Consider the following 115,343-nt stretch of genomic DNA (forward strand, 5'->3'; position numbering starts at 1 on the left):
TCCGAACGGTTCTCCGGTCCGCCCGATGAGTTCGTCGGAATTGTTGTCCGCGGCAGCGCTCATGGCACGATCCGATACGTCAGGACGGCGCTGGCGACCGGCCGCCCGCTCTCGCTGACGGCATCCACCGTTGCGAAATTCAGTTCCTTGGCCCGGCGCACACACCTGCCGGTTGCCACCACGGCCTCGTCGCGCGGGCTGCCTAGATAGTTCACGGTAAGAGAGACAGTCGAGCCACGCGTCCCTCGGCTGTAGTCGTGCCCGTTCCAAACGGCCGCGGCCCCGGTGGTGTCGAGCAACGTCGCAATGGCACCCCCGTGCGGGGTACCACCGCCATTGTCGACCAACTCGGTGTAGGGCATTCGCACGACCACGCGCCCCTCCTCCGTTTCCCAGTCCACAAGTTCGAGTCCAAGCGCACTGACGAACGGGACCTTGCCGAACATGTAGCGCAGCGATTTCCCATGCCGGGTTCTCAAGTCGGTATCTGTCATGGCATCATGGTAGCAATTTTGAATTCAATTTGGCGATAGGGCGGGCGTGAACACCTACCACTATGTATCGGCATTGAAGGCATTCGCCGACATCGACCCCGACCGCGTGCTCGTTGCCACGCCGGAGGGCACGATCTCAGCTGGCCAACTCTATGCGCGGGCGGCGGGCCTGGCCGGGTACCTGCACCGTCATGGTGTGGGCTCTGGCCGGCCGATTGGCACAATGCTGTGGAACCGGCCGGCGATCCTCGAAAGCTTCTATGCTGCACTGCTTCTCGGCTCACCGCCGGCCAATGTCAACCCCCGCTATACGGCGGAAGAAATTGCCGAAGTGCTGCGGGACTGTGACGCCGCTGCCCTGGTGTATGAACCGGCCAAGGCGGCCGATGCCGCCCGGGCGGCCCAACTGTTGGACCGGCCCCTGCTACTCCTCGAAGCCCCTTCGGCGGACTACGACGCGGCCACCGATTCGCCACCCCCTCCCCCACGGGAACTCTCCCCGCAGGATCGAATCCTCTGGTACACCGGCGGCACGACCGGCCGGCCCCGCGGTGTCATCTGGGAGGTCGACACGCACTACCGGATGCTGTGGGAGGTCATCAAGCCGGACGCGGATCCACCCGATCCTGCCGAACTGGCCACTCGAACATCGAGTCCCGCGCCGACCACGTTGCCGGCATCTCCATTGGCCCACGGCACGGCGATGGGGCTGGCGCTCAACACGCTGAATGGCGGGGGCGTCGTCGTCCTGCACGAGCAACCGTCCTTCGACGCCGCCGCGACCCTTGACCTCATAGCGCGATATGGCGTCGAGGTGCTGGGCATTGTCGGCGATGCCTTCGCGAGACCACTTCTCGCAGAACTCGACAGCGGCCGCTGGCGTGATCGTCTTAATAGTCTGCGGGTGCTTTCGTCGTCAGGAGCGGTGTGGAGCCCGGCGGTCCGCGAAAAGCTGGCCAACCACCTGCCGGGCATTCTGCTGATCGACAACTTTGGCTCGACCGAGGCGCTGGTCAGCCGTGACGTCGACGGCAAGGGCTTCCAGCCCCGCCCTGGGTTGGCAGTGCTCGGCTCCGACGGCCAACCTGTCACGGCGGGATCGGGAGACATCGGCATTGTGGCCACCGCCGGCCGGCTACCACTGGGCTACCTGAATGATCCGGTCAAGACGGCGCAAACGTTTCGCGAAGTCGACGGTGTCCGCTACCTGTTGATCGGAGACGAGGCAATGGTCAACGCGGACGGCACGATTCGTGTACTGGGTCGGGGCAATGCGTGCATCAATACCGGCGGTGAGAAGGTCTGGCCAGAGGAAGTGGAAATCGTTGTGCGCGATCATCCTGCCGTCGCCGACGCCGCGATCATCGGACTGCCGGACGAACAATGGGGACAGCGCGTCACCGGGGTGATTGCCACTCGGCATGACGTCGCTGACGACGAACTCAGCGCGCACTGCCGTGCCCGGCTCACGCCCTACAAGTGCCCGAAGCAGTGGATTCGCCTTGACCGTGTGCCCCGAACCTACGTCGGCAAGCCGGATTACGGGGCGATCCGCGCCGCTGTCGAGATCCACACCAACCCCTAGGAGGCCGCACGTGCGCATTGACATATTCACCGAAGAGCAAGAGGACTTCCGCCAAGTCATCCGCGGCTTCCTGGCCAAGGAGGTCGAACCGCACTTCGCCGGTTGGGAGCAGGACGGGTTCGTGCCGCGGGATCTATACCGACGCCTGGGCGAGCTCGGCATCATCGGGCTCTCAGTCCCGGAAGAGTTCGGCGGCGGCGGTGAAACGGACTACCGATTCAATGTCGTGCTTCAGGAAGAGATCAACCGGGCGACGTTCACGCTTGGGACGCTTCGTACGCACATGGATGTGGTCCTGCCGTACTTTCTGCACCTGGCCAACGAAGAGCAGCGCGCACGTTGGTTCCCGGGGCTCGCGAGTGGAGACCTGTTCAGCGCCATCGCAATGACCGAGCCGGGAACGGGATCTGATCTCGCGGGCGTGGCCACCACCGCCCGCCGCGACGGTGATGAGTATGTCCTGAACGGTGGTAAAACCTTCATCAGCGGCGGTCTGCACGCCGACTTGGTTATCGTTCTAGCGCGCACCTCGACCGATCCGGACAATCGCCGTGCGGGTCTGTCTCTCCTGGTGGTCGAGCGTGGCATGGCCGGCTTCGAAGTCGGCAAGATGCTGCCCAAGATCGGGATCAAAGTACAAGACACCGTCGAGCTGTCGTTCGCCGATGTCCCTGTGCCGGCCGCAAACCTCCTCGGCGAGGAAGGGGCCGCCTTCGGATACTTGGGGCACAACCTCGCCCAAGAGCGGCTGGCGATCGCCGTCGGTGCCCTCGCGGCGGCACGCGCGGCGTTCGACCATACGGTGTCTTATGTCAGCGAACGAACCGTGTTCGGCAAACCGGTCAGCCACTTTCAGAACACCAAGTTCGAGCTGGCCGCGGTGGAGACAGAGCTGACCGCTGGCCAAGCGCTGCTCGACACCGCCGTGTTGCGGCATATCGAAAGCAAGCTCACCCCCGTCGACGCGGCCAAGGTGAAACTGTTCTGCACCGAGCTGCAGGGCCGAGTGGTCGATCGCTGCCTCCAGCTATTTGGCGGCTACGGCTACGTCACGGAGTACCCGATCGCGCGGCTGTACGCCGACGCGCGGGTCACTCGGATCTACGGTGGCACAAGCGAGGTGATGAAGTCGATTATCAGCAAGTCGCTGGGCCTGTGACCCGCCCGCGAGGTCAGCCCTTTGCCACGACAAATTCAGAACTCCATGGCGCAACGACACCCTCGGCGCTCAGCCCTTCGGGAAGCTCATCGGTGTAACACCATGACGCGACCATCCGGCCGAACCCAACCATCGTTGCGCAGTGCAACCCTAGCTCCACCAATTCGTCATCGGAGAAGTGGCGCCGCAGGTCGTCGTAAACCGTGTCGTCGATCGCAAGGTGATTGGTAGCGAACAGATCGGCGAAATGCAGTGCACTGCGCTCGGCCGCCGACAGGTCCGGAGCCTCAGCCGGGCGCTCCAACGAACAGACCAGCTCTTCGGTGACGCCGTCGTCGATTCCACTCTGATAGCGCAGTGACATGCAGCTGCGGCACTGATTGTGAAAAGCGATGCGCAGGCGAAGCAGCTCTACCAGCCGAGGCGGTAACGTGCCGTCGGTATGGAGCGCCGCCTGCAGCGCGCCGAATTGCTTTGCTATCTGCGGCCTTCGGGCGAGGATCGCGCCGATTCCGCGGTTGATGCGATCTGCCGGGCTCAGATCCGCCGCGGGATCACCGACCTGGGGTGCCGGAGCGATACGTGCCATTGCCAATCCCTTCCTCCTAGCCCACTAGGCGCCGCCGCTATGTCGCGACGTGCGTAAATTGAGTAGCGACTTCGTCGGCGACCCAGCGCAGATGGTCGATATACTCGCCGACCCCATCCACCCGCGGCGGTGGCACCCAGGTGTCGGTCACTCCGAGCTCGGCGAGCCGCTCGCAACTGTCGACTACCCGCTGCGCGTCGGTGGCGGCGTCGAAGCCGTTTATGGCGCGGTTCTCATGTCCGGATTCACCCAGCCCGATCAGCAGCGACATCAACGAGTAGAACACCGAAAACGGCCTGTCGTTGAACTCTGGGCTCGACCGTATGCGGTCGATCTTTTCCGGTATCTGGTCAGGCGGCGTCAGCCATGGTGCCCAGCCGTCACCGAAACGGGCAGCTCGCCGCAACGCGGGAGTTGCATCACCGCCAATCCAAATGGTGGGATGCGGTTTCGACACCGGCTTGGGTTCAAAAACGATGTCGCTGAAAGAGGTGTACTTGCCGTCGAATTGCGGGAAATCACTGTGCCACAGTTCGAACATCGCGGCCAGGTAGTCATCGGTGCGGGCACCACGCTCCTCCCAGGGCACGCCGAGGGCGTCGTACTCGTCGCGTTGCCATCCCAATCCGACAGTCATCGCCGCCCGCCCACCGGTCAACCAGTCGAGTGTGCACAGAGATTTCGCGAGAATGATGGGGTTTCTCAACGGAACCAGCGTCACCATCGAACCGACTTTGATGCGCTTCGTGGCACCCGCTATCACAGCTTGGGCAGTCGTCGAATCCAGGAAGTGGCGGCCGGTGGTTTCCGTGTGAGCGGTGTTTACGACGAAATGCTCTGGGATAAAGACACTTTCGAATCCACATTCATCGGCCGCTTGGGCGATTCGGAGCACGTCAGCTCCGGTCAGTTGCGATTCCCACGGCTGCGTGACGGCGGGGGTGTCGACACAACCGGGCAGCATCACGTGGAACTTCATCGTCTCTCCCGATCAGGGGTCGTCGCCGAGCCACCCGATGGTGCGCGAACGACGTCCAAGTAGATAAATGTTTGTATGTAATGACAATAGGCGCCCGTCCTTACGGTGTAAAGGATCTGGCGCATACCGCCCCGTCGAGGACTTTTCGCTGTAAAATCACCCGATATCGCTAACCGATTAGGGCGGAGTTTTGCGTGCCGGTTCATGATTCAGCCAAGCTGACCACCGCCACCAGTAGACGGGACCGGCCGGCCACGTTGACCGAAGACCAGATCGTGGACGCGGCGCTGAGCGTCATTCGCGAAGAAGGGCTGGACGCTCTGTCTATGCGGCGGTTGTCCCGCGAGCTGGGGCGGTCCGCAATGGCGGTGTACTGGTACGTCGACGACAAAAAACAATTGCTCGATCTGGTTGCCAGGAAAATGCTGGCCGAAGTCGCACTGCCAGACCCAATCGTCGGCTCGTGGGAAGAACGACTGCACCTGATTGTCGACGAGATCGACGCCAAGTTGCGCGAGCACCCTGGCATGGCGGAAATCCTGTTGGAGCGGATGCTGTCGACCGACCGGCGGTTGATGAACGGGATCATGGACATCCTGCTCTCGGCCGGCTTCGAAGGCGCCGAGATCTTTTTGACCTACGCGATGATCCATACATACCTGTTCGGCAGATACCAGGTGGTGTTGCATGCCGAGGAGATCTACTCCATGCAGCCGGAAGACAATGCCGACACGGTCGCCCGAATGTTGCCCCACCTGAACGACGTTCGCGGCCGCGATTTCTTCGCGTTCGGTGTCAGGACCATCATCGCCGGCCTTCGCAACCATCTCGAGGCGAAACTTCAAACCTGACGTGGTATCTGGTCCGCAGCGCCGAGTCCGGCAACCTGGCTGGCGGGTGCTGCAGTGCTTGGCAACATAGCTGCGCACTATCGCCCCAGCGTATATAGTTATATCTTCAGCTTATTATAAGCGCGCGCGAGGAGTCCGGATGGCGAAGGTTTACACGAGTTGCCGGATCTGCGGACAGCGTTGCGGACTCACTGTGACGGTCGAGGAAAATCGCGTCGCCCACATTGGCCCGGACAAGCAGAACCCATTGTCCTGGAAGGACTTCTGCGTCAAGGGAAGAACCGCCGGTGAGCTCGTCCAACATCCCAGGCGGGTCGTTACGCCGATGCGTAGGGTCGGTGATCGCTATGTCGCAGCGACCTACGAGGACGCCTTCGACGAGATCGCCGACGCGCTTCGGGGTGTCATCGAGCGCGGCGGCCCAGACGCCCTCGGTTGTTATTTCGGTAATCCAATGGGCTACGACCCCGCAGCGATGACAGCCTTGAGGCGATTCATGGCCTCGGCCGGCAGCCACAGCATCTTCAACTGGGGATCCGTGGATACCAACGCGAAGGCCGTGGTCAATGGCGAAATGTTCGGTGTCACGATGCTGCCGTTGATACCGGACGTCGACGCCTGCGATTGCTTCTTGTTTGTCGGCACGAATCCCGCCGATAGCAAGCTGTTGTGGATCACCTCGGTTCCGAATGGCTGGAACAGGGTGCTCGATCGCGTGAAGCACGGCGCCGATCTAATCGTGCTGGATCCCTACCGGACCGCAACGGCATCAGCGGCGACCGCCCACTGGGCCACGGTTCCGGGCGAAGACTGGGCATTTTTGCTGGGGATGCTCAAGATCATCTTCGACAGGGGCCTCGAAGACAGGTCGGCTTGCGCAGCCGAAAGCGGGGTCGACGACTTGCGGCGACTCCTTGTCGGTATCGATGTCGAGGCACTCGCCCAACGGGCGGGTGTGCCGCCAAACGCGATTGAAAAGACCGCGGTTCGATTTGGCAGCGCCCGAAGCGCGATCGCCTTGGCGCGAACAGGAGTCTCACAGACCCGCCGTGGAACGCTCGCCCTGTGGCTCACCGAGGTGCTCAACGTCGTCACTGGAAACTGGGACCGCCCTGGTGGACGATACTTTCAGCCAGGATTCACGCCGCCCAGATTGCCGGCCTACGAGCCAGCTCCGCACGTCTCGAGGATCGCCCGCCGGCCGGCCATCGAAGGATGCCATTCTGTCGCCGAGCTCCCCGGGGAAATCCTTACCCCCGGCCACGGCCGGATCCGCGCTTTGGTGATGGCGTACGGCAACCCGGTGATCACTGGGCCGGAAGGGAATGCTCTCGACGAAGCGCTCGCAGACCTGGAACTCTTCATCGCAATTGATATGGTGCAGCGCGAGAGCCATCGGCACGCTCACTGGCTGATCCCGGGTACACATTGGCTTGAACGCGACGAGTTCGCGCCCTTCGCATCGATCACCCAAGAGGTGCCGTTCGCACAGTTCACTCCAAAAGCAGTGGATCCACCGCTGACCGTTCGACCCGAGTCGGCGTTCTTCGACGGCCTCGGGCGGGCGATGGGTCTGCCGGGATTCGGAGCGGATGACCCACCCTATTCGCTCCAGACAGCGTGCCGACGCGCTCTGGAACGCGGTGGGCAAATCACGTGGGAAGAAGTCATCACCCATCCGCACGGTGTCGTGCTCGGGGGTAAGACGTTCGGCCATGCTCGCAATATGCTGCGCACGCCGGATGGACGTATCCAGTTGGCGCCCAAGCCGTTTGTGGCGGAATTGGAGCGTCAGCTGAGGTCCCCAAGGCCCGCTCCACCGCCAGACCTGCCGCTTCAAGTTGGCAACCGCCGACGCCGAAGTTCGATGAACTCTTTCCTCAACGACCTGCCGGGGGCACGCCGGCTACTCGACCACAATCGAGTCGAGCTGAACGAACACGACGCGGCGCACGCCGGAATCAGGTCAGGCGACCTCGTGCGCGTCAGGTCCGCTACCGGGTCTATCGATTTGATAGCCGACGTGACCGATGCACCACGTCGCGGAGTCGTCGTCATCGAACACGGCTGGGGGTCGCGGGTATTCGACCCAACGGGTTCGGAACCGCCCGACGTCCTAGGGGCGAACCGGAACCTCCTCACTGCACGGACGGAGGAAGATCCCTTGTCACAGATGTCGGCCTTCAATGAAACGTGGGTGGCCGTTGAACCCGCCCCTAAGGTCAACACCGCGAATTCATGAGGCAGGATCCGTATCGGCGCGGGATTCCAGACCGCTGTAGGCTTGGTCGCAGCCAGTCGTGCGAGCCGACGACGGCGTGCAGCGCCGACAATCTCCAAGCTGAGCATCGGCTCCACCGGGCCGCTCCCCAGCGCGTCGCGTCGTGCGGATGACATCACGTCGAAACGCACCGATAGGAATCAACCCCGCCGAGCGGGCCCAAAATCGCGATGACGCCAGTTCGGCGTCAGAGCTGGAATTAATCAACCTTACAGTGTAATGTCGATATCTACGGATCCGATTACCGAGGAGATTGGCATATGACGCTGGCAGACCAGGCCGTCGCCGTTGAAGCTACGGACTCAGGACCGGAGAAGATCTGGGCCCACTCGGGTGACTCGCATGTCATGGAACCCGATGATCTATGGACGTCGCGGCTTCCCAAGCGGCTGGCAGACCGGGCCCCCAGGACCGAACGCGGCGAAAAATACGAGATCGCGTACGTCGACGGACAACAGATCAGCCGCCAGCTCAACGACTTCATGGATGCCATGCGGCCGCCCGGCTTCAAGGACCTGACGATTCGGTTGCAGGACCTCGACCAGGAGGGCGTCTGGTGCCAGCTCGCGTTCCCGTCGGCGGGTTTCTGGACCGTGAACATCAACGACCCAGAACTCGCGCGGGCCGTCGCACGTGCGTGGAACGAATGGGCACACGACGATTTCATGGCCGAGCAGAACCGCATCCTCACGCCGGCGATCCTGCCCCTCACCGACGCCGGCGATGCGGTCACGGAACTCGAATGGGCCGCCGAGCAGGGCTTTCAATCCGTGTTCCTGCCGTGCTCCATGCCCGACGACAAGGCTTGGGGCCTGGACTTGTGGGAGCCACTGTGGGATGCGGCCGACGCCGCCAACATGGTGCTCGCGTATCACATCGGCACCGGTCGCGAGAACGTCGTCTACCGCGGACCGGGCGGTGCCATCGTCAACTACATGGAAACCACTTATCCGGGTATGCGTGTGGTGTCTCACCTCGTGGCGTGCGGGGCGCTGGACCGCCGTCCCAACCTGAAGCTACTGATCGCCGAGGGCGGCGCTGGATGGGTGCCCGCGCTCGGTGACCGCCTGGACGAGGCATACCGCCAACATGGGATGTTTGTGCGCCCGCGGTTGAGCCGACTGCCCAGCGAGATCATGCGTCAGCAGGTTTATGCGTCGTTCCAGCACGACGTCAGCGCGGTGCAGATCATTGAGGAGACCCAGTACTTCAACGTGATGTGGGGCGACGATTACCCGCACCTGGAGGGAACATACGGGCACACTCAGGAGACCCTGCATCAGCTGTTCGACGATGTCGACCCCCGCATCGCTCAGCGTGTGCTGAGGGGCACCTTTGAGGAGCTGTTCACCGTCCCGCCGATGAGTGATGACAAGCGAGACAGCATCCGGCAGCAATAGCTCGGTGCTGCAGGTTGCCGACAACAATCGCGTCCGCACCCTTGCCCTCGACCGTCCTGAAGTCCTCAACGCTTTCAACGAGGCTCTTTATGACTCGATGTCCGAGGCACTGCTAGCGGCCGCCGCCGACCCAGCAGTCGCCGTGGTTTTGGTCACCGGTAACGGACGCGCGTTTAGTGCCGGCCAAGACCTCATGGAAATGCATGCGCGCATTACGGATCCGGGCTTCACCGTCGGTCAGCACAGCTTCGCCGGACTGATCGACACGCTGCACTCGTTCCCGAAGCCGCTACTCTGCGCGGTAAACGGAATGGGGATCGGATTCGGCGCGACCCTTCTTGGCTACGCGGATCTGGTGTTCATGTCGTCGACCGCCCGGCTGAAGTACCCTTTCACCAGTCTGGGCGTCGCACCGGAGGCCGCGTCGTCCTACCTGTTGCCACGATTGGTCGGGCGCCAGAATGCAGCTTGGCTGCTGATGTCGTCAGAATGGATCGACGCCCAGGAGGCGCTCCGGATGGGGTTGGTGTGGAAGGTCTGCAGGCCGTCGGAATTGCTTGCGGAGACACAACGGTACGCCGAAGTATTGGCTTCCCAACCGATCTCGAGCTTGATAGCAGTCAAGCGCACAATGAACGCATTCAACGCGTCTAGCGTCAATGGCGCCTTGGCATGCGAGATTGAACAATTCAAGCAGCTGATGGGCGGCCCAGCCAACACGACAGCACTTCACTCATTCTTCGCTGGGCGTTCCTAGCCCTGCAGTAATCAGGTGAAGGCGACGGCGTAGGGAGTCTTCGTCACCGGAGACCTCAGCAGGCCGCCATCGCGCACCTAATCAGCCGCCTAAGCTCCGCCGATTCAATATGTTTCGATCCAGCGAGGATATCGCCACCCAGACCCGTTGCTGAGGTGGGTGCGGGCCCAGGCGTCAAATACCCTTCAATGATTGGCCGCAGATGCTGTTGCTCGTCATGGTGAGCATAAGTGTCGAGCCATATTACGCATCGCCGCACCAGATCGGCCCGTAGCGGGATGTTGTTGGCAGCAGCAAGTTTGAGCAGAAGCCGAATCGCTGCGAATGTATCGCCGGCACCGATTGTGATGAAGACGCGGTAGCGTTCGGGCTCGCTCAGGTGCGGCTTGACCGCTTCAATGAAGGTCCATGCCAGGTTCGTTTCTACTGCGTTGCGCATTGCGTTCACCACCGCATCCCGAACTCACCGTCGCGCAAGCGGTGGCCGCGCCGTGCATGTCCGTCGGTTATCTTGACGAGTTCCCACGGGCAGACGACTCGGGAGGCGCCTTCGACCGTCCGCAGTTGAATCAGCACAGTGCCAACATCGGTGACGGTACCGATGCGCATACCCTCGCGAACCTCGTCGCCTATCTCAAATCGCACTTTCCCACACCCCTACGCGTTGCGCCGATGGGCAGCGCTGGACAAGGGCCCGTCGCAGGCAGCGAGAGAGCGCCGATCGAACCCCGCAGTCATCTCTGCCGTCTCCCGCTGCGACGCCTGATCTCTGCGACAAACAGACGTCCCTGGTCGTCGACAACATCCCAGGAAAAGGGACCGCGCCATTGCGGCGTACCCAGTGTGTGGACGGTCCGGCGCGCTTCTTGCTCGGAGCCAATATTTGCGAGCCGGCGGCCGTCGCTAGTGATCAGAGTCCACATGACTATCGCCGAATATCGTCCGCCATGGGGCGGCGGGGCGGGATGAGCGACGCCAGCGACGGCTGGCGTTTTGACGACCGCGAGAGTTGCGTCGCGGCCCGGTCGGTTTCTGCATGCACCGATGGTACAGCCATCAGGTATAATTATCTATACCATTTTTTGATGGTCCTCGCCTAGTGCTCCACGCGGAAGGCTTAGCGTGACGGTACCTGTGCCTGTTGCGTGACCGCGGACGCCAGGGCGTTCTTTGCCCGCCCGATCTCACTGCGCGCGATAGTGCGCATGTGCACTTCGTCGGGGCCGTCGAACACCCGCATGGCCCGATGCCAGCTATACAAGCGTGCCAACGGGAAATCGTCGGAGACGCCGGCTGCTCCGTGCACCCGGATGGCGCGATCGATGACATCGCAAGCCACCCGCGGCGCTATCGCTTTGATCTGGCTCACCAGCAAGTGCGCCGCCTTATTGCCATGCTGGTCGATGGTCCATGCGGCCTTTTCACACAACAGCCTTGCTTGGTCAATTTCGTTGCGAGAACGCGCGATCTGCTCGCGCACCACACCTTGCTCGGCCAGCGGCCTCCCGAAAGCAGCTCGCTTTTGCGCGCGGTCCACCATCAATGCCAGCGCCCGCTCAGCCGCGCCCAATGCCCGCATGCAATGGTGGATGCGGCCTGGGCCCAGCCTGGCCTGGGCGATCGCGAATCCCGCTCCCTCCTCACCAAGCAAGTTGGTCGCCGGCACACGCGCGTTGTCGAAGACGATCTCGCAGTGCCCGTGCTGGTCCTGCCAGCCGAACACCGGGGTGGAACGCAGAATGGTCACGCCCGGGGTGCAGACCGGCACCAGCACCATCGACTGCTGACGGTGGGTCGCGGCATCGGGATCGGTACGGCCCATGACGATCAGGACCTTGCAGCGAGGGTCGGACGCGCCCGTCGTCCACCACTTGCGGCCATTGATGAGGTAGTCCGCGCCGTCGCGAACTATTGAAGTTTCGATATTCCGTGCGTCGCTGGACGCTACCGCAGGCTCGGTCATCGAAAAGCCGCTGCGGATCTCACCCGCGAGCAGCGGGTCCAACCACTGCCTCCGCTGCTCCTCCGTGGCGAATAGGTGCAGCGTCTCCATGTTTCCGGTATCTGGAGCCGCGCAGTTCGTCGCTTCCGGAGCAATGTCCAGACTCCACCCGGTCAGCTCGGCCAGCGGCGCATATTCCAGGTTGGACAGACCCGACACGGCAGGCAAAAACAGGTTCCACAATCCGCGCTCCTTGGCCAGGGCCTTGAGCTTTTCGACGATCGGCGGGACCGTGTGATCATCTTGGCCCGCCTTTTGCCGGTACTGGAGGTAGCTTTCCTCGGCAGGGAAGACGAACTCCGTCATGAAAGCGGTAAGCCGCTGGTGATAATCCCGCGCCTTAGGCGACATCGTGAAATCCACTGTGAACTCCCTACGTTGGGCGATAGGCGGTTAACCGCGCCGTGACCGCAACCTTGCCGTTTTGACCTATCGCCTCGGCATCGGCTACAGAAACGGATGATCCGACGTGTACGGCGGTGCCGCTGTAGCACGAGTCACCCCCGGCGACAAACGGGCGCAAAAAGTTGACTTGAAGCGATCCGGATCGGAAGTCGTCATAGCCGGTGGCCTCCGAGATCGCCGCGGCAGCAGCTAATTCCAGACCTGCCGCCGCGATACCGCCGTGCACATTCGCGACGGCATTGAACACCATGGGATCGGGTAACTGTCTGAGGACGGTAGGTGCGGACTCATTGCGAGTGGGCCTCACCGACATCAGGTCAGCCAACGACGTCTGCGGGGTCTTCACCAACACTTCCGTCGGCCGGTGTGTCGCGGTTACCTCGCCCGATATGAACACCGATCGCACCGTGGCGACACCGATTGCGACAGTTCCGGAAGTCAATGTGCAGGTGGCCAATGCGTTGGTCTCGGTTGCATAGAGCACGCGGGCATCGGCGACAACGTGACGGCCGGGATCGGTCTCAAGGGTTGGCTGTGCATCGGCATAGAACTGGATATTGAGGTCCGACGTGACCGGCCAGCGCTGGCCTCGACACGCATAGGTGGCCTTACTGCCGGCATCGTCGACGAGCACAGCGATCGGCGCGAGGCTCGAGACGTTGGTCACGGGATTGCGCATCCCGGCCAGCGCAAGGCGCGTGACCGCCCTAGCGTCATCCTCGCAGTAGTCCAGCGTCTCGAGGCCAAACCGCCGCTGCACGGCGCTCTCAGTCCGGATATCGAACCCGCCCGTTGTGTCAGCTGCGGTCACGTGCTCAATGCTCCCGCCAATTTCATCTTAACTATTTAACCATATATGCGGGAGGCGAAGCCGACGCCGGGCCGCTAGTCGCGGCGCCGCTTGCGCGGAAGGACAGCAAGCCCTCCAGGTTTGGGCGCACGGCTCTTCGCCAGATCGCGGATCTCGCTACGTCGCGCCCAGCAAAGAGAGGGACCTCAGATCTTGCTATCGTCAGGTCGGGCGCCCCGCCCACCGAGCCACCTGGATGACAATGACTTCACTGCGTGAACGCAATCGCTCCCGCGCGAAACGAGATATCGGGGCCGCAGCGCTGACCTTGTTCGAGGAACAGGGCTACGCAGCCACCACCGTGGAACAGATAGCGCGCCGCGCCGGCCTGTCCCCAGCCACGTTCTTTCGCTACTTCGGATCCAAGGAAGAGGTGCTGTTCGTCAACGAGCAGGACGCGGTCGACGGCCTGGTCGCGGCCGTCGCCGCTCGGAGGGACCAGGCGCAGACACTCCAGGCCCTGTCCGCTCCGGTCGTGGCGTTCGCCCATGACTACCTGAACGATGCCGAGGCCGAAACTCAACGCGTAACCCGCCTGGTGATGACCACCCGCGAGCTCGAGGCGCGCAGCATGCACATGCGACTGCGCTGGGAGCATGCACTGGCCAAACAACTAGCGTCCGAGCAGGGCAAAGAGGTCGAGGCCGCCGACGTGTTGCTGGCCAATCTGGCCATCTCCTGCCTGGCCGCGGCGCTTTGGCAGTGGCAGTCGGCGACCGATGCGGTTGACGTCGCAGACGCGACCCGGCGCATGTTCCAATTAGCCGCCACCGTCTAGGTTTGCGAGATTCTCTTAATTTGATAGATTCTCTCACAGAGATCGTGAGAGGACCGACCAATGGCGTTGATTGAGAATTCCGTAGGCACGCTGCCCTACCGGATGACGGACTTCGACCAGCACTCATACGAAGCCGAGGACGCATTCACCAGGTTCATGCCGAAGGACAAACTCCATACGGCGGTGCGAACCATCAAGGCTGCGGGATACGACCGAAAGGTGCTGCTGGCCAACGACAGGATTGTGACCGCCCTGGAAAACGACCTCGACGAGGCGTATGTGCCTGGTTCCCTCGTCGAGATGCTGAAGCAACGCGCCTCCGGCGAATCCAGCGATAGCGAGCGGTTCTACGAGCCCATCCAGGACGAGTACCGCGACCGCGATAAGCGACTGATCCAGCTGTCCGAGCAGCAGATCGAAAAGTCCATCATGTATCCCGGCGGTTGGGGCCTGCTGGCCGAGGCATACCTCGACGACACCGAGGTGCTCTACGACAATCTGCGCGCGTTCAACAGATGGATCGATGAGGACTGGGGTTTCGAGTACAAAAACACCATCTACGCTCCAGCGATGTTGTCGATGCGTGATCTCGAGCGCTCATGTGCCGAATTGGACCGAGTTCTCGATGCGGGCGCACGGTTCATCCTGCTACCCGCGGGCCCCGCTTACGGCCGCTCCCCCGGCGACCCGTACTTCGATCCATTCTGGGCACGCATCAACGAAGCAAAAGTTGTTGTCTCCTACCATATTTCGGAGTTCTACTATCAAGCGAACGTCGCCGCCGACTGGGGCTGGAAGCTCGGGCCGCCTTTCCAGTTCTCGGCATGGCAGTGGCAGAATTCCTATGGCGAGCGACCGATCACCGACACTTTGTCGGCGCTGATTTTTGACAACCTGTTCGGTCGCTATCCCAATATCAAGGTGCTGGTGAGCGAGTTCGGCGCCGAGTGGGCTCCGCACTTCGTCCGGCACATGGACAAGAGCCGTGGCATGGCACGCGGCGGAGTGTGGCTAGGAGGCCAGCTGACGGAACGGCCAAGTACGATTTTCAAAAACCATGTGCGAGTGGTTCCTTACCCCGAGGACGACACACCATCACTCGCGGAACGGCTCGGTACCGTCGACTGTCTGGTGATGGGCTCCGACTGGCCGCATGCCGAAGGGCTGCGCGAGCCGGCCGATATGTTCACCCGCGTCGAAGGGCTCGGAGACCAGCAACGCAAGGCTTTCTTGCGTGACAACGGCATCGCGCTGATCAACGGGTCCTGATTGGTGCGTGGTGTCGAATCGGTTCGTCTTGGGTGTCAGGAAAGAACTTCGACCAATGTCGAGTCTGACTCCCCGACCATGTAGCTCTCCACGGCCTCCAGATGACGGCGCCAATGTTTCTGGGCGGTTTCGATTTCGCCATCATTCAGAAGCTTGACCAAACGCACGTATGCCCGATGCGCCTGTTTGTTACCGGCACTGGCAAAACCGCGCGGGTGCGTGGCGATGAAAACCGCGTTGTGCGCCTCGATGATCTGGAACAACATCTTGCTCAGCGCCGCGAGTGTGGTGCTTCCGGCCGCCTCGACAATCGCCAGATGAAAGTGCACGTCCTGTTCGGCAAACGCCTCTTCGTCCTCGATGATCCGCTCAGCATCCTGGGCCAAGCCATCCAACAGGCGTACCGCGGCCTTGCGACGACCGCTGCCGAGCATTCCGACCGCCGAAACCTCGATCTCGGTGCGCGCACGATAGACGTCGCTGAGCGGAGTGCCTTGGTACTGCAGCAAAATACCCATATAGCGTGCGGCGACGGCCCCGTCCGGCTCCAGCACTCTGCCGCCGCCGCGTGCACCGCGCAGTACGGTGATGATGGCCTCCGACTCGAGGATCCGGAAGGCCTCGCGCAACGTCGGGCGGGAAACACCGAACTCCTGCATCAACACGGCTTCGTTTGGCAGCAATTCGCCCGGCTGCAGCGCGCCGGTGACGATTCGGCGGCGCAAGTTAGCGGCAACGAGTTCGCTAGCTTTGGGAACCTTGACGACTGAGGATTTTCGCATCGGTGGTACACCGCTCCTCTCAGTTCCCCGGTCTTCAACAGCTAGTAAGCATGCATATAATTGTGATGATTCAACTTATATTAGCGAGTGCGCACTCACCTCGCGGGGTCTGTCGTCAGATCACCGCCTCGGCGCGCCATTGCTCGATCTGCTCGATGCTAAAGCCCAGGTCGGTCAGGATCGTATCGGTATGGGCGCCGAGCGTGGGCGCCGGCCCACGGATTCGACCCGGGGTGTGGGAGAGAGTAACAGGGAAATCAGCGATGGGGGCCGGGGCCGGCATGCCCGGGTACGGTACCTCGACGAGGTGCCCGGTAAATCGCACTTGCGGATCTTCGAGCACCTCCTCAGGCCGCAGAACCGGGCCAGCTGCGATGCCGGCACGGGCGAGCTCGGCCATGACTTTCTCTGTCGTTTGGTCCGAGCACCAGGCGGCGAAGAGGAGCGAAAGCTCTTCGCCGTTTCTTCCTCGCTCGGTATCGCTGGCATATCGGTGGTTGCCTAGCAGATCATCGCGGCCGATCAGCGCGCACCACCGTTCGAACTGGCGATCGCCGACGACCGATGCCATGACGAATCCATCCTTGGTGGCAAAGACGTCGAACGGCCCCGACGTCTGGCCGCGGTTTCCTGTCGGCTGTCGCCGAACCCCCAGCACCTGCGCCTCGACGGTTTCCCGATTGCCCATCAGCAGACCGGTATTGAGCAGCGACCCATCGACGTGCTGGCCAAGTCCCGTACGCTCCCGCGCCAGCAATGCGGCGAGCGTGCCGGTCGCCAAGAGGCTACCCGTCGCAAAGTCGATATAGGGCACCCAACAGCGGGTCGGCATTCCAGGCTCGCCGGACAAAGCGATCGCTCCACTCATCGCCTGGATGGTTCCGTCGAATCCGATTCGATCCGCGTAGGGCCCGTCGTCTCCAAACGCCGTGGCAGTCACCAGCACCGCGCCGGGGTGCCGGGCATGCAAGCTCTCCCAGTCGATCCCCATCCGCCGCCTGGTTTCAACGGGCAAGTTGGCAACCACGACGTCGGCGGTGCCGAGCAAGGCTTCTACGATTGGTGCTGCCTCTGCCCGGTGAGACGCCAACGTGATGGCGCGCTTACCCCGGTTGCAGACCAGATACATCGCGCCCGACCCGTCGTCTGCCACCGGAGCGATGTAGCGGTCATCGCCACCACCGGGCCGCTCGATACGGATGACGTCCGCTCCGAGATCCGCCAAAAGCGCGGCACACCAAGGGCCGGCGACATGCTTGCCGAAATCGAGCACTCGGATCCCGGACAGTACGTCGGTACCTGAGGCGTGCCCGTTCCCAGACTCAGTCGTCACGACGCGGCACCTAGCTCATGCCGATGAGCTCGGCAATGCGTTCCCGGTGCGCGGCGGGAGACCCGAACAGCACCTCGGAGCTCTTGGCCCGCTTGAAATAGAGATGCGCTGGGTGCTCCCAAGTGAATCCGATGCCGCCGTGCAGTTGGATGCTCTCTGCGGCGATGTGGTAAAACGCTTGAGAGCAATACACTTTGGCGATCGATGCCGCTGCGGACGCATCTTCTGCACCGGCGGCGATCGCCGCGCTGGCATAAGCGGCCGCAGACCGTGCCGATTCCAATTCGACGAGCATATCGGCGCAGCGGTGCTTGACTGCCTGGAACGACCCGATGGCACGCCCAAACTGCTGACGCACCTTGAGGTAGTCGACGGTGGATTCGAGCACGGCCGCGGCGGCGCCCACTTGCTCGCACGCCAACGCGACGATCGCCCTGTCGAATACTTGTGTCAGCGTCGCCCACCCGGCTCCGACATGACCGACGAGTACCGCTGGGCAGTTGTCGAAGGTCAGCGACGCCATGGGTCGAGTCAAATCCATCACCGGCAGCGATTGCACGGTTAGTCCTTGAGCCGGAGTCTCGACCGTGAACAGCGACACGCCGCGATCGGTGCGGGCAGCAACTACGACCAGTCCGGCTTGAGCCCCGCTGAGCACAAACCGTTTCACGCCGGTCAGCACCCAGTCCTGCCCTGCGCGCGCGGCCGACACCGAGATGTCCGATTCCGTCCATGCGGCGGAGTCTTCGCTGACCGCAAGGGTGGCCACCGTGGAACCTTCGGCGATGAGGGGCAAGTAGTGCTCGCAGGCCCGATCATCGCCGGACAGCAGCAAGGCCGACGAGGCCAGCACTACGGTAGGCAATACCGGCCCGGTGAACAGCACACGACCAGTCTCTTCGAGCACCACCGCAAGTTCGTCAAAGCCGTACCCCGCACCGCCGAACCGTTCGGGAATGGGCAGCGCCTGCATGCCGATCTGTTCGGCCGCGGTCGCCCACGCCTGTTGGTCATAGCCGAGCTCGGTGTCCACCTGGCTACGCACGTCGGCTTCCGTCGAGTACTTCCCCAGAAACGCACGCATGACGTCGCGCAGCGCCTCCTGCTCTGCGGTCGTGATCAACGCCATTAGCCGCCCTGCCGTTTGTTGTCCGTCGTGTTCAACGCACGGGCGAAAGCAGCACCGCCCCGCCCGGAGAAGCTAAATAGTAACATAGTTTAACTGATTAGTCAGATACGGGGCATCCCGAGAACGCGCTCGGCGATGATGTTGCGTTGGATCTCAGAAGTACCGCCGTAGATCGTTTCCGCGCGGGACAGCAAGAACAGCTTGCGCGCCTCCCCGGCAGCCCCAGCCGACCCGTTGTACACGGCGTCTTCACCGTAAATGTCCATAGCCAACTCCCCCATTCGCTGATGATGCAGAGAGGCGAACAGCTTTCCGCCGGTCGCGACGGCCGCGGTGGCCCGGCCGGGCGCGGCGGCAGCATCATCCAACAGATCGCTGACGACGCGCAGGTTAGACGACCGCATGACACTGACACCGATGTAGGCATCGACGAGCCGCTGCCGAATCCAGGGATCATCGATCGCACCCGAACGCTTCGCGGTTTCGATCAAATCGCTGACTTCGCGCTGCATCGCCAGCTGCATCGGCATCAGGGCGCTCCCGCGTTCCATCCCCAACGTGGTCATGACAACGCGCCAGCCATTGCCGACACCCCCGACAACCATGTCGGCCCCTGTCCGGGCATCACTGAAAAAGCACTCGCTGAATTCGGTTGAGCGTGCCAGGTTTTCGATCGGCCGCACCTCGACACCGGGCTGATCCACGTCGACCAGGAGCAGGCTCAACCCTTTGTGTCTCAGCGTGGGGTCGGGATCGGTGCGGCACAGCACATACAACCAATCCGCGTGGTGACCGAACGTGGTCCACACCTTCTGACCGTCGATGCGCCAGGTGTCATCGTGCCGCGATGCCTTGGTGCGCACCGCCGCCAGGTCAGAGCCGGCTCCCGGCTCGCTGAAGCCCTGACCCCACATCTCCTCGACCGCCAGGATCTTCGGCAAAAAACGTTGCTTTTGCTCCTCGGTGCCGAACGCGAGCAGCGTAGGTCCGAGAAGTTCGAGCGCCTGGGTATTCACGCGCGCTGGAGCTGCGGCGCGGGCGTATTCGTACTCGAAGATGATCTCCTCGGCTAGGCCGGCGCCGCGACCGCCGTACTCACGCGGCCAGCGCAGACCGAGCCAATTTCCCGCCGACAACTCGCGTTCCCACGCTACCCGCACATCCCAAGCGGTGTCATCGGTGGGACTACCGATTCCGCGGTGCTCGGCGAACTCACCGATCAGATGCTCCGCCAGCCAGGTGCGAACCTCGTCGCGGAAGTCACTGTGAGCTGGTGCGATATCGATGTCCATGGCGGCCTTAGTAGTTCAGCGGCGAGTATGGGAGAAACGTCGGCGGTCGCTTCTCAGTCAGACTGGCAACTCCCTCGGCGAAGTCGGGCTGAGCCTTGGCCAAGCCGAGTAGATACTGGGCGCGTACCCGGGCGGACTCCATCGTTGATTCGCAGTCTCGCCAAATCTGCGACTTGATCATCGCCATGGCGACCGGCGACACGGTCGACGCCAGCTGGTGGCCGAACGCGACAGCGTCGGCGAGGACTTCGCCCGGCTGCGAGAGGCGTTGCACCACACCGAGTTCTGCGGCCTCTTCAGCCAGAAAGACACGCCCGGAGGCCAGTAGGTCGAACGCGTGGGCGGGCCCGGCGAGCCGAACCAGCATCCAGGCGCTGGCGTCTTCGGCGGGCAGCCCGCGTTTGGCGAAGGCGGTGCTGAATTTCGCGCCGGCGACGGCGAAACGGTAATCGAAATTCAAGGCCTGGACCAGACCGATGCCGGCACACGCGCCGTTGATCGCGCCGATGATCGGCTTGGGAATAGTTGTGGCGTATGTCTGCGGCCGGCGGTTGACCGCGTAGCGCTTGCCACTCGAAACGTCGGCCAGGACAGCGGGATCCAGCCCGGGCACGAACGAGTCGCCGTCGCCGGTGACCACAATGACCCGCACCGCATCATCGGCCGCGGCGCGATCCAACGCGTCATAGAATTCGGACTCCATCTGGGCAGTCCACATGTTGCGTCGCTCCGGACGGCTTAGCGTGATGACGACGGCTCCGGCGTCGTCAACGGCGTAACGAACGGTGTCAGCCATCGCCACTCCCCCAGGATCCACAAACGTCGGGCATGGTCGCGTTTTTCGAGGAGGTGAACTGCGGCGCGCGCTTCGCGAGGAACGACTGCGCTCCTTCGGAGCAGTCAGCTTCGCGGCCCATCCACCGGAACACTTCCCACTCGCGGTAGAACGCCGCCTCGCGGTCCGTTTCGCCGAGCATTTCGTACAGCAGCTGCTTGGTCACCCCGACCGAAGCAGGCGAGGTGTTCTCCGCGATGTCCCGCGCGATTTCGGTGGCGCGCGCCAACACTCGGTCACCCGGGACCGCCTCGGTGGCGATGCCAAGCGCATGCGCTTCCGTCCCGCTGAACAGCCGGCCGGTCAATAGCAGCTCGAGCGCGCAGGTCGCTCCCACCAAGCGGGGCAGCAGCCACAGTGAGTTCTGCTCGGGGGTCAAACCCCGGCGGGTGAACACGAAGCCGTACTTCGCGTCGGCGTTGACAATGCGGATGTCCCACTGCAACGGAAAGGTCAAACCGATACCGACCGCCGACCCGTTGAGTGCACCGATGATGGGTGTGCGCATGCGCCATGGGCGCGGGCGACCGGCCATCGTCGCCCGCGCACGTCTGTGTTGGGCATCGTCAAAGGCGAAAGTGGCGCCACCGGGCTCCAGGTCGGCGCCAGCGGAGAACAACCGACCCGCGCCGGTAACCACGATGGCGCGGATGTCGTCGTCACCGTCCAAGGCATCGAGCTGGCGATGCAGCTCGTCCTGCATGGCCGCGGTGAATGCGTTTCCCCGCTCCGGGCGGTCCAGCCAGACTGTGCCGACCCGGTCGGCGCGCTCGACGCGAATTCCGTCGATCGTTTCAGGCACGCGGTTTGCCCGAACCATCGGAATTGGGCCTGGCCTCGACCAGCAGGCTCGGAATCACCTCGCCCAGTTCGGCGGGATCCCACCGTGCGTCGCGAGTGATCCCTGGTCCGGCCACCCACCCTTCAGCGACGGAGATGGACCCGCCTTTCACATTGAATACCCGCCCGGTGACGCCGGCCGCCTGGGCCGAAGCAAGCCAAACCACCAGGGGGGCAATGTTGGCCGGGGAACCCGCGTCGAAGCCGGTCCTCTCCTTGATGTCAGCCATCGCCGCGACGTAGGCGTCCAGGCCCTGGGTCATCTGTGTCAAAGCACTTGGGGCAATGGCGTTTACGGTGATGCCAAGTCGGGCCAGCTCGTCGGACAAGATGACGGTGAACGCGGCGATCGCCGCCTTGGCCGCTCCGTAGTTGGATTGGCCGACGTTTCCGTAGAGACCAGACGGCGACGAGGTGTTGATTAGGCGCGGATTGTCGACCGGAGTGCCGGCTTTGTGCTGCTCGCGCCAGTACGCCACGGCATGCTTGGTCGGGGCGAATGTTCCTCGCAGGTGTACCTTCATCACCGCGTCCCACATGTCGATGTCCATGTTGACGAACATCTTGTCGCGCAGGATGCCGGCGTTATTGACCAGGACATGAAGGTCGCCGAATGTCTCGAGGGCCGTCTGGATCAGCCGGCCTGCACCGTCCCACTCGGAAATATCGTCGTTGTTGGCGACCGCTTCGCCGCCGGCCGCCTTGATCTCGTCAACGACGTCGCCCGCGGGACCAAGATCGTTGACGACGACTTTGGCCCCCTGGCGGGCGAATTCGAGCGCGTGCTCGCGTCCGATCCCACCGGCGGCGCCGGTGATGATAACGACCCTTCCGTCGTGTAATCCCATTGAGAGTCCTTTCTTGAGTTCAGCGCGGTGGACCAAACACCGCCCGTGCGTTGGCACCTAGATAGCCGACTTGCGAATCACCTGACAGCGGTAGGCCCCTACCCTCGGTCACCGTGCGGTCGAAGGGCAGGATCGGGTAGTCGGAGGCCCACATCAGTTTCCGCGGATTACGTCGCTCCGCAAACCGAATAACCTCCTCGGGGACGTATTTTGGTGCCCACCCCGCCGTCATCGCGTACACGTTGGGGTGCTTGAGCAGCATTGCGATCGTTTCCGATATCCACGGGTCGCCCAGGTGGCTCATCACGATCTTCAGGTTCGGAAAGGCCAGCGCGACTTCGTCGACCAGGATGGTGCGCTGCAGCTTGGCCGGCTTCATCGGGCCGGGAACGCCGACGTTGATGGAGACGACCACGTCCTCGTCGCACGCAGCGGTGTAGAGCGGGTAGGCCAGCTTGTCGTCGATCGCGATGCCGGTGAACATCGGAATGATGCGCACGCACTTGATCCCATACTCGTGCACGGCGATTCGCACATGACGGGCGGCCTCGTACCCAAGCCTGGGATCTATCCCGACGCTCGTCACGAACCTGCCGGGATGGTCGGCCTGTATCCCGGCGAGACGCTCGCAAGTCTCGCGCAGCACCGTCTCTCCCGTTTTCGTACCGTGCACGAACGGCGGAGTGATGTCGCGCGGCGCCTTGGACAACACACCGCCGCCGATGCCGAGCCGATCCATTTCGGCGATCACGTCGGTCATCGTCTCGCCGCCCTCGTAGGCACTGTTGCCTCGTTTGAACCGCGCCACCACCGAAGGGTCGGGCGTGACTTCGCCGGGCAAGTACGGCAAGTTGATCCAGGCGTCGAAAACGTCGGCGGAATCGATGCTGTCGTTACTCATCTATCTCTTTCTCAACGACCCACGTAGTGGGGCTGACGCTTCTCCTTCATGGCCGCCAGCGCTTCCGCCGCATCCTCGGTAGCGGCCACGACAGCGAAGTGCGACGAAATCATGTCCAGCGCGGTGCGCAGGTCGACCTCGGCAGACTGATAGGTGGCGCGTTTGATCATTCGCACCGTGACCGGCGGCTGGTCGGCGATGGCACGCGCGAACCGTTGGGTCTCCTCGGCGAGTTCCTCCGGCGCCGCCAATCGGTTGACCAGACCTATTCGGAGAGCCTCTTCGGCGTCGACGAAGTCGCCGGTGAGCAGAAGCTCCAACGCCTTGGAAGTTCCGACAATCCGCGGCAGGTAATAGGCACCCCCGTCGCCCGGAGTCAGACCCACTCGGACGTAGCCCTCACTCACCCGTGCCGTAGTGGACATGATCCGCAAATCGCACATCAGCGCCATGTCCAGCCCAGCACCGACGGCGACTCCATTGATCGAGGCGATCACCGGTTTGTCCAGGTCGGCCATGGCCAGCGCAACCTGATGAATCTCGTCGTGCAGCTGGCTCTTGCGTTGAAGCGGGGTCAGGTCGGGGTTGGCATGGGAGATCGATGACAGGTCGACCCCGGAGCAGAACGCTTTGTCGCCGGCGCCCGTCAACACGACTACCCGCACGGTGTCGTCGTCTTTCGCGGCACGCAGCAGTCGCACCCACTCGCGGATCATCGGGAAGGTGAACGCATTGCGCGCGGCGGGACGATTGAGCCGGATGATGCCCACCCCGTCTGTCACTGACCACTGCAGGTCGTCCAAGCGACCCCTCCTTCGAAGACGCAGATGAAACCGACATGTCATCCGGAATCAGTTAGTTAATTTATATTATAACGAGGCCATGATGCGCTGCGAAGAGCCCACGATTTGGCAACTACGGCGCTAAGCACCGACTCGGTGCCAGCTCACGTGCCTGCGCTGCCGCCACGGCGAGACCTCCGCGTCGCCACGCACATGGACGGCGAGACGCCATCTCAAGACGTAGACGATGACGCGCGGCATGTAGTTTTGCGGCCGCGCAGACTCCTCGTTGGTTACGCGAGAGCCGAGTAGTGCCGCCATCCGCCTATCCTTCGATCAAATCACCAGCATCGTCAGCGCCGCCTTCGCGAATGGCCTCAGCCGAACATCTTCGGCACCGACACTGCGCATGCTGGGTGGTATTCCTATAATCAGCTAACTCATTATACTATACGCCCATGGCCTCGTTCTCAGACGGCTTCGCGTCGTTGCCGCTATCGGACGCCGATCGTCACTTCCGCGATGAAGTGAGGACCTGGCTCGACGAGCATCTCGTCGGAGACTTCGTCGGAGCTGCCGACCGTGGTGGCCCTGACGACGATGACAACTGGGAGCTGCGGCGTGCCTGGGAACGCGAGCTCGGCGCGGGTAACTGGCTCGGGTTGTCCTGGCCTGTCAAGTACGGCGGTCGTGCCGCGCCGATGACCCAGGAAATCATCTTTGCGATGGAGTGTGCGCGGGCTCAGGCACCACCGCGGGCGGCGTTCCACGGAGAGACACTGATGGCCCCGACGGCATTGGCTCATGGCACCGAGGAGCAAAAGCAACGGCTCCTGCCGCCGATGGCCCGGTCAGAAATCGTCTGGTGCCAAGGGTATTCCGAACCGGGGGCCGGATCGGACCTAGCTGGAATCGCTACCCGCGCCCAGCGAGATGGTGACGATTGGGTGGTCAGCGGACAGAAGATCTGGACTACATTCGCCCAACACGCCGACTGGATCTTCGCCATTGTCCGCACCGAGCCCGGATCGACCCGCCACGCGGGGCTTTCGTACATGCTCATCCCACTCGACCAACCCGGTGTTCGGATCGTCCCGATCCGCACGATGCTGGGAGACAGCGGCTTCAACGAGGTGTTCTTCGATGGTGCCCGCACATCGGTACACAACGTGCTCGGCGACGAGGGCAGCGGTTGGACTGCGGCGATGACGACACTGGGGCACGAACGCGCGACGTCGGTGCTCAACTACCAGTTTTCCTTCGTCCGCGAGATGGCAGAGCTTCGCAAACTGGCGCGTCGGCGGGGCGCCGTCGACGACCCGATCGTGCGCCACCGGCTGGTCGATTCCTACATCGGGCTGCAGATCATGGCCTACAACAACCTGCGTTCGTTGTCGGCGGCGCTGCGCGACGGCAAGTTCGGCCCGGAAGCGTCAATCGGGAAGTACTACTGGTCGAAGTGGCATCAACAATTCACCGAAGTGGCCATGGACGTCCTCGGACCCGATGCTCTTCTGAGCACGCAGTGGTGCTCGGGCCCAGACCCCACATCGGAGAGCGTGCGGCGGGCATTCATCCGCGCGCGGGCCGAGACTATCTATGCCGGCACAAGCGAAATCCAGAAGAACATCATCAGCGAGCGTGTTCTGGGATTGCCACGCGAGCCAAAGGTGACGTCGTGACCGGACCGTTAGCTGGTATACGGGTTCTCGACCTGAGCCGGATCCTTGCTGCTCCCTTGACCTCCCAGCTCCTCGGCGACATGGGCGCCGAGGTCATCAAGGTGGAGCGACCGGGGACCGGCGACGATGCCCGACAGTACGGGCCGCCGTTCTTCGGTGACCCGGATGACCTGCAGTCCGGCTTTTACCTCAGCGCCAACCGCAACAAGCGCTCGATCACGATCGATCATTCTCGACCCGAGGGTGCCACACTGATCGCCGAACTGGCTGACAAGTCCGACGTGCTCATCGAGAACTTCCGCAGTGGTGTACTCGCGAAGTATGGGCTCGATCACCGGAGCCTACGCGTCCGCAATCCACGCCTCGTCTATTGCTCGGTCACCGGCTTCGGCCAGGACGGGCCGTACGCGCAACGTGCTGGCTATGACGGAGTTTTCCAGGCGATGAGCGGCATGATGAGCGTCTCCGGGATACCGGATGGTGAGCCGGGCGCCGGGCCGATGAAGGTCGGGGTGTCGATGGTCGACGTGTTGACCGGTTTGTATGCCGCGTCTGCCATCCTCGCCGCGTTGTATCACCGCGACAATGTCAGCAGCACAGGACAAGTCATTGACTTGGCGTTGTTGGACTGTGGGGTCGCGTCCCTCTCGCACTATGTGCAGAACTATCTGGTATCGGGTGTCGCGGCACCGCGCCGAGGAAACGGCGGATTTGGCGGCATCCCGTCACAGGCGTTCATGTGCGCCGACGCCGAAATCTTCGTCGTCGCTTCCACGCCTCGGCAGTGGGCCGGCCTGACCAAGGCGCTCGGACGGCCAGAGCTGGCGACTAACCCGCGGTTCGCCACGGTGTCGTCCCGAATCGCCAATCGTGATCTCGTGCTTGCCATGCTCAACGACATCTTCGTCCAGCGCGACGCCGCACACTGGATCAGCAGACTCGAGGACGAGGATGTTCCGGTGAGCCCGGTCAACACCATGGACGGTGTGTTCGCCAACCCGCAAGTGCAACACCGGAACTTGCGCCGCACGGTGTCGACCGGCGAGAAGGGTGTCGCCGATCTGCTGGCCAATCCGATCCGGTTCTCCGACACGCCTTTGGATTCCTATGCTGCGCCGCCGCGGCTGGGTGAACACACCAACGAGGTGTTGGCGTCGGTGCTGGGAAAATCCGATGCCGACGTCGAGAAATTACGTGCATGCCAAGCGATTTAGAGATTATGTCCATCACCTTCAGGAAGGTCACCATATGAACACCTCCACCCTGGCCACGTCGGGCCGGTCGGGCACCTTCAATCAGCGCGCGTTGGCTTCCGGCCGCGATTTCGACCCGCGCGACTTCGTCACCCAAGATTCGATCCTCGGGCTACAGCGAGAAGCGGGGTATGTGTGGGGGACCCTGCGCGACGAGGACGGCACGCTCTACAGCGTCATGCGTCGTGTCGCGCAGGCGACCCCGGGCGCCCTCGACGATGGCCGAAGTTCTCTGAGTGGCAAGCTGATTGTGCTCGCCACGGGTACCGGGCGCGAAGGGATGCAACTGCGCAAAGAGCCGCGCTTCGCGGTGGACAGTGCCGCGACCAAAATGGAATTGACCGACTCTGACACCGCCACGCTGGCATCGGTGCCCGACGCCGAGGGGCAGCCGATGCGGCTGGTGCTGAATAAAGAAAACTTCAGCTACCGCGAGGAGGGTGTCATCGATGTGGAGGGGACCATGGCGGTTCCCCCGCTGCAGTGGTATTTGCCGGGCCGCGACGCGTCGCTGTTGTACCTGACCCAGACGTGGTTGGTTGACGGGCTGATCTTCGGGAAGCCGGCTCGGGGATTCCTCTTCTGGGAGGAAGCGTGGATGTATCCCGGCGGCCAGCTTTACCGAACCAAGGACCCCCTGCACGACGCCGAGTACCTCACTTGGTACTCGTGGGCAAACCACTGGGACGACGGAACCTGTGAAGTGGGCCATTTCCTGTTCGGACAGCGCGATTTTCACGTGGGCGTCACCGCGCACAGCGACGGCACCGTCACGTCGGCCACCTCGATGGACATCGAGATCACCCGCGCCGCCGACGGTTACTGGCACGACGAAATCGCCTACACGATCGATGGTGTCGACTGGGTCTGCGAACCTGATCCCGAGGGGCACATGCGCGGTTTGGGTCAGATGCCCAACCCGCAACAAGAAGGACGTATCCACCGTGTCGATGACTCTCGGCGGCCGGACGTCTGGATGGCATGGGGCGAAACGGTGCCGGCGGCGGGCAATTCGCGTCGCAGGTGATGCGGCCCGATGACCGGCCACCCCGTCGACGGCTATGCCGGATACCTGTCGCACGCGGCCGCCCGGTGGCCGGCCCGTATCGCGCTGCGGTTTGAGGGCCGCGCCTGGACGTACGCGGAGTTGGAGTCCGCGACCGAGCGGGCGGCCAGCAATCTGCTGGCCGCCGGCATCGGCCGTGGCACCACAGTCGCGTTACTGATGGAGAATTGCCCCGAATACCTCATTGCACAGTTTGCGCTCGCGCGGCTGGGGGCCGTATTCGCCACGCCCAATCCCTATTGGACCCCCACCGAGATCGCGCAAGCGCTCGACGTGGCGGCGGCGACGGCTGCGGTGTATGCCGATCGATTCACCCACGAGGCCGCCCATCTGCAGATCGGGGTGCCGGCACAAATTTTGACGGCCGGAGGCGCAGCACGTCGCGCAGCGGGACACCTCACATCGCGCGATCCCCTTTATGTTCCGTTCTCATCGGGAACAACGGGGACGCCCAAGGGCGTGCTCCACACCACCGCAAGTCTTTGCGGCGGTGTCGAACAACTGCGGCACCATCTCGGGCTCTCGGGCGATGACCGGGTCGCGATCGCGCTGCCGCTGTGCCACATTTTCGGGGCCACGATGAGCGCGTCGGCGTTCAGCGTCGGCGCAGAGGTAACGCTGTTCCGCCGCTTCGACCTCGACGAATCACTCCGTCATATCGCGCAGGCACGAGTGACGATCTGGCCGCTCGCCGGGGCAGCGGCTCATCGCCTGGCCCAGCGCGACGATCTGCGGGTCGAGGACTTCTCGTCGTTGCGCTTCTTCATGTGGGGCGGCAGCCCGATACCGGTCGGCCTGGCCGAACAGATCACCGCCCGCACAGGCGTGCGGTTTTTGTGCTCCTACGGGATGACCGAGGCGATGATGGTGGCGTTCAATCCAGTCGACGAGCCCGAGCGTTGGCGGCTCGACTCCCCCGGATATCCCACCGAAGGGACCGAGTTGCGACTTACCGCCACAGCCGAACTCGAGGTGCGCGGGCCGAGCGTCGCCGCGGGCTATGCCGGCATCGACTCGCCGGCGTTCCTGCCGGACGGCTGGTTCGCGACGGGTGACGTGGCCGAGATCGCGGCCGACGGCCGCCTGCGGATCGTCGATCGCGTCAAGGATGTCTTCAAGGTCTCGGGTTTTCAGGTGTCACCGGTCGAGGTGGAGCGGGTGCTGGCGGCTCACCCGGCGGTGATCGAGGCCGCGGTGGTCTCGCGGTCCGACGACCGCACCGGTGAGGCGGCAGTGGCGTTCGTCGTCGCGCGGACGCCCGACCTGTCCGCCGAATTGCTGCATGACTGGGTCAGAACCCGGCTGGCCACGTACAAAAGGCCCCGCGAGTACCGTTTCGTCGCCGATCTACCCCGCACCGTTGGCGGCAAGCTCCGCCGCGGTGAGCTTCGATCGCGGCTGATTGCGCCCGAGGGTCAGTCCATCAATTCATAGATTGTCGCGTTGGCGGTGCCGCCGCCTTCGCACATGGTCTGCAAGCCGAACCGGGTGCCCGTGCGCCGCAGCTGGTGAACCAGTGTGGTGGCCAACCGAGCACCCGAACATCCCAGCGGGTGCCCGAGCGCGATCGCTCCGCCCAGCGGATTGACCCGGTCGCGCGGCACGCCGGTGGCCGCCTGCCATGCCAGCGGCACCGACGCAAAGGCCTCGTTCACCTCGAAGACGCCGATGTCGTCGATCGACAACCCGGACCGCTTGAGCGCGAGTTCGGTTGCCGGGATGGGGCCGGTCAGCATCTTGACCGGATCGTCACCGGCACACACCGCGGTGTGGATCCGGGCAATCGGTGTCATCCCCAACTCGGCCGCCCGCTCCGACGTGGTGATGAGGACCGCGGCGGCCCCGTCAGAAATCTGCGACGCGTTGCCAGCCGTGATCTTGCCGTTCTCGACGAAGGGAGCTTTCAGCGTAGCCAGCTTCTCCACCGTCGAACCGCGTCGGACACCCTCATCCGCCGTGAGCTCCCCGCCCTCGATCGGCACCGGGATTATCTCCTCGTCGAACAGCCGGTCATCCTGCGCCTTTGCTGCCCGCTCGTGAGATTCAACCGAGTATTCGTCGAGCTGTGTGCGCGACATCCCGTACTGCTCGGCAATCAACTCCGCGCCAGCACCCTGGTTGAACCGGCCGTTGAAGCCCGGGGCCGTCAGCGCGTCCGCGTACCGGTCGACCGCTGGTCCGCCCATCTCACCCGTGCCCGCGACCGAGGCCGCACCCATCGGCACCCCCGACATCATCTCGACGCCGCCGGCGACGACAACGTCAGCCTGCCCCGAAATAACTGCGGCCGCGGCGGTAGAGATGGCCTGCTGCGACGAGCCACACTGCCGGTCAACGGTGAATCCCGGCACTGATTCCGGCCAACCCGCAGCCAGGACCGCCATCCGGCCGATGTTGCCCGACTGCTGGCCGATGCTGATGACGTTGCCCCAATGGACATCGTCGACGAGTGCTGGGTCCAGGCCGGCCCGCGCCGCCAGCTCGTTGAGCACCAGTGCGGATAGTGCAACCGAGTGCACCTGCGCGAGTGCGCCGTTGCGTTTGCCTATTGGTGACCTCACCGCAGCGGTGATGACCGCGTCCCGCATCCAAGTTGCCTTTCTTGTGCGGCGCCGCCAACGGCCCCGTCCGCTAATCCGTTAAATTTATACCTTAGGCCACCGGCGTTTGACACCCCCGGCCAGGGTTGGTCTATCGTCTTAATGAGTTAGCCTTTTAACGCGCCCCGCCCGAGAGGAGTGCCCGGTGACCGCAGCATTGGTTCCGCCATTCCGGTCGCTGCCTTCCGACGCCGACGAGCTTCGCACGGAGGTGCGGCGATTCCTCCGAGATGATCGCAGCCAGTATGGCTGGACACCCCGCGTCGACTCGTGGATCTCCTCATGGGACCCGTCTTTCAGTCGCCGGCTCGCCGCCCAGGGTTGGTTGGGCATGACCATTCCCCCCGAGTACGGGGGCGGCGGCCGCAGCCACGTCGAGCGGTTCGTCGTCATCGAGGAACTGCTCGCAGCGGGTGCGCCGATCGCGGCGCACTGGGTGGCCGACCGCCAGGCTGCACCGTCACTGCTCAAGTACGGCAATGAGATCCAACGCCGCCGGTATCTACCCGTCATCGCACGCGGAGAATGCTATTTCGCCATCGGGATGAGCGAGCCCGAATCCGGGTCCGATCTGGCCAGCGTGCGCACCCGCGGCGCGCGGGTCGACGGTGGTTGGGAACTAACCGGTGTCAAAGTTTGGACATCGGGAGCCCACCACGCGCACGCGTTCGTCGTGCTTGCTCGAACAGCGGAGCTGGATGGCTCCAAGCGACACGAGGGCCTGAGCCAGTTCGTGGTACCGCTCGATTCGCCGAACCTCGAGATCCGGCCGATCAAGCTGCTGACCGGAGCGCATCACTTCAATGAAGTCGTGCTGTCCAAGGTGTTCGTCCCGGATGAGATGGTGCTCGGCAACATCGGTGACGGATGGGAACAGGTCACCTCCGAATTGGGCTTCGAGCGCAGCGGACCCGAACGGATACTGTCGACGCAGCCCCTGCTCGATGCACTCGCACGCGAGTTGGGCCGCCAGGTGGATCAAAGCCCGTGGGCGGCAACCGACCTAGGTGACCTCATCTCGCAGCTGGCCGCGCTGCGACAGCTGTCGGCCTCCGTGGCGGCCGCGCTGAGCCGCGACGAGCCGGTCGCTGTCGCCGCTGCCACCGTCAAGGACCTCGGCACCCGTTACGAGTCGGCGGTCGTCGAAGTGGCTGCTGCCGCCAGCCCCGCTCTGCCTGCGGTCGACGCCGAGGACGAGCTGTCGCGGTTGCTAGCAGAAGGAATCCTGCACGCACCCGGGTTCACCCTGCGCGGCGGCACCAACGAGATCCTCAGCGGAGTCGTGGCCCGAGGGTTGGGGTTGCGATGACGATGCTGACCGACGACGACGCGACGGAACTGCTGGCACTGCGGGGACTCGCCGACGACATCTTCGGGGCCTCAACCGAATCGGTGCTCGACGTGCCGGCGGTGGGGCTTGCCTACGATCCCGGCTTGTGGAGCACACTGGCCGAATCCGGGCTGACGCTGCTGACGACGCCCGAGCCGCGCGGCGGCAGTGGGGCGGGTCTACGCGAACTGTCCGTTGTGCTGCAGAGCAGTGGCTATCACGCTGCGCCCGTCCCTATTGCGGAACACGATCTGCTCGCCTCGTGGCTGCTCGGCCTGGTCGACTTGCCGCTCGCAACGGGAGCGATGACCGCCGGGATCACCGACCAGCCGTTGCGGGGCGGTCGGTTGACCGCGACCCTCGACCACGTCCCCTGGGCGAACGTCGCCGAGGCCATCATCGTCGCCGGCGATGGTTTTGTGGCGAAAGTGCCTCGCCAGAAGGCATCGGTCGAGGCGCATGCCGACATCGCCGGACAGCCCAGCGGTCGGGTGCACCTCGACGTGCTTCTGGAGGCCGGCGAATTCCGGGCCACCGACGTCACATTGGCACCCGAGTTTCGTCTCAGAGGGGCGCTGGCCCGAGCGCTACAGACCTGCGGCGCCTTGGCCCGTGCGCTTGATCTGACGCGTGATCACGCGCAGCAACGTGAGCAGTTCGGCCGCCCGATCGCCAAATTCCAGGGCGTCCAGGCGTTGATCGCCAACGCTGCCGGAGCGGTCTCCCTGGCGACCACGGCGGCGCAATTCGCCGCTGTGGCTGCCTCTGTCAATGGATTCGACTCGTCGCACGCACGATTCGCCGTGGCCGTCGCCAAAATTGAATCCGCACGCGCGGCAACGCTTGTCGCACGTAATGCGCACCAGGTCCATGGTGCAATCGGATTCACCCTTGACCATCGGTTGCGCCACTTCACCACCCGTGCGCTGGCCTGGCGATCTGAGTTCGGAACCCAGCGACAGTGGCAGCACCACCTGGGCACGATGGCATTGGACTCGCCGTCGACGGTATGGGAGCTGGTTACCCAGCTGAGCTCCAGCGTCGGCGACAGTCAACTGAACAACACCTGATCGGAAAAGAGTTACTGTGCGCCGAGACATTTTCGAGCCCGAACATGACGAGTTCCGTGCGACCGCACGCGCCTACTTCGAAACCGTTTGCGTCCCGCACGCCGACGAGTGGGAGGAGCGCGGTTACGCCGATCGCGAGGCATGGCTGGAAGCGGGCAAGCTGGGTCTGCTCGGCTGGGAGATGCCGGAAGAATACGGTGGTCTGGGCATCAAGGACTTCCGCTACAACGCGATTGTCGATGAGGAGTTCTGGTACACCGGCGCGGTCGGGATCGGACTGGGCGTTCAAAATGACATCCTCGCAGGCTATTTCGCAGAGTTGACCAGCGATGAGCAAAAGCGACGCTGGTTGCCGGGCTATGTCTCGGGCGAACTGATCACCGCCATCGCGATGTCGGAACCGGGCGCGGGTTCGGACCTGGCCAACATCAAAACCTCCGCGCGCCGCGACGGCAGCGACTACATCATCAACGGCACCAAGACGTTCATTTCCAACGGCCTACTGGCCGATCTGGTCGTTGTCGTCTGCCGCACCAATCCCGACGCCGAGAAACCACACAAGGGCTTGAGCCTTATCGTCGTCGAATCCGGCATGCCGGGCTTCTCTCGCGGCCGAAAACTCGACAAGATCGGCCAAAAGTCCGCTGACACAGCCGAACTGGTCTTCGAGGATGTCCGAGTGCCGGCCGAGAACCTGGTCGGCGAGGAGAACCGCGGGTTCTACCACTTGATGCGAAACCTTCCCGCCGAGCGGCTCGGAATTGCCGTCCACGCGGCGGCGTCTGCGCGCAGAGCAGTGGAGTTGTCGATGGCCTACGCCCGCGATCGCAAGGCCTTCGGCCAGCCGATCGGCACGTTTCAGGTGAATCGGCATGCAATCGCCCAGATGCAAACCGAGCTGGACGTCATGCAGACCTACGTGGACAAGTGCATCATGGCGGTCAATAGTGGCGATTTGACCGCCGACGAGGCTGCGGGCGCCAAGTGGTGGTCGACGGAAACCCAGTGGCGCATCATCGACCGGTGCCTGCAATTGCACGGCGGCTACGGCTACATCAACGAGTATGAGATCGCCCGGCTTTGGCGAGACTCACGAGTCCAGCGCATCTACGGCGGGACCAACGAGATCATGCTCGACATCGTCGGGAAGGGAATGGGGTTCTGAGCGCCGCGCCCGAGGCTGTCATCGTCGCGACCTCCCGCACTCCTATCGGCCGCGCCTTCAAAGGATCGCTGACGAGCGCGCGCGCCGACGACCTCTGCGTCGCGGCGATAAGCGCAGCGATGCAACAAGTTCCGCAGTTGGACCCGCACGCCATCAACGACCTCATCGTAGGATGCGGCGCCCCCGGCGGAGAACAGGGCTTCAACATCGCGCGGGTGGTGGCCGTGCTACTGGGCTGGGACAGCGTGCCCGCCACCACGGTCACCCGGTACTGCGCATCGAGCTTGCAAGGTCTCCGGATGGCGATGCACGCGATCCGCGCCGGCGAGGGGCACACCTTCGTCGTCGCGGGCGTCGAGACGGTCAGCCGGTCACGGCGCGGAACCAGCGACAGCCCACCGGTGGACGAAGACCGCGATCCCCGCGACCGGTCCGCGAATCCATGGGTGAACCCGCGCTTCGCGGAGGCGCAGACCCTCACCCGAGAACGTGCCAAGGCGCCGACGCCGCCGCCCTGGCGCGACCCGCGCGAGCGGGGCGAGCTGCCCGACGTGTACATCGCGATGGGGCAGACCGCCGAGAACGTCGCGCAGGTCGAAGGGGTCAGCCGCGCCGACCAGGACGCTTATGCGGCGCTGTCCCAGCAGCGCGCCGAACGTGCCCTGGCATCTGGTTTCTGGGCGCGTGAAATCACACCCTACGTTCTAGGGGACGGCGCCAAGGTCGAGCACGACGATTGCCCCCGGCCGGGGACGACGGTCGAGGCCCTTTCGCGGCTGGCACCCGTGTTCCGGCCTGGCGGCAGCGTCACCGCGGGCAACGCGTGTCCGCTCAACGACGGCGCTGCTGCCGTGGTGGTGATGAGCCGCGAGCGCGCCGCCCAACTCGGCATCGCACCGCTGGCAAGGATCGTCTCGACCGGGGTGACGGCCTTGTCGCCCGAGGTGATGGGGTTGGGGCCCGTCGAGTCGACCCGGCAAGCGCTCGCCATCGCCGGCATGGCCGTCTCGGACGTCGACCAGTTCGAGATCAACGAGGCGTTCGCCGCACAGGTGCTGGCAAGCCAGCGACAGCTCGGGATCGACGTCGACCGGCTCAACGTCAACGGCGGAGCGATCGCGGTCGGTCACCCGTTCGGTATGACCGGCGCCAGGATCGCCACCACACTGATCAATTCACTGCAGTGGCATGATGCACAAATCGGCGTCGAGACGATGTGCGTCGGCGGCGGCCAGGGAATGGCCATGGTGCTCGAACGCCTCGCGGACTGACAGATTCAGGCACTACTCGAGTAGATCGACCACCGAGTCGGCGACACCTGAACTACGTAGTTGTGCGCTGGTGGCCAGGATGTGCTTGCGCCACAACGCCTCAGCGCCCGCGGCGTCCTTATCGGCGATGAGCTCGACGAGCCTCTCATGGGTGCGCGTGCCCGCCCGTGAGGCGCGGAGCTTGTCCTCGCCGCCCAGCGAAGGATCGGTCAGGTAGCGCTCGGTGGCTACCTCGATGATGTGACGCAACACGTCGCTGAGTACACCGAGCGTCTGATTGCCCGCCATGTCGATGAGCATCCGATGGAACTCGTTCTGCAGCTCGAGCAATCGCGTCGAGTCCGCACGCGCGTCGCGTTCGCTCTCGATCGCCGCGCGCAAGCGTCTGAGATCACCGGCGGTACGCGACCGTGCCAACATCGCAATGCAGGGCCCTTCGATCGCGGCGGCCGCGGCGAACACATCGGCCGTGGTTGCCTGACGGTACTCCAACAGGAGACCCGCGTAGCGCGCGGCGGTCTCCACCCGCGGCACGCTGACCTCGATCCCGCCGCGGGAACCCCGCTTGACCACCACCAGAGATTCCGATTCCAGCACCCGGATCGCCTCGCGCAGGGTCGGCCGCGAGACCCCGAATTGCTCTAACAATTGTGCCTCGCTCGGCAGAATGTCACCCTCGATGAGCTCGCCCCGGATGATGCGACGACGCACTTGCCCGGCGATCACGCTGGCGGCCCTCCCGACAGGTTCACCGTTGCCTTTCGCGGTCGCGGACATCGGTCTAGATTAGCCGCACATTCCGATCCGGCGGGAGCGGGCAACGCCAACGTGCATCGATCGATGAAAATCGTCGAGTTATGCCGGACCCGCCGGCCCCTGCTTAGCCGCAGTGGGTACGACGCCCACGTCAATCGCTTGATCGGGCGTCGCGCGAACGGACGGCCTCGGATCGAGGACCTCGTTGATCCGCGGCCAGCGGACGCTCGGGCACCATGCGCGCGACGACGAAGTCTTCCCCATCGAGCTGACCTACGACGGTCGCGCGCCCGCTTAACGGTCGCCGGGCCGGCCAAAGCGCCCCCGCTTGGATATTGATGCAGAATCCCTCCGCGGTGACTCGAACCGATGTGGTGCGAAACGGCAATGAAAATCCTCGATCGTCAATCACCGACAGATGCGGCGGCGGGAACGTCGAAGTGACTTCGGCCGCGCGTGAGCGCCAGTCGCCGGGTCAGACACCGCTGGCGTGTCGCGTGCGACGTACCAGTTTTCTTCTGCCTCAGTGGTTGTCTGGCTTCTGTCGTCGGGACGACCGGATGGTTAAACAGCGATTTCTACTGTTCCGACTCCTTACCGCAACACCATGGCGAGGATATGCTCGGCGACTTCATCCGGGTGGGTGATAAGGACTTCGTGGCCGGCATCGATCGTCGTCATTCGATCGAATCCTCCGAGTGCTGCCATTGCGGCGCGTTGTTTCCGCGGGGGCACGGCGCGGTCACGCGTCGGCAGTACCCAGCCAACCGGTATGTCGCGCAGCGACTGGTAGTCGGACACCCTCGTGGTGATCAACGCTGAGCCCTCCCGGCAGGCGCTATGCCGGATTCGCGCGCGTTGCGCACGCGACGCCCGGTTACCGAATATGAAGCGCGAGACGAGGAACGGCACCCGCTCGATGATGGGCTTGCCCAGCACGGGGCTGGCCAAGAGGCGCACCGCGCGCGGCAGGCTGTCCACTATCGACTGGCCTGCGGGGGGCATACAGCAGGCCACGGATATGAATCGTCTGACGCGGCCTCCACCGATCCTGCCCACCACGCGGGGGATCACGACACCGGCCATCGAATGGCCGACCAACACCAGCGGTGTTTCGTGACCGAGACGTTCGTCAATCTGCGTGATCACACTTTGCGCGCACCCGTCCACGGTGAGGGACGCAAGGTCACCCTCGATTGCGCCCCGTCCGGGCAGGTCGATCGCGAACGCGTTCAGGTCGGGCCGTCGCGCCCTCAGGGCCGACAGCGTTTCGTTCCAGGCTTGACTGTTATGACATCCGCCGTGGATGAACACCACTGCCGGGAGTGGCTGGGACTCAACGTCTGTGGGCATCGTTAGGGCTCTGCGAATTCAGTTGCCGCCGATGACATTCGCCCGTCGTAACCGCTCGATTTCGGCGTCGCTGTAGCCGAACTCTCCCAGCACTTGGGCGGTGTGCTGCCCCAGCGCGGGCGCGGGTCTGCGCACGCGGAACGGCTGACCGTCGATGATTGCGGCGGAGCCGACGTACGTGAACGGTCCGGCGTCGGGATGCTCGTCCTCGACGAGGATCGATCGGGCACGAATGTGCGGATCCTCTGCCATCTCGTGCAGTGTCGTGGGTGCGGGGCCGAGCGGGAAGCGATGTGTCGCCGCCAACTGAACCCACTCTCGCTGATCCCGAGCAGCGAATACCTCAATAAGCTTGTCCCGCAGGGTCGTTTCGTCCTTGCCGAAGTCGACCCCGCTGGCGGAAGCCGCCGTCGACGCGATCAAGTCGGGCCGATCGATGGCTTCGCAGAAGTTCGCCCAGAACTTGTCTTCGATGGCCGCCAGGATCACCATGCGTTTGTCGCGCGTCTCGTAGAACTGGTATTTCGCCCCTTTCCAGACTCCGCCGTCGATGGTCGGCAATGAATCGCGCTCAGTGAGTCGCGCGTCGTTGAGTTTGTAGATCACCGCGGCTAGAGCCTGGGCGATGACAGCATCGGAGCCGGCGACATCGATATGGCGGCCACGGCCCGTGCGTTCGCGTGCGAACAGAGCCGCGGCGACCCGCAGGGCACCGTGCACCGCGGCGGCGGCGGTGGCTTCACCGCCCATTTCGGTGCCCCCCAGCCCGGTTGGGGGAACGGGATGCATGTAGCCGTCATCGGCCCGTATGACAGGGTTGGCGCCCGCCAGCGCAGTCATCAACATCCCGTGCGTCGGAATGGTCCCGTACGGTCCGAGAACGCCGAATCCGGTGACGCTGGCGTAGATGATCGCCGGATTGTGTTGGCGCTGAGCGTCGTACCCGACGCCCAGCCGGTCCATGGCGCCCGCCGCATTACCGTCGACGAAGACATCGGCGCGATCGATGAGCCGCCAGAACACGGCGCGGCCCTCATCGCTGCGCATGTCGACGGCGATGCTCCGCTTGTTGCGGTTCACCTGGAGATGCGCGGGACTGTTGTGGGGCGTGATCTGCCCCATGAAGTCCCGCAGATAGTCGCCCCGTCCCGGGCTTTCCACTTTGATGACGTCTGCCCCGAGATCGCCGAGCAGCATGCCCAGCGTGTCACCATTCAGCAGGGACGCTGATTCCACCACGCGCACGCCGGCAAGCAACGTGCCCTGATCGTCGTCCATATAGCCCTTCAATGGGTCTGTGCCACAACGGTCGCGCAATCGCAACGGCCGCGTGGCGACTAAACGGAAGCTCGTGCGGCGCCGCGCGCCTCGTTCTCAGGCATATCGTCACCCGCGTCGGTTCCTGCGGTCTGCAGCTCGGGCGTGCTGGCGCTGCCCGGTTGGCCTTCGGGGTAGAACTGCATGGCCCACCGCCGGATCATCCGGAAGCCCTTGCCTTCCGCGGTGGCCAGGGCAGGCGGATCGGTGTAGCGCTGATGCTGCCAGATGTTGAGGTCGGCGAGGAATTGGTTGTTGGCCATGCGCTGACGCCGCTCAAGACTTGCCGGCTGGTGGGGTCCGTCCTCGCCGGGAATCTTGTCCAACCAGACCGAGGACCGGATGTCGCAGGTTTCTTGGTCGACCGGCGTGACGGTGACTATCGTCCGCATGTTGTCGGGGCCCCAGAACTTGGCGAAGCCGACTCCGATGCCGACGTTGATGGCCTGAACTCCACCCCGCACAGCCCCGTTCGGCGTCAGGACGGTCTTGTCCTTCGTGCCGCCGAAGAGCATCTCGAAGTCGGCGTACGCCATGGCACCGTCGTACTCCTGGCGAGTGAACTCGGGTACGAAGGCCGCCCGATGGACGAACTTGAAGTGCGCGAAATCCACACCGTTTTCCATGACGTATTGCGGATGCAATTCGAGTCCCGCGCGGTGCAGACAGCCTTCGGGATATGCGAGGTAGTAGTCGTCGGCAGTACGGCCGTCATCGTAGGCAGCGAAGACATCGGGGACTTCGAAGTAGGGTTCGCGCCCGTTGAGGTCGTGCCAGATGTAGACACATTCGTTGCGTTCGTTCACGGGCCAAGTGCGGATGCGCCGTGCCTTGTTGGGCCGGTCCTGGTACGGAATGCAGACGTTGCGCCCCTCGGCATTCCATTCCCAGCCATGGAAGGGACAGATGATGCGGTCCTCTTCCACATGGCCGCCGTAGCCCAGGTGGGCACCGAGATGCTCGCAGTAGGCGTTCATCACGGTCAGCGCACCGGCGGCGGACCGCCAGGCGACCAGCTCCTGGTCGAAGTACTTCATCCGGTGCACGTGACCGGGCTCGATCTCGGCGGACCAGGCCACCTGAAACCAGCCGGTGGGCTTCATAGAAAGCGCGGGCTTCGCCATTACATGTCCTCTCGTTCGATAGCGGGACCGAAATCCTGTCGTTTGACGGCCGCGATGAAACGGCGCAAATGGAGCTGAGCGAGCGCAGCGTCACCGGCGATGATGGCGTCCACCAGCTCGACGTGGCGCGCGTGCAACCATTCGATGGCTTGGCCCGGTTCTTCAGTGGCGCCGTAGGTGTGAAGCGTCAACTCTGACAACACACGGATGAAGAGTTCCAGAGCGGCATTGTCCGACTGACGCGCGATTTCGAGATGGATGTTGGGCAACTCCGTCCATGCGCGAGGCGCTTCGAGCAGCTCTTTGCCCAACAGATCGCGCAGGCGTTTGGCGCCGGCAGGATCGATCGACGCCGCCAGCTTGCTGATCGCGAGCTGCTCGAGCGCCATCCACACTTCGAACAGGTCAGCGCGATCGATGCCGGCATGGCTCAGGTACCGCCGGGCCGCATCTGTGACCAGTGACTGCTCGGGCTGGGTGACGAAAAGGCCGCCGCCCGGACCGCGGCGGGCCTTCGCGACCCCCCGCGCTTCCAGGATGCGTGCCGCTTCGCGGACCGCTGCGGTGCCGACATCAAACGTTTCGCACAGATCGGACTCCGAGCCGATGAGCCGTCCCGGTCCCCATCCCTCGACGCGTATCCGCTGCTCGATGCGCTGAGCCAGCGCCGCGCCGAGCGTCTGTCCCGCGACGGGACGCGGAGGTGTCGTTGGGCTGACGCCCTGGACTACTACTGTCATCGTCGACCTATCAGTTAGATCAATGGCTGTTTTTGACAGACTAGCCCAGCTTTATGTCGTACAGCAACGCTGGTTAGCCAATTCCATCGATTGATTTAGAGATTTCGACGGCAGGAGGAAACGCACCCGCCTGTCACGGCGAATGTGCCTTGCCGCCGGCGCCGTCGCTACGGCCGATTAAGGGCGCCCATGTCCACCGGAAGCACAATTCCGGTGACGTAGCGCGCCTCGTCGCTCGCGAGGTACAGCACCGCGTTGGAGATGTCAGACGGCTCGACCCACGGCTTACCCATCGGCATCATCATCGTGAACACCGGTTCGGCGTCCTCGATCGTCGGATTCTCCAGATCCGGCCGGAACAACTTGAACATCGCCTTGTTCTCGCTGATCAGCGCTGTATTCACGGTACCCGGGGCGATCACATTAACCCTGATCTGTTGCGCAGCAAGCTCATTCGACAGCGTCTTACCGATCGCCACAACGGCGGCTTTGGCCGAGTTGTAGTGCACGAGGTTGGGCACGTATTTGAGCCCCGCGCCCGAGCTGGTCAAGATGACCGAACCGCCGTTGCCGCCGGATATGACCGCGGGGACGGTCGCGGCGACCGTGTTGAACACGCCGGTCAGGTTGATGTCGATGACCGCGTTCCACTCATCCGGCGGTACTTCCCAGGTCATCCCGCCGGTCGGCGAGATGCCGGCGTTGGCGACCACAATGTCGAGGCGCCCGAACTCGTCGACACCCGTCTTGACGGCGTCGATGAGCGCGGTGCGATCGCGCACGTCGGCCTTGATGCCGATCATGCGCCGACCGGTCTTCTCCACCAGCGCGAGCGTCTCGTCCATGTCGTCCTGGGTGGCCAGGAGATAGGGGGCGAATTCCTCGTTCTCGAGAAGATCGATGCCGATGATGTCGGCGCCTTCCTCGGCCAGGCGCACGGCGTGCGAGCGGCCTTGACCCCGTGCCACACCCGTGATGAACGCGACCTTGCCCTGTACTCGTCCCATCGATTACTCCCTAACTTGCTAGTGTGCGATCCAGATGTTCTTCGGCCGAGTGAACTCTTCGATACCCCGACGGCCACCGATGCGGCCGTAGCCGCTCTGCTTGACCCCGCCGAACGGAACGGACGGCGGGATGCCGAATCCTCCGTTGACCCAAACCATTCCGCTCTCGAGCGCGGCGCTGACGCGATGGGCGCGTCGGAGGTTCTCGGTATGCACATAGGCGGCCAGCCCGTATGAGGTGTCGTTGGCCAGGGCCAGGGCCTCTTCTTCTGAGTCGAAGGGCATGACCGTCTGTACCGGCCCGAACACCTCCTCGCGCGCGAGCGGCGAGGTGTTGTCGACATCCGCGAAAACCGTTGGTGCAATATAAAAACCGCTGGATAAGGCGCCGTCCAGGCGCGTGCCCCCGGTGATCAGCCGGCCTGATTTGTTTTCCGTTGCCGCCTCGATCATTCCCATGATGCGGTCGCAGGCGCCCTGGCTGACCACGGGGCCCATCAACGTTGCGGGGCTCATCGGGTCGCCGATCGGGATCGCCTGCACGGCCGCCGCCAGATCATCGACGAAACGGTCATAGATGCTGCGGTGCACCATGACTCGCGTCCCGCAGATGCAGCCTTGCCCAGCGAGGTTGAGGGTGATGGCACCGGAGGCGGTCTGTACGGCGGCGGGTAGGTCGGCGTCGTCGAATACCAGAACCGCCGACTTGCCGCCGAGTTCCAGCCCCAGCGGCTTGAGCGTTTCGGCCGCACTGTGGATGATTTTGCGGGCCGTCACGCCGCTTCCGGTGAAGTGAAGTTTGTCGATGCCGGGATGGCATACGAGCGCCTCGCCGGCCGCAGGGCCGCCCGGCACGATATTGACCACGCCCGGCGGGAAGCCCGCTTCGAGGAACAGTCTGCCCATCTCGAGTGCTGAAAACGGCGCAAGCTCAGGTGGTTTGACGACCACACAGTTACCGGCGGCCAGTGCTGGGGCAACGGTCTGACCGATTGCCGTGATGGGGCCATTCCAGGGGATGATGATGCCGACGACGCCGTATGGCTCATCGAAGCTGTAATCCAATGCTGGGATCGGCCATGTCTGGTGCACCTCTCCCCCGCCTTTGTCAGCCCATCCCGCGTTGTAGGCGAACAGGTCGACGGCCATGAAGTTCTGCGCCTTGGCGATATTCAGTGCAGTGCCGTTGTCGATGGTATTCAGCCGCGAGAGGCGTTCAATGTTGTCGGCGATCAACTTGCCCATGGCATTCAACGCATTACGACGCTGATCGGCGGGCATCGCCCGCCATCCGGGCAGCGCCGCGCGCGCCGCCGCCACCGCCTGATCGATTTCGGTCGTCCCGGCGAGTGGCACCTGGGCCGTCGGCTGACCGGTGGCGGCATAGACGTGCTGGAACGTGCCACCGCTGGCGTCGGTGATTGTGCGATCACCTATGAGCAGCGCAGGCTCTGGCAATTCGTCGATCGGAGCCGGAGTCACAGCCGTCATTCGGCTACCTCCGCATGCTGGTTCGCCTCGGGGCTGAGCACCGGCTTCTTGAGAGGTTTCGTCGGTTGCCAATCGCGGGCTTGCGCCGTGCGGTCCCAAGTGGCCGGCCCAACGCCTTTCTCACGAAGCACGAACTTCTGGATTTTGTTCGTGGGCGTCATCGGTAGCTCGTCGACGATCTCGACGTAGCGGGGGACGAAGAAGTATGGCGCTTTGTCGTCCATGAACTTGCAGAAATCCAACGGATCTACCTTGGCACCGGGTTCCCGAAGCAGCACCACCATGAGCTCTTCTTCGTGTTCGAGCTCGGGCGCCGTCACACCGACAGCGGCGGCGTTCGCCACACCTGGAAATTGCCGAGCGATGTGCTCGACTTCGAAGGTGGACGTGTTGCGACCCTTGTGACGCAGCGAATCCTTCTTACGATCGGCAAAGAAGATCTCGCCGTCCGCGTCGCGCCTTCCCAGATCGCCACTGTGGTGCCACATGTTCCGGAACGTCTTCAGTGTCTCTTCGGGCTGACCGAGATAGCCGGTGAACACCGTGTAGGGCACCCGCGGCCGTACACAGATCTCGCCCACCTCGTCGACGCCGACCTCCTCGTCGTTATCATCGAGTAGTCGTGTCTCCACGAGGTCGTCATCGACCGTGTATCCCGACGAGCCCACTTTGAGGTCGCGATCGGATGTGTAGAAGGTGGCACCCATGACTTCGCTTTGCCCGAAACCGCTTCCGACGCGCTCGATTCCGAAGCGCTCCATGAAGGGCCTCAGTATCTGCGGCACGACCGGGTTCATCACCAGGGTGCGCAGCGGATTGTCGGCGTCGTCGTCGCGCGGCGGCTGGCCGAACAAGTACACGTGCATAGCGCCCAGGGTCATCGTGTGGTTGGCATTGAAATGCCGGATGCGATCCCAGAATTCGGTGACCGAGAACCGCTTGTCGATGGTCGCGCGATTACCCGTGATCAAAGCCGGATAGACGCACATGAGCCAGGCACCCGAGTTGTACATAGGCATGCAGTAGTAGAAAGTCTCACCGTCGCCGACACCGTTGCGGTACACGCGGTTGTGGCGCTGCGGCCACAACGTCCACACCGCGTGCGGCTGCATCACTCCTTTGGACCGTCCGGTGGTTCCAGAGGTCCACAGCACCGAACTCGTTTCGCCGTGGTGCAGCTTGATGTTCGATCGATGCTGCTTCAGCTCCGCGAAGCTTCCAAGTTCGGACAGGGCCGCGTGGTCGAAATCGCCCGAGCCCGCCCAGTCCCTACTGTCGCCGTTGACCACGATGTGCTCGAACGGCAGGTCGCCGCATCGGGCGACTTCGGGCAGAAGATGCTGGTCGACGACCAGAACACGCGAGCCGATCGCGGTAAGCAGCTCGCGCAGCCATTCCCCTCGGTACTCCGTGGACACCGGAGACCAGATCGCGCCGAGCCGGTTGATGCCGAATGTCGTGAGAGCAAGCGAGGCGGAGTTCTCCATGAAAACCGCGACGGTGTCACCCTTGCCGATCCCGAGGTCGGCGTAGCCGGAAGCGTGCCGATCAGCCATGTCATCCACGTAGCCGAAGCTGAGTTCACCGCTTTCGTCATCGACCAGGTAGGGCCGGTCGCCGATGGTTTCGGCCTGAAGGCGTAAAACGTCGACAGGGATGCGGTGGGTCACCGAGCCCAGCGGGTCGACATCTGCCATCTCATTCTCCTTGCTCGGGGTACCCCCCGCACAGACCGGTGCTGAGCGCCATCCGGATCTGAGTTCACTGATTGGTCTTGTGGTGGCGGTCACGTTAACGGTTAAATGATTTAGCGTCAAGCGAGTGACGCACGCTTAGGAGGAGTTGCCTGTCAATGCCTGATATCCGGTCGCGAAGGTCCAGCGAAGAGGTCCGTAAGCTCATCCTCGATGCTGCTCGAAATCTCTTCCACAGCAATGGTTTCGATGCGACAAGCACTCGGGAGATCAGCGCCGAGGCCGGCGTGTCAGAGTCGATGCTGTTCCGGAACTTCGGTTCGAAGAAGGCGATCTTCGATGAAGCGGTCCTCATGCCGTTCATCGAGTTCGTGCAGCAATTCGTCACGGACTGGGCGAGCTCGGCGGAATCAGGAGCAGGCCCGCAGCACATCGCGCACCGCTACGTCAGCGGACTGTTCCAGCTGTGCAGGGACCACCTTGAGCTGATCACCCTGATCGGCGCCCGGCGCGAGGGATCGCCACAAGGACCGAACGCGCGTCTGCTCATCGCCGACCAGCTCGACGCGCTGGTGGGCCAAGTAAGCCGCTACAACGCACAGGCCGGCAACCAACCTGCAATGGACCCGCGCCTGTCGGTTCGGTTCGCCATAGCAATGACGGTCGGCGCAGCTCAGCTGGGTGAGGAGTTCTTCGGCATTGGCGATCGACTGGCCTCCGAGATCGCCGCATTCGTCGTGCGCGGCGCAGGCAGCCAGCCGCCGAAAGATTGACGAGACCACCAACGCCACGGAAGCAGCGATGACCGCATACCATCTCATGCAGCCCGGCCAACGGCATCTCCGGGGGTTGGCTTGCCCGTTGCGGCGGACACGTGCCGGTACGTACCGCCGCTGCTCTCGGTGATCTGGTCGGGCCCGATGATCAACGCGGGTCCGGTAGTTCGTCAAGGGACGAACGCGCAACTGTCGCAGCGGAATTCATGATCACGACTTCGATGATCCGCACATATGGTTAGCCGCGATCCATCCGAAAACGAAGGATGCGCCGATGCTGGCGCCCGCTCCCGGATAGGTGCGTCCCATGACCGAGGCGGTGCAGTTACCGGTGGCGTACAGCCCGGGAATCGGCTGCCCGTCGTCCCGCAGAACGCGCGCGTGCTCGTCGGTGACCAGACCGCCACAGGTTCCCACGTCTCCGGGATAGAGCGCCACCGCATAGAAGGGCGGCTTGTCGACCGGACCGACGCACGGGTTCGGCTGCACCCGCGGATCACCGTAATAGCGGTCGTATGCCCGCTCGCCCTTGTGGAAGTCTGGGTCCCGCCCGTGCGCGGCATGGGAATTGAACCGCTCAATGGTGTTCACCAGCCCCGTGGGATCGATCCCGCATCGGCGCGCCAGCTCATCGACCGAGTCCGCTTTGACCATGTAGCCCTCAGATACCCACTTCTTCGGCGTCATCCCACCCGGAGCCAGGCCCCACAAGTACCTTCGGCGATGACGGCTGTCCATCACCCACCAACTGGGGATTGCGGGCGCGGTGGCGTTGCGCTCATACATCGCCTGACCAACCTCCATGTATGACGCGGCCTCGTTGACATAGCGCCGACCGTCACCATCGACGAGGACACCGTGCGGCTTGGAACGCTCGTAGACCGCATAAAGCGGGGATCCGTCGGGCAGCACCGAAGTCGGTATCCACCACGCCTCATCCATCAAATCGGCTGCGGCGCCGTGACGGATTGCGTCCTCGATCACTTCACCGGTGTCGCCAGGGTTGGCAACCGTCCAGCGTGTGGACGACGGCTGGCGTCCGTATTTGCGGCGCATGGCCTCGTTGTGCGAGAAGCCGCCCGAGTTCAGCAGCACTCCCCGGCGGGCGCGAATGCTGATAGTTCGTCCACCCCGGCTCGCGGTCACCCCTCGTACTGCACCGTCGTCATCGACGACCAGCCCGACAACGGGTGTTGACGTCCAGACCCCGACGTGGGCACGCATGGCCGCCAACAGCATCCAGCCCTGTAGCGCCGCGCCGGACCCCCGCACCGACCTGCCACGCACGGCCGCGCTGACCAGACGCCCTGTCACCGTGGCGATTACCCCCAGCGAACGCGCCGTTCGGCCCCAAGCGCGACCGGCGCGACCTCGGCGGTGCGCATCGGGATCGCCGGCAGTGTCTCGCTGACGCGTAACAGCTCCTGCCACGGACCGAGCTGCGCCGTATCGAACAACTCGGTTTCGATCGAGCGTCCATTCTCCTTTCCGCCGGGCCGATCGTCGTAATAGTCGGCATACCCCTCACAATGCCGAAACGGAATGCCCTGCGCTTCCAGGAACGCGACCATCGGATCGATCGCGTCCAGGAATCCTTCGATGCGCTCCGGCGATGTCGACGGCCGGTCGCTGCCGACCACCTCCGCGAAATACCGCAGCGCGTCCTCTCGGCTGTCCTGCACCCCGGCACGGCGCGAAACCAGATTGTCTGGTAGCCACAGCACACCACCGGACATCGCGGTGGAACCACCGACCACGTCGGCCTTTTCGAGTATCAAGGCGTGATTACCGCTGGCCGCCGCAGCCAGCGCGGCGCACATGGAACCGCCGCCGCTTCCGACGATCACGCAGTCGGTCACCACATCGAAGTCTGAGTCGCTATCGGTCATCACTGCTCGACGATCTCGGCAATCAATGTGCCCACCGGATAGGTGGTATCGGCCTCGCCGATCAGACGGATCGTCCCCGACACGGGCGACTGAATCTCCTGATCGACCTTGTCGGTTGCGGCGACATACAGCGGCGTGCCCGCTTCCACGCCCTCGCCGTCGGCAACCAACCATTCCGACAAGGTCGCCGCGTCGACTGCCATGCCCAGCTTCGGAATTTTGATGCGGTGTATCAGCGGCATTACTGCACCGCTTTGCGGATCGCAGTTTCGATCCGATCGTCGCTGTACATGAACGCCTGCTCGAGCGGTCGGCTGAACGGGACGGGGCAGTTGCGCGATCCCACTCGCGTAACCGGGGCGCGCAGGCCCGAGTGCAGGTCTTCGGCGATCATCGCCGAGATCTGGGCTCCGACGCCGAATTGCTCGACGGCCTCGTGCACGACCACCGCGCGGCGCGTCTTCCCCACCGATTCGAGCACCGACGTCCTGTCGATGGGTGAGATGGTCCTGAGGTCAACGATTTCCACGCTGATACCGTCGTCTGCCAGCTGTTCTGCTATGCGGACGATCTGAGCGACCGGTCGACCGTACGAGATCACCGACACGTCCGTTCCAGGCCGCACGATGTTCGCCTTGCCCAGCGGGATGCGCAGTCCGGGCGCCGGGGCGGGGCCACGGTCCCAGTACGTCGGCATCGTCTCGATGAATATGCACGGGTCGTCATCGAAGATGCAGGACAGCAGCAGACCTTTCACCTCCGCTGGTGACGAGCCCGTCACAACTTTCAGGCCGGGAACATGCGCGAACCACGCTTCTGGCATGTCCGAGTGCTGTCCGCCCGAACCCATACCGGCACCGCTCATCGTCCGGATGGTCAACGGGACACTCGTCTGCCCGCCCGACATGAAGCGGATCTTGGCCGCGTGATTGACGATCTGATCCATCGCGACCGTCAGAAAGTTCGCCAACATGATCTCGGCGACCGGGCGCATTCCGGCGATCGCTGCGCCGACCGCCGCACCGGCGATGGCTTGCTCGCTGATCGGTGTGCTGCGGACTCGATGTTGCCCATATTTGGTCGACAGCCCGGCGGTAACCTTAGCGACGCCACCTCCTTCGCGGTCGGCAATGTCCTCACCTAGGAGGAACACCGATTCGTCAGCGGCCAGCGCCTCATCCAAGGCGAGATTAGATGCCTCGGCGAACGTGATCGTCTGCGCGCTCATACCGCAACCTCTCCTGCATAGATGTCTCGGCCTAGCTCGGAAACGTCGGGAAAGTCGCTGGCCCTGGCGAATTCGACGGCGTCAGCGATTTCTCCCTGACACTGTTGCTCGAGGCCGGTCAGTTGAACTTCATCCGCCCGACCGTCGGCGATCAGTTTGGCGCGCAACGCCGGTACCGGGTCGTGTGCCAGTCGATCGTCGTAGATCTCCTTGTCGATGTAGCCGCTGTCGTCGCCGAAGAAGTGCCCCATAAACCGGAAGGTCTTGGCCTCCAATAGCGTTGGTCCGGCTCCATCGCGTGCAGCGGTAATCGCCTCTGCGGCTGCCGCGAACATCGCCTCCGGGTCATCGCCGTTTATCGTGACCCCCGGCATCCCGTACGCCACTGCGCGGTCGGAAATGTTCCGGCAGCTGGTGCCATTGGCGAAGGAAGTGTGCTCGGCATAGCCGTTGTTCTGACAGAGAAACACCACCGGCAGCTTCCACAGTGACGCGAGATTGAGTGCCTCGTGGAACGCACCGATATTGCTAGCGCCATCACCGAAATTCGCAATCACGACGCGGCGCTCGCCGCGCAACTGTGCGGCGAGAGCTAAGCCGTTGGCGATCGGTAGTCCGCTACCGACAATGCCGGTGGTCAACATCACCCCGGATTCGGGGTGCGTGACGTGCATGGGGCCTCCCTTGCCTTTGCAGGCACCAGTGGCCTTACCGAAGTACTCCGCCATCAGCAACCGCAGCGGAACGCCCTTTGCGATCTGATCGTGTATGCCACGATAGGTCGTGACGACGTAGTCCTCGGGCTGCAGCTTCATCGCCGTTGCCGCCGCGACGATCTCTTGACCGCGGGGCGAGTAGTACGACAGTGCGATCTCTCCCGACATCAGCAAGCTGCGGATCCGCTCATCGGTCAGTTGGATGAGTGCGGCCAGGCGGTAAATGGCAAGCAACTCTTGGGACGACGGTTTGGTCATTGAACGCTACTTTCCGGATTCAGGTCCAGGTACTGGTGAAGAACACGGTGGAAGTTCGAGATAGGTTTCTCTTGAATGGGATTCGTCCTTGATCCCGCGAAACCCCGGGATTTCATCCCCTGTTGAACCTGAGCAAGGTTTTGAAAGTCCTGCGGCAGGATGCCACCCCAGTCATCGTGCGCACGCCAATCGGTAAAGAACTGCCGCTGCAGCGGGGGTTCCTCACCTTCGGGGTATCGGGCCAGCGACCAGACGTCGAACACACAAGAATCCGGATCATCGCCATTGGGCCGTGCGCGGTACCACAACGCCGCATCCATATACGGCAGCACAATCAGATTGGGGAACATGTGCCAGTCGATACCGGCGCGTACGATGCTTTCAAAACTCAAGCCATCCGGCCAGCCCGCGCCATCCTCAAGAGCTGCTTCTCGGTGGAACATCATGAGTTTCATCAGCACGGTCGTGGGCTCCTCGTCCTCGGACACCTCGGTCAACAGACGCTTGGCGGCCTCGAAATCGCGTGTCGAATAGATGGCACGTAGCTCACGCTCCATCTCTTCGAGGAACCGAAACAGTCCTTTACGAATGTCTTTAGGAACCTCACCGCCGAGCCGGCGGGACGGGAAACCCAAGGGACGGTTATCGGGTGGATAGGTGAACATGGCGTGCTTGCCGAACGCCTCGCTCACCGTCCAATCGTCGGTGAATCGCAACAGCTGTGGATGCGTTGCGGCGACGTGATAGCCCTCGTTGAACGCCTCCAGCACAACCTTCCAGTTGCATGGGAGGACGACGGTTTTGTACCAGCGGTATCGCATCCTCTCGAACTCGTAGCCGTCAAAGATCTCCGGCACGGGAGCGAGGTAGTCACGCAGCGGCTCGGGCGAGTCCTGCATTGTGATGAACACGAAGCCACCCCAGGTATCGCTCGTGACGCTCTTCAGCCCGATCTCCGAGTCCTGCAGGCACCCCGCATAATCGTTTCGATCGAGCACCTCGCGAGGGCTGCCGTCGAGATTCCAACGCCAGCCGTGGAACCGGCAGTAGAAGTGCTTTGCGTTGCCGCATCCCTCCGTGAGTCGCCGGCCGCGATGCTGGCATACGTTGTAATACGCCCGAACGGCCGTTTCATCGGTACGCACGACGACGATTGACTCGTCGGCGATTTCGTAAGTGATGTAGTCGCCGGGGTTCGGGATCTCCTCAAGCCGGCACGCGACCTGCCAGACGTTCGGCCACAGCAGCCGCTTCTCAAGCTCTACGTACTTGGGTTGGTAGTAAGGCTCTTTCGGCACGAAGTCGTCACGCACCTGACCGCCACGCTCGCCGCTGCTCGTACCCGCCGCCGGCGCGTTCATGAGTTCAGTCACATCAGCATCCATCTGTGTCGCAGGCCACCCGTTATACAGTGTTGACTGTATATGTATGGTGTGGCTATCTGTCAATGCCCAATCTCTTCGGAAAGGTGCCAGCGGTGAGCGGAAATCAAGCCGGTCGCACGCGCCGCGCCAGGCGCAGCGGCGACGAGGTCCGCTCGAGGCTGCTCACCGCTGCCCCTCATGTGTTTGCCGAACGGGGCTATGTCGGAGCATCGACTCGCGAGGTGGCCGAACGCGCAGATGTCACGGAGGTCTTGCTGTTTCGCCACTTCGGTTCTAAAGCGGGGCTTTTCGACGAGGCTGTGCTGGCGCCGTTCGAGGGCTTTGTCTCCGACTGGGCCAGCCGATGGCAACAGTTGCGGGTTAGCGGCGAGACCCTAGACGAACTCGGCCGCGAGTACATCGATCTCTTGTACGGCTTTCTCGAGCAGAACCGCCAACTCGTTGTCGCGCTGCTCTCCGCCAGGGCACATCATCCGACCACCGACGAGCGCCTGGACGGGTTGTTTGCCCGACTCGAGCAGACCGTGCGCGACGGCGCTGCGCGCTATGGGCTGCCCATCCGTGATCCCACCGCCACAGTACGGCTGACATTCGGCATGGTGCTCTCGGCCGTCGTACACGCGCAGATCCTCTTCCCGGCCAAGTCACCATTGACGCGAAGCCAGATCATCGAAGAGATCACACGCTACATGCTCTACGGGATCACCGACCCGACATAGTGCCCAATTCCCTATCAGCCCAACAACGAGAGGAAGCGGACATGGCTGATCGCCTCATGTTGGTTTTCACCAATCCGATACAGGGACAAGACGAAGCATTCAATGATTGGTACGACACACGGCATGTAGTCGACGTTCTCAACGTGCCCGGTGTGGTCGCGGTGCAGCGGTATGACCTCGCGCCCATGACACTTCCGGACGGCGACGCAGCACCGGCGGAGCTCCCGCCCCCCGCGCACCGGTATCTCGCCGTCTATGAGCTCGCCGACGACCCGGACAGCGTGATGAATGAATTTCTCAGTCGTGCTGCCGACGGCAGGCTACCGCTTAGCGAAACCCTCGATTTAACAAGCATTTCCATGACAACTTGGTCTGCCCGGGGCGAACGGACCACGGTAACGTAACGCGACCCGACACTCAGTCCTCGTCGTGCACCAGCGCCTGTTCGGGACAGACCGGCAAAGCCCTGGCGAACGATGTGCCCTTGTTCGGGATCCACTGTGTAGCATTACCGGCGCCCTTCGCGAGGACGCTTATCGGACCACGATCTCGTCAGCGTGAGAGGATTGACACTGCGGAAGCGCCAGGGGCTCCGTACAAGTGGGTGTAGCCCACCCGCGGATCGTTCGGCACCTGACGAGTGCCTGCGCGGCCTTGCAGTTGCAACACGATCTCATAGATCTGGCGCAGGCCGGAAGCGCCGATCGGCTCGCCGTTGGCGATCAGCCCGCCGTCGGTGTTCACCGGGAGCCGACCGCCGATTTCGGTTGCGCCCTCGGCAATCCACTTCTCTTGCTCACCGTCGGCGCAGAATCCGTTCTCGGCCATGTGAATCAGTTCGGATCCGGCGTCGGTGTCCTGCAGCTGCGCCACATCGACGTCTTCCGGCCCGATGCCGGCCACTTCATACGCCGCTCTGGACGCGTCAACCGTCGGGCTCGGTGCCGGATCGAGCGGCATCGACGGGCTGGTCACCTCGAACGCGCCGTAACGGCGGCTGCGCAGTTCCGCGGCCCGGACGAATACCGGCGTCGACGTGAATTGGTGCGCAATATCCCCGCGACACAACACCAGCGCCGCGGCGCCCTCATCGGGATTGCAATACATGTAGCGGGTGAGCGGATAGTTCACCACTTCAGCAGCCAGGATCTCCTCAGCAGACATGGCCTTCTGTCGCCATGCATGCGGTGTGATCGACCCATTACCAAGGTTTTTCGCCGCGATCTGGGCCAGCGCGTTAGTCGAGATGCCGTGATCGTGCATATACCGCTGGATTTTTGTGCCGAAAAAGTGCGTGGTGAGGAACATACCCGTCCGCCCGTACCAGGCCGGTAGCCCGACCACAGAAGGGTCGGCCGCAAATGCGCCGCGCGGATGCTTGTCGAATCCGATCGCCATGGCGACGTCGGCCTCACCGTGACGGATCGCCTGTGCGGCCATTTGCAGCGATGTGCCGCCCGTCGCGCAGCCGTTGAACACACCACGTACCGGAATGCCAGTCAGCCCAAGCCAACCGACGACAGCATCGGGGTTGGATACTTCGTAGCTGCCCACATATGCCGCCTGGACGCGCGACCATTCGGTGCCGGCGTCACCCAGCGCAAGCTGTGCGGCTTCGGCACCCATCTGCAGGCAGAGCTTGTCCCCGTATCGGCCGAACGGGTGCAGTCCGACCCCGACGATTGCGACGTCCGTCATCACTCACCATCCCCGACGGGCGCGAACGCGTACGTCAGCACCTCGGTGCCGTCCGGGCGAATTGTGTATGGCACGATGCGTAGCTCCATCTCCTGCCCGACGCGCAGGCACTTCGGGTCGGCCTCGGTGAATCTGGCTTGCACGAGCAACTCGCCGGGCAGTTCGACATAGCCCAGCGCATACGGCTCAAAGGTCTCGGACGTGTCGTCGCCGTCGTAGGGGGGCGAGGGTGGTCTGAACTGTTGCGTCGTGAAACCCCATAAGGTGCCGCGACGCGACAGCAGTACCGTCTCCTCACCGGGACGGGCGGGAAAGTTCAACTCGCCGTCACCGCGGGAGGCGATGAGCCGTGGCTCATCCGCCGGCCAGGTGAAAAGACCCTCTGCGACCACTTCCTGTTGCGCCATTGCGCTCACGCCCCGTTCTTTTCAAGCTCGATCGTGACCGCGCCGTCGCCCGCCGACCGCACCGATCCCCTAACCCCGGTTGCTAGGCGATCAAACGATGCCGCGCGTTCGCGGACGTTCGAAACGACCAGTTCGCCGTTCTCACTCTCGATAGCCCACTCGCCGGCGTCGACCAGGACTCCCGGTTGCCCGGGGACGCCAAGGCCCAGGGCAGGCCCCACCTTGACGAAAGGGAGAACTTGCGGTGCGACACCGGAGAGCCGGTCCAGGGCATCCGGGCGGGCCCACACAATCTCGACTTCCTGCAACAGCTGATTAATGGGCGGCTGCTCGGTTTCCAAGCCGGTGATGGTGTCGCCGCCAAGACCGAAGATCGCCTTGACGGGCAAGCGTTGCAAGAACATCGACGTGCGGCGGGCGTCGAAGCTCCACACCTCCGCAGGCAGATAGGTGGCACCTATGCGGCGAAGCGCACGCACCACCGGAGTGGTCCACGGGCCCTCCCATTGGCTGATGGTGATCAGCACGAGGTCACCTCGACCGAGACCGGCCGAACGCAGCAGCGACTCCGCCCAGTCCACATCGCGCTCGAATTCGTCCCACCCGATTTCGAAGTCGAAAAAGTTGGGTCCAACCTGACAACTGGCAATGCCGAACAACGGCGGTCGGGGAAGGACGCCGGCGGCGTCGGTCATCGTTGCCCTGCTCATGCCTTCACCACCCTGGAGAACTTCGCCACGCTGGACGCGGTTGCCAGCAGGTCGTCGATAGGACGAAGCTCGACTTCCACAGGTACATTCAGCCCCGCTTCCAGCGCACCCCTCGCCCGCTGTCGCAGCTCCGCAATGTCGCTGGTGCGGTCCGGCGGATAACCGGCTCGCACCTGAAGGCGATCCATGGCGTTGGAGGAGCGGACGATCTGGAAGATTCCGTCTGCCAACTCCGGCACCGATTCCACGTACTGCCAGACTTCCGAGACCATCACCGGCTTGCCTGCCACCATCGTCTCGTCGCCGCTGCGGCCAAGCACCCACATACGGGCGTGCGTGCGACCACTCGGCGCGGGTTCCCTTGTAATTCGGACGATGTCGCCGGAGCGGAACCGGATGTATGGCGCAGCCATGTTGTCGAGGTCCGTGGCGACAAGCTCCCCGATCTCACGGTCACCAACCGGCGTACCGGTGACCGTATCGAGCGTCTCTGCGAGCACCGTGTCCTCCCAGAGGACATACCCGTCGTGCTCGCGCCCTTCCCACGCGGTTCCGGTATCTCCCGCGCTGGTGTACGTGTAGAGGTCCACACCCCACTTTTCGCGAACCTTCTGCGTAAGCACTTTGCCGAGCGGCATCCCCGCAAAGGCCGCACCCTTGAGTGACGAGAGCATCGACCTGATGTCGTAACGCTCTTCAAGTCTTTCGAACTCCAGCACCATGGGCAGGAACATCTGCACGAAAGCAACCTTGTGCCGCTCGATGGCTTTCAGGATCTGCTCACCCTGGCCGACCCAACAGTCGATGTAGACCGGGATCAGGCCCATCATGTGCAGGAAATCGTCGAAGTAGTTGCGAAATGATCCAGACGGTACGAGGACCTTGTCGCCCGGACGAAGCCCGATCTCCCACAGGTTGCGCGCATAGTTGGTCGGCAGCGGCGGAGCCACGGTCCAGATCTCGGGGATCAACTCCGCCATGCCGGTGGTCCCCGACGTCGACGTCATCGAGGACAGCTCGGCAGTATCGACGCAGAGCAACCCTCCGAACGGATCGCCGGTACGAGCGCGGTACGCCTTGATGTCGTCTTTGCTGAACGTAGGAATCTTGCTGGTGAAGTCGTCCAGCGAACGGATGTCATCCGGCTGTACGCCCGCTGCGGACCACAATTCCCGGTAGAAGGCCGACCGCTCCCACAGGTAGGGCACCAGCTGCAGGATTCGCTTCTCCTGCAGCTCCCTGATCTGGTGACGACTCGCCGTTTCGATCTCCGGTTCGAGGAACCGCCGCTCGTAGTCGGCCGTCCCGCTAGGGGGTGCCGCTGTTGCGGTATCCGTTGTCATTCGCTCTCCACGCAGTTGTACCCCGTCAACAATCTTGCACCGCGACCCGCAGGCGCTGTCCGCAAAATAAGTTGAATGATTTTACCACTTGCGGACTGCCAATGGCAGAGCCGGGTCGTGATCAAGTCCCCGCCACGGCGGACACCGGGAACGTGATCGGAAGCCGCTTCACCATCCGGACCGCCACGTTGTCATACACGAGTGAATCCTCTGGCCCGACCGTATAATTCGGAATGCGATCCAGAAGTTCGTCCACAGCAAGCCGCATTTCCAACCTGGCCAAGTGTGAACCCAGGCAACGGTGCGTGCCGCTGGCGAACACCATGTGATCCTTGCGCCCGCGGGCGAAGTCCACGTTCAGCGGATTGTCGTAGAACGTGGGGTCGATATTGGCAGCCGCCCAGCTCGCGTGAATCGTCTCGCCGGCCTTGATGACGAGGCCATCCCCGAGGTCGACGTCGCCGACGACGTAACGAAAGCCGGCGGGGACCGGCGACTCGTACCGCATGATCTCTTCCACAGCAGCCGGGATCAGTGAACGGTCGCCGACGAGTCGATCCCTTTCGGCGGGGTGTTGCCCAAGCCAGGCAAAGGCAAGCGACATGGAAGAGGTCACCGTGTCGAGCCCCGCGAACATCAGTAGAAACAGGATGTTGATCAGCTGCAGATCCGACAACGGCTCACCGTCGACCTCGGATTTGATCAGGCTCGCGATGACGTCATGCTCGGCGTGCGCCGTCTTGCGCTTCGTGGCGAGGAACCCGACGAAGTACTCGTAAATCTTGCCGGCCGCCACCGCCATGTTGGCGTCCATCTCCTCCATCGAGTCGCCAGCGGGATGCAGTACGCCGTCCTTGAACTCGAGAAAGAAGTCCAGGTCCTCGACCGGTGCGCCCACGAGCCGCAGAAAGGTCAAGCACGGCAGCGGCACACAGAAGTCGTTGTAGAGTTCGGCCTCGCCCTTCGGCAAGAAGCCGTCAATCAGCTCCCTGGCCAATTGACGTACCGACTCCTCGAGTAAGGCAACCTTTTTCGGGGAGAACAGCGGATCGAGGAGACGCCGCCATTTTCTATGGTCGTCGCCGTCGATCTCTAACGGGATCAACGGGTTGTCGTTGCCGAAGGTGCCGCCCCGACCGCCAGTGCCCAACACCGCGGGATGACGGTTGACCGCCAGAATGTCGTCATGCCGGTACAACCACAGCACGCCGTCCGGTGCCCGCTCGGCGCGGATGTCTTTCGCCTTGTCGTGGTAGTGGCGTTGTGGATGCGCATCATCCTTGAGCGCTTGCACCCACTCCGAGATGCGCGGATCGTATCGCTCGTCCTTGTCCATCGCCATCAACCTCCGTACTGCCAACCTTACACTGTAACGTGATGTGTACCACGCTGTCGTCGCCCGTAGCAATCGTCACGCTGAAGTCGCTGCAAGCCAAGCCTGAGTTTCGGTCAAGCGCGGCGCCTCGGGCCTTACGGGGCGCAGCGACGCCGCGATTTCCGCTGACGCGTCCCGCCCCCACACCGGCCGGAGGGATGAATCATTTAACTATAAACTGGGCGATGGCGGAAGCCTGCGCGCCTCATTGCACCGGTATCCGGAGGCATCTGGCGCCAGCCATCGGGCTGGCGGCGAAGGTGATCGGCAGCGTGCGGGGCGGATCTCGCAGGTTCGGCGTGAGAACCTCACGCTCTATCAGTAGAGGATCGCCGATCACGGGACTGACCAGTCGGGTTGGCCGTCGGTGGCCTGGCGCATCATGGATTGCTTTGTGACGCTGCGTGATCCGGCCGGCGGGGTGCTGTTGGATGAGTTCAACCACCTGTGGTCTCCTGCGGCTTCGCGGTCGACTATGGCATGACAGTCCGATGCGATTAAAATGCCTGCAATCCGGTCTTGGCTTGGATGCCGTCGCACAGTGACGAATTGACTGTCGCGGAGAAGCCGGCCAGAGGTGCCGGCAGAATCGCGCTTCGGTCAATCTAAAGAAATGACATGTGCTTGAGAAGAAACGGAGATGACATGACGTGAGACAACACGCATCGCCGCAGGCCAGCGGCGCGCGATATGTCACCGCGATTGAGAACCGACACCACTGTCGCCAAAGCCAACTGCGCTCACAGGTATTTCCGCAGATATTGCGTGTAGCTACAGCGAAAAGACTGCATGACCGGGTGCTTCCCGACGATGCCGTCGGCTCCGTGGTACATGCCCGGAACGACGGTTAGCTCGGTGGCGACACCGGACATGGACAGCCGTTGCGCATAGTCGACTGCCTCGTCGTGGAATAGGTCCCGATCGCCGACGCCGATCCATGCCGGGGGCAGTCCCGCAAGCTGCGTTCTGCGCGCCGCTGCCGCGTAGGGCGGTGCATCCGACAGCCTGGGCGACCGGCCCAGGTAAGCCGCCCAGCCAAATAGGTTCTCGCGCGCAGTCCACAGGAATTGTCCGCGGCCGGCAACAGCGTCGCGCAGGGTGGTGCGGTCGTCGAGCATCGGGTAAACCAAGACCTGCGCGCGTAGCGGGACGCCTTCGTCGTAGGAACGTTGGGCGACCGCCGCCGCCAATCCAGCACCCGCGCTCGCTCCCGCGACAGCAATGCGGTCGGGGTCGATGCCCAGCGCACCAGAGCGCTCCCGCATCCAGCACAAAACCGCCATGCAGTCATCCAGCGCGGCCGGGAAGGGATGCTCGGGGGCAAGTCGGTAATCCGGAGCTACCACAACAGCGCCGAGTTCGCGGGCGAGCCGGCCGCTGGCGTTGGCCTCGAACTGGGGGGACCCGGTGACCAGGCCGCCACCATGCAGATAGAGCACGGCAGGCCGGTTAAGCAACGTTGGGGCAGAACCGGACGGCGCCAAGATGAGCGCGCGGACCGGCGTATCGCCGAGGACGATCTGCTTACTAACCGTGACACCCGGGCCCGGCCTGGCGGGGAACCGCATACAAAAGCGGCTAATTGGGAGTGTCCGTGGTCCGGCACCCACTTTGAGGAAAGGCAGCAGCGGATGCCTGAACCCCTGGGGAAGCGCGGCCAGAGCGGGGCGCATCGCCATGTAGCGCCGCGCGGCCAGCACGGCCAGGGTCAGGAACACACATGTCAGCAGTCGTCTCATGGCGAACAGCATCCTGCACTGCGACCGCGGCCGCCTTCGGGAACCCTGGTCAGAAGTCAGCGACCAAGCGCTCGGCCAATTTCTCCGACGATTGGGGATTTTGCCCCGTGTAAACGTTGCGGTCGACCGTGACGAACGGGCGCAGGGGCAAGCGCCCCTTCACATAGTCGACTCCCGCCTCCTTCATCCGGTCCTCCAACAGCCAGGGGGCCTTCTTCGAGAATCGGTTGAGCAATTCCTCGCGATTCGACAGCCCGGTCATGCGGTAACCGGCGAACGGCGATGTGCCGTCGGGGTTGGCGGCGGCGAGAATCGCCGCCGGCGCATGGCAGAGCAGCGCGAGCGGTTTGTTCGCCCGCACCCTCGCAGCGAGCAGTGCGCCGGAGGTCGCGTCGTAGGCCAGGTCTTCCATGGGTCCGTGGCCGCCGGGATAGAAGATGACATCGAAGTCGTCGGGCTCTACGTCGTCCAGGGATCGCGGATGGTTGATTTGATCGCCGATGCCGGCCAGGTAGCGCTCGACCCCGCGTCGCTTCCATGGCATTCCGCCGGCCACTCCGAGGCTGAGTTTGTCCAACGTTGGCGCCTTGCCGCCGGGTGTGGCGACCGTAATGTTCCATCCAGCCCGGGAGAAGATCTGGTGTGGCACTGCGAGCTCTTCGGCCCAATATCCGGATGGATGGACCGTGCCGTCATTCAAGGTCCAGCGGTCTGCCGCCGAGACGACGATCAGGATGTTTGTCATGCGAGGTGCCCCCTTTGGCTCGATATTTCCGGTGAATCCCTACCCTTTGAGGATTCGCCGATCAAGAATCAAACCGCATAGGCCGGCGACCAGAATCGCTTCGAGCATGTTATGCATGCGCACAGGGGTACTCTCGGCCACCCGTCAATAGTCTCAGAAAATCGACGCGTTTGGGTTCCCTGGCGTGTGGGTCACTTTTCCGGGAATCGCAACGGCTCGGCTATCCGGAACCGTCAACGCTATCGACACCCAATAACAACCGGCTATCAGCGCTGCGCTCGATTCTCCGCTGATTTCAACGGCTTTCGGTTCGCGGAGCCGCGATGGAGCAGCCACCAGGCGAGGACAAGGTCGTCAGTTTTGTCGATGTCCAGGCCGGTGAGTTCGGTGAACCGGCTGAGCCGGTAACGAATGGTGTTGCGGTGCACGAACAGCCCGCGGGCGGTTTCTTCGACCTTGCGGTCGTTGGCGAGGTAGGTCGCGATGGTGGTGAGGATCTCCTGGCCGGCGCTGCCCTGCGCGCGCAGTGGGCCCAGATGTTTGGCGTCGAGCATGTCTGCGGTCTCGTCGTCCTGCCGGGCGATGAGCGGCATCGGGCCGAGGTCCGACAAATCCACCACGCCAGTACGCCGGTATTGCTCGGCGATGGTCATCGCTTGCAGGGCGTGGCGGTATGAACGCGCGAGTTCGGTGGGGCGTGCAGCCGGCCCGAGTCCGACAGCGCGGTCGGGGCAGGACAGCCGGGGCCGTTGCGGCAGCAGCGCGACGAATACGCCGTCGATGACCGCGTCGAGTGCGGGCAGCTGCGCGGTCGCACCGCGAGTGCGCAGCCCGGCGGCCAGATCCGAACTGGTGACGGTGTCGTCCCAGCGCATACAGGCGACGTGGTAGGCATGGGTTAGATCGAGCCGGTAATGCGGTGCTTCGGCACTCAGGGCGGCCGGGGCGAGGGCGCCCTCGACGAGCCGGCGAAGGAAGTCGCCGCGGCGGGTGGCCTCGGCTACCGCGCGCTCCTGCTGGACCATGTGCACCGCGGCGGCGTGCGCGGTGGCCCACTGCCATGCCAAATCCTGCAGATTGTTGATCTGCTCGACCGGCACGTCGCTGACGCGTGCTTGCTCACGGATCAACTCGACCAAGCGGCGGGCACCCACCTGGATGCTGTGAGCCACCAGCTCGAGTGGAATTTGCTGTTGGGCCCATACCCGAGCCAAATCACCGATCTCATTCAGGCTGGTACCTGGTGCGGGTTCACCCAGCGACCGGGCTGCCAGCTCCAGCACCGCACGGGTATTACGCCGAATCGAACTCTCGTCGACCTTGTCGTATACGGGGATATTCGCCCGGTACAGGCCGGTCAGGTCGGCCGCGATGTCGTCGAGGTGCGATTCCACTTCCGCTAGCAACGCCGCCTGCGCGGCGGTCTTCACCTGCGGCGGGGCGTCCACGGCACGGGCTTCCCGTGCTGCCGTCGCGGGCAGGGGCGGGCCGTCGTTGTTTGGTGGCACCACTTGACGATCTTATGCGGCCGCACAAATAGCCGGTCAGCATCCCCTCCGCATGCCCATACAACCGGGCGGTCGTCCCGCGGATGCTCGAACGAGCGCTGGTATCGAACGCAGAGCCACCGGCTCGCATCTGGATTGGAGAATGACGTGACCATTTCGCACCACACCACTTTGCGCGCGACTCGCGTGGCTGTCGTCGGTTCAGGGTTCGCCGGGCTGGGAGCGGCGATCGCGCTTGCCGAAGCCGGATGCGCCGTCACCGTCTTCGAGCGTGCGGGCGACGTCGGCGGCGTATGGCGAGACAACGGTTACCCCGGGGCGGCGTGCGACGTGCAAAGTCACGTGTACTCGTTTTCCTTCGCCCCGAATCCAAACTGGGACAACATGTTTGCCCGCCAGAGCGAGATTTACACCTATCTGCAACGGGTCGCCCGCGAGTACGGTGTCATGGAGCGCATCCGGTTGAACTGCCCGGTGAAGGCGGCCCGCTGGGACACGGACGCCTCGCTGTGGCGGCTGACCACGACCGCCGGGGAATTCGAGGCCGAGCATCTGGTCGTCGCCACCGGCGCGCTGGCGGATCCGGTTATCCCGGTCGTGCCGGGAATCGAGCGGTTCGGCGGCGCGGTATTCCATTCGGCGCGCTGGGATCACACGTTCGACCTGCGCGGCAAGCGGATCGCGGTGGTGGGCACCGGCGCGTCGGCGATCCAGTTCGTACCGGCCATCCAGCCGCAGGTTGCCGAATTGACGCTGTTCCAACGCACCGCACCGTGGGTGATGCCGCGCCCCGACCGACCGATCAGCCCCGCAAAACAGCGCATGTACCGGGCCATGCCGTGGACTCAGCGGGCGGCGCGGACGCGGATCTACCTGCAGCGTGAAATGACAGTGCTCGGGTTCCGCAATCCCATGCTGATGAAGCACGCGGAACGTACCTCGCTCAAACACCTGCGTTCGCAGGTCTCCGATCCGCGACTGCGCGAAAAGCTCACGCCCGATTACCGGTTGGGCTGCAAACGCATTCTGCTGTCCAACGATTACTGGGCCAGTCTCGACCAACCCAACGCCGACGTCGTCACCAGTGGGATCCGCGAGGTCACGCCCGACGGCGTCATCGACAACGACGGGGTGTTGCACGAGGTCGACGCAATCATCTTCGGCACCGGCTTCCAGACCTCGCGACTGCCGTTGACCGACCAGATCTACGGACCCGGCGGTGCCACCATGGCTGCGGTTTGGGGCGACAGCCCGCGTGCTTACCTCGGCACCAGCGTTGCCGGATTCCCGAACGTCTATCTGATGCACGGACCCAACATCGGACTGGGCCACAACTCGGTGATCGCGATGTTCGAAGCGCAGATCAAGTACATCGTCGCGGCCGTCCGTCACAGCGCCGACCACCAAATAGCAGAACTGGAACCCAGCGCCGAGGCGCAACAGGAGTTCGTCGACATGGCCGACCGGCTCACCGACGGCAGCGTCTGGACCTCCGGCGGCTGCGACAGCTGGTATCTCGATGCCACCGGTCGCAACAGCAACCTCTGGCCCGGCACCACGGTCAAGTACCGGGTGCTGACCAACCGGTTTCGCCCGCAGGACCACCGGCAGCGCTCGGTTGCGGCTGTTGCCGGCAAGGCAGGTGCACAGTGAGCGGGGTTGTGCTGCTGCACGGGCTCGGCAGCTCACCCAGGGCCTGGGCCCGAGTGCTACCGCTACTCAGCCCGCACGTCGACCGGATTCTGGTGCCGCGCCTCGTGCCGGTGACCACCGTCGAGGATGAGGCCCGTCGTGTCGCTGTCCAGCTCGAGCAGCGGCCGTGCGTGCTGGTTGGCCACTCGATGGGCGGCCTGGTCGCCACCGCCCTCGCCGAACAGTATCCGAACCTGGTCGAACGCCTCATCCTGATCAACACCCCGCCAACCGCGGAGAGTCGCATCAGCGCCCGCGGCGTCTCGGAACGGCTGCTCAGGCTACCGGCGCTCGGCCCCGCACTGTGGCGTGTCATGCCCGATTCATTCGCCGCCAAAGGCCTGGCCAGCGCATTCGCTCCTGGGTTCGCCGTGCCCGAGATCTTCGTACAGGATCTGCGGGCGACGGGATTGAAGACTTTTCTGCGCTCCACCGATGCCATCGACACGTACCTGCGTCACCAGGCGCTGCCCGGACGCCTCACGACACTGGCCTGCCCTACACACGCGCTGTTCGGGCTACGTGACCAACGCGTCGACCCCACCTCCGCCGACGCCTTCCGCGCCGTCCCGCACGCGACCGTGACGACACTGCCCGATGCGGGACACACACCACCGTGGGAGGCACCCTCGGCCGTCGCCACCGCCGTCCTCACACCGGGTGGCTAACAACCCACCCCGGCCGTCAAGCGCCTCGGACGCTCAACCGCGGGGCCGTCGCACCGTCGGAGATCGCTGTCGCCGGTGCATCCGGTTTGTTCGGCAAACCGGGGTCGATGAGCGTGGCCGAGATCGACGAAGTGATAAGGCGGTTCACGACGTCTGCACGAATCGTGGTGGACGCCGGATTCACCGGTGTGCAAATCCACGCTGCGCACGGATATCTGCTCAGCCAGTTCCTATCCCCGCTGACCAACCACCGAACCGATGCGTTCGGCGGAACACCGGAAAGACGGCGGCGACTTCTGGTCGACATCGCGCGCGCCTTGCGAGCCGAACTCGGTCCGCACACCCCGATTGCGGTGAAGCTCAACTCTGCGGACTTCCAGCGCGGCGGTATCACCGAAGACGATTCGACCGAAGTCGTACTGGCGCTCGCCGAAGAGAAGATCGACCTGCTCGAAATCTCTGGCGGCAACTACGAATCAGGCGTTCATGGGCGCCGGGGCCGGTGGTGTCCGCGAGTCGACCCGCGCGCGCGAGGCATACTTCCTCGGCTACGCCAGCCGATTCCGCACGGCTATGGCGGTCGTTGAAAAGACCGGCCGACGAATGCTGGGCATCAAGGCCGATGTGCGCGACCGCGCGGCGCTCGAGGCCGCGGTAGGGCGGGCCGTGACCGAGCTGGGCCGCCTCGATATCGTCTGCGCAAACGCCGGCATCATGGGGCCTGGCGGTCCGACTTGGGAGAAGCCGGGCGACGAGTGGGATGCCGTGATCGCCACCAATTTGACCGGCGTTTTCAACACCGTGGCCGCCGCGGTACCGCCGATGATCGACGCCGGCAGGGGCGGGGCGATCATCTTGACCAGTTCGGGCGCCGGTTTGCGTTATGTGCCCAACCTGGTCGAGTACAACGCGTCGAAGGCCGGCGTGGTAGCAATCGGCAAAACGCTGGCCAATGAGCTTGCCGCACACCGGATCCGGGTCAACGTGATAGCCCCCGGAACGGTCTATACCCCGATGGTCACCGAGAACACGAAGATGTTCGGGCGGTTCCGTCCCGACCTGAGCAATCCCACCCTGGAGGACGCCGAACCCGTGTTCACCATGATGATGCCGCTTGGTAGGCCGTGGGTCGAGCCGACCACGATTTCGGACTCCGTGTTGTTCCTGGCCAGCGATGAAGCGCGGTACATCACCGGCGTGGTTCTGCCAGTGGACCAAGGCGCAACCAACCGACCGTGACAACATTTCCCCCCAGAATCAAAGCTATTGCGCGATAAGGCAATTGTCGAAAAACGCGATCGCCTGCAAGTGGTAGGTCCGCGCTGCGCTGCCCAGGCTGATGTTGTGGCCGCTGTGTGGCTGAACCTTCAGCGCAACCGATTTGGCGTTGACGAATAACGCACCGAGGTGCTCTGGAGAGTTGATCCAGGTTCGGTCGTGCTCGCCCACGGTGATAGTGATGGGTACGGTCACAGCTGCTGCGATGGCGTCGACCCGTGAGGACCACGCGAGCGCCTCATACGGTTCGCGCTGGGGTAACGGCGAGATCCTTAAGGGTGTCGGATCGACCGCATCTTCCCGGCCACGGGTCGAGCGTGTGGCGAGTTCATCGGCGACATAAGTCTTCGGATTTTTCGCCAATACGGCGTCGGCGTACCGCGTTCCGACGCCCGAGACGTCGATGCCCACCAGGCGCATCGGCGGCGGGCGCACCGCCATCTGCAGCGCCACCATGGCACCGAATGAATGCCCGAGCAACATCATCGGCAAGCGTTGAACCGAAACCGCTCCCCTGGCGCAACGCACGCCAAATTGCGCTGGCTTGGCCGGCAAGGGTCGTGTTCTGCTCGGCGATACCAACCGAGGCACCGTAGCCGGGACGATCCAGGGCTAGGACGGAATACCCGAGCAGCTTGCCGAGCAGCAGCAGTGAGTCCTGCTGTCGCAGCGGGTCGTGGAAGTACTCGGCCCGTTGCCCGCCGCCGTGCAGCGCCACGAGTAGCCCTCGTGGTTTGCCCGCGGCAGCGAACAACCCGCTGAGGTGTACGCCGTCCATGCAGGGCAACGACACCCGTTGGACTTCGGGGGCGGGCGGCATAACCGAATGGAAACCCGTTAAACCGACTGTGGGCCGGCGCATCTTGCGTGCAAGGTTCCCTCGTCATACCACTGACTGAGCAGATGTTTGCGCACCTTGCCCGTGCTGGTGCGCGGCAGCGTGGCGGCAACGATCCATTCCGTGGGCCGCTTGTAGCGACTCAGCAGTGGTTCCGCGTATGCCGCAACGTCATCTGGGTCGAGATGACCGCCGGGATGGGGCAGCACCGCGGCGACGACCCGCTCGCCGAGCCGTTTGTCGGGGACGCCGAAAACGGCGGCTTCGGCGACCGACGGGTGTGTGGTAAGCACCTGCTCGACTTCGGCCGGATAGACGTTGCTGCCACCACGGATGATCACCTCGCGGACTCTGCCCCGAAATGTCAGGACGTGCTGGTCGTCCATCGAACACAAATCACCGGTTGCTAACCACCCCGCGTCGTCGACGGCGGCATCAATCGAGCCGTCGCCTCGCAGATAACCCGTCATGACCAACGGGCCCCGCACACACAGTTCGCCCACGGCTCCGGTCGGCAACACCCGGCCTGCGGCGTCGCGGATGTAGTAGTCGCGTCCAGGAAGGCAGTGCCCCAACGATTGGGTACGAACTTGCGTCGGATCCGAGGGAGCGCTGGCCGCCATCGACGGTGCCTCGCTTTGGCCATATCCAACCAGGAAAGTGAGCCCGAGTCGGCGCTCCACCTCCTCAATAAGGCCGGGATCGACCGGAGATGCGCCGCCGGCGACGGTACGGACCGACGCGAAGTCCGACGGTGACACCCCCTCCACGCCCAGCAGATCGATGATCATCGTCGGAACCAAGGCCACCACCGCAGGGCGTATTTCCCGTATCGCCCGCAGGGCGGTCTGAGCGGTGAAGCGTTCGACGACGGTGTAGGTTCCGGCGACCGACAACGTAGTGAGTAGCCCTGTGATGAATCCACCGACGTGGTTCAGCGGGAGCGGGTTCAGCCACGGCTCGCCGGCTTGCAGCCCGATAGCGTCGCGCCACGCCCGCGCCGAGCCCAGCGCCGCACGGTGCGACAAGACTGCCCCCTTTGGCAGGCCAGTCGTGCCAGAGGTGTGTTGCACGAAGAACTCGTCGGTGTCGCTGGCCTGGCCTGGCGTCGGTGGCACCGACGTGGATGTATCGATCCACGCGGCGATGTCGCGCAGGACCGGTCGCGCCGACAATTGATCGGCGACCTTGCACATCCGTCGGTACACGGCGTTATCGCCGACGCGGTCCGCCGCCAGGACCACCCTCGTGTTCGTCTGCGACAGCATGTGGAGCGCTTCGCTATCCGTAACCGACGGACCGATCGGAACCACCGGCATCTGAGCCACCGCACAACCGAACATCGACACGATCCAGTCCACCGAATTCGGCCCCACCAGCGCGACGCGACCGCGGTCCGGATTGAGATCCTGCAACGCAACGCCGGCCGCACACGCCTTCGCGTACAACTCTGCCCACGTCATGCATTCCACACCGCGATCGGTGAGCCAAACCAACGCCCGGTCGCCGCCCGAGTCGCGGGCGACCCTGGCGAGCGCTTGACCGACCGTCTCCCCAGACAGCTGCATCGCTCCGACTGCCTGCACGTATGCCAACCCTGGCTGTTGCGGAGTGGCCAGATCGGGCCTATCTGCAACACCCGCTACAGCTATCAGTTCCGTCATAGATAGATGATTTTACTCATTGACCTGCTTTTGACTCTACCGCAGGCGGGTCAGCGCGAACTCGCGATGACGGCGCCCCAATTAGCGTCTGACCGAAGGGATTCGAGCTTGCGAACATCCTCGGGCATCGAAGGATGGTGGATCACGACTTTTAGCCATGGCCTGTCGATCATCCGCAGTTGCATCAGCTGCGTCGAAAGCAGGCCCAGTCCCGGTAGGCGGAACGCCCGAGTACCACCGGCCGAGCGTACGACTTCATGGCTGGCCCACCAGCGACGGAAGTCTGCGCTGACGCCTGCAAGTTCGTCGGCTAGAGCACCGAAGCGCTCGTCCGACGGATGCGCCGCGGCCTCGGCGCGGAATTGGCCAACCACAACCCGCGCATGTTCCTCCCAATCAACCAGCGAATCTCGGACTTTGGGCACGGTGAACATCGCCCACAGCACGTTGCGGCGTTCAGGCGGCAGGTCCGCGATGTCACAAAACACCGCCGCCAACGCATCGTTCCATGCCAGATAGTCCGACCGGGGCCCGAGGACGTATGCCGGCGCGGGCAGCAACCGCGCAAGTAATTGACGCGTGTATTCGTCGACCGAATCATCGTCGTGTTCATGGGGTCCCAGCGGTAGCCCTGCCAACCTCCGCAGGTGTCGGTGTTCGTCGTCGCCGAGCCGCAAAGCGGCCGCAATGCTGTCAATGACCTCTGCGGTCGCCTGGACATCCTGGCCCTGCTCGAGGCGGGTGTACCAGCTATAACTGACCCGCGACAAGTTCGCAACCTCCTCGCGGCGCAGGCCTCGCACCCGCCGACGTCCGCCGCCGGAGGTGAGACCGACCCCCTCGGGCTGCAATTGGGCTCGCCGCGCTCGAAGGAATGCCGCGAGCTCCCGGCGGCGTTGCTCGGAGTCGGAGATCATGCCCATGACGTTGCCAAACTCTTTTTTTCCTATCACTTTGAGTGGTACCACAAACGCGGTCTTGTTGTTGCGGTCTTGCTAACTGCACACTCGCTGAACCATGACAACTACGGCTGACTCCGTCAAAGCGCTGTCTCAGCGAGGACATTTCCACTATCAGATGCTGCTCGGCGAGCACTCGTCTGATCCGGCTCAGTTTGCCTTGGACCGCAGCTGGTTTGGACTTCCCTGGTCGGCCCTGTACTTATACGGCACTCTGCGCGATGACGATGGCGAGCTCTACACCGTGCTGCGCGCGCCCGAACACAGTGGCGGCGGGCGCAAGCGCTTCTACTTGCAAACTTCGGTCGACGCCACGGACTTGCGCATGCACGGGGCGAGCCGACGCTCGGCACGCAACACGGGATTTGCCAGAACCCACAGTGACGGGGCGACCATCCTTTCGAGTCCGCCCGAGGCCGAGGGCGAGCCGTTCCGGTTCGAGGTCGACGCCACCCGGTCGGCCTGGACAGAATCCGGAGTCATCGAGCTTCAGGGCAAGCTCGTCGAACCTGGACTGCATTGGCATCTCCCACACGGCGAAGAGGGCTACTATTACGTGTCTCAGCTCTACGAGGCCGAGGGCGAGATTCTGGGCCGCCGGGTTCGTGGCTTCTACGGCGCCGACGATATGTATACGCGCGGCCTGGTGTACGAAAACGATCTGTTGATCGGTAAGAAGCTGCATGTCACCTGGTACACCTGGGCGACCCGCTACACCGACGGGACGTTGGACGCCGGCCATTTCATGCTCGGCCACGACGGCATGGGAATGCTCCTGCTATGTGACGAAAACGCACGTGTACGTCGAACGACCGAAGTCGACGGTCGGGTCCATCTTGACGAATCCTCGACCTGGCCGACCCGCATCGAAGTGCACGCTCCGGGTGAGGACTGGGAGTTCCTTCCCGATCCAAAGGGCCGGATGGTCGATTTCATGCCGATGCCGAACCCACAGATCGAGGGTCGGTGGCGACGCGTCGGGGATACCAGGGAACCCGCGCATTGGTTCGCCTATGGCGAGATCGCCCCGTCGCACGGCCTGGCACCACGCCGGGAAGTTCAGATCGGCTGAGATGAGCGACGCCACACAGTACGAACCGCGGCGAGGCAACCTCGAGCGCTGGATCGCCAGCATCATGCCGGACGCGACGTCAATTTCGTTGTCCCCGTTCACCGCAGCCACTTCCGGGTTTTCCAATGCTACGTTGTTCACCGATCTGACGTGGTCTGGAGCCGACGGGGAACATCGCGCCGAGTTGGTCCTGCGGGCCCAGCCACCCGGCGGCGGCCTCTTTCCGGACTATGACCTTCGTCTGCAATACGACGTGATGAAGGTTCTGTCCGAAACCGAAATTCCGGTGCCGAAGGTCGCGTGGTTCATCGATGATCCAGATGTATTGGGAGCGCCGTGTTTTCTGATGCATCGGGTCCGCGGCGAAGTTCCGTCCGGTTTCCGGCCCGGGTTTCACGGTCATGGCCTGTTCTTCGACGCCACAATTGAGCGCCGAAGGGCGATGTGGTTCGCCGCGCTTGATGTGCTGGCGTCGCTGCACATGCTGAACCTTCGCGAATTGAATCTCCCGTCGTCGCTGAAACCTGGCGCAACCGGCCGCGGCTCGATCGTGCGGCTGTTAGACCAGATCGAGGGCCAGTTGAACTGGGCTGAAGCAGATGTGCCGCTCCTTCGAGAAGCGCTCACGGTCTTACGATCTCGGATACCCGACGACGTGATAACCACGCTGTGTTGGGGTGATCCCCGGCCGGGCAACATCATCTACCGCGATGACAAGGTCGCCGCGGCCCTGGATTGGGAACTTGCCCACATCGGCGCGGCCGAAGGCGATCTCGCATATTTCTTACTCGTCGACGAAGTAGTGGCCGAACTCAACGACGTACCGCGTCTTCCCGGGCTGCCGGACGCCGACGAAACCATCGCCTACTACGAGTCGGTCACCTCGAAACTGGTGAAAGACCTTGATTTCCACCGTACTTTGCAGGCGCTCAAGATGGCCGCGATGTTGGTTCTCACCGTGCGCCTCAGTCCACCCGAGCTCAAGTTTCCACCAGATTATTTGACCAACAACGTGCCCACTCGCCGGCTCGCAGAGTTGCTGCGCGCGTACGCGTGACCTTACGGAGGAAGATATGTCAGACGACGTTGTATTGACCGCGGCAGACGAATTTCTGTGCCATCAAACGGTTGCCAGCTTCGAGCAGGTGACCACGACCGACCGCAACTGGACGGAGAAGGGCTACATCGTGGCCTACGACACGACCGGTGAAGTGATGGTCGCAGCGGGGATCGGCAAGTACACCAACCGCGATGTGATGGATGGCTTCGCGGGCGTGGCAACACCGGGGCGGCAGTGGAACGTGCGCGCCTCGCGAGAACTGCGGCCAGACCTTGATCGCACGACGGTCGGGCCGCTCGCCTGGGAAGTGATCAAGCCTCCCAGCCAAAACCGGATTGTCCTGTCCGATAACGAGCTTGACGTCAGCTTCGACGTCACTTTCGAAAGCGATTTTCAGCCGATCGTCGGATCGCCTGGGATACGGCGCAGTCGAGGCATCACAGGCAATCACACAATCCGCTACTTTCAACCCGGCCGCGCGTGGGGCGATGTCACGGTTGAAGGTCGCACCTATCGGCTGGATGCGGCACGCACCTACGCGTACAAAGATCGCTCGTGGGGCGTCAGGACGATGACGGGAATACCCCAGCCGGGCGCCTTTTGGTTCAACGACCCAATCGGCAAGCCAGAGTCCGGGTTGCGCCCGGCGGCCGACCACGGTCAGGGTGTGCTGCACGGCTATCTCAACTTCAACTTCGGCTCTTGGGCATTGTCATCGACGTTCACCCAGGGCCCGGATGGCAGACCGATGGCATCGAGCACGGGCTCCTCGGAAGGATTTGTGGTGTTCGCGGGCGACAAGAAGCCGCGTCTGCGCATCACCAAGTTGGACCTTGACTTCGAGTTCTGGCCGAATTCGCGCCGGGGCAAGTCACTTCAGGCCGGAGTCGAGCTGGAGGATGGAACCACCCGCGAGATCTCCTGCTCCTGGAAGGATCTGGTCTACTACTTCAGGGGCGGAGGCTATTTCGGCTTCCGGGGATGGTGGCAGGGCGGATACCGCGGCGAACTCGACGTCGCGGGCGAGTCTTTGGATCTCAGCGACAAGGCCGTGCGAGACGAGCTGTACGGCTGTGAGGAGATCGCCGTGGAGTGCCGATGCGGGGATGAGATCGGGCACGGCGTGATTGAACCCTGGGCCATCGGGGTTCTGCCGCGATACGGAATCACCGAGGACATGCTGGGATGAACCCTTGGTTGGCACCGTTAGCCGCCGACGTCAACGAACTAGCCAACGCGGTACGCGCGTCTCAGGCGCCCGTCGACGTGACCGAGAAGGCTCGCATGCTCATCCAGCAGGCGAGGGGTCTGTTGGATGAACATGCGTGGCCGGGCCCCTACGCCGTCGAGCAACTTGCCCCGCCCGGCGACGGGATGCTGGTTTGGGATCCCGAGGACCTCCGCAAGACCATCCCCTACAGCCCATTCCTGGGCGATCTCAACCCGGCCTCGGCACGCGCGAACGTCTGGGCGGATGGTGATGCTGTACGAGGGGTCGTCACCACGTCAGCGATCCACGCCGGGCCCATCGGAACGGTACACGGTGGCGTCGTCGCGGCACTGTTCGACGAGTTGACCAGTCTTGCGATCATGGCCGCGGGGCGCGTCGGTTATACCCAAAGCTTGACCGTGAATTACCGTCGCCCAACACCACTGGGCGCCGAGCTCCAACTGTGGGCGCAGACCGCAGGACAGACCGGCAGAGTGTTTCTCACCTCCGCGGAGATATCGCACGGGGGCCAGGTCACCGCGTCGGCGGTCGCTGTTCACAAGGCGGCGGGTAACCGCGACCAGTCCGTGTACCCGGCCGACAGCTAGGGTCCGGACGTACGCTGCGAGCCAGTCGCGGTAGCTCCCGCCCCGTCAGGGGAAGCAATCTGCGGCCAGATTCGCAATGTTGATTATCCGGTTCAAACCCCGCCGCGACTGCTCGTAACCCGTTGTCGGGTACCCGTTGGTGAGAAACGCGAACGAGAGCCCCGTCGCGGGGTCGGCGAAGCCGATCTGGCAGGGAGCGCCGCCGTGCCCGAAGGTCTGCGGGCCGGTGGCTGTCGGAAGGAAGGCCCGTGCCGTTCCGTCGTCGCCGGAGACAACCACGAAGAGTGCGACATTGCCCGGGACACTCGGCGTTCCGCCGCGCTCCCCGGTGACCGGCAGTGTTACCCGAACACGCAGGGCGTCTCGGACAACCTCTCGACGCCACAACGGCGAACGCAGCAGGGCCTGATACCAGGACGCCAGGTCGGACGCGGTACCAACGACGGAGTGGCTGGGCTCCCCCGCGGCCAGGATCTCAGGGCGCGCCAAATACCAGGGCCCCCAAGGGTTTACCTCAGCCTCCTGTCCGTCCGTCCGCACGAAAGGGGCGACGTTGTGTTGTTGCTCCACCGACGGCCCGATCTCGATACTGTCCAACCCCAGTGGTGCGGTGAGGACTTCTCGAAGATACTCCGAGATTGGCCGGCCGGTTAGCCGCTCGCACAGCTCACCGATGATCCACGCGGCCGAGGTTAGGTGGAACTGCAGCTGGGTCCCGGGCGGATAGGTGAGCCGCCACTTGCTGAAGGCGCGTAGTCGTTCGGACCGGTCCAGCATCTGCGGATAGCCGAGGGGCGCCAAGGGAAATCCGCCTACGTGGGTGACCACCTGCTCCACAGTGACCGCTTCTTTACCGTTGGTGGCGAATTCAGGAATGTAGGACGCGACTGTGCGATCGATGTCCAGCAACCCATCGGAAATCAGTTTCCATAGCACGCCGGCCACGACGGTTCGGCCTGCCGACTGCAAGACATACCGCGTGGACGGCGTCCCCGCGCCGAATGTTTCCGATACGTATTCCACACCGCCTGCGTTGAGGGCCACTTGCGCCGACGGCAGCGCGCCGGAGTCGACTTCCAGCCTGCAGCGCTCGAGCAGGAGCCGAAGCCTACGCGGGTCGGGCTCCTTCGCGACTGTGGTCGACACATCTCTCCTCGTCGTTAGGGAACCGGAAGAGGGCCCTTGCACTACCCGCTACTATATATCTAAATATTTGCTCTATATCTGTTTGGTTCTGCGAGAAAGGGACCGGTCTTCATGTCGGACGTCGACGGCGGGATGTACGGGCTTGCACCCGAAATACGAATCACAGCCGAGGGCCATGTCAGGATTTTGACGCTCAATCGCCCAGCCGATCTCAACGGCGCCAACCGGCAAATGCATCAAGCCCTTGCCCGCGTATGGCGCCACTTCGATGACGACGCGGACGCGCGCGCCGTGGTCCTTACCGGTAGCGGACAGGCATTTAGCGCCGGCGGCGATTTCGGCTACATGCAGGAAAATATCGACGATGAAGAGATGCGCGCGCAGACCATGGAGGAAGGACGCGCCATCATCAGAGGAATGGTGGGATGTCGCCTCCCCATCATCGCTGCGGTCAATGGACCGGCGGTCGGGTTGGGGTGCAGCCTGGCCGTGCTCTCAGACATCGTGCTGATGTCCGAGGGCAGCTTTTTGGCCGATCCGCACCTTCGAATGGGTTTGGTTCCCGGCGACGGCGGCATGGTCTGGCCTGCGCTGACCGGCCTGTCTCGCGCCAAAGAGTATCTGTTCCTGGGGTCGCGGATTCCGGCCGCCGACGCCGTCACAATGGGCCTGGCAAGCAGGGTCGTCGCGCCGGAGAACTTGATGAATGAGGCGTTGTCTCTTGCCCAGAAGCTCACGACGGTGCCGGCTGCCGCACTACAAGCGACCAAGCGAGCGCTGAACGCCTACCTGGACTGCCAGCTAACCAACTCCTTTGAGGTTGCGCTTCGCGGCGAACTGGCCAGCATGCACTCCGACGAGCACCGTGCGGCTGTAGCGGCGGCGCGCACGAAGGCGTCCTCCAATTCGTAGTGGCATTCCACTGCGGTGTATTGAAGAGCTACCGCTGGATCGCCTCAAAGCGGCGCATCCGAAGCTGCGAAACCGGTTTCCAGACGGAATCTCCGGGCGACGCCGCTAGGTGGCGTGGTCGGACTGTCGGTCCTCTCGCGTCGGTGCGTCCAGCACGTATGCCACCGCCGCGTCGAAGTCAAGCCCGGCACCTTCTTCGCGCGCAGCAGAATAGTCCTGCGCTCCAAGCGTTTCCAGCGTCCGCTGTACGCATTCTTCATGAAAGACGGCGAGATCAGGCAACACAGCGGGAGAGGCTCCTACGCCATGCATCAATGCCTCCGCGGCTCCCATCAGCACCGCGGCGCGACGGGGATCGTTTTTGGCGCCCGCGATCCAGCCCATCGCCTCCAGGCAAGCCGCAGCGTTGCGTGGATCGTCGATCTGGTGTGCCAACCCAAGACATTGCCGCAGCAGCCCCTCTGCACGGTCCGGTTTACCGTGCCGCCACCATCCAACCCCCAGGGACCACAACAGGATCGAGCGGAACACCACCTCGCCGGCCGCTTGGGAAACTGCCAGCGCCTTCTCCTGCCAGACAAGGGCGCGCCCGGTATCACCCTGGAATTGGAGGCGCCAGCCCTGCAAGATCATCGCCGAGACACGGATAAGAGGATCCTCGGCGCTCGCCAATACCTCTGCGATGCAGGTAGATACGCGACTGTAGTCATTGGCGAGCAGCGCTGAGAATGCTTGGGCGACCTTGGCGAGGCCGCGCGCCACGGGATCCGTAATCTGATCGGCCAGCACCTGCGCTTCGGCCGCGCGCGCCATCACAGCCGACACGTCCCCCTGCCCCCCGGCGAGCACAGCGGCCGCGTACAAGGCCGTGATCCGATCCTTCGATGAGTCCGGCGGTGTCGCGTCCAAGGCGCGATCCAGCCAACGGCGTGTCTCGGTGAGGGCCCCGCGCGCGACGCCGTACCAGTACAGTCGGGCCGCGAGCTCCACCGCTAACTCGGGTGCGTCTGACAGCGCGAATTCGAGCGCTTCGCGCAGGTTGTACACCTCCGATTCGAGACGTTTGACCCAACTCAACTGCCTCGGACCGAACCAGTCCGCCGCGGCGCGGTCCGCCAACTGCCGATACCAGTCCAGGTGTCGTCTGCGGAGGTCGTTCAAGTCCGTGGAGCTCTCGATTTTCGCGCGGCCATATTCCCGGAGCGTGTCGATCAAACGGAACCGAATGACGCCATTGCGTTCTGTCCGAACCACTATGGACTTGTCCACGAGTGAGGTGAGGAGGTTGTCCAACTCTTGCGCGAGGAGGCCGTCGGCGCAGACATATTCGGCCGCTTCGAGTTCGAAGCTTCCAGCGAAAACCGACAGTCGCCACCACAGCTGCTGTTCGGCCGGAGTGCATAGGTCATAACTCCACCCGATGCTCCAACTCAGCGTCTGCTGACGGGCCGGGGCAACGCGATTACCCTGCGTTAACAACGCGTACCTGTGGTCCAACCGCTGCAGTAGCTGCTCGGGCGACATGGCGCGTAATCGCGCCGCCGCCAGTTCGATTGCCAACGGCAGGCCATCCAGGCGCGAGCAAATCTGGGCGATGGTGTCCTCGTTTTTCGGCGTGACATGGAAGTCCGGCACCGCCGCGGCAGCACGATCGGCAAACAGCTGCACTGCATGACTGGTCAACCGGGACAAAGGAAAGAGGGCTTCCCCTCCGATGCCGAGACGCTCCCGACTGGTTGCGAGAACATGCAGCCTCGGGCAAGTCCGCAGCAGCGAGTCAACAAGCTTCGCCGCGGCATCGATCACCTGTTCACAGTTGTCAACGACGAGCAGTAGCTGCCGGCCAAACAGGAAATCCTCCAACACCTCGCGGGACGGCCGCGCGGCTTCCCCGCGCAAGCCGAGGGCTGTGGAGACCGCGTCGACAAGCATCGCCCCGTCGCGAAGCTCGCCGAGCTCCACGAGCCGTACCCCGTCGGCGAAGTCATTTGCCGACTCAGCCGCTGCGCGCAGAGCGAGTCGTGTTTTGCCGATCCCACCGATTCCGGTCAAGGTTACGAGCCGCGCCGCCTTAAGCAGCTGCGTCACTTCGGCCAACGCCTCATGCCGTCCGACGAAGCTGTTGACTTCCACTGGAAGACCGCCACGTTCCCTGCGGGGTGGGACCGCCGATCCCGTGGCCCGGGCGGGCCGATCCCCCCGGTGGCTGGGACGAAGCGCCATTTCGTCGACGGGAAGCCCGTGCATCGCCTGCACTTGTTGCAGAGATTCACCGAGCTCGAGCGCTGATGGCCGGTTGCGAGGCTCTCGCGCCATCGCCATATCGACCACCGCGGCAACGTCGTCGGGAATGCCGTTGTCCCGCAGGTCGGGGGCGGATTCCGTAGCGATGCGCAGAAATTGCGCTACCACCTGCTCACCGCTGCGCCGTTCGAACGCGGCATGTCCGGTAAGGGCCGCAAATAGTGTGGCGCCCAGTCCATACACGTCGGATGCTTGGGTTGGCGGGTGGCCACTGAGTGTCTCGGGTGCGGTGAAGGCCGGAGATCCGGTGAATATGCCGGTCGCCGTCTCGAATCCGCCGGTGATATGGGCGATGCCAAAGTCGCTGAGTGCCGGCTCACCGTAATCGGTGTAGAGAATGTTCGTCGGCTTGACATCGCGGTGCAAGATGCCCGCACGATGCGCAGTTTCCAGCGCGCCCGCCATCTTGACGCCCATACGCAGCGCATCATCGATCGGGAGTCGGCCGCGCTGGTGTAGGCGCTGCCCGAGCGAGCCCTCGCGATGAAATTGCATGACAAGGTACGGAAGGCGGCCCTCGGTTTGTCCGACCTGCAAGACGCCGACGATATTGGGATGCCCGGTAAGCAAGCCCATCGCCCGTTGCTCGCGCAGGAACCGCTGCCTGTCTTCGTCATGTTCAGCGGTGAGGACCTTCACCGCGACAACACGATCAAGGCCGACCTGCCGGCATCGGAATACAATCCCAAAACCGCCGCGCCCGACCTCGACGGCATCAGTAAACCCCGCCGCCTCCAATTCCGACACGACGATCAGGCCCGCGTCACGCTGGGTGGTGTACGGATCGTCATCCGCCATCGACTACCTGCGATTCAGCTCGTGGTGCGCTTCCAGCCTACTCCGCAACGAATCGACCGCTCCGCCATTCGGGCTCAGAGCGATGCTTTGCTCACTGGTCGGGCTTCGTTACCGCGCGCAGGATGAGCGTGTCGGTGACCTGCCGCACGAACTCGCCATCGACGCTCTGTCCGCTGATGACGCGTAGTAAACCCATTGCCGTCATCACATCGGCGACCAATGACCAGTCGCGGGTGGCAGAGATTTCGCCGCGCTCGGCTGCTTTTGCCAGCACGGCCGACAACACGCGTCTTCCTTTGAAGAGGATCAGATCATTGAGCGCGGTGGCGACTTCGGCATCGTGCGCCGCCTCCAAGGCGACTCGCAGCACAAGGTCATTGGTGATCAAGGAGTTGTCGTTGCGCTCGGCACGTTCGACGAGGGCGTGGAGGTCACCGGCCAGACTGCCGGTGTTTGGGGCGTTGTCGCTGAGCAGTTCGGGCCGCCAGTAGACAAGAGCATCGGTTAGCAGCGCGGCTTTCGATGACCAGCGCCGATAGATGGCGGCCTTTCCCAAGCCTGGCTGTCGATTATCAAAGTATTCGTGGACAGCTTGGCAGGTCCTCGGGTGAATTTTCACGTTCCAACTGATCGAGGGATTGGTACGGTGTGCGCGTCCTCGGCGGACGCATCTCGCTTGATCCAATAGGTGTTGATCGGCCACCAGGACCAGTGACCGAGAAGAGCTGCGATCGGGGGCAAAGAGACCGCCGGCATGAATCTATTCTTGGAGCCGGACGCCAGGAGTACGGAACCCCGAGTTCTGTGCCGCGCCTGGGGGCAGGTGAGCAAATCAGTTGAATCGTCTAGCTGAACGTCCACGTCGGAGGACTGGGATCGCGCAGAACAACCCCCGAGCGAGGGCGTTGCGGACAGCCTCGCGCGTCGGATCGATGACGCGAGCGATCCTCATCCCGTCCGAACCGCCGGGTTGTCGAATGGATATCCTGCCGGCCTCAATGTCTCCAGGCGCGTTCGTCGGAAATCGGCTTTGTTCCTTCTGGAATCGAATCACCGCCGTTAGTGTGGGGATATCGGTTAGCTGGCCTTCATCACGCACACGGAGGTTGACGCCCTGTTTTCTCGCTCCCGAGTGACGACGGTCGAACCGCCCTGGTTCACCGCCGCCCTGTGTCACCAGCCGGACCACTGCGACGTGGAAGTCGATGGTTGCCGCATACATTTGCGCGTCTGGGGAGCCGAAGGGAAGCCACCCATCGTCCTCATTCACGGGGGCGGAGCGCACTCGGGTTGGTGGGACCACATTGGTCCATTCTTTTCCCGAACCCACCGCGTGATTGCACCGGATTTGTCAGGGCACGGCGATAGCGGCACCCGGAGCGCATATCACCTGCATACCTGGGCGAGAGAAGTGATGGAGGTTTCCGCGACACCCGGGGCTTCAGCAGCGAGACCGATCATAGTCGGGCACAGTTTGGGCGGCTGGGTGGCAGCCGAGGCAGCCATGCACTACGGCGACCGGATCAGCAGCATGGTGGTGATCGATTCGCCGTTGCGTGACCGTGCGCCCGAGGAAGCGAGGTTACGCGACCGCAAACACACCCGATATGCGACGAAAGATGAGATCCTGGCACGCTTTACGTCAGTGCCGCCACAGGATGTGGTACTCCCCTTCATCAGACGACACATAGCAACGGAGTCGATACGAAGAATCGGCAAAGAGTGGACCTGGAAGTTCGATCCCGCGATCTTCGGCGACCAGTTATTGGACCCACGACCAGCGGACCAAGAGTCGCTGGAAACCATGATGGCCGAAATGCGCTGTCGTCTAGGTTATTTGCGTTGTGAATCCGGGCTGGTGCCCCCAGCCATGGCCGAGCGAATCCGCTCGATCCTCCAACTCCGGGGCCCTTTCGTAGAATTGGCCGAGGCTGGCCATCATCCCATGCTGGACCAACCGCTCCCACTCGTAGCGACATTGCGCACGCTGTTCGAGTTCTGGTCGATCACCTAAAGCAGGATCTTCGACCAACAGCGACGGTGGACAATCGGAGCATCTGCGCTACGGCTTGAAATGGCTTGCCCCGCAAGTGCCGACTCCCGGTCACGGAACTGATTTATGCAGTCGAGCGCCGCATCATATTCTCCAGAATCGGATTCAAGCGTGCGATCAGCCATTCTCCGGCAGCGATCGGCGCGACGGAACGGGTAGTCCGGTCAGAAGCCCCTACCGCCGCCGGCTGATTCACTACGGGAGCACGCCCGTTGCCGCATGGGGCGCGGATCAACGCTGCACGGTTGCTCCGACGAGGCGGAGGGCGAAATCACTATACTGCCAGACGAGAGCGTCCTCGCTGACTTCGCCGTCCGGCCGGTACCAAGCCGCGACTCCCATGCCCAGGTCAAGAATTGCGAACGATGCGAGTTGGGTCGATGCAACCTGGAAGCGCCCGTCGTCGATACCGGCTTCGATCAGTTGCCGGAAACAGGTTTCGTACTCGACGCGGAGTGCCAGCACTTCGCTGCGGTTCGGCTCGATGAGACTGCGAATCTCTCGATTGCCGACGAATGCCTCGAGCCGGTGCCGCGCGTGAAAACGCACGTGCGCTTCGGTGGCTCGTCGGAGGCGTTCGGTCACGTCCACGGCGCTGGACACGGCCGACCGATGCATAGTCAGCAGCGTCCGCATCGTCTCGACCATGATCTGCGCCAACAGGTCCTGCTTCGAGCCGACGTGTTTGTACAGGCTCGGACCGCGCATGCCGACGGCCTGGCCGATGTCGGCCATGGTGGTGGCCTCGTAGCCGTGGATGGTGAACAATTCCAATGCCGCGGCCCGGATCTCGTCTAGTCGGCTCAACGCTCCTCCCGTCTAGCTACCGCAGGATAGCCGAATGACCTGAGATCATCGCGACAGCCACTTCCGTTTTGCATCTTTAGTCTGCGGTGTCTAGCATCACGGCTAATGGTTATTAGCTTTCGAGGAGAGTAATGCCCATCGACTTGACCCCGAGCCCGGAAGTCGCGGAGCTTGCTCGGCGCACGGCGGAGTTCGTTCGTGACGATGTCGTGCCGGTCGAAGAAGAAGTACGCGGTGTCGCGCGGTCCGAAGAGGTACGGACCGAGCTGCAACAGGCCGCGAAGCGCGCGGGTGTGTTCGCTCCGCATGTGAGCCTTGAACTTGGTGGCCACGGCCTCGACATGTGTGGCCGCGCAGCCGTTTTCGAGGAGGCCGGCTACTCGCTGCTAGGCCCGCTGGCGTTGAACATCGCCGCGCCAGACGAGGGCAACATGCACATGCTCGAGGCCATCGCGACCGATGACCAGAAAGAGCGGTACCTGCGGCCGTTGGCCGCGGGCGACATCCGTTCCTGCTTTGCGATGACCGAGCCCGCGCCCGGTGCCGGTTCGGACCCCAGTGCCCTCACTACGCGCGCGGAGCGCGTACCGGGCGGCTGGCGTATCGATGGCCACAAGTGGTTCATCACGGGTGCCGACGGTGCAGCGTTCACCATTTGCATGGCTCGCACGTCGGGGGAGCCGGGCGACGCCGGTGGCGCCACCATGTTCCTCGTCGATGCCGGCAATCCGGGAATGAAACTGGTGCGGCACATCGAAACTCTCGACGAGAGTCTCTACGGCGGCCACATCGAGGTGCTGTACGAGAACTGTTTCGTCCCGGACGAGGCGGTGCTCGGCGAGGTCGACCAGGGCTACCGATATGCACAGGTCCGGCTCGGTCCGGCGCGGATGACCCACTGCATGCGGTGGTTGGGCATCGCGCGCCGCGCACAGGACATCGCCGTGGACCGCGCGGTGGAGCGCCGGTTGTTCGGCTCCCGGTTGGGCGATCTGGGCATGGTGCAGCAGATGATCGCCGACAACGCGATCGACATCGCCGCAGCGCGCGGGCTCATCCTGCGGGCGTGCTGGGAACTGGACCAGGGCGGTCACGGGTCCCAGTCCACCTCGATCGCCAAAACCTTTTGCGCGGAATCGATTTGGCGGGTCGCCGACCGTTCCCTACAAATCTGCGGCGCGCTGGGCGTATCCGGTGACCTGCTGTTGGGACGGTTTCTGCGTGAGGTCCGGCCGTTCCGTATCTACGACGGCCCCTCCGAGACGCATCGATGGGCGATCGCGCGCCGAATCATAAATCGGCACGAACGTGAGAAGAACCAGTGAACGCCACACATACCGCCACGCCCGACGGCCTCGATCTGCAGGCGCTGGAAGGATTCTTCGCCGAGCACGTGCCCGGCTTCTCCGGCACTCTGTCTGCCGAGCTCATCCAGGGCGGCCGGTCGAATCTCACGTACCGGCTCTCCGACGGGCACTCGACTTGGGTTCTGCGCCGTCCCCCGCTGGGCGGACTCGCTCCCTCCGCGCACGATATGCAGCGCGAGTACCGGGTGGTTGCCACCCTTTCGGGCACCGATATCCCCGTAGCTCGTGCCGTGGCCCTGGCCGACGCCGGCGTCCTCGGCGTTCCGTTCACGGTGGTGGAGTATGTCGGCGGCCGCGTCATCCGAACCCTCGAGGATCTCCATGCCCTCCCACACGCCGAGATCACGCGTTGTGCCAGCGGACTGATCGATGTCCTCGTCCGGCTGCACGCCGTCGACCCGGCCGAGGTCGGCCTGGCCGGCTTCGGGCGGGCCGAGGGGTATCTGCAACGGCAAGTGGCACGCTGGCATGACCAGTGGCAGCGAGTGCGGACACGGAAACTCAGCGATATTGATCGACTACACGAGCGACTTGTCGCGGCCTGCCCCGCCGAAGCGGGGGCGTCGATCGTGCACGGCGACTTCCGGATCGACAATGCGATCTTCGACCGCGACGACGTGGGCCGGGTCCTGGCGCTGGTCGACTGGGAAATGGCCACTCTGGGTGACCCGCTGGCCGATTTGGGTTTGCACCTGGTTTACTCCGACCCGGCGTTCGCCCCGGTGCTCGGCGGATCGGCCGCTTCGACCAGCCCCCGGCTCCCGTGCATCTCCGAGCTAGCGGAACACTATGCTCAATCCAGCGGACGCGACCTGGGTGACCTGCACTTCTACCTCGCACTCGGCTACTTCAAGATCGCCGTGATCGCCGAGGGCATCCACGCCCGCTTCCAACGGGGCATGACTCGTGGCGATGGCTTCGACACGGTCGGTGATGCAGTCGCGCCGCTCGCGGCGGCCGGGCTGACCCAACTGGGGGCCCGATCATGACGCAGGCTGATGCACGGTCGGTGCTCGAACTGTTCCGGCTGGACGGAAAAGCGGCAGTGGTGACCGGAGCTAGTTCGGGCCTGGGAGCGGGATTTGCGCGTGCCCTCGCGCAGGCCGGGGCCGACGTGGTTCTCGCCGCACGCCGCGCCGACCGGTTGTCGGAGATCGCCTCCGTTGTGCAGCAGCAGGGACGCCGCGTCCTGATCTGTCCCACCGACGTCGCAGATCCCGAACAATGCGAGGCGCTGGCAGCGCGTGCGGTTGCGGAGTTCGGCCGGATCGATGTGCTGATCAACAACGCCGGCGTCGGCACCGCGGTGCCGGCCGTCAAAGAGCACCCCAACGAATTCCGCCGAGTAATCGACATCAACCTCAACGGGTGCTACTGGGCGGCGCAGTCTTGCGCTCGCCGGATGGAACCCGGTTCGAGCATCGTGAACATCTCGAGCGTGCTCGGCTTGATCAAATCCTATGCACCGCAAGCGGCTTACGCGGCGAGCAAGGCCGGATTGATCGGTCTGACGCGCGATCTGGCCCAGCAGTGGTCCGGGCGGCGAGGAATCCGGGTCAATGCGATCGCTCCCGGATACTTCGTCAGCGAAATGACCGCCGAGATTCCCGAGGACCAACTTCTGGGCTTTATCCGCCAGACCAGCCCGCTGGGCCGGTTGGGCATGCAGCACGAACTCGATGCCGCGGTCGTTTTCCTGGCCAGTGATGCCTCGTCCTACATCACTGGCTCGACCCTGGCGGTCGATGGAGGAATGTCGGGCCACTGAGCCCTTCTTCGCGATCGTGGCGACCTTCGCGTAAAAGACCACCGAGACGATCGAGGATGCGCACGAGAGAACGTATCGCCAAAATAGCCTCGCTGATCGTTTTGGTATTGGCCTATGGGTTGGATCTATTCCAAAGATCTCGCGTGTCGCATTGAATAATCGATCCTGGGCATCCGCCGCCCGTCAAAATCCGACTCAGCTTCCCGAGGCTTGATTGCCCTCCATCGCGGGTGCTCTGTTGCTCCCCAGATCCGCGGCCGCGCACTGTTTTGCCGCACCACCGGGGCCTGGCGGACGCTCGGCGCCAAAGCCTTGATCGCTGGCTGATCACCGACGGCGTCACGTGAAATCCCCGCGGCCGCGGCGTCATAGGACCGCTGCTCGGTCACTGCCAGCGTTTCCGCTCTCAACGGCGAAACAGCGGTTCCTCCGCTGGCGGCCGAGGGTTTTGCTTCCTTGAGTGTCAGCGATGTGTCGTCCACGGTTAGCGTGCCCACGCCTGCTTTGGTGACGAAGCCTCCGGGCCGGAGCGTCGATGTACCGGTTACGGATACATTGCCAGTCGCTAGCGCGCGGTGGACCCGCTGAACAGAACAGAACTCGAGCCCGCGGCCCAGACTCTGGTTTGCAGGCCAAGTGTTGATGCCATCCGCTCGGCGGCGACGCTTGTCAGGGCCACCGGGAAGGCGCCATGCACCGTTCCTTGCACGCACAACCATCTTGACCATCAAACTACGAATCCCCCGACGCCCGCAGCGGACTTTCTGGCCGGCGCTGCTGTGGTCGGATCCCACGCATGATCTAGGTTTTACAGTTATGACTTCATATGACACGTTCCATGACGTCGGAGTGCTGATCCTGCGGCTGGTGTTGGGCGTGACGCTGGCCGCGCACGGCTACAACAAGTTCTTCGGCGGTGGCCGCATCCCGGGCACCGCGCGCTGGTTCGAGAGCATCGGCATGAAGCCCGGCAAGTTCCACGCCACCGTGGCCGCGACCACGGAAATGGCCGCCGGTTTGGGCCTGGCCGCCGGCTTCCTGACCCCGATCCCGGCGGCGGGCTTCGTCTCCCTGATGCTGGTGGCGGCATGGACGGTGCACCGCGCCAACGGCTTCTTCATCGTCAAGGAGGGCTGGGAGTACAACCTGGTGCTCGCGGTCAGCGCCGTGGGCGTGGCGACGCTGGGGGCGGGCAAGTACAGCCTGGACTACGTGGTGTTCGGGAAGAACTGGTTCGACGGCTGGCAGGGGTTGGTGATCTCGGCGGGCTTGGGCCTGGCCGGGGCGATCGGCCAGCTGTTAATCTTCTACCGCCCGCCGGTCAAGCAAGCCGGTTAGTGAAGGCTCGTCGGCTTCGTCGTTACGATCCGCGCGGAGTTTTTCGGAGTGGACGGTGTTGGTTCGGGGTTCGCCACGAAACCCTCGAATACTCTTCAGACGGGATGAGAGGCGAAAGCCGAAAGGGCCCTTGGGAAGTCCAGTTAGCACTTCCCGTATGCCACACAGGGAGCCACTGCGAGTCGCGATAACCGGCGAAACATGTTCCCGCGCATCCGCTTCCAGGGTTGCGCCCCGATGCCGTCGCATGCCTGCGACACTCAATACCGGTAGACCGCTGATATCCATGAATGCGGCTCGATGCGCACTCCCCTTCCGGTGTTGGCCGACACGCCCAGGGGGTTGATGGATAACTGCTGATATCCATACGCTTTGCCGTCCTGAGATGTGACGCTACCGCCAATCCCATTTTGATGGCACCACCAATAGCATTGATGGACAACGCACTTCGCATGCACGCTGGGCGCGACAGAGACCCGAATGGGAAACGTCCAAAGCGAGCTGATGCCTAGGCCCACTAACCAGATTCTCACCATTGTGGCGGATCCGCCATTTCGACGTCACAAAGATGAGAATTCCGCCATGTTGGATGAGAACCTACAGCCCGCCGGGGATGCACCGCGCCCCCACCCCAAAGCTGCCATTGACCAATGTCAACATTTGGTGTTGACTGCGTTGCATGACGGACGGCGTTCCGGCTCGCGGGTCGTTGCGATCCCGCGGCGCGGCAGCGGTAAGTACGTACACCCTTCGGCCGATCACCAGCGTGATTCCGCCCGAACGGGCCTGGGGGCTGTGGTTATCACGCCAGATCATCGCCAGGATCATGGGGACCTTCGGTCCCTCGCTCGCGGGTACTCGCGTCGAATCGGTCGACGTCCGACTGCCCGACGGCCGCCGCGTCAAGGGTGAATGGGTCTATGGACCGCGAACACCCACCAGCGACACCGAACGGTCCTCGGTCAGCGAGGGCGCGATCTACTACGTGCACGGCAGCGGGTACGCCGTGTGCTCACCAAAGACCCACCGCCGCTTGACATCTTGGCTCTCAGCCCTCACCGGCCTGCCGGTGTTCTGCATCGACTATCGCCTGGCCCCGAAGCATCGCTTCCCCACCGCGGCCGACGACGTCCGCGCGGGCTGGGACTGGTTGGTGAACACCCGCGGGGTGCCGCCGAAACAGATTGTGATCGCCGGTGATTCGGCGGGCGGTCATCTGTCCGTGGACTTGCTGCTGCAGCCAGAGGTCGAGCACCCCGCCGCCATGGTGCTGTTCTCTCCGCTGTACGACCTCACGTTCGAACTGGCGCTCGCCCGTGAGCGAATACGCCCCGACCCCGCCACCCGAGCGGCGAACGCGGTCCGCCTGGTCGGCCTCTATCACAGCGGCATCGAACTGACCCATCAACGGCTGACGCTCGACGTCGCCGGCCGCCCCGCGCTGCCCCCCACGCTGATCCAGGCCGGTGGGGCCGAGATGCTGCAGGAGGACGCGCGCCAACTTGCCGCTGACATCCGAACCGCCGGTGGCAGATGCGAACTGCAGGTCTGGCCGCACCAGGTGCACGTCTTTCAGGCGCTGCCACGCATGACACCGGAGGCCGCCAAGGCGATGGCCTATGTCGCGCGGTTCATCGCGCACGCCCTGCAGGATGCGCGCGTCGCCACCGAGGAGGTCCGCTGACCATGTTCGGTCCCGTAGACAGACTGCTCAACCGGTCGAAAACCAGCCGGGGCGCCTTGGCGGTGGTGACCGGCGCCGGAAGCGGCATCGGCGCCGCGTTCGCCGTCGAACTGGGCAAGCGCGGCGGCGCCGTCGTGTGCAGCGACATCGACGAAGCCGCCGCGCAGCGGACGGCCGACGCGATCACCGAACACGGCGCCAAGGCGGTCGCAATCCGTTGCGACGTGTCGCGATTCGAAGACGTACAGGCGCTGGCCGAGCAGTCGCAGTCCTGGTTCGCTGCACCACCCACGCTGGTGATCAACAACGCCGGCGTCGGCGCGGGCGGTGCTGCCATCGGTGATGCGCCGCTGGACGACTGGTTGTGGACCCTGGGCGTGAACCTGTGGGGGCCCATCCACGGCTGCCACGTGTTCACCCCGATCCTGCGCGAGGCGGGGCCGTCGCATGCGCCGCGGGGCATCATCAACGTGGCATCGGCGGCGGCGTTCGGTGCGGCGCCCGGCATGGCCGCCTACAACGTCAGCAAGGCCGGCGTGCTCTCACTCTCGGAGACGCTCGCCGCCGAACTTGCCGGCACGGGGGTGCGAGTCACCGTGCTGTGTCCGACCTTCGTCAAGACCAACATCCTCGAAACCGGCCGCATCAGCGAACAATCCAGCGAACTCGCCGCAAAATTGATGCGCTGGACCGGGTTATCGGCGGAGAAAGTCGCGCGCACCTGCTTGGACACCCACGACCGCGGCGAGCTCTACTGCATGCCGCAGTTCGATGCCAAGATCGGCTGGAACATCAAACGGCTTGCCCCGCAAACCTATACGCGTGCCGCCGGTCTGGTGTCCCGCATCAACCTACCCTGATCACCCGACGCAAAGGAGCGCTTGATGGCCATCGACATGGAAGCCATGCTCGCCAAGATCAAGGATCGGCAGTGGGCCCTCGCCGACATCGATTGGGACGCACCCGGCGGCGAAATGATCACTGATGAACAGCGGCCACAGCTCAAGGCATTCATGGCCGACCTGTGCTGGATCGAGAACATCGGCGCCAGGGGCTTCGCGGCCTTGGCGAAGAAGGCACCCACCCCGACCATCGCCGAGATCTACCGCTACTTCCACGCCGAGGAGCAGCGCCACGCCAACGCCGAACTGGCGCTGATGAAGCGCTGGGGCATGCTCGAGGACGGCGAGATTCCCGAGCCGAACGTCAACATCCGCCTGGCGATCGACTGGCTGGACCGCTGGGCCGACGACATGCCGCTGTCTCTGCTCGGCACCGTCATCCCGATGCTCGAAGTCGCGCTGGACGGCGCCCTGTTGAAATTCCTCCTCGACGAGGTGCACGACCCCCTGTGCCACCAGGTTTTCGAGAAGATCAACAATGACGAATCACGCCACCTGGTAGTCGATTTCGAAGTTCTCGACATGATCGGGCACGCGAAGATCCGGCGGTTGCTGATCGACTTCGTCGGCCACAACGCCACCCCGGGTCTCATCATCGGCGCGATCACGGGCGCACCGCTGATCAACAGGATCCGCAACGAGATCACGGCCATGGGCATGGAGCCCGAGCGCCTTTACCGCGCCGTGAAACGATTCAAAGAGCTCGGGGATCGCGGCGAACGTACCAGGCGGGTACCGACTTATCGTTTCCTGAGGCGTTACGCCGGAGTGGTCACGAGTCCACGCCACCCGTACCACCTGCTGGCGAATTCGATGGTGTGGCTTTCCGACCGATATCCGCGGCCCCTGCTTCCGCCGGTGCCGACTTGGGTCAAAGAACTCACCCACGAGCCGGCGGCGTGACCATGGCGAACAACCGCGCCCATGCGGCGCTCATCATCGGAGCCGGCTTCACCGGACTGGGGGCGGCGATCCGGCTGGCCGAAGCCGGAGTCGACGACATCGTGATGCTGGAGCGTGCCGACCGCGTCGGCGGAACCTGGCGCGACACAACGTATCCGGGCGCCAGCTGCGATGTCCCGTCACTGCTGTACTCGTACTCCTTCGTCAAGAACCCGACATGGTCACGCACCTACTCCCCCGCGCCTGAGATCTACCGGCACCTCGAGGACATGGCGGACAGGTTCGACATCCGCAGCCGCATCAAGTTCGGCCACGAGGTCAAGGACCTGGCCTTCGACGAGGAAGCCGGAGTCTGGACCGCGACGACGAGGAACCGCAAGAAGTTTCGCGCCCGCACCGTCGTGCTGGCGTCCGGTCCGCTGTCCGACGTCAGCTTCCCCGACATCCGCGGCCTGGACAGCTACCGCGGACACAAGATCCACAGCGCACGCTGGGATCACGACTACGACTTCACCGGCAAGCGCGTCGCGGTCATCGGTACCGGTGCCAGCGCCATCCAGATCATCCCCGAGCTGGTCAAACAGGCCGGGTTCGTCAAGGTGTTCCAGCGCACCCCGTGCTGGGTGCTGCCACGCTTGGACGTCGCCACCCCACCGGCGGTGCAGTCGTTGTTCGCCAAAGTTCCTGCGACCCAACAGCTTGCGCGCCAGGCGCTGTACTGGGGCCACGAAGCCAGCGCCACGGCGCTGGTGTGGGACACCCCCTTGACGTCGCTGGTCGCCCGCCTCGGCCGCGCCCACCTGCGCGCCCAGGTGAAAGACCCCTGGTTGCGACGGCAGCTGACGCCGGACTTCCGGCCCGGGTGCAAACGCATGCTGGTTTCCAGCGAGTACTACCCCGCGCTGCAGCGCGACAACTGCAAGCTGATCGACTGGCCGATCGCCACGCTGAGCCCGGCCGGCATTCGCACCAGCGACGGCATCGAGCATCACCTCGATTGCATCGTGTTCGCCACCGGTTACGACGTGCACCTGACCGGGCCGCCCTTCGGAGTCACCGGGCTGGGCGGCCGGTCGCTGGCGGCCGAATGGGCCGCCGGCGCACAGGCTTACAAGAGCATCAACGTGCACGGCTATCCGAACCTGTTTGTCATGACCGGCCCCAACTCCGGGCCGGGCCACAACTCGCTACTGGTGTACATCGAGGGCCAGCTGGACTACGCGGTGCGCGGGATCACCACCGTGCTCAACGACAACCTGCGTTACCTCGATGTGCGCGCCGAGGTCCAGCGCCGCCACAACGAGGAGCTGCAACGCCGACTCACCAAGACGACCTGGATGTCCGGATGCCGCAGTTGGTACCTCACCAAGGACGGATTCAACGGGTCGATGTACCCCGGCTTCGCCACGCAGTATCTTCGCCAGATGAGGGATTTCCGGTACGAGGACTACCAGGCGGTGGCGCGACACGCCCCGACGCAGGCCACCGCGTCGGCCTGAGCTGCCGCACTGACATGGCCACCGAGCGCGCAGCGCGGCCCGAGCCCGGCACCATCGCGAGCGTGCTGCACAACGTGCGGCGCGCACCCAAACGGGTTCGGCGCCAATCGCGGGAGTATCGCCAACTCATCGAGGGGGCGGTGTCCCAGCTTTTCGACGCGGCCGCCCGGCACCCGCACGGCACCGCGAACTCCGGTGAATACCGGATCGACGACCTGGCCCGCCTGGCCGGCACCACCACCCGCAATATCCGCGTCTACCGGGACCGGGGGCTGCTGCCGCCGCCACTGCGGGTGGGGCGCATCGCGCTGTTCAACGACACCCATCTGACCCGGCTGCGGCTCATCACCTCGATGCTCGACCGCGGCTACAACATCGCACACGTGCGAGAAATGCTCAGCGCGTGGGAAGAAGGCAAAAACCTCGGCGACGTGCTGGGCCTGGAAACCGCCATCGTCGGCACCTGGACCACCGAAAAACCGGAGACGGTGGCGCTGGCCGACGCGCAGCGACTGGTCGACGACGCGCAGGCGTTCGAGCGTTTGGTGGCGCTCGGGGTGATCAGGATCGATGGGGAGCAGGCGACGATCACGCGCCCGAAACTCATCGAAGCGTTCAATGAAATTCGGGGCTACGGCGTCAAATTCGACAAGCTCATCGACCTCCACGAACAGATCGTCCCGCAGATCGACAAGATCAGTGACATGCTGGTGCGCGCCGGGGCCGAACACGTGCTGGACCGCATCAAGCCCGGCGAGCCGCTGCCGGCCGACGCCGAAATCGCCGAGCTGATCACCATGCTGGTGCGATTTAGGACCCAAGCCGTGGCGACCGTCACCGCCACGCTCGCGTCGTCGATCGAATCGAATATCGAGTCGCTCGTCGGCCGCATCCTGGCCGACTATCTCGAATCGAGCTCGTCGGTCTGAGTCTGGGTCAGCGCGCACCTCGGGCCGTGCGCGCCGGCGCGGCTAAGAGGTGACGACGGTGCAGGTTGCGCACGCGACGGTGGCCGTGCAATCGGCTATTCCCGGGGAGATCAAGGCAAGCATCAGGCCAAGTAACGCTTTCGCCCTGAGATTAGACATACAGCTCCTACTCCTCTAACCCCCGGGTGTGCGGCACACCTTACGTGGAGCTGTACCGGTAAATCATGGGAATGGCCAACATTGGCTCTTCGATCGGCATTCGGCCGCAGCCGCGGAATGGTGACCAGATAACCGGCGTCAGTGCTGGCTCAGCGTCAGCGTCCCCTTCGTTTGAAGCACTTTGCTGGCGGTGATCTTCTCGGTTCTGCGCGTCTCGCGTTCGAGGTAGCGCTGCTTGGAATCGTCGAATTTCTGCGAGGCGTCCTCGAGCTCCTTGACCAGCAACGCAAGGTCGTCGCGCATGGCGGCGGCCTCCCCGGTGAAGTCCTCGCGTTCGAAGATCCGCCACTTCTTCAGCACCGGCATGACCACTTCTTCGAGATGAATGCGCGGGTCATAGACTCCGCCCACCGCGATGATCACCGCCTTGCGGCGAAACTCCGGGACCGTGAATCCGGGCATCTTGAAATTGCGCAGAATCCGGTGCACCGACCTCATCGCCTGATCGGGCGCGATGTCCAGGCCCGCGGCGCTGATATCCCGGTAGAAGAGCATGTGCAGGTTCTCGTCATGCGACACCCTGGCCATCAACTGCTCGGCGACCGCGTCGTTGCTGACCTTGCCGGTGTTGCGGTGCGAGACACGGGTGGCGAGCTCCTGGAACGAGACGTACATGACCGAGTCGAACAGGCTCTCAGCGAACATATCGCCCTGCTGGTTCTGGCCGGGACTGAAGCCCCTGGTCATTTGCTCGAGCCGCAGCTTCTCCAGCTCGACCGGGTCGACGGCGCGAGTGACCACCAGATAGTCGCGCAGCGCCGTGCTGTGCCGGGCCTCCTCTGCGGTCCACCGATTCACCCACTGACCCCATGGACCGTCCATGCTGAAGTTCATCGCGATCTCGCGGTGATACGACGGTAAGTTGTCCTCGGTCAACAGGTTTTGCACCATCGCTACCTGCGCGACGTCGGGCAGCCGCGTCTGCCCGGGCTCCCAATCCTGGCCGTCCGGCCCGTAGAAGTTTCTGCCGTCCGTCCAGGGAACGTAGTCGTGCGGGCTCCACTCCTTGAACATCGAAAGGTGGCGATTGAGCAGGCGCTCAACCACCGGCTCGAGCTCGTGAAGTAGCTGCAGGTTGGTCAGCGGCTTGGACACGGAACCCTCCCGGTTATCTGTCGCGCTCAGTAACGCGCAATGTATCTGTGTCATGCGGTTACATAAAGATGGCACGCGCGAGAACCGGGCAAATAGGGCCGAAAGTCCCTACGGCGCCGGCAGTGACGCAGAGAACACCGAGCCGCCGGCTACCGCGGGCAGCCGGCAAATGCGATCAGAAAGCTATTGGCGCGCAATCAGATAGGGGGCGAGCGTGGACAGTTTTTCGCAGGTCTCTTCGAATTCGCGGTCGGGTGTCGACTCTTCGATGATGCCCGCTCCGGCACGCAGCCAGGTCTTCCCGTCACGTTCGTACGCCGCCCGTAGCGTGAGCGCCGCGTCCAGCCCGCCGTCGGCCGAAAACATCACGACCGCACCCGAATACAGCCCCCTCGGCCCCTCGTCGAGGCGCATGATCGCCTCCACCCCACCGGCCTTCGGGATGCCGGACGCGGTGACCGCCGGGAACAGCGCTTCCAGCGCGTCCATCCGGTCGTTGGACGTGCCCAGCCGGCCGCTGACCGTGGAGCCCAGGTGCTGCACGCTCCCCCGTTCCCGCACCGTCATGAAATCGGTGACGACGGCGGTGCCCGGCTCGGCGATCTCGGTCATTTCCTGCAGCGAGCTCCGCACCGAAATGGCATGCTCGACAATCTCTTTGGAATTCGACTCCAGGTCGTCGCGGGCCTGGCGGTCGCGCACCTCCCCACGGCCGAGCGCACGGGTGCCCGCCAGCGGTTCGGTTACCACGACTCCGTCGTGATGGACGGCCGCGACCAGTTCGGGACTGTATCCCACGGCGCGAATCCCGCCGAGCCGCAGCAGGAACGACCTCACCGGGGTGTTGTGCCGACGCGCCAGGCGGTAGGTGGACGGAAAATCGAGCACGAAAGGCACTTCCAGAGAACGGGAAAGAATCACTTTGTGGTAGCGGCCCCTGGCGATCTCCGCGACGGCCGACGCGACGCGGCCACGGTAGTCGGACGGGTCGGCGACCACGTCGACCGCCGAGGCGTCGCGCACATCGGGCACGCCGTCGCCCAGCACGTCGAGGACATCGTTGCGGTGCCCGGCCGAGGTACCGAACAGCCGAACCTCATCCCGGGTCACCACGATGCGGCCGTGCGGCCAAAACACCCGGGCCAGCGGGGTTCCCGGCGCCAGCCGCTGCTGCAGCCCATAGCGGTACACACCGAATTCGAAGGCGATCCAGCCGAAGAGCTGATCGGTTTCCAGCAACAGCCGGTCGGTGGCTTCACCGAGCACCGGGCCAGGCCTGCCCGACCAGTATTGGCTTTGCGTCACCCCGTCGCGGATCACTCGCAGCTCGTCGCTGTCGAGCTCGATCATCGCGCGCACACCGGTGGCCAGCACCCATTCACCGCCGCGCTCGTAGAGCAGATACTCCTCCCCGACGCGCTCGGACAGCACCACGGCCAGCTCGGCCGCCAGATCCGCCGGATCGACGTGCAGGGGAAGCGGAATCGACGGCGACTCAGAGCCGGCGGAACTTGTCTGGACGCTGACCTCGGTCACGGTTAGTAAATGTAGCCTAACCTATGTAGCGGTGCGCAACCGATCCCACGAACTTCCCCCTCGATTGCCGCATTCAGCTAAAACTCCCGCGGAGTTAAAGCGCCGGCCGACCGCGCGCCTGCCCTCGAAGCCCGGCGGCGCACTGGCGGAACCGACCTGTTTGTGCAGCTAGAGCCGGTTGAACCCCCGGCTCGGGGCGAAGGTTCGGCCCACGGCTGTGAAGATCGCCACTCAAAAGTTTCCCAACCGTTTACGTTGCGGCCGCACAACAGGCGGCTCCGACAGCCAGACTTTTCCTAGCGCTCACTGCCCGCCCACCAGGACCGCCGGATTGGAGGAACACCGTGTTCATAATCCGGCTTTTCAACGGCGAGGAAGTGCACGCGAGCGAAGGTGACGAACTCGAAATCAATCCGCAGACGGGCGTGCTCTCGGTTTCCCGAGTCGACGGTTTCGAGGAAATCACGACGCATTACTCGCCGTCGGCATGGCTCTCGGTGACCCACCGCAAAAAGGGGGCCGGCGTCAGGCCCTCGCTCGTCCCCTCGGCGCGTTGACGCTCAATTGACCCCACAGTAAACGCACAGCACTTTCACACCAAACTAGCGGCGTCCGAAACGGGCCTGAGCGCGAAATTCCGCTCCGAAGATCGCGCCCCGACCAGCAGGTTTCTGGTTTAGCAACAGTTAAACAGGTGGCCGACATCCTGTGTGCTGCCAAGTGGCGGTGGACCAGCCGCGGGGATAAATTCTTCACGGTCGTCGGGATGTTTCGTGGTTGCTCCGCTTGCGGACGGTGCTTCCCCCAGATCAGCGCTCTAACCAACGGAGGCATCGATGCTGCAAGAGTTCTGGCACAACTTCACGCACAACTTGTTCAAACCGCTTCTGTTGTTCTTTTACTTCGGGTTCCTGATTCCCATCCTCAAGGTGCGGTTCGAATTCCCCTACGTCATCTATCAGGGATTGACGATGTACCTGTTGCTGGCGATCGGCTGGCACGGCGGCGAAGAACTCGCGCAGGTCAAGGCATCCAGCGTCGGGGCCATCATCGGATTCATGGTGGTGGGCTTCGTGCTCAACTTCGTGATCGGCTGCATCGCCTACCTGTTGCTGACTGTGCTGACCTCGCTCAGAGCCGTCGATCGGGCGACGGTCGCCGGTTACTACGGCTCCGATTCAGCGGGAACGTTCGCCACCTGCGTGGCAGTCCTGGCCACCGTCAACCTCGTATTCGACGCGTACATGCCGGTCATGCTCGCCGTCATGGAGGTTCCCGGCTGCCTGGTGGCGCTGTATCTGGTTGCGCGACTGCGCCATCGGGGAATGGACTCGGCCGGCTACATGCCTGACGAGGCCGGCTACACCCCACCCGTCAAGGTCGGAGTCGGTCCCGGCAGCGCGGCGAAGCCCCCGCACGGCCAGAGCCTCGAGGCCGAGAATGAACGCGGCATCGAACAGGAGCTGGAGCTCTCCATGGAAAAGCTCGATCATCCGGACTGGGAGCCTGAGCGAGTCGAGACCAAAAAGCAGCCCTTCCTCTCCCGTGAGCTCATGCAGGAGGTTTTCCTCAACCCCGGCCTGGTCCTTCTCTTCGGCGGAATCGTCATCGGCCTCGTCAGTGGTCTACAGGGCCAGAAGGTCGTCGCCGCCGACGACTCGTTCTTCGTGGTGGCATTCCAGGGCGTGCTCTGTCTGTTCCTGCTCGAGATGGGTATGACGGCCGCCCGCAAGCTGAAGGACCTGCGCACGGCGGGGCCAGGCTTCATCCTCTACGGTCTGCTGGCGCCGAACATCTTCGCAACGCTGGGGATCATCGTCGCCCACGTCTACGCCTACCTCACCCACACCGACTTCAAGCCGGGAACCTACGTGCTGTTCGCGGTGCTATGCGGTGCGTCGTCCTACATCGCCGTTCCGGCGGTGCAGCGCCTGGCGATCCCGGAAGCCAGCCCGACTCTGCCGCTGGCCGCCTCACTGGGCCTGACGTTCTCCTACAACGTCACCATCGGAATCCCGCTCTACATCGAGATAGTCCGCATGGTCGGGCACTGGTTCCCGGGCACCTGACGACTTAACCGAGCAGCGTTCGCACCACGGCGTCGGCCAGCAGCCGTCCGCGTGGAGTCAGGACCAGCCTGTCACCCTCGGACACCAGCAGACCGTCGGCGACCGCGCCCTCGGCGCGCTCACGCTCGGCAGAACTCAGCAATTCGACTGGGAGTCCCTGGCGCAGACGCGTTTTCAACAGCACGTCCTCGGTGTGCAAGGCGTCGGAATCCAGCTGCTCGAACCCGGCCACCGGCAGCGCCGCCGCGCTCAACCGCTCCGCATACGCGTTGGGGTGTTTGACGTTCCACCACCGCGTCGCGCCGAGATAGCCGTGTGCGCCGGGCCCGGCGCCCCACCACTGGCCGCCATCCCAGTAGCCGAGGTTGTGGCGGCACTCACCGCCGGGCCGCGACCAGTTGGACACCTCGTACCAGGACAGTCCCGCCTGCGACAGCCGGGCATCCACCAATTCGTAGCGGTGGGCCAGCACGTCGTCATCGGGTGCGGCCAGCTCGCCGCGCCGGACTCGCCGGGCCAGCGCGGTGCCCTCCTCGACGACCAGCGCGTAGGCGGAGACGTGATCCACGCCGGTCTCGATCGCGGTGTCGACCGAGCACAACAGGTCGTCGTCGGACTCCCCGGGGGTTCCGTAGATCAAATCGAGGCTGACGTGCTCAAAGCCGGCGGCCAGCGCCTCGCGGGCGGCGGCCGCGGACCGGTTCGGCGTGTGGATGCGGTCGAGGACACCCAGCACCCGCGGCGCCACCGACTGCATCCCCAGCGATACCCGGGTGTAGCCGGCCGCGCGGATGGCGTCGAAGAAATCCGGCCATGCCGACTCGGGGTTGGCCTCGGTGGTGACCTCGGCGTCGGGCGCCAGCGTGAAGTGCTGTCGCACCATGCCCAGCAGCGTCGCCATCCGCTGCCCGCCCAGCAGGGAGGGTGTCCCGCCACCGACGAAGACGGTGCTCACCGGTGGCGCCTGCAACCTCGCGGCCGCCAGTTCCAGTTCCGTCCCCAGTGCGCTGAGCCAGGCGTCCGGATTGACGCCACCTAGTTCGGCCGGGGTGTAGGTGTTGAAATCGCAGTAGCCGCAACGGGTTACGCAGAATGGCACGTGCACGTAGATGCCAAACGGCTGCCCGGCGACCACCCCGACGTCGGGCAGGTCCACCGGTTCCTCGCGATTGGCCATGCCAAATGATCCCACGACGGACGGGTCGACGCCGGGGCGTCGATTCCGCCTGCGGAGCCCACCCGTGTGCCGGAACAATCGCACGAACTTCTAAGGCTTTACGAGTGGGATCTCCCAGGCTTGCTCGGTAGTTTTAATCACCGTGAGCCAAGAAATGACCTGCTCGCGTGGCCCTTCGGCATCCATGGCACAATGGTGGCGTGACTGTCGACCAGCCCAGCCCGCACATTGTGCTCGTGGCGCGACGGCACATTGATCTCAAGCGCGTTTGCAGCTGTATCTGTCTGCCTTGACGTGGTAGACCCAGGCCCCCTGTGTCTCCAGCTGGCCGATGGTTCCGCGCCGCCTGAAAGTGCCGGTGAACTGCTCTGGCCGCGCTGGCGATCTTTTTAAGGAGAACTTCCCGATGACCACCGCCCGAGCCGCAAAGCCCCGTAACGAGGGCCAATGGGCACTGGGAAATCGTGAGCCGCTGAATCCGAACGAAGAGATGAAGCAGGCCGGCGCCCCGCTGGACGTCCGGGAGCGCATCGAGACGGTCTACGCCCAGAACGGCTTCGACAGCATCGACAAGAGCGACCTGCGGGGGCGTTTCCGCTGGTGGGGGCTCTACACCCAGCGCGAACAGGGCTACGACGGCACGTTCACCGGCGACGACAACGCCGAGCTGCTGGAAGCCAAGTACTTCATGATGCGGGTGCGATGCGACGGCGGCGCCCTGTCGGCGGCCGCGCTGCGCACCGTGGGCCAGATTTCCACCGAATTCGGCCGCGACACCGCCGACATCACCGACCGCGAGAACGTCCAGTACCACTGGATCGAGGTGGAGAACGTCCCCGAGATCTGGCGGCGGCTGGCCGAGGTCGGCCTGCAGACCGCCGAGGCGTGCGGTGACTGCCCCCGCGTGATCTTGGGCTCGCCGCTGGCCGGCGAGTCGCTCGACGAGGTGCTCGACCCCAGCTGGGCGATCGAGGAGATCGCCCGCCGCTACATCGGCCAGCCCGACTTCGCCGACCTGCCGCGCAAGTACAAGACAGCGATCTCGGGGCTGCAGGATGTGGTGCACGAGGTCAACGACATCGCGTTCATCGGCGTCAACCACCCCGAGCACGGCCCGGGGCTGGACCTGTGGGTCGGCGGTGGGCTGTCGACCAACCCGATGCTGGCCCAGCGGGTCGGCGCCTGGGTGCCGCTCGAAGAGGTGCCCGAGGTATGGAACGCGGTGACGTCGATCTTCCGCGATTACGGCTACCGACGGCTGCGGTCCAAGGCGCGGCTGAAGTTCCTGATCAAGGACTGGGGTATCGAAAAATTCCGTGAAGTCCTCGAACAGGAGTACCTCAAGCGTCCGCTGATCGACGGCCCGGCTCCCGAGCCGCTCAAGCACCCGATCGACCACGTCGGCGTGCAGCGGCTCAAGAACGGGCTCAACGCGGTGGGCGTCGCCTCGATCGCGGGCCGGGTGTCGGGCACCATCCTCACCGCGGTGGCCGACCTCGCCGAACAAGCCGGCTCGGACCGGATCCGGCTCACCCCTTACCAGAAGCTGGTCATCCTCGACGTGCCCGACGACAAGCTCGACGAGCTGGTCGCCGGCCTGGAGGCGCTGGGCCTGCAGTCGCGGCCGTCGCATTGGCGGCGGAATGTGATGGCGTGCACGGGGATCGAGTTCTGCAAGTTGTCCTTCGCCGAAACCCGGGTCAAGGCGCAATCTTTGGTGCCCGAGCTGGAAAGCCGCCTCGCTGACATCAACGAGCAGCTCGACGTGCCGATCACCGTCAACATCAACGGCTGTCCCAACTCGTGCGCCCGCATCCAGGTCGCCGACATCGGGCTCAAAGGCCAGATGGTCGACGATGGCGAGGGCGGCTCGGTCGAGGGCTTCCAGGTGCACCTGGGCGGCAGCCTGGGCCTGGACAGCGGCTTTGGCCGAAAGCTGCGCCAGCACAAGGTCACCGGCGACGAGCTCGGCGACTACATCGAGCGGGTCACACGCAACTTCCTGAAATATCGCGGCGAGGGTGAACGTTTCGCACAGTGGGCTATGAGGGCAGACGAGGACGATTTGCGATGAGCGAACGAACGACCAAGCTTCCAGAAGCCGAACTGCGGGCCCTTGCCGCCCGCGGGGCGGCCGAGCTAAAGGGCGCCAGCGCCGCCGACGTATTGCGTTGGACTGACGAGACATTCGGCGGCATCAACGGTCCGCGCGGCTGGGCCACCTGCAACTATGTGGTGGCTTCCAGCATGCAGGAGGCCGTGTTGATCGACCTGGCGGCCAAGGCCCGTCCGGGCGTCCCGGTGGTGTTTTTGGACACGGGTTATCACTTCGTGGAGACCATCGGTACCCGGGACGCGATCGAGTCCGTGTACGACATCCGGGTGCTCAACGTCACGCCCGAGCACACCGTCGCCGAGCAGGACAAAATGCTGGGCAAGGACCTGTTCGCGCGGGACCCCGGTGAGTGCTGCCGGCTGCGCAAGGTCGAGCCGCTGGGCAAGACGCTGCGCGGATACTCCGCCTGGGTGACCGGGCTGCGCCGCGGCGAGACCGCCGCGCGCGCCAACGCCCCGGTGGTCGGCTTCGACGAGGGCTTCAAGCTGGTGAAGGTCAACCCGCTGGTCGAATGGTCCGACGAAGACGTGCAGAATTACATCGACGAGCACGGCGTGCTGGTGAATCCGCTTATGTACGACGGCTATTCGTCGATCGGCTGCGCCCCCTGCACGGCCAAGCCGCTGGCGGGCGCCGACCCGCGCAGCGGGCGCTGGCAGGGACGCGCCAAGACCGAATGCGGGTTGCACGCGTCGTAGCGACCGGCGTGCGACACCGCGAATCCGGCCCGTCAGGCCGACGTCAGCGTGTTCTCGTCCTCGTCGGCGCGTCCAGCGTTGGCTGCGGCCTCGAGGGCGATCGGCGGGACGCGGGTGGCACGCACGTAGACGGTGTCCCCCTCGCGCAGCGCCAGCGCCTCGGCGTCGCCGCGCGTGATCTGGGCGGTGAAGAAGCCGCCGGTGGCGGCGCTGGTCAGCTCGACCCGCACCTCGAATCCCAGCGTGACCACCCGGTCGACGACGGCGCGCACCACCCCGACGGATTCCGCGGTGCCGTCGCCGCCTGCGATCGCCATCTCGGGGTTGCGGCCCACCCGGATGTCGTGCGGGCGCACCAGCGTCCCGTTCAGGGTGGAAACCGCGCCGAGGAACGACATCACGAACGCGTTCGCCGGAGCGTCGTAGACGTCGGTCGGCGATCCGATCTGCTCGATGCGGCCCTGATTGAGCACCGCGATCCGGTCGGCGACGTCCAGCGCCTCGGCCTGGTCGTGGGTGACCAGCACCGTGGTCACGTGCACCTCGTCGTGCAGGCGCCGCAGCCACGCCCGCAGGTCCTCCCGCACCTTCGCGTCCAGCGCGCCGAACGGCTCGTCGAGCAGCAGCACCTGCGGATCGACGGCCAGCGCCCGCGCCAGCGCCATGCGCTGGCGCTGACCGCCGGACAGCTGGTTGGGGTAGCGGGCCTGAAAACCGCTCAGCCCCACCACTTCCAGTAGGTTGTCGACCTTGGCCTTGATCTCGGCTTTGGGTCGCTTGCGGACCTTGAGCCCGTAGGCCACGTTGTCCCGGACCGTCAGGTGCTTGAACGCCGCGTAGTGCTGGAACACGAACCCGATGCCGCGCCGCTGCGGCGGCACGCGGGTCACGTCACGACCGTAGATCGTGACGGTTCCGGTGTCGGGCTGGTCGAGGCCGGCGATGGTGCGCAGCAGCGTCGATTTGCCGGAACCGCTGGGACCCAGCAGAGCCGTCAGCGAGCCGGTGGGCACGACGAAGTCCACATGATCCAGGGCGACGAAATCGCCATAACGCTTGTTGGCGTCACGCACGATGATGGCGAGGTCGTCGCGCTCGGTGCCGGCGTCAGTCACGGTCATTCCCCTCGTCAGGCCTGTCTGGCCGCTCGTGCGCGGCGCGCGTCAAGCACCACCTGGAAAACCAACACCAGCACGGCAACTCCCATCAACAGCGTGGACAGCGCGTAGGCGCCGTACTCCGCGCCGCGGTTGTAGCGATCGGACACCAGCAACGTCAGCGTCTGCGACTTCCCCGGCAGGTTGGAAGACACCATGAGCACGGCACCGTATTCCCCCAGGGTACGGGCGATGGTCAACACGATCCCGTATGTCAGACCCCACCGGATGGACGGCAGCGTGATCCGCCAGAAGGTCTGCCACCAGCCCGAACCCAGGGTTGCCGCCGCCTCCTCCTGGTCGGTACCCAGCTCGTGTAGCACCGGCTCCACTTCGCGCACCACGAAGGGCAGCGTGACGAAGATGCTGGCGAGCACGATTCCCGGCAGGCCGAAGATGATCTTGAACCCGAGGTCTTGCTCCACGAACCCGAGCGCACCGGCCGACCCCCACAACACGATCAACGCGACGCCCACGATGACCGGCGAGACCGCGAACGGCAGATCGATGACCGCCTGCAGTACGCCCTTGCCGCGAAACCTGTTGCGCGCGAGCACCAATGCCGTGGGAATCCCGAACACGACGTTCAGCGGCACCACGATGGCCACCACCAGCAGCGTCAGGTTCAGCGCCGATATCGCGGCGGGGGTGCTCACCCAGGCGTAGAACTGGCCGAGGCCGGGTTGAAAGGCCCGCCACAGGATCAACGCCACCGGAATGACCAGCAGCACGAAGACGTATCCGAGAGCGACGAACCGCAACCAATAGCGCACTCCCGCAGACGATGTCATGCGGACAGCTCCTCCCGCTTGGCCGCGCGTCCGCCCACGATCCGCAGGACGAGCAGCACGACAAACGAAATGCCCAACAGCACAATCGAAATTGCGGCGGCGCCGGTGCGGTCGTCGTTCTCGATCAGCGTGCGTATCCACTGCGACGACACTTCGGTCTTGCCCGGTACGGCACCGCCGATGAGCACCACGGATCCGAACTCGCCGATCGCCCGTGAGAACGCCAGGCCCGCACCGGATAACAACGCGGGCAGCAGTGACGGCAGCACCACGGAGGTGAAGATCTTCGGGCCGCTGGCGCCCAGCGACGCCGCGGCCTCCTCGGTTTCGCGATCCAATTCCAGCAGCACCGGCTGGACGGCGCGCACCACGAACGGCAGCGTGACGAAGGCCAGCGCCACCGCCACACCCCACGATGTGTGCTGCAGGTGCAGGCCGACCGGGCTGTTGTTGCCGTACAGCGCCAGCATCACCAGGCTGGCGACGATGGTGGGCAGCGCGAACGGTAGGTCGATGATCGCGTCGACGAGTCGCTTGCCCGGAAAGTCGTCACGAACCAGCACCCACGCGATCACCAGGCCGAAGACCAGGTTGAGCACGGTGACGCCGGCCGAGATGGTCAGGGTCACCCGGAACGACTCGAGGGCGGCATTCGAGGAAACCGCCAGCCAGAAGGCGCGCCAGCCGCCGCCCGCGGATTGCCAGGCGATCGCCGCCAGCGGCAGCAGCACGATCACCGACAGCCACACCGTGGCCGCCCCGACCCGCAGGGCGGTGGTCCCGCGGCCGCGCCCGGGAAGCGGTCCCGGTGGCGCGTCACCGCTGAGTTCGGGCCGGACTGCCAGCGGGTCCGGCGTGATGGCCGTCATCCGGTGGCCTTCGTGTAGATCTTGGTGATGCTGCCGGTGTTCTTGTCGAACAGCTGGGGATCCGCGGTGGTCCAGCCGCCGAGGTCGGCGATGGTCCACAGCTTGGCCGGCACCGGATACTGGTTTCGGAAGTCGGCGGCGACGGCAGGATCGACCGGGCGGAAACCGGCCTGCGCCCAGACCTTTTGGGCCGCGGCCGTGTATTGGAAGTTCTTGAACGCGACGGCGGCATCCAGGTGCGGGCTGGTGTTGACCACGGCCACCGGATTGTCGATCCTGAAGGTCTGGGGCGGGTTGACGTGCTCGACGGGCTTGCCCGCCCGCTCGGTGGCGATGGCCTCGTTCTCGTAGCTGATCAATACGTCACCGCTGCCCTGCACGAACACGTCGGTGGCTTCCCGCCCCGAACCGGGGCGCAGCTTGACGTGCTCGGTCACCAACTTCTTGATGAAATCCACCCCGGCGTCGCTGTGGGCGCCGCCTTCACTCTTCACGGCGTACGGCGCGAGCAGATTCCACTTCGCCGATCCCGAACTCAGCGGGCTGGGCGTGATGACCTCGACGCCCGGCCGCAACAGGTCATCCCAATCCCTGATGTTCTTCGGATTGCCCTTCCGCACCACCAGCGTGACCACCGAGCCGAAGGGAATTCCCTTGGTGGCGTCGGTATTCCAGTCCTTGGAAACCTTGCCCGCCTTGACCAGCCGAGCGATGTCGGGTTCCACCGAGAAGTTCACCACGTCGGCCGGCTTGCCGTCGACGACACCACGGGACTGGTCGCCGGAGGCCCCGTAGGAGGTGACCACCTGCACGCCCTTGCCCTCATCGGAGGCGTTGAACGCCGGAATTATCTTGCTCCACCCCGGTTCTGGGACCGAGTAGGCGACCAGCGTGATGCTGGTGCGCGCGCCGGACAGCCCACCGCCGCCGACGGCATCGCTGGCCCCGCCGTGACATCCGGCGATGAGGCCGGCAATCAGCGCAAGGGTGAGGACGGGCCGCCAGTGCCATGCGGTCCTGATGTCCATTGAGGGCCTTCCGATGCAGAACGAATGGGATTTCGGTCCCGTTTCTGCGGATAGGCACCTAGAACTTCAGGAGAATTCGAAAACTCCAGACCAGACCGCGCACGGGTTTGGGAGTCAGCGACAACAGTGCACGAAGGCATAGCACCCCGGAATGCCAAATGCCACGCGCATGGCGGGAAGCCTAACAGGAATCGGGATTGCCGCCACCGCAACGGGTGGCGCAGCAAACAAGCGATGCCCGGCTAGTGGTGCATCAAGTGGGTCACCAACCATGTCACGACCACCAGCGCCACCAGGATGACGAGAACCAGCGTCACGTGTGACCGGGGCATCGGCGTTACTCGGGCGTCCCGCCGGCGTGGCGGGCCCGGCGCATCAGCTCGATGCCCTTGCCGAGCGCGCCGTCCAGCACGGCCGCCGTGGCGTAGGCCACCGCCAGCACGATCGGCATCACCACCATGGCCTGCAGGACGAAAGGCAGCCCCGAAAGCCACAGCTCGTTGCCGTCCCACCAGTTGAGGAACGCGTTCACGGAGCTCACCCTATGCGGCCCGGCTGTCGAAGACCAATGTCTGGCCACGCCGGCGTCACCGTCACGATGATCGAAAAGCAGGCCAGACGCTGCGGATAGGCGCCCGCCACGCCACCTCGCCGAAACGTTGGACGCGAGATGGCTGAGCAGCGATGATGGCCAGATGGTTCTGCATGCCCAACCCGAAGACCAGCCGGCTGACGCCATGCCCGAGGACACATATACAGCCGCCTCCGCGTCGATGTCGTCGTCCATCGATTTGCGCACGCCCGGGCCGCTCGCTCCCAGCGCCGCCCTACGGAACCCGTTCCCGCCGATCGCCGACTATGCGTTCCTGTCGGACTGGGAAACCACCTGCTTGATCTCGCCGGCCGGGTCGGTGGAATGGCTGTGCGTGCCCCGGCCGGACTCCCCCAGCGTGTTCGGCGCGATCCTGGACCGCAGCGCCGGTCACTTCCGGCTGGGGCCCTACGGCGTCTCGGTGCCCTCTGCCCGCCGGTACCTTCCCGGCAGCCTCATCATGGAGACCACCTGGCAGACCCACACCGGATGGCTGATCGTGCGCGATGCGCTGGTCATGGGCCCCTGGCACGACCTGGAGCGGCGGTCGCGGACGCATCGGCGCACCCCGATGGACTGGGATGCCGAACACATCCTGCTGCGCACCGTGCGCTGCGTCAGCGGCACCGTCGAATTGATGATGAGCTGCGAGCCGGCGTTCGACTATCACCGCGTCGGCGCCGCCTGGGAGTACTCCGCCAACGCCTACGGCGAGGCCGTCGCCCGCGCCACCAGGGAACCCGACGCCCACCCGACACTGCGGCTCACCAGCAATCTGCGCATCGGGCTGGAAGGCCGGGAGGCACGTGCGCGCACCCGGATGAAAGAGGGCGACGACGTGTTCGTCGCCCTGAGCTGGACCAAGCACCCGGCGCCGCAGACGTACCAAGAGGCCGCCGACAAGATGTGGCAGACCACCGAATGTTGGCGCCAGTGGATCAACATCGGCAACTTCCCCGATCACCCGTGGCGGGCCTACCTGCAGCGCAGCGCGCTCACGCTGAAGGGCCTGACCTATTCCCCCACCGGCGCGCTGCTGGCGGCCAGCACCACGTCGCTGCCGGAAACGCCGCAGGGCGAACGCAATTGGGACTACCGCTACGCCTGGGTGCGCGACTCGACGTTCGCGTTGTGGGGCCTGTACACCCTGGGGCTGGACCGCGAAGCCGACGACTTCTTCGCCTTCATCGCCGATGTCTCCGGCGCCAACCACAACGAGCGGCACCCGCTGCAGGTCATGTACGGCGTCGGCGGCGAGCGCAGCCTGGTCGAAGAGGAACTGCACCACCTGTCCGGCTATGACCACGCCCGCCCGGTGCGGATCGGCAACGGCGCCTACGACCAGATCCAGCACGACATCTGGGGCTCCATCCTGGATTCCTTCTACCTGCACGCCAAGTCACGAGAGCAGGTCCCGGAGACGTTGTGGCCGGTGCTGAAGAAGCAGGTCGAAGAGGCGATCAAACATTGGCGCGAGCCGGACCGCGGCATCTGGGAGGTGCGCGGGGAACCGCAGCACTTCACGTCGTCGAAGGTGATGTGCTGGGTGGCACTCGACCGCGGCGCCAAGCTGGCCGAGCGGCAGGGCGAGAAGAGCTACGCCCAGCAATGGCATGCCATCGCCGACGAGATCAAGGAGGACATCCTGACGCATGGCGTGGACTCCCGCGGGGTGTTCACCCAGCGCTACGGCAGCGACGCGCTGGACGCCTCGCTGCTGTTGGTGGTGCTGACGCGGTTCCTGCCGCCGGACGACCCGCGGGTGCGAAACACCGTACTGGCGATCGCCGACGAACTCACCCAGGAGGGCCTGGTGCTGCGCTACCGGGTCGAGGAAACCGACGATGGGCTGTCCGGCGAGGAGGGCACCTTCACGATCTGCTCGTTCTGGCTGGTGTCGGCGCTGGTCGAGATCGGCGAGGTGCGGCGCGCCAAGCGCCTGTGTGAGCGGCTGCTGTCCTACGCCAGCCCGCTGCACCTCTACGCCGAGGAGATCGAACCGCGCACCGGGCGCCAGCTGGGCAACTTCCCACAGGCGTTCACCCACCTGGCGCTGATCAACGCGGTGGTGCACGTCATCCGCGCCGAGGAGGAAGCCGACGGGTCCGGGATGTTCCAGCCCGCGAACGCTCCGATGTAGGGGCTTGAGCGCACGGCAAGCGCCGCTTGCGTCCGGCTAGCGCAGGGCGTCGACTTTGTCCCTCATCACCTGCGCGATGTCGAGCGCGCTGGCATCGACCTCGTCTGGCTGCCTGGCCGGTCGCGCGGGTGTGTTCGCAAAGTCGACTTCGACTTCGATCAGGCAGTTGTCCCGCACACCGATGGCGCGCCCGGCCGGGAGGGAATCCTCGAGAAGCGGGTTCGGCGAGTCGAGCTCGATCGACGTCGTCGCCGCGAGAACCGAAGCGGCGACCTGCACGTCGTCCACCTTCGCCTTCAGCCTGAACGGTCGCCCGGTGAGGGCGACAGTCTTGCCCTCACATCGTTGCCACTGGCGAGAGAACGTCACGAACAGCGCCTCGGCGTCGGCAGGCGTCGGCAGGTCGACCACCCCCTCTTGGACGCGGATCACCGTGGCAGTCGTGGAATTGGGCCGCCAGGTTTCCTGCGCGACATCTCTGACCTTCCGGTGACGGTAGGCGCTGTGCTGCAACATCACCGCGACGCCGATGCAGTCGTCCGGCCACGCCACCCTGTCGCCCTGCAACGACTCCGGCCCCGCAAAGCTCGGCGGGAACCCGGGGTCAATGGTCAACGGCTGCTTGACAATTCGCGACAGTGCGCTCCTGCCGAGCAGCACCCGCTTGATGGTCGTCCCACTGAGGGATCGCGGTGTGCCGCCGGGCGCCGGGCGCGCCGTGCCATCGACCGCCACCGAGCAGCCCGAGGCGAGCATCATGATGGCCATCAAGGCGCCGACGCGCCAGCGGCATCTCGTACCGATCGTCACAATTGTTACCGCGCCTCCCTGCGTCCGTCGATCGACGGCACAACCGCTTCGTACCGCCTTGACCAGCAAGTTTATTGCCGCCTTATGGTGAACACCGCAGGCCACACCGAGGACACAGCGCAACGTCAGGCATGTCTCAGGTTCGGGGTGTGAGGCCCTGTGAGCTCACCAGCCAGCGGACGCGCCGCGTCAGCCGCGGGCGCTGAGTTTGTCCATGAGCGCGTGGGTGAGGTCGATGGCGGTGGTGTTGATGTCGGCGTTGCCCACATCTGCCTGACCGTAAATGGGACTGAATTCGACCGTGACCTCGACCAGGTAAGTCCCCTTGACGCCAAGGGCCCGGGCCTCGGGGATGGCGTTCAAACCACCGTGTGGGCCCGACCCCATCGAAACCGTGGCCGCGACAACCGAATCCGCGACGCGTACGTCGGAGATGGCGTCCGAATTCCACACGTCGATGGGTTCCACCAGCAGCGTGGTGCCGTCGCATCTGCGCCACTGCGCCGTGAACTTGGCGAACAGCGCGTTGGCGTCCGCGTCCGTCCCCAGCGCGACGATGCCCTGCTGGACGCTGTCGACCCTCTCGGAATCGCCTTTGTGCACCCACATTTCACCAGCCGTGAGCTGTATCGATGCGGAGGCGTACGTGACCCGCTGCATCAGGTGAACGACCCCGATGCAGTCGGCCGGCTGCCCGTTATCCCAACCCGACCCCAATTTGTCGACGCCCCCGAAATCCGAGTAGTGCGGGTAGGGCTGGAACGGCTGGGCGAGCAACCTCGCCAGCGCCGTACCGTCGAACAGCGCCCGCTTGATGGCCGGCACCCGCCCCGCGCTCGGTGCCAGACCTGCTGTGCCGGTGATGGTTTCGGTGCACCCGGTCATCAGCAGCACCGCAATTAAAGCGGCCAGGGGTCGCGAGCGACTTTTCACGTGGTTCCTAGCCCTTCCGGGTGCCCGGTCAGCCCAGGGCGCTGACTTTGTCCATCAGGGCGTGCGCGACGTCGATGGCGCTGGAATTGATGTCGGCCGATCCCGGGTCGGAGGACCGTCGCCCGCCGAAGAAGACCACCTGAACCTCGACCAGGCAGTTCGACCGGATACCGATCGCGCGCGCCTGCGGGGTGGGCCGAAGGGGCGGCATGTTGGGCAGGATCGACGTCGCGGTCTTGGTGGCCGCGATGGTGGAGTCCGTGGTGCGCACGTCGCTGATGACGTTCGTGGTGCTGATCGGACCGCTCTGTTCCGACGTGGTCATGCCATTGCACTGCTGCCACTGCTGGGAGAACTGCGCGAACAGCGCCTGGGCCTGCGCGGGCGACGGCAGCGTGACCACGCCCTCCTCGACCACGATCACCTGCGCCGGCTCGCCGTTGTTCCACCACGATTCCGACGCAACGTCTTTCACGTCGGCGGACCGGTACACGCCCTGCTGCAGCATCGCCGTCACGCCCAGGCAACCGGCCTGCGACATCGATCGCTTCACCTGATACAGCTTTTCGGGCCCGCCGAATTCGGCCGGGTCGCGCGCCACGAAAGGCTGGTTGAGCATCCGCGACAGCGTCGGGCCGTCGAGCAGCACCTGTTTGACCGTCGCGCCGCTGAGCGGTTGCGGCTTGAGGTTCGGCGCCGGCTTCGCCGTGCCCGCCACGACGCCACCGCAGCCCGTCGCCAACGCGGCGACCGCCAGCAGCGCCGACGCCATCCCCCGTATCCGCATGGTTACTTCTTGCCCTTGTCCCCCGCGGCGTCGGCGGACAAGGCCGCGACGAACGCCTCCTGGGGCACATCGACGCGCCCGATGGTCTTCATCCGCTTTTTGCCTTCCTTCTGCTTTTCCAGAAGCTTGCGTTTACGGGTGATGTCACCGCCGTAGCACTTGGACAGCACGTCCTTGCGGATCGCGCGAATGTTCTCGCGTGCAATGATTTTCGAGCCGATGGCGGCCTGGACGGGCACCTCGAACTGCTGGCGCGGGATCAGCTCTTTGAGCTTGGTGGTCATCTTGTTGCCGTACGCCGACGCCCCGTCCTTGTGGACGATCGCGCTGAACGCGTCGACGGCCTCGCCCTGCAGCAGGATGTCGACCTTGACCAGCTGCGCCTCTTGCTCGCCGGCCTCCTCGTAGTCGAGGCTGGCATAGCCGCGGGTGCGCGACTTCAGCGAGTCGAAGAAGTCGAAGATGATCTCGCCCAGCGGCATGGTGTAGCGCAGCTCGACCCGTTCTGGCGACAGGTAATCCATGCCGCCTAGCTCGCCGCGGCGCGACTGGCACAGCTCCATGATGGTGCCGATGAATTCGCTGGGCGCGATGATCGTGGTCTTGACCACCGGTTCGTACACGGTGCGAACCTTGCCTTCCGGCCAGTCCGACGGGTTGGTCACCACGATCTCGGTGTTGTCTTCTTTGACCACGCGATAGACGACGTTGGGCGACGTCGAGATCAGGTCCAGGTTGAACTCGCGCTCCAGGCGCTCGCGGGTGATCTCCATGTGCAGCAGACCCAAGAAGCCACAACGGAATCCGAAGCCCAGCGCCACCGAGGTCTCCGGCTCGTAGGTCAGCGCCGCGTCGTTGAGTTGCAACCGGTCCAGGGCGTCACGCAGAACCGGATAATCGGAGCCGTCCACCGGATACAGGCCCGAGTAGACCATCGGCCTGGGTTCGCGGTACCCGGTGAGCGCCTCGGTGGCGCCGTGCCGGGCCGCCGTCACCGTGTCACCGACCTTGGACTGGCGCACGTCCTTGACCCCGGTGATCAGGTAGCCCACCTCCCCCACGCCCAGGCCGTCGCTGGCCTTCGGCTCGGGCGAGACGATGCCGACCTCGAGCAGTTCGTGCGTGGCGCCGGTGGACATCATCGCGATGCGTTCGCGCGGCGTGATCTTGCCGTCCACCACCCGGACGTAGGTCACCACACCGCGGTAGATGTCGTAGACCGAGTCGAAGATCATGGCGCGCAGCGGTGCGTCGGCGACGCCCTGCGGGGGCGGCACCTCGCGCACCACGTGGTCGAGGAGGTCGGCGACCCCGTCCCCGGTCTTGCCCGAGACGCGCAGCACGTCGCCCGGCTCGCAGCCGATGATGTGGGCGATCTCGGCGGCGTAGCGGTCGGGGTCGGCGGCGGGCAGGTCGATCTTGTTCAGCACCGGGATGATGTGCAGGTCGCGGTCCAGCGCAAGGTAGAGGTTGGCCAGGGTCTGCGCCTCGATGCCCTGCGCGGCGTCGACCAGCAGCACCGCGCCCTCGCAGGCCTCCAGCGCGCGCGACACCTCGTAGGTGAAGTCGACGTGGCCCGGGGTGTCGATCAGGTGCAGCACGTAATCGGTGTCGCCGACCCGCCACGGCAGGCGCACGTTCTGGGCCTTGATGGTGATGCCGCGCTCGCGCTCGATGTCCATCCGGTCCAGGTATTGGGCGCGCATGGACCGCTCGTCGACGACGCCGGTGAGCTGGAGCATCCGGTCGGCCAGGGTGGACTTGCCGTGGTCGATGTGGGCGATGATGCAGAAATTCCGAATCTGCGCCGGCGCAGTGAAGGTCTTGTCGGCGAAACTGCTGATGGGAATCTCCTGGTGCGTGCAAGCTCGGCGGGGCGCGTCGCGGCCGTTTCCGGCGCGGTTCGCGGGTATGTCCAGCGTATCCAGACAGGGCCGCCGGAACCTACTTGGACACAGTCGCACCCCACCGCTCGCGTCTATGCTGCGAATATGGCGTCTCCCCGGAAATCCCAGTGGAGGACGTTCCAGCGGTTCGCGGAGAATCTGGTGTTCAACGGGGCTCCGCGGCTGGTCCGGCAGGTGCAGAATTCCCAGACCGTGCTGCGCGAGTTGCAGCAGGCCGTGCGGATCACCGCGAACGTCATCGCCGCGGTGGCTCCCGCCCCGGCCGAGGCGCCCGTCAGCGGCCGGCCGGTGACCAGCGGCAGCCTCCCCACCGCGCACCGCGCCCGCAAGCTGGTGTACGCGCCGAGCCTGGACGGGCGGGCCGACCCCGGCGAGATCGTGTGGACCTGGGTGGTCTTCGAGGACGACCCCACCCGCGGCAAGGACCGCCCCGTCCTGGTGGTGGGGCGGGACCGCAGCATCCTGCTCGGGCTGATGGTGTCCAGCCAGGAGCGGCACGCCACGGATCGCGACTGGATCGGAATCGGTTCCGGCCCTTGGGATTACGAGGGCCGTCCGAGCTGGGTCCGGCTCGATCGGGTGCTCGACGTGCCCGAAGAGGGCATTCGCCGCGAGGGCGCCATCCTGGATCGCGAGATCTTCGATGCGGTGGCCGCCCGGCTGCGGGCCGACTACTCCTGGCGCTGACGCGCCGGGCGTTCGGCGAAAACGAATTGGTCCGCCCGGCCCGCCGACGATGCAGGCCGCATAGCGGCCTGAGGAGAGTGGGGCACTCAGCCCTGGGTGATGTAGGACTGCAGCTGCTGCTGCTCGGCCTCGAGCTCTTCCATCCGGGTCTTCACCACGTCACCGATGCTGACGATGCCGATCAGCTTCTTGCCGTCCAGCACCGGCACGTGCCGCACCCGGTTCTTGGTCATCAACACGCTGATGGCGTCGACCTCGTCGGTCTTGGTGCACGTGGCCAGCATCGACGTCATGATCTTGGACACCGGGCGGGACAGCACGCTGGCGCCGTGCGTGTGCAGCTGGCGCACGACGTCGCGCTCCGACACAATGCCGACCACACCCTCGTCGCCGACCACGACCATCGCGCCGATGTTTTGCTCGCTCAGCCCCGCAAGCAGCTCGCGAACCGTCGCGTCCGGGTTGATGGTCACCACCGCCGCGCCCTTGTTCCGCAAGACATCCGCTATCCGCATCGAGGCCTCCAGCCGGGTTGTGATCCGCTTCACACCAGGCTACGGCTTCCTCGCGCGACGGAAAAGCCACTAAGAGAACCTGCAAACAGATCGTGTCCAAACGGTGAAAGCCGCGCGGATCGGCCGATTGGGCCACCGCGGCCACCGCGGGCTTGCAAGATAGGCCCATGATCGAGGTCACGCTGCTGGGCACCGGAAGTCCGATCCCCGATCCGAACCGCGCAGGGCCATCCACGCTGGTGCAGGCCGGCGGCCAGGTGTTTTTGGTCGATTGCGGGCGTGGCGTGCTGCAGCGCGCGGCCTCGGTCGGGGTGGGCGCGGCCGGCCTGACGGCCCTGTTGCTGACCCACCTGCACAGCGACCACATCGGCGACCTCGGCGACGTCCTCATCACGCGGTGGATCAGCACCTTCACCCCCGATCCCGCGCCGCTGCCGATCATCGGGCCGCCCGGCACCGCCGAGGCGGTCGCTGCGACCCTGAACGCGTTCCGCCACGACATCGGCTACCGGATCGCCCATCACAGCGACCTCAACGAGCCGCCGGCGGTGGACGTCCACGAATACACCGAGGGCGCCGTCTGGGACCGCGACGGCGTAGCCATCCGGGTGGCGCCCACCGATCACCGGCCGGTCGCCCCGACCATCGGCTTCCGGATCGAGTACCAGGGCGCCTCGGCGGTGCTCGCCGGGGACACCGTCCCGTGCGCCGGCCTGGACGAGCTGGCTGCCGGCGCCGGTGCGCTGGTGCACACCGTGATCCGCAAGGACATCGTCGTCAACATCCCCCAGCAGCGACTGCAGGACATCTGCGACTACCACTCCTCGGTTGAGGAGGCGGCGGCCACCGCGGCCCGCGCGGGGGTGGGCACCTTGGTCATGACGCACTACGTGCCGGCACTGGTACCCGGCCAGGAGGAACAGTGGCGGGCCCTGGCGGCCACGCAGTTCGGTGGGCGCATCGAACTCGGCGACGACCTGCACCGGGTGCAGGTCGACGCGCTCGCGTGACGGCGCGGCTCACCGGGCGGCCGGATTTCCTTGCGCCGCAGTAGAAAGCGCAATCCCTGCCACCATCAGCCAGGTCAACGCCAGCACCCGCGCGATCGGCAGGATGACGCCCAGCGCCGGCCAGATCAACACCATCGTCGTCGCTTCGGCGAGGACGGCCGTCGCGAGCCCGATCCGGGCGACCGGGCGGGGCAGCAACTTCTTCCCGGGCGCGGCGAGGGCGCCGACCAACAGGCCCAACGCCACGATGTGCCCCGGGCCGCCGGTGAGAAACACCAGCAGGTAGAGCGCCCTGGCCACCGCCGCGTTCGCCGCGACGTCCCGGATCGACAACGCCCAACCCAGCAGCCCGGCCAGGCCGAGCGCGCCGGCGGCCAGGGCGCCGCCGGTCAGCGCGACCGCGGCCGGTCCGAGGCCGGCCCCGAGCCGCCGCAACCGCGCGGCCGCGATCGCCGCGTAGAGCGCCAGCGGTACCGACGACGCGAACGTCGCAACCGCGATGATGCGCACGGCGGCCGACTGGGCGCGCACGTAGCTCACGACGGCGCTCGGCGGGCCGTAGGGCAACGGCATTACACCGCCCGCGGCGACCCCGATGGCGATGCCGCCGACGAGCAGCCCGATGCAGGCCAAGGACAGCGCCGCCAGTGCGGGCTCGCCGCGGGGTGCGACGGCTGGGATACCGCTCATGCCTGAACGTTATCCCCACGCCGGCTCACCGCCGGCCAGGCCAACTGGGCTGGGCGGGAGTACCGCGGCATCCTCCGGAAAGGGCTCAGCTCACGGATCGCCCGATCGCGACGAAGGCCGCGAGGAGCAGGAGAACCACGTTGATTGGCAAAGGTTGTCGCTCGTTACGAGTCAGGTGCACACGCATTGCGCCGATCTGCACGATGACCAGACCGGCCGCTGCGATCGGGGTCAGGATGCGGGCGATGCCCAAGGCCTCGGGCAGGATCACCCCGAGCGCGCCGAGGATCTCGACCACGCCGACGGTCTTGACCGCGGCGTCCGAGTGGTCCTTCATCCAGTCGAGACGGCCCGTTGCTACAAGTTTCTGGCGCGACCGAACGACCTTGAGCCCGCCCGCGGCGAGGTAGACCAATGCGAGCAGACCTTGCACGACCCACAGTCCGATGTTCACGGCATTCCAATCCTTACTATTTGTGTGTAGCCACATCGTCTGTCAGCACTGGGGCGGCAACAAAAGGAACATCCATGTATGTATCCAGAACAGGGAGTTCGACGTGATGGACATCACATCGAACGCGGTGCGGATACCCGAGGGCGGTGCAGTCCGCGAAGTCCTCGATCGCATCGGCGACAAGTGGAGCCTGCTGGTAATCGGCACGCTGCGTAACGGTCCGATGCGGTTCGGCGGGTTGGCGGCGACCGTGGAAGGTATTTCGCAGCGGATGCTCACCCTGACCCTCAAGCATTTGGTCGAGGACGGCCTGGTCGACCGGACGGCCTACGCCGAGGTGCCGCCGCGAGTCGAATACGAACTGACCGAACTCGGGCGGACGCTGCTACCACTGGTGATCGCCCTGGCCCAGTGGGCCATGGCGCATCACGAGGAGATCAACGCCAACCGCCGCTCGCGGTAACGCCGCAAACACCGGTCGCTCAAGGGAAAAGCCCGCGCACCCCGGCTAGGCGAGCCGGGTCACCTCCACGATCACGTCGAGGTCGGTGGCGCCCTCCCCGGAGTAGATGCCCTTCAGCGGGGAGACGTCGGCGTAGTCGCGGCCCGCGCCCACGCCCACGTATTGCTCGGTGATCTCGGTGTCGTTGGTGGGGTCATAGCTCCACCACGCGCCCGTCCACGCCTCAATCCAGGCGTGGCTGCGCCCGTCCACGGTGTCCCCCACCACGGCATCGCGTTTGGGATGCAGGTAGCCCGAGACGTAATGCGCCGGAATTCCCATGCTGCGCAACAACATCAGCGACAGGTGGACGAAGTCCTGGCACACCCCCTTACCCTCTTTGAGGGCGTCCAGGCCCGAGGAGGCCACGCTGGTGGTCCCGGGGAGGTATTCGAGTTCGTTGCGCACCCAATCGGCTGCGGCGACAACGGCTTCGGCCGGCTCGTAGGCCTTGCTGATCTTTTTGCCCACCGACGCCACCCGCTTGCTCGCCGGCGTGTGCTCGGTGGGACGGAGCAGGTCGTCATAGCGATCGATCACGGCCTC

Annotated in this window: 108 protein-coding genes and 1 pseudogene (2 of these 109 cut by a window edge); 47 read left to right on the top strand and 62 right to left on the bottom strand. The window is 64.3% G+C overall.

The genetic code is table 11. The annotated features are described in order from the left end of the window. Both B9D87_RS10495 and B9D87_RS10500 read right to left on the bottom strand, forming a co-directional pair. Positions 1-63, bottom strand: partial view of an FAS1-like dehydratase domain-containing protein gene (locus B9D87_RS10495; RefSeq protein ID WP_007769972.1) — the 5' end (the start) only. The gene continues 393 nt to the left of window position 1, outside the view; the window shows 63 of its 456 coding nt (coding positions 1-63); its start codon is at positions 61-63; its stop codon lies off the left edge, out of view. Next, on the bottom strand, positions 60-494 hold the full coding sequence (locus tag B9D87_RS10500) for a PaaI family thioesterase (RefSeq protein WP_007769971.1): 435 nt from the start codon (positions 492-494) through the stop codon (positions 60-62). Before B9D87_RS10500 ends, B9D87_RS10495 begins: the two co-directional genes overlap by 4 nt. Before the next feature lie 46 nt (positions 495-540). On the opposite strand from B9D87_RS10500, the gene B9D87_RS10505 reads away from it, so the two are divergent. Beyond that, the gene (locus B9D87_RS10505; protein ID WP_007769970.1) at positions 541-2,079 is read left to right on the top strand and encodes an AMP-binding protein; all 1,539 of its coding nucleotides are present in this window, start codon (positions 541-543) and stop codon (positions 2,077-2,079) included. Positions 2,080-2,089: 10 nt separating this feature from the next. Beyond that, entirely contained in the window at positions 2,090-3,238 is a 1,149-nt protein-coding gene (locus tag B9D87_RS10510) for an acyl-CoA dehydrogenase family protein (RefSeq protein WP_007769969.1), read from the top strand. A gap of 13 nt (positions 3,239-3,251) precedes the next feature. Here B9D87_RS10510 and B9D87_RS10515 read toward each other — a convergent pair whose 3' ends face one another. Both B9D87_RS10515 and B9D87_RS10520 read right to left on the bottom strand, forming a co-directional pair. Then, complete coding sequence (locus B9D87_RS10515) at positions 3,252-3,827, bottom strand: carboxymuconolactone decarboxylase family protein (protein ID WP_007769968.1); 576 nt, start codon at positions 3,825-3,827, stop codon at positions 3,252-3,254. A gap of 37 nt (positions 3,828-3,864) precedes the next feature. Further along, complete coding sequence (locus tag B9D87_RS10520) at positions 3,865-4,806, bottom strand: TIGR03619 family F420-dependent LLM class oxidoreductase (protein ID WP_040629673.1); 942 nt, start codon at positions 4,804-4,806, stop codon at positions 3,865-3,867. 194 nt (positions 4,807-5,000) lie between these two features. Here B9D87_RS10520 and B9D87_RS10525 point away from each other — a divergent pair, with 194 nt between their 5' ends. The 4 genes from B9D87_RS10525 to B9D87_RS10540 all read left to right on the top strand — a co-directional run bounded on the left by B9D87_RS10525 (position 5,001) and on the right by B9D87_RS10540 (position 10,095). Beyond that, positions 5,001-5,657: a TetR/AcrR family transcriptional regulator gene (locus B9D87_RS10525; protein WP_007769966.1), complete on the top strand. Its 657-nt coding sequence runs from the start codon at positions 5,001-5,003 to the stop codon at positions 5,655-5,657. A gap of 139 nt (positions 5,658-5,796) precedes the next feature. After that, complete coding sequence (locus B9D87_RS10530) at positions 5,797-7,899, top strand: molybdopterin-containing oxidoreductase family protein (protein ID WP_007769965.1); 2,103 nt, start codon at positions 5,797-5,799, stop codon at positions 7,897-7,899. A 299-nt stretch (positions 7,900-8,198) separates the two neighbouring features. Continuing rightward, positions 8,199-9,338, top strand: coding sequence for an amidohydrolase family protein (locus B9D87_RS10535; RefSeq protein WP_007769964.1), 1,140 nt, complete (start codon positions 8,199-8,201; stop codon positions 9,336-9,338). After that, positions 9,307-10,095 carry an enoyl-CoA hydratase/isomerase family protein gene (locus B9D87_RS10540; protein ID WP_052002441.1) on the top strand — a complete coding sequence of 263 codons (789 nt, stop codon included), beginning with the start codon at positions 9,307-9,309 and terminating at the stop codon, positions 10,093-10,095. The genes B9D87_RS10535 and B9D87_RS10540 overlap by 32 nt, the downstream gene beginning before the upstream one ends. Positions 10,096-10,150: 55 nt before the next feature. On the opposite strand, the gene B9D87_RS26845 is transcribed toward B9D87_RS10540, so the two are convergent. The 3 genes from B9D87_RS26845 to B9D87_RS10550 form a co-directional block, all read right to left on the bottom strand. Continuing rightward, positions 10,151-10,534 carry a hypothetical protein gene (locus B9D87_RS26845; protein WP_148664695.1) on the bottom strand — a complete coding sequence of 128 codons (384 nt, stop codon included), beginning with the start codon at positions 10,532-10,534 and terminating at the stop codon, positions 10,151-10,153. Positions 10,535-11,212: 678 nt separating this feature from the next. Then, positions 11,213-12,448 (bottom strand): acyl-CoA dehydrogenase family protein, encoded by a 1,236-nt coding sequence (locus B9D87_RS10545; RefSeq protein ID WP_040630018.1) that lies wholly within the window; start codon positions 12,446-12,448, stop codon positions 11,213-11,215. Between the two features lie 22 nt (positions 12,449-12,470). Next, positions 12,471-13,313: a hotdog fold thioesterase gene (locus B9D87_RS10550; protein ID WP_007769961.1), complete on the bottom strand. Its 843-nt coding sequence runs from the start codon at positions 13,311-13,313 to the stop codon at positions 12,471-12,473. Between the two features lie 235 nt (positions 13,314-13,548). Here B9D87_RS10550 and B9D87_RS10555 point away from each other — a divergent pair, with 235 nt between their 5' ends. Both B9D87_RS10555 and B9D87_RS10560 read left to right on the top strand, forming a co-directional pair. Continuing rightward, positions 13,549-14,130, top strand: a complete 582-nt coding sequence (locus tag B9D87_RS10555) for a TetR family transcriptional regulator (RefSeq protein WP_238553396.1) — start codon at positions 13,549-13,551, stop codon at positions 14,128-14,130. A 60-nt stretch (positions 14,131-14,190) separates the two neighbouring features. Next, positions 14,191-15,399, top strand: coding sequence for an amidohydrolase family protein (locus B9D87_RS10560; RefSeq protein WP_007769959.1), 1,209 nt, complete (start codon positions 14,191-14,193; stop codon positions 15,397-15,399). 35 nt (positions 15,400-15,434) lie between these two features. On the opposite strand, the gene B9D87_RS10565 is transcribed toward B9D87_RS10560, so the two are convergent. From B9D87_RS10565 to B9D87_RS10605, 9 genes are all read right to left on the bottom strand, one after another. Then, a complete protein-coding gene (locus B9D87_RS10565) occupies positions 15,435-16,181 on the bottom strand; it encodes a FadR/GntR family transcriptional regulator (protein ID WP_007769958.1) in 747 nt (248 codons plus the stop codon). 115 nt (positions 16,182-16,296) lie between these two features. After that, complete coding sequence (locus tag B9D87_RS10570) at positions 16,297-17,454, bottom strand: CaiB/BaiF CoA transferase family protein (protein ID WP_238553395.1); 1,158 nt, start codon at positions 17,452-17,454, stop codon at positions 16,297-16,299. Between the two features lie 70 nt (positions 17,455-17,524). Further along, entirely contained in the window at positions 17,525-18,643 is a 1,119-nt protein-coding gene (locus B9D87_RS10575; protein ID WP_007769956.1) for an acyl-CoA dehydrogenase family protein, read from the bottom strand. A 101-nt stretch (positions 18,644-18,744) separates the two neighbouring features. After that, positions 18,745-19,935 (bottom strand): acyl-CoA dehydrogenase family protein, encoded by a 1,191-nt coding sequence (locus tag B9D87_RS10580; protein WP_007769955.1) that lies wholly within the window; start codon positions 19,933-19,935, stop codon positions 18,745-18,747. Between the two features lie 7 nt (positions 19,936-19,942). Beyond that, positions 19,943-20,731: an enoyl-CoA hydratase-related protein gene (locus B9D87_RS10585; protein WP_040630014.1), complete on the bottom strand. Its 789-nt coding sequence runs from the start codon at positions 20,729-20,731 to the stop codon at positions 19,943-19,945. Beyond that, positions 20,724-21,572 carry an enoyl-CoA hydratase-related protein gene (locus B9D87_RS10590; RefSeq protein WP_007769953.1) on the bottom strand — a complete coding sequence of 283 codons (849 nt, stop codon included), beginning with the start codon at positions 21,570-21,572 and terminating at the stop codon, positions 20,724-20,726. The genes B9D87_RS10585 and B9D87_RS10590 overlap by 8 nt, the downstream gene beginning before the upstream one ends. Further along, complete coding sequence (locus tag B9D87_RS10595; RefSeq protein WP_007769952.1) at positions 21,565-22,458, bottom strand: SDR family oxidoreductase; 894 nt, start codon at positions 22,456-22,458, stop codon at positions 21,565-21,567. Before B9D87_RS10595 ends, B9D87_RS10590 begins: the two co-directional genes overlap by 8 nt. A 19-nt stretch (positions 22,459-22,477) precedes the next feature. Then, the gene (locus B9D87_RS10600) at positions 22,478-23,359 is read right to left on the bottom strand and encodes an amidohydrolase family protein (RefSeq protein WP_007769951.1); all 882 of its coding nucleotides are present in this window, start codon (positions 23,357-23,359) and stop codon (positions 22,478-22,480) included. 11 nt (positions 23,360-23,370) lie between these two features. Then, positions 23,371-24,162, bottom strand: coding sequence for an enoyl-CoA hydratase/isomerase family protein (locus tag B9D87_RS10605; protein ID WP_007769950.1), 792 nt, complete (start codon positions 24,160-24,162; stop codon positions 23,371-23,373). A 437-nt stretch (positions 24,163-24,599) separates the two neighbouring features. On the opposite strand from B9D87_RS10605, the gene B9D87_RS10610 reads away from it, so the two are divergent. From B9D87_RS10610 to B9D87_RS10625, 4 genes are read left to right on the top strand one after another with little or no spacing between them, the layout of a single operon-like run. Then, positions 24,600-25,823 carry an acyl-CoA dehydrogenase family protein gene (locus B9D87_RS10610; RefSeq protein WP_007769949.1) on the top strand — a complete coding sequence of 408 codons (1,224 nt, stop codon included), beginning with the start codon at positions 24,600-24,602 and terminating at the stop codon, positions 25,821-25,823. Continuing rightward, positions 25,820-27,037: a CaiB/BaiF CoA transferase family protein gene (locus B9D87_RS10615; protein WP_040629671.1), complete on the top strand. Its 1,218-nt coding sequence runs from the start codon at positions 25,820-25,822 to the stop codon at positions 27,035-27,037. Before B9D87_RS10610 ends, B9D87_RS10615 begins: the two co-directional genes overlap by 4 nt. Next, complete coding sequence (locus tag B9D87_RS10620) at positions 26,997-28,103, top strand: hypothetical protein (protein ID WP_238553394.1); 1,107 nt, start codon at positions 26,997-26,999, stop codon at positions 28,101-28,103. The genes B9D87_RS10615 and B9D87_RS10620 overlap by 41 nt, the downstream gene beginning before the upstream one ends. A 9-nt stretch (positions 28,104-28,112) precedes the next feature. Continuing rightward, positions 28,113-29,576, top strand: a complete 1,464-nt coding sequence (locus B9D87_RS10625; protein ID WP_007769946.1) for a class I adenylate-forming enzyme family protein — start codon at positions 28,113-28,115, stop codon at positions 29,574-29,576. Here B9D87_RS10625 and B9D87_RS10630 read toward each other — a convergent pair. Further along, the gene (locus B9D87_RS10630; protein ID WP_007769945.1) at positions 29,558-30,730 is read right to left on the bottom strand and encodes a thiolase family protein; all 1,173 of its coding nucleotides are present in this window, start codon (positions 30,728-30,730) and stop codon (positions 29,558-29,560) included. The genes B9D87_RS10625 and B9D87_RS10630 overlap by 19 nt on opposite strands. Before the next feature lie 157 nt (positions 30,731-30,887). Here B9D87_RS10630 and B9D87_RS10635 point away from each other — a divergent pair, with 157 nt between their 5' ends. The 4 genes from B9D87_RS10635 to B9D87_RS10650 are packed head-to-tail and all read left to right on the top strand — an operon-like array spanning position 30,888 to position 35,578. Further along, on the top strand, positions 30,888-32,051 hold the full coding sequence (locus B9D87_RS10635; RefSeq protein ID WP_007769944.1) for an acyl-CoA dehydrogenase family protein: 1,164 nt from the start codon (positions 30,888-30,890) through the stop codon (positions 32,049-32,051). Then, positions 32,048-33,142: an acyl-CoA dehydrogenase family protein gene (locus tag B9D87_RS10640; protein ID WP_007769943.1), complete on the top strand. Its 1,095-nt coding sequence runs from the start codon at positions 32,048-32,050 to the stop codon at positions 33,140-33,142. The genes B9D87_RS10635 and B9D87_RS10640 overlap by 4 nt, the downstream gene beginning before the upstream one ends. A 16-nt stretch (positions 33,143-33,158) precedes the next feature. Continuing rightward, complete coding sequence (locus tag B9D87_RS10645; protein WP_007769942.1) at positions 33,159-34,307, top strand: acyl-CoA dehydrogenase family protein; 1,149 nt, start codon at positions 33,159-33,161, stop codon at positions 34,305-34,307. Further along, complete coding sequence (locus B9D87_RS10650; RefSeq protein WP_040630008.1) at positions 34,304-35,578, top strand: acetyl-CoA C-acetyltransferase; 1,275 nt, start codon at positions 34,304-34,306, stop codon at positions 35,576-35,578. The genes B9D87_RS10645 and B9D87_RS10650 overlap by 4 nt, the downstream gene beginning before the upstream one ends. 12 nt (positions 35,579-35,590) lie before the next feature. Here the strand turns inward: B9D87_RS10650 and B9D87_RS10655 are convergent, their stop codons facing one another. From B9D87_RS10655 to B9D87_RS10690, 8 genes are all read right to left on the bottom strand, one after another. Then, the gene (locus B9D87_RS10655; protein ID WP_007769940.1) at positions 35,591-36,355 is read right to left on the bottom strand and encodes a FadR/GntR family transcriptional regulator; all 765 of its coding nucleotides are present in this window, start codon (positions 36,353-36,355) and stop codon (positions 35,591-35,593) included. A gap of 573 nt (positions 36,356-36,928) precedes the next feature. Then, on the bottom strand, positions 36,929-37,651 hold the full coding sequence (locus B9D87_RS10660; protein WP_157373212.1) for an alpha/beta fold hydrolase: 723 nt from the start codon (positions 37,649-37,651) through the stop codon (positions 36,929-36,931). Between the two features lie 54 nt (positions 37,652-37,705). Continuing rightward, positions 37,706-38,965 carry a CaiB/BaiF CoA transferase family protein gene (locus B9D87_RS10665; protein WP_007769938.1) on the bottom strand — a complete coding sequence of 420 codons (1,260 nt, stop codon included), beginning with the start codon at positions 38,963-38,965 and terminating at the stop codon, positions 37,706-37,708. A gap of 59 nt (positions 38,966-39,024) precedes the next feature. Beyond that, positions 39,025-40,128 (bottom strand): Rieske 2Fe-2S domain-containing protein, encoded by a 1,104-nt coding sequence (locus B9D87_RS10670; protein ID WP_007769937.1) that lies wholly within the window; start codon positions 40,126-40,128, stop codon positions 39,025-39,027. After that, positions 40,128-40,868, bottom strand: a complete 741-nt coding sequence (locus B9D87_RS10675; protein WP_007769936.1) for a FadR/GntR family transcriptional regulator — start codon at positions 40,866-40,868, stop codon at positions 40,128-40,130. The genes B9D87_RS10670 and B9D87_RS10675 overlap by 1 nt, the downstream gene beginning before the upstream one ends. A gap of 167 nt (positions 40,869-41,035) precedes the next feature. Then, positions 41,036-41,875: a mycofactocin-coupled SDR family oxidoreductase gene (locus tag B9D87_RS10680; protein ID WP_007769935.1), complete on the bottom strand. Its 840-nt coding sequence runs from the start codon at positions 41,873-41,875 to the stop codon at positions 41,036-41,038. A gap of 18 nt (positions 41,876-41,893) precedes the next feature. Next, positions 41,894-43,366: an aldehyde dehydrogenase family protein gene (locus B9D87_RS10685; protein ID WP_040629669.1), complete on the bottom strand. Its 1,473-nt coding sequence runs from the start codon at positions 43,364-43,366 to the stop codon at positions 41,894-41,896. Beyond that, a complete protein-coding gene (locus B9D87_RS10690) occupies positions 43,363-45,063 on the bottom strand; it encodes an AMP-binding protein (protein WP_007769933.1) in 1,701 nt (566 codons plus the stop codon). Before B9D87_RS10690 ends, B9D87_RS10685 begins: the two co-directional genes overlap by 4 nt. A gap of 155 nt (positions 45,064-45,218) precedes the next feature. Between B9D87_RS10690 and B9D87_RS10695 the strand changes: the two genes are divergently transcribed. Then, positions 45,219-45,833 carry a TetR/AcrR family transcriptional regulator gene (locus B9D87_RS10695; RefSeq protein ID WP_080598512.1) on the top strand — a complete coding sequence of 205 codons (615 nt, stop codon included), beginning with the start codon at positions 45,219-45,221 and terminating at the stop codon, positions 45,831-45,833. Between the two features lie 213 nt (positions 45,834-46,046). On the opposite strand, the gene B9D87_RS27475 is transcribed toward B9D87_RS10695, so the two are convergent. The 6 genes from B9D87_RS27475 to B9D87_RS10720 are packed head-to-tail and all read right to left on the bottom strand — an operon-like array spanning position 46,047 to position 51,300. Continuing rightward, complete coding sequence (locus B9D87_RS27475) at positions 46,047-47,267, bottom strand: FAD-binding protein (RefSeq protein ID WP_367648969.1); 1,221 nt, start codon at positions 47,265-47,267, stop codon at positions 46,047-46,049. Next, complete coding sequence (locus tag B9D87_RS27480; RefSeq protein ID WP_254425566.1) at positions 47,159-47,725, bottom strand: FAD-binding protein; 567 nt, start codon at positions 47,723-47,725, stop codon at positions 47,159-47,161. The genes B9D87_RS27475 and B9D87_RS27480 overlap by 109 nt, the downstream gene beginning before the upstream one ends. Then, complete coding sequence (locus B9D87_RS10705; protein ID WP_007769930.1) at positions 47,725-47,967, bottom strand: lipoyl domain-containing protein; 243 nt, start codon at positions 47,965-47,967, stop codon at positions 47,725-47,727. The genes B9D87_RS27480 and B9D87_RS10705 overlap by 1 nt, the downstream gene beginning before the upstream one ends. Beyond that, positions 47,967-48,953 carry an alpha-ketoacid dehydrogenase subunit beta gene (locus B9D87_RS10710; RefSeq protein WP_007769929.1) on the bottom strand — a complete coding sequence of 329 codons (987 nt, stop codon included), beginning with the start codon at positions 48,951-48,953 and terminating at the stop codon, positions 47,967-47,969. The genes B9D87_RS10705 and B9D87_RS10710 overlap by 1 nt, the downstream gene beginning before the upstream one ends. Next, positions 48,950-49,927 carry a thiamine pyrophosphate-dependent dehydrogenase E1 component subunit alpha gene (locus tag B9D87_RS10715; protein ID WP_007769928.1) on the bottom strand — a complete coding sequence of 326 codons (978 nt, stop codon included), beginning with the start codon at positions 49,925-49,927 and terminating at the stop codon, positions 48,950-48,952. The genes B9D87_RS10710 and B9D87_RS10715 overlap by 4 nt, the downstream gene beginning before the upstream one ends. Further along, positions 49,924-51,300: an aromatic ring-hydroxylating oxygenase subunit alpha gene (locus B9D87_RS10720; RefSeq protein WP_202949998.1), complete on the bottom strand. Its 1,377-nt coding sequence runs from the start codon at positions 51,298-51,300 to the stop codon at positions 49,924-49,926. Before B9D87_RS10720 ends, B9D87_RS10715 begins: the two co-directional genes overlap by 4 nt. A gap of 104 nt (positions 51,301-51,404) precedes the next feature. Between B9D87_RS10720 and B9D87_RS10725 the strand changes: the two genes are divergently transcribed. Next, on the top strand, positions 51,405-52,031 hold the full coding sequence (locus B9D87_RS10725) for a TetR/AcrR family transcriptional regulator (RefSeq protein ID WP_157373211.1): 627 nt from the start codon (positions 51,405-51,407) through the stop codon (positions 52,029-52,031). Between the two features lie 41 nt (positions 52,032-52,072). Further along, a complete protein-coding gene (locus B9D87_RS10730) occupies positions 52,073-52,435 on the top strand; it encodes a hypothetical protein (RefSeq protein ID WP_007769925.1) in 363 nt (120 codons plus the stop codon). Between the two features lie 148 nt (positions 52,436-52,583). Here B9D87_RS10730 and B9D87_RS10735 read toward each other — a convergent pair whose 3' ends face one another. From B9D87_RS10735 to B9D87_RS10770, 8 genes are all read right to left on the bottom strand, one after another. Then, positions 52,584-53,729, bottom strand: a complete 1,146-nt coding sequence (locus B9D87_RS10735; RefSeq protein ID WP_007769924.1) for a thiolase family protein — start codon at positions 53,727-53,729, stop codon at positions 52,584-52,586. After that, a complete protein-coding gene (locus B9D87_RS10740) occupies positions 53,729-54,136 on the bottom strand; it encodes a Zn-ribbon domain-containing OB-fold protein (RefSeq protein ID WP_007769923.1) in 408 nt (135 codons plus the stop codon). Before B9D87_RS10740 ends, B9D87_RS10735 begins: the two co-directional genes overlap by 1 nt. Positions 54,137-54,141: 5 nt before the next feature. Further along, the gene (locus B9D87_RS10745; protein ID WP_007769922.1) at positions 54,142-54,831 is read right to left on the bottom strand and encodes a hypothetical protein; all 690 of its coding nucleotides are present in this window, start codon (positions 54,829-54,831) and stop codon (positions 54,142-54,144) included. Positions 54,832-54,842: 11 nt separating this feature from the next. Then, entirely contained in the window at positions 54,843-56,189 is a 1,347-nt protein-coding gene (locus B9D87_RS10750) for a phenylacetate--CoA ligase family protein (RefSeq protein WP_007769921.1), read from the bottom strand. 121 nt (positions 56,190-56,310) lie between these two features. Then, positions 56,311-57,531, bottom strand: a complete 1,221-nt coding sequence (locus B9D87_RS10755) for a cytochrome P450 (protein ID WP_238553393.1) — start codon at positions 57,529-57,531, stop codon at positions 56,311-56,313. Between the two features lie 773 nt (positions 57,532-58,304). Further along, entirely contained in the window at positions 58,305-59,315 is a 1,011-nt protein-coding gene (locus tag B9D87_RS10760; RefSeq protein WP_007769919.1) for an alpha/beta hydrolase, read from the bottom strand. Positions 59,316-59,352: 37 nt separating this feature from the next. Next, the gene (locus tag B9D87_RS10765; protein WP_007769918.1) at positions 59,353-60,048 is read right to left on the bottom strand and encodes a type 1 glutamine amidotransferase domain-containing protein; all 696 of its coding nucleotides are present in this window, start codon (positions 60,046-60,048) and stop codon (positions 59,353-59,355) included. Positions 60,049-60,314: 266 nt separating this feature from the next. After that, positions 60,315-61,559, bottom strand: a complete 1,245-nt coding sequence (locus B9D87_RS10770) for a PucR family transcriptional regulator (RefSeq protein WP_040629668.1) — start codon at positions 61,557-61,559, stop codon at positions 60,315-60,317. On the opposite strand from B9D87_RS10770, the gene B9D87_RS10775 reads away from it, so the two are divergent. From B9D87_RS10775 to B9D87_RS10790, 4 genes are all read left to right on the top strand, one after another. After that, a complete protein-coding gene (locus B9D87_RS10775) occupies positions 61,560-63,209 on the top strand; it encodes a flavin-containing monooxygenase (protein ID WP_254425562.1) in 1,650 nt (549 codons plus the stop codon). It begins immediately after the preceding gene. After that, entirely contained in the window at positions 63,206-63,916 is a 711-nt protein-coding gene (locus tag B9D87_RS10780) for an alpha/beta fold hydrolase (RefSeq protein ID WP_007769915.1), read from the top strand. Before B9D87_RS10775 ends, B9D87_RS10780 begins: the two co-directional genes overlap by 4 nt. A 107-nt stretch (positions 63,917-64,023) precedes the next feature. Next, entirely contained in the window at positions 64,024-64,503 is a 480-nt protein-coding gene (locus tag B9D87_RS10785) for an oxidoreductase (protein WP_167669434.1), read from the top strand. Beyond that, positions 64,490-65,155 carry an SDR family oxidoreductase gene (locus tag B9D87_RS10790; protein WP_040629981.1) on the top strand — a complete coding sequence of 222 codons (666 nt, stop codon included), beginning with the start codon at positions 64,490-64,492 and terminating at the stop codon, positions 65,153-65,155. Before B9D87_RS10785 ends, B9D87_RS10790 begins: the two co-directional genes overlap by 14 nt. Positions 65,156-65,179: 24 nt before the next feature. Here B9D87_RS10790 and B9D87_RS10795 read toward each other — a convergent pair whose 3' ends face one another. The 3 genes from B9D87_RS10795 to B9D87_RS10805 form a co-directional block, all read right to left on the bottom strand. After that, positions 65,180-65,650: an alpha/beta hydrolase family protein gene (locus tag B9D87_RS10795; protein ID WP_148664697.1), complete on the bottom strand. Its 471-nt coding sequence runs from the start codon at positions 65,648-65,650 to the stop codon at positions 65,180-65,182. Between the two features lie 381 nt (positions 65,651-66,031). Further along, a complete protein-coding gene (locus tag B9D87_RS10800) occupies positions 66,032-67,618 on the bottom strand; it encodes a class I adenylate-forming enzyme family protein (RefSeq protein WP_238553392.1) in 1,587 nt (528 codons plus the stop codon). 128 nt (positions 67,619-67,746) lie between these two features. Then, positions 67,747-68,613 carry a helix-turn-helix transcriptional regulator gene (locus tag B9D87_RS10805; protein WP_157373210.1) on the bottom strand — a complete coding sequence of 289 codons (867 nt, stop codon included), beginning with the start codon at positions 68,611-68,613 and terminating at the stop codon, positions 67,747-67,749. 100 nt (positions 68,614-68,713) lie between these two features. On the opposite strand from B9D87_RS10805, the gene B9D87_RS27025 reads away from it, so the two are divergent. The 4 genes from B9D87_RS27025 to B9D87_RS10825 are packed head-to-tail and all read left to right on the top strand — an operon-like array spanning position 68,714 to position 72,605. Then, positions 68,714-69,727 carry a hypothetical protein gene (locus B9D87_RS27025; RefSeq protein ID WP_052002431.1) on the top strand — a complete coding sequence of 338 codons (1,014 nt, stop codon included), beginning with the start codon at positions 68,714-68,716 and terminating at the stop codon, positions 69,725-69,727. Between the two features lies 1 nt (position 69,728). After that, positions 69,729-70,784 carry a phosphotransferase family protein gene (locus B9D87_RS10815; RefSeq protein WP_007769908.1) on the top strand — a complete coding sequence of 352 codons (1,056 nt, stop codon included), beginning with the start codon at positions 69,729-69,731 and terminating at the stop codon, positions 70,782-70,784. Between the two features lie 16 nt (positions 70,785-70,800). Then, positions 70,801-71,976, top strand: coding sequence for an Rv3169 family protein (locus tag B9D87_RS10820; protein WP_007769907.1), 1,176 nt, complete (start codon positions 70,801-70,803; stop codon positions 71,974-71,976). Next, positions 71,973-72,605, top strand: coding sequence for a PaaI family thioesterase (locus tag B9D87_RS10825; protein WP_007769906.1), 633 nt, complete (start codon positions 71,973-71,975; stop codon positions 72,603-72,605). The genes B9D87_RS10820 and B9D87_RS10825 overlap by 4 nt, the downstream gene beginning before the upstream one ends. A 45-nt stretch (positions 72,606-72,650) precedes the next feature. Here B9D87_RS10825 and B9D87_RS10830 read toward each other — a convergent pair whose 3' ends face one another. Next, a complete protein-coding gene (locus B9D87_RS10830) occupies positions 72,651-73,649 on the bottom strand; it encodes a serine hydrolase domain-containing protein (RefSeq protein WP_238553391.1) in 999 nt (332 codons plus the stop codon). A gap of 213 nt (positions 73,650-73,862) precedes the next feature. On the opposite strand from B9D87_RS10830, the gene B9D87_RS10835 reads away from it, so the two are divergent. Next, positions 73,863-74,663, top strand: coding sequence for an enoyl-CoA hydratase/isomerase family protein (locus B9D87_RS10835; RefSeq protein ID WP_007769904.1), 801 nt, complete (start codon positions 73,863-73,865; stop codon positions 74,661-74,663). 105 nt (positions 74,664-74,768) lie between these two features. On the opposite strand, the gene B9D87_RS10840 is transcribed toward B9D87_RS10835, so the two are convergent. Further along, positions 74,769-77,765: a protein kinase domain-containing protein gene (locus B9D87_RS10840; RefSeq protein ID WP_007769903.1), complete on the bottom strand. Its 2,997-nt coding sequence runs from the start codon at positions 77,763-77,765 to the stop codon at positions 74,769-74,771. Between the two features lie 91 nt (positions 77,766-77,856). Beyond that, positions 77,857-78,384: a TetR-like C-terminal domain-containing protein gene (locus tag B9D87_RS10845; protein WP_238553390.1), complete on the bottom strand. Its 528-nt coding sequence runs from the start codon at positions 78,382-78,384 to the stop codon at positions 77,857-77,859. A gap of 495 nt (positions 78,385-78,879) precedes the next feature. Here B9D87_RS10845 and B9D87_RS10850 point away from each other — a divergent pair, with 495 nt between their 5' ends. Next, positions 78,880-79,779 carry an alpha/beta fold hydrolase gene (locus B9D87_RS10850; RefSeq protein WP_040629666.1) on the top strand — a complete coding sequence of 300 codons (900 nt, stop codon included), beginning with the start codon at positions 78,880-78,882 and terminating at the stop codon, positions 79,777-79,779. Positions 79,780-80,049: 270 nt separating this feature from the next. On the opposite strand, the gene B9D87_RS10855 is transcribed toward B9D87_RS10850, so the two are convergent. Continuing rightward, the gene (locus B9D87_RS10855; protein ID WP_040629665.1) at positions 80,050-80,625 is read right to left on the bottom strand and encodes a TetR/AcrR family transcriptional regulator; all 576 of its coding nucleotides are present in this window, start codon (positions 80,623-80,625) and stop codon (positions 80,050-80,052) included. A 131-nt stretch (positions 80,626-80,756) separates the two neighbouring features. Here B9D87_RS10855 and B9D87_RS10860 point away from each other — a divergent pair, with 131 nt between their 5' ends. The 9 genes from B9D87_RS10860 to B9D87_RS10900 all read left to right on the top strand — a co-directional run bounded on the left by B9D87_RS10860 (position 80,757) and on the right by B9D87_RS10900 (position 91,015). Next, positions 80,757-81,950 (top strand): acyl-CoA dehydrogenase family protein, encoded by a 1,194-nt coding sequence (locus B9D87_RS10860; RefSeq protein ID WP_007769899.1) that lies wholly within the window; start codon positions 80,757-80,759, stop codon positions 81,948-81,950. After that, positions 81,947-82,981, top strand: a complete 1,035-nt coding sequence (locus B9D87_RS10865; protein ID WP_007769898.1) for a phosphotransferase family protein — start codon at positions 81,947-81,949, stop codon at positions 82,979-82,981. The genes B9D87_RS10860 and B9D87_RS10865 overlap by 4 nt, the downstream gene beginning before the upstream one ends. Further along, on the top strand, positions 82,978-83,760 hold the full coding sequence (locus tag B9D87_RS10870) for an SDR family NAD(P)-dependent oxidoreductase (RefSeq protein WP_040629664.1): 783 nt from the start codon (positions 82,978-82,980) through the stop codon (positions 83,758-83,760). Before B9D87_RS10865 ends, B9D87_RS10870 begins: the two co-directional genes overlap by 4 nt. 816 nt (positions 83,761-84,576) lie before the next feature. Continuing rightward, complete coding sequence (locus tag B9D87_RS10875) at positions 84,577-85,098, top strand: DoxX family protein (RefSeq protein WP_007769896.1); 522 nt, start codon at positions 84,577-84,579, stop codon at positions 85,096-85,098. Between the two features lie 679 nt (positions 85,099-85,777). Continuing rightward, entirely contained in the window at positions 85,778-86,782 is a 1,005-nt protein-coding gene (locus B9D87_RS10880) for an alpha/beta hydrolase (protein ID WP_080598506.1), read from the top strand. A gap of 2 nt (positions 86,783-86,784) precedes the next feature. Further along, positions 86,785-87,642 carry an SDR family NAD(P)-dependent oxidoreductase gene (locus B9D87_RS10885; RefSeq protein WP_007769894.1) on the top strand — a complete coding sequence of 286 codons (858 nt, stop codon included), beginning with the start codon at positions 86,785-86,787 and terminating at the stop codon, positions 87,640-87,642. Positions 87,643-87,666: 24 nt separating this feature from the next. Next, a complete protein-coding gene (locus B9D87_RS10890) occupies positions 87,667-88,587 on the top strand; it encodes a hypothetical protein (protein WP_007769893.1) in 921 nt (306 codons plus the stop codon). A gap of 2 nt (positions 88,588-88,589) precedes the next feature. Next, entirely contained in the window at positions 88,590-90,086 is a 1,497-nt protein-coding gene (locus tag B9D87_RS10895) for a flavin-containing monooxygenase (RefSeq protein ID WP_415623559.1), read from the top strand. Between the two features lie 14 nt (positions 90,087-90,100). Continuing rightward, positions 90,101-91,015, top strand: coding sequence for a MerR family transcriptional regulator (locus tag B9D87_RS10900; RefSeq protein ID WP_007769891.1), 915 nt, complete (start codon positions 90,101-90,103; stop codon positions 91,013-91,015). 297 nt (positions 91,016-91,312) lie between these two features. On the opposite strand, the gene B9D87_RS10905 is transcribed toward B9D87_RS10900, so the two are convergent. Together B9D87_RS10905 and B9D87_RS10910 are read right to left on the bottom strand one after the other, a co-directional pair. Continuing rightward, complete coding sequence (locus B9D87_RS10905) at positions 91,313-92,329, bottom strand: acyl-ACP desaturase (protein WP_007769890.1); 1,017 nt, start codon at positions 92,327-92,329, stop codon at positions 91,313-91,315. Between the two features lie 183 nt (positions 92,330-92,512). Then, complete coding sequence (locus tag B9D87_RS10910; RefSeq protein WP_007769889.1) at positions 92,513-93,865, bottom strand: salicylate synthase; 1,353 nt, start codon at positions 93,863-93,865, stop codon at positions 92,513-92,515. A gap of 344 nt (positions 93,866-94,209) precedes the next feature. Between B9D87_RS10910 and B9D87_RS10915 the strand changes: the two genes are divergently transcribed. After that, complete coding sequence (locus B9D87_RS10915) at positions 94,210-94,422, top strand: hypothetical protein (protein WP_007769888.1); 213 nt, start codon at positions 94,210-94,212, stop codon at positions 94,420-94,422. Between the two features lie 279 nt (positions 94,423-94,701). Continuing rightward, positions 94,702-95,934, top strand: coding sequence for a sodium-dependent bicarbonate transport family permease (locus B9D87_RS10920; RefSeq protein WP_007769887.1), 1,233 nt, complete (start codon positions 94,702-94,704; stop codon positions 95,932-95,934). A 4-nt stretch (positions 95,935-95,938) separates the two neighbouring features. On the opposite strand, the gene hemW is transcribed toward B9D87_RS10920, so the two are convergent. Beyond that, a complete protein-coding gene (gene hemW, locus B9D87_RS10925; protein WP_007769886.1) occupies positions 95,939-97,111 on the bottom strand; it encodes a radical SAM family heme chaperone HemW in 1,173 nt (390 codons plus the stop codon). Between the two features lie 236 nt (positions 97,112-97,347). Here hemW and B9D87_RS27820 point away from each other — a divergent pair, with 236 nt between their 5' ends. The 3 genes from B9D87_RS27820 (at position 97,348) to B9D87_RS10935 (ending at position 99,925) form a co-directional block, all read left to right on the top strand. Beyond that, positions 97,348-97,404 (top strand): Ms4527A family Cys-rich leader peptide, encoded by a 57-nt coding sequence (locus B9D87_RS27820; protein WP_350494663.1) that lies wholly within the window; start codon positions 97,348-97,350, stop codon positions 97,402-97,404. Positions 97,405-97,517: 113 nt separating this feature from the next. Further along, the gene (locus B9D87_RS10930; protein ID WP_007769885.1) at positions 97,518-99,185 is read left to right on the top strand and encodes a nitrite/sulfite reductase; all 1,668 of its coding nucleotides are present in this window, start codon (positions 97,518-97,520) and stop codon (positions 99,183-99,185) included. Continuing rightward, positions 99,182-99,925: a phosphoadenylyl-sulfate reductase gene (locus tag B9D87_RS10935; protein ID WP_007769884.1), complete on the top strand. Its 744-nt coding sequence runs from the start codon at positions 99,182-99,184 to the stop codon at positions 99,923-99,925. The genes B9D87_RS10930 and B9D87_RS10935 overlap by 4 nt, the downstream gene beginning before the upstream one ends. Positions 99,926-99,957: 32 nt before the next feature. Here B9D87_RS10935 and B9D87_RS10940 read toward each other — a convergent pair whose 3' ends face one another. The 5 genes from B9D87_RS10940 to B9D87_RS10960 all read right to left on the bottom strand — a co-directional run bounded on the left by B9D87_RS10940 (position 99,958) and on the right by B9D87_RS10960 (position 104,302). Next, positions 99,958-101,046 carry a sulfate/molybdate ABC transporter ATP-binding protein gene (locus tag B9D87_RS10940; protein ID WP_007769883.1) on the bottom strand — a complete coding sequence of 363 codons (1,089 nt, stop codon included), beginning with the start codon at positions 101,044-101,046 and terminating at the stop codon, positions 99,958-99,960. Between the two features lie 8 nt (positions 101,047-101,054). Beyond that, a complete protein-coding gene (gene cysW / locus B9D87_RS10945; RefSeq protein WP_007769882.1) occupies positions 101,055-101,873 on the bottom strand; it encodes a sulfate ABC transporter permease subunit CysW in 819 nt (272 codons plus the stop codon). After that, on the bottom strand, positions 101,870-102,742 hold the full coding sequence (gene cysT, locus B9D87_RS10950; protein WP_007769881.1) for a sulfate ABC transporter permease subunit CysT: 873 nt from the start codon (positions 102,740-102,742) through the stop codon (positions 101,870-101,872). The genes cysW and cysT overlap by 4 nt, the downstream gene beginning before the upstream one ends. Continuing rightward, positions 102,739-103,770 carry a sulfate ABC transporter substrate-binding protein gene (locus B9D87_RS10955; RefSeq protein ID WP_007769880.1) on the bottom strand — a complete coding sequence of 344 codons (1,032 nt, stop codon included), beginning with the start codon at positions 103,768-103,770 and terminating at the stop codon, positions 102,739-102,741. Before B9D87_RS10955 ends, cysT begins: the two co-directional genes overlap by 4 nt. Before the next feature lie 337 nt (positions 103,771-104,107). Next, positions 104,108-104,302 carry a hypothetical protein gene (locus B9D87_RS10960; protein ID WP_040629663.1) on the bottom strand — a complete coding sequence of 65 codons (195 nt, stop codon included), beginning with the start codon at positions 104,300-104,302 and terminating at the stop codon, positions 104,108-104,110. A gap of 163 nt (positions 104,303-104,465) precedes the next feature. On the opposite strand from B9D87_RS10960, the gene B9D87_RS10965 reads away from it, so the two are divergent. Then, positions 104,466-106,502: a glycoside hydrolase family 15 protein gene (locus B9D87_RS10965; RefSeq protein WP_007769878.1), complete on the top strand. Its 2,037-nt coding sequence runs from the start codon at positions 104,466-104,468 to the stop codon at positions 106,500-106,502. 36 nt (positions 106,503-106,538) lie between these two features. On the opposite strand, the gene B9D87_RS10970 is transcribed toward B9D87_RS10965, so the two are convergent. The 4 genes and pseudogenes from B9D87_RS10970 to lepA form a co-directional block, all read right to left on the bottom strand. Next, positions 106,539-107,312 carry a sensor domain-containing protein gene (locus B9D87_RS10970; RefSeq protein WP_193787388.1) on the bottom strand — a complete coding sequence of 258 codons (774 nt, stop codon included), beginning with the start codon at positions 107,310-107,312 and terminating at the stop codon, positions 106,539-106,541. A gap of 189 nt (positions 107,313-107,501) precedes the next feature. Further along, the gene (locus B9D87_RS10975; RefSeq protein ID WP_238553389.1) at positions 107,502-108,197 is read right to left on the bottom strand and encodes a sensor domain-containing protein; all 696 of its coding nucleotides are present in this window, start codon (positions 108,195-108,197) and stop codon (positions 107,502-107,504) included. A 76-nt stretch (positions 108,198-108,273) separates the two neighbouring features. After that, positions 108,274-109,032, bottom strand: coding sequence for a sensor domain-containing protein (locus B9D87_RS10980; protein ID WP_040629661.1), 759 nt, complete (start codon positions 109,030-109,032; stop codon positions 108,274-108,276). A gap of 2 nt (positions 109,033-109,034) precedes the next feature. Then, positions 109,035-110,988: pseudogene (gene lepA, locus B9D87_RS10985) on the bottom strand (translation elongation factor 4). A 35-nt stretch (positions 110,989-111,023) separates the two neighbouring features. Here lepA and B9D87_RS10990 point away from each other — a divergent pair. Beyond that, positions 111,024-111,626, top strand: coding sequence for a type II toxin-antitoxin system PemK/MazF family toxin (locus tag B9D87_RS10990; protein WP_040629959.1), 603 nt, complete (start codon positions 111,024-111,026; stop codon positions 111,624-111,626). Positions 111,627-111,712: 86 nt separating this feature from the next. Here B9D87_RS10990 and B9D87_RS10995 read toward each other — a convergent pair whose 3' ends face one another. Continuing rightward, positions 111,713-112,141, bottom strand: a complete 429-nt coding sequence (locus B9D87_RS10995; protein ID WP_007769872.1) for a CBS domain-containing protein — start codon at positions 112,139-112,141, stop codon at positions 111,713-111,715. Positions 112,142-112,308: 167 nt separating this feature from the next. On the opposite strand from B9D87_RS10995, the gene B9D87_RS11000 reads away from it, so the two are divergent. Beyond that, positions 112,309-113,151, top strand: coding sequence for a ribonuclease Z (locus B9D87_RS11000; protein ID WP_007769871.1), 843 nt, complete (start codon positions 112,309-112,311; stop codon positions 113,149-113,151). Between the two features lie 9 nt (positions 113,152-113,160). On the opposite strand, the gene B9D87_RS11005 is transcribed toward B9D87_RS11000, so the two are convergent. Next, positions 113,161-113,841 (bottom strand): hypothetical protein, encoded by a 681-nt coding sequence (locus B9D87_RS11005; protein ID WP_007769870.1) that lies wholly within the window; start codon positions 113,839-113,841, stop codon positions 113,161-113,163. 85 nt (positions 113,842-113,926) lie between these two features. Continuing rightward, positions 113,927-114,295 carry a DoxX family protein gene (locus tag B9D87_RS11010; RefSeq protein WP_007769869.1) on the bottom strand — a complete coding sequence of 123 codons (369 nt, stop codon included), beginning with the start codon at positions 114,293-114,295 and terminating at the stop codon, positions 113,927-113,929. Positions 114,296-114,401: 106 nt separating this feature from the next. On the opposite strand from B9D87_RS11010, the gene B9D87_RS11015 reads away from it, so the two are divergent. Next, a complete protein-coding gene (locus B9D87_RS11015) occupies positions 114,402-114,758 on the top strand; it encodes a winged helix-turn-helix transcriptional regulator (RefSeq protein ID WP_007769868.1) in 357 nt (118 codons plus the stop codon). Positions 114,759-114,803: 45 nt separating this feature from the next. On the opposite strand, the gene B9D87_RS11020 is transcribed toward B9D87_RS11015, so the two are convergent. After that, positions 114,804-115,343: the 3' portion of a transglutaminase family protein gene (locus B9D87_RS11020; protein WP_007769867.1), read on the bottom strand. 300 nt of this gene lie beyond the right edge of the window; the window shows 540 of its 840 coding nt (coding positions 301-840); the start codon falls outside the window, past its right edge; the stop codon is at positions 114,804-114,806.

It is taken from the genome of Mycobacterium colombiense CECT 3035, assembly GCF_002105755.1.
Taxonomy (GTDB): Bacteria; Actinomycetota; Actinomycetes; order Mycobacteriales; family Mycobacteriaceae; genus Mycobacterium; species Mycobacterium colombiense.

What these genes read in the sequence shown, in the direction of transcription:
- B9D87_RS10900 (WP_007769891.1), top strand. Translation starts at nt 90,101, where the DNA reads ATGGCCACCGAGCGCGCAGCGCGGCCCGAGCCCGGCACCATCGCGAGC.
- B9D87_RS10815 (WP_007769908.1), top strand. Translation starts at nt 69,729, where the DNA reads ATGAGCGACGCCACACAGTACGAACCGCGGCGAGGCAACCTCGAGCGC.
- B9D87_RS10540 (WP_052002441.1), top strand. Translation starts at nt 9,307, where the DNA reads ATGACAAGCGAGACAGCATCCGGCAGCAATAGCTCGGTGCTGCAGGTT.
- B9D87_RS27025 (WP_052002431.1), top strand. Translation starts at nt 68,714, where the DNA reads ATGACAACTACGGCTGACTCCGTCAAAGCGCTGTCTCAGCGAGGACAT.
- B9D87_RS10870 (WP_040629664.1), top strand. Translation starts at nt 82,978, where the DNA reads ATGACGCAGGCTGATGCACGGTCGGTGCTCGAACTGTTCCGGCTGGAC.
- B9D87_RS27480 (WP_254425566.1), bottom strand. Translation starts at nt 47,725, where the DNA reads ATGACCGATAGCGACTCAGACTTCGATGTGGTGACCGACTGCGTGATC.
- B9D87_RS10785 (WP_167669434.1), top strand. Translation starts at nt 64,024, where the DNA reads ATGAGCGTGGCCGAGATCGACGAAGTGATAAGGCGGTTCACGACGTCT.
- B9D87_RS10675 (WP_007769936.1), bottom strand. Translation starts at nt 40,868, where the DNA reads ATGACAGTAGTAGTCCAGGGCGTCAGCCCAACGACACCTCCGCGTCCC.
- B9D87_RS10735 (WP_007769924.1), bottom strand. Translation starts at nt 53,729, where the DNA reads ATGACGGACGTCGCAATCGTCGGGGTCGGACTGCACCCGTTCGGCCGA.
- B9D87_RS10940 (WP_007769883.1), bottom strand. Translation starts at nt 101,046, where the DNA reads ATGACCGTGACTGACGCCGGCACCGAGCGCGACGACCTCGCCATCATC.
- B9D87_RS10630 (WP_007769945.1), bottom strand. Translation starts at nt 30,730, where the DNA reads ATGCGGGACGCGGTCATCACCGCTGCGGTGAGGTCACCAATAGGCAAA.
- B9D87_RS10980 (WP_040629661.1), bottom strand. Translation starts at nt 109,032, where the DNA reads ATGCGGATACGGGGGATGGCGTCGGCGCTGCTGGCGGTCGCCGCGTTG.
- B9D87_RS10595 (WP_007769952.1), bottom strand. Translation starts at nt 22,458, where the DNA reads ATGGGATTACACGACGGAAGGGTCGTTATCATCACCGGCGCCGCCGGT.
- B9D87_RS10585 (WP_040630014.1), bottom strand. Translation starts at nt 20,731, where the DNA reads ATGGCTGACACCGTTCGTTACGCCGTTGACGACGCCGGAGCCGTCGTC.
- B9D87_RS10740 (WP_007769923.1), bottom strand. Translation starts at nt 54,136, where the DNA reads ATGGCGCAACAGGAAGTGGTCGCAGAGGGTCTTTTCACCTGGCCGGCG.
- B9D87_RS10840 (WP_007769903.1), bottom strand. Translation starts at nt 77,765, where the DNA reads ATGGCGGATGACGATCCGTACACCACCCAGCGTGACGCGGGCCTGATC.
- B9D87_RS10715 (WP_007769928.1), bottom strand. Translation starts at nt 49,927, where the DNA reads ATGACCAAACCGTCGTCCCAAGAGTTGCTTGCCATTTACCGCCTGGCC.
- B9D87_RS10690 (WP_007769933.1), bottom strand. Translation starts at nt 45,063, where the DNA reads ATGGCAGATGTCGACCCGCTGGGCTCGGTGACCCACCGCATCCCTGTC.
- B9D87_RS10765 (WP_007769918.1), bottom strand. Translation starts at nt 60,048, where the DNA reads ATGACAAACATCCTGATCGTCGTCTCGGCGGCAGACCGCTGGACCTTG.
- B9D87_RS10515 (WP_007769968.1), bottom strand. Translation starts at nt 3,827, where the DNA reads ATGGCACGTATCGCTCCGGCACCCCAGGTCGGTGATCCCGCGGCGGAT.
- B9D87_RS10680 (WP_007769935.1), bottom strand. Translation starts at nt 41,875, where the DNA reads ATGGGACGAGTACAGGGCAAGGTCGCGTTCATCACGGGTGTGGCACGG.
- B9D87_RS10930 (WP_007769885.1), top strand. Translation starts at nt 97,518, where the DNA reads ATGACCACCGCCCGAGCCGCAAAGCCCCGTAACGAGGGCCAATGGGCA.
- B9D87_RS10995 (WP_007769872.1), bottom strand. Translation starts at nt 112,141, where the DNA reads ATGCGGATAGCGGATGTCTTGCGGAACAAGGGCGCGGCGGTGGTGACC.
- B9D87_RS10565 (WP_007769958.1), bottom strand. Translation starts at nt 16,181, where the DNA reads ATGCGAAAATCCTCAGTCGTCAAGGTTCCCAAAGCTAGCGAACTCGTT.
- B9D87_RS10610 (WP_007769949.1), top strand. Translation starts at nt 24,600, where the DNA reads ATGGCCTCGTTCTCAGACGGCTTCGCGTCGTTGCCGCTATCGGACGCC.
- cysT (WP_007769881.1), bottom strand. Translation starts at nt 102,742, where the DNA reads ATGACGGCCATCACGCCGGACCCGCTGGCAGTCCGGCCCGAACTCAGC.
- B9D87_RS10600 (WP_007769951.1), bottom strand. Translation starts at nt 23,359, where the DNA reads ATGAGTAACGACAGCATCGATTCCGCCGACGTTTTCGACGCCTGGATC.
- B9D87_RS10730 (WP_007769925.1), top strand. Translation starts at nt 52,073, where the DNA reads ATGGCTGATCGCCTCATGTTGGTTTTCACCAATCCGATACAGGGACAA.
- B9D87_RS10920 (WP_007769887.1), top strand. Translation starts at nt 94,702, where the DNA reads ATGCTGCAAGAGTTCTGGCACAACTTCACGCACAACTTGTTCAAACCG.
- B9D87_RS10885 (WP_007769894.1), top strand. Translation starts at nt 86,785, where the DNA reads ATGTTCGGTCCCGTAGACAGACTGCTCAACCGGTCGAAAACCAGCCGG.
- B9D87_RS10710 (WP_007769929.1), bottom strand. Translation starts at nt 48,953, where the DNA reads ATGAGCGCGCAGACGATCACGTTCGCCGAGGCATCTAATCTCGCCTTG.
- B9D87_RS11015 (WP_007769868.1), top strand. Translation starts at nt 114,402, where the DNA reads ATGGACATCACATCGAACGCGGTGCGGATACCCGAGGGCGGTGCAGTC.
- B9D87_RS10875 (WP_007769896.1), top strand. Translation starts at nt 84,577, where the DNA reads ATGACTTCATATGACACGTTCCATGACGTCGGAGTGCTGATCCTGCGG.
- cysW (WP_007769882.1), bottom strand. Translation starts at nt 101,873, where the DNA reads ATGACATCGTCTGCGGGAGTGCGCTATTGGTTGCGGTTCGTCGCTCTC.
- B9D87_RS10955 (WP_007769880.1), bottom strand. Translation starts at nt 103,770, where the DNA reads ATGGACATCAGGACCGCATGGCACTGGCGGCCCGTCCTCACCCTTGCG.
- B9D87_RS10880 (WP_080598506.1), top strand. Translation starts at nt 85,778, where the DNA reads ATGACGGACGGCGTTCCGGCTCGCGGGTCGTTGCGATCCCGCGGCGCG.
- B9D87_RS10555 (WP_238553396.1), top strand. Translation starts at nt 13,549, where the DNA reads ATGACAATGACTTCACTGCGTGAACGCAATCGCTCCCGCGCGAAACGA.
- B9D87_RS10825 (WP_007769906.1), top strand. Translation starts at nt 71,973, where the DNA reads ATGAACCCTTGGTTGGCACCGTTAGCCGCCGACGTCAACGAACTAGCC.
- B9D87_RS10620 (WP_238553394.1), top strand. Translation starts at nt 26,997, where the DNA reads ATGCCGACGTCGAGAAATTACGTGCATGCCAAGCGATTTAGAGATTAT.
- B9D87_RS10790 (WP_040629981.1), top strand. Translation starts at nt 64,490, where the DNA reads ATGGCGGTCGTTGAAAAGACCGGCCGACGAATGCTGGGCATCAAGGCC.
- B9D87_RS10895 (WP_415623559.1), top strand. Translation starts at nt 88,590, where the DNA reads ATGGCGAACAACCGCGCCCATGCGGCGCTCATCATCGGAGCCGGCTTC.
- B9D87_RS10560 (WP_007769959.1), top strand. Translation starts at nt 14,191, where the DNA reads ATGGCGTTGATTGAGAATTCCGTAGGCACGCTGCCCTACCGGATGACG.
- B9D87_RS26845 (WP_148664695.1), bottom strand. Translation starts at nt 10,534, where the DNA reads ATGCGCAACGCAGTAGAAACGAACCTGGCATGGACCTTCATTGAAGCG.
- B9D87_RS10760 (WP_007769919.1), bottom strand. Translation starts at nt 59,315, where the DNA reads ATGCTGTTCGCCATGAGACGACTGCTGACATGTGTGTTCCTGACCCTG.
- B9D87_RS10835 (WP_007769904.1), top strand. Translation starts at nt 73,863, where the DNA reads ATGTCGGACGTCGACGGCGGGATGTACGGGCTTGCACCCGAAATACGA.
- B9D87_RS10580 (WP_007769955.1), bottom strand. Translation starts at nt 19,935, where the DNA reads ATGGACATCGATATCGCACCAGCTCACAGTGACTTCCGCGACGAGGTT.
- B9D87_RS10750 (WP_007769921.1), bottom strand. Translation starts at nt 56,189, where the DNA reads ATGACAACGGATACCGCAACAGCGGCACCCCCTAGCGGGACGGCCGAC.
- B9D87_RS10500 (WP_007769971.1), bottom strand. Translation starts at nt 494, where the DNA reads ATGACAGATACCGACTTGAGAACCCGGCATGGGAAATCGCTGCGCTAC.
- B9D87_RS10625 (WP_007769946.1), top strand. Translation starts at nt 28,113, where the DNA reads ATGACCGGCCACCCCGTCGACGGCTATGCCGGATACCTGTCGCACGCG.
- B9D87_RS10935 (WP_007769884.1), top strand. Translation starts at nt 99,182, where the DNA reads ATGAGCGAACGAACGACCAAGCTTCCAGAAGCCGAACTGCGGGCCCTT.
- B9D87_RS11000 (WP_007769871.1), top strand. Translation starts at nt 112,309, where the DNA reads ATGATCGAGGTCACGCTGCTGGGCACCGGAAGTCCGATCCCCGATCCG.
- B9D87_RS10965 (WP_007769878.1), top strand. Translation starts at nt 104,466, where the DNA reads ATGGTTCTGCATGCCCAACCCGAAGACCAGCCGGCTGACGCCATGCCC.
- B9D87_RS10665 (WP_007769938.1), bottom strand. Translation starts at nt 38,965, where the DNA reads ATGGACGACGATCAGGGCACGTTGCTTGCCGGCGTGCGCGTGGTGGAA.
- B9D87_RS10975 (WP_238553389.1), bottom strand. Translation starts at nt 108,197, where the DNA reads ATGACCGGGTGCACCGAAACCATCACCGGCACAGCAGGTCTGGCACCG.
- B9D87_RS10545 (WP_040630018.1), bottom strand. Translation starts at nt 12,448, where the DNA reads ATGTCGCCTAAGGCGCGGGATTATCACCAGCGGCTTACCGCTTTCATG.
- B9D87_RS10745 (WP_007769922.1), bottom strand. Translation starts at nt 54,831, where the DNA reads ATGACCGACGCCGCCGGCGTCCTTCCCCGACCGCCGTTGTTCGGCATT.
- B9D87_RS10890 (WP_007769893.1), top strand. Translation starts at nt 87,667, where the DNA reads ATGGCCATCGACATGGAAGCCATGCTCGCCAAGATCAAGGATCGGCAG.
- B9D87_RS10530 (WP_007769965.1), top strand. Translation starts at nt 5,797, where the DNA reads ATGGCGAAGGTTTACACGAGTTGCCGGATCTGCGGACAGCGTTGCGGA.
- B9D87_RS11005 (WP_007769870.1), bottom strand. Translation starts at nt 113,841, where the DNA reads ATGAGCGGTATCCCAGCCGTCGCACCCCGCGGCGAGCCCGCACTGGCG.
- B9D87_RS10520 (WP_040629673.1), bottom strand. Translation starts at nt 4,806, where the DNA reads ATGAAGTTCCACGTGATGCTGCCCGGTTGTGTCGACACCCCCGCCGTC.
- B9D87_RS10705 (WP_007769930.1), bottom strand. Translation starts at nt 47,967, where the DNA reads ATGCCGCTGATACACCGCATCAAAATTCCGAAGCTGGGCATGGCAGTC.
- B9D87_RS10755 (WP_238553393.1), bottom strand. Translation starts at nt 57,531, where the DNA reads ATGGCGATGGACAAGGACGAGCGATACGATCCGCGCATCTCGGAGTGG.
- B9D87_RS10805 (WP_157373210.1), bottom strand. Translation starts at nt 68,613, where the DNA reads ATGATCTCCGACTCCGAGCAACGCCGCCGGGAGCTCGCGGCATTCCTT.
- B9D87_RS10670 (WP_007769937.1), bottom strand. Translation starts at nt 40,128, where the DNA reads ATGGCGAAGCCCGCGCTTTCTATGAAGCCCACCGGCTGGTTTCAGGTG.
- B9D87_RS10820 (WP_007769907.1), top strand. Translation starts at nt 70,801, where the DNA reads ATGTCAGACGACGTTGTATTGACCGCGGCAGACGAATTTCTGTGCCAT.
- B9D87_RS10795 (WP_148664697.1), bottom strand. Translation starts at nt 65,650, where the DNA reads ATGGTGGCGCTGCAGATGGCGGTGCGCCCGCCGCCGATGCGCCTGGTG.
- B9D87_RS10990 (WP_040629959.1), top strand. Translation starts at nt 111,024, where the DNA reads ATGGCGTCTCCCCGGAAATCCCAGTGGAGGACGTTCCAGCGGTTCGCG.
- B9D87_RS10655 (WP_007769940.1), bottom strand. Translation starts at nt 36,355, where the DNA reads ATGTCCGCGACCGCGAAAGGCAACGGTGAACCTGTCGGGAGGGCCGCC.
- B9D87_RS10695 (WP_080598512.1), top strand. Translation starts at nt 45,219, where the DNA reads ATGCCTGATATCCGGTCGCGAAGGTCCAGCGAAGAGGTCCGTAAGCTC.
- B9D87_RS10535 (WP_007769964.1), top strand. Translation starts at nt 8,199, where the DNA reads ATGACGCTGGCAGACCAGGCCGTCGCCGTTGAAGCTACGGACTCAGGA.
- B9D87_RS10860 (WP_007769899.1), top strand. Translation starts at nt 80,757, where the DNA reads ATGCCCATCGACTTGACCCCGAGCCCGGAAGTCGCGGAGCTTGCTCGG.
- B9D87_RS10575 (WP_007769956.1), bottom strand. Translation starts at nt 18,643, where the DNA reads ATGGCGTTGATCACGACCGCAGAGCAGGAGGCGCTGCGCGACGTCATG.
- hemW (WP_007769886.1), bottom strand. Translation starts at nt 97,111, where the DNA reads ATGGCCAATCGCGAGGAACCGGTGGACCTGCCCGACGTCGGGGTGGTC.
- B9D87_RS10685 (WP_040629669.1), bottom strand. Translation starts at nt 43,366, where the DNA reads ATGACGGCTGTGACTCCGGCTCCGATCGACGAATTGCCAGAGCCTGCG.
- B9D87_RS10640 (WP_007769943.1), top strand. Translation starts at nt 32,048, where the DNA reads ATGACGATGCTGACCGACGACGACGCGACGGAACTGCTGGCACTGCGG.